This window comes from Bradyrhizobium sp. GW821-FHT12B03 (assembly GCF_058807535.1).
On the sequence record NZ_JBXAQU010000024.1, the window covers coordinates 1 to 110,904 of the forward strand.

General features: G+C 65.1%; 111 protein-coding genes and 1 pseudogene (1 of these 112 only partly in view). 49 read left to right on the forward strand and 63 right to left on the reverse strand.

Annotated elements, in window-relative coordinates; all coding sequences use genetic code 11:
* From AC1RUR_RS33070 to AC1RUR_RS33125, 12 genes and pseudogenes are all read right to left on the reverse strand, one after another.
* Nucleotides 1-242 (reverse strand): annotated as a pseudogene (locus AC1RUR_RS33070) (OmpA family protein); the annotation flags it as partial.
* A gap of 203 nt (nt 243-445) precedes the next feature.
* Nucleotides 446-688 (reverse strand): hypothetical protein, encoded by a 243-nt coding sequence (locus tag AC1RUR_RS33075; protein WP_492851901.1) that lies wholly within the window; start codon nt 686-688, stop codon nt 446-448.
* Complete coding sequence (locus tag AC1RUR_RS33080) at nt 688-1,173, reverse strand: pyridoxamine 5'-phosphate oxidase family protein (protein WP_492851903.1); 486 nt, start codon at nt 1,171-1,173, stop codon at nt 688-690. The genes AC1RUR_RS33075 and AC1RUR_RS33080 overlap by 1 nt, the downstream gene beginning before the upstream one ends.
* A 72-nt stretch (nt 1,174-1,245) precedes the next feature.
* Nucleotides 1,246-1,632 (reverse strand): VOC family protein, encoded by a 387-nt coding sequence (locus tag AC1RUR_RS33085; protein ID WP_492851905.1) that lies wholly within the window; start codon nt 1,630-1,632, stop codon nt 1,246-1,248.
* Between the two features lie 22 nt (nt 1,633-1,654).
* Nucleotides 1,655-2,479, reverse strand: a complete 825-nt coding sequence (locus AC1RUR_RS33090) for an FkbM family methyltransferase (protein ID WP_492851907.1) — start codon at nt 2,477-2,479, stop codon at nt 1,655-1,657.
* 164 nt (nt 2,480-2,643) lie between these two features.
* Nucleotides 2,644-4,590, reverse strand: coding sequence for an ABC transporter ATP-binding protein/permease (locus AC1RUR_RS33095; protein ID WP_492851909.1), 1,947 nt, complete (start codon nt 4,588-4,590; stop codon nt 2,644-2,646).
* A 52-nt stretch (nt 4,591-4,642) separates the two neighbouring features.
* Nucleotides 4,643-6,796 carry a hybrid sensor histidine kinase/response regulator gene (locus AC1RUR_RS33100; RefSeq protein WP_492851911.1) on the reverse strand — a complete coding sequence of 718 codons (2,154 nt, stop codon included), beginning with the start codon at nt 6,794-6,796 and terminating at the stop codon, nt 4,643-4,645.
* Between the two features lie 191 nt (nt 6,797-6,987).
* On the reverse strand, nt 6,988-7,770 hold the full coding sequence (locus tag AC1RUR_RS33105; protein WP_426612609.1) for a succinate dehydrogenase iron-sulfur subunit: 783 nt from the start codon (nt 7,768-7,770) through the stop codon (nt 6,988-6,990).
* A 24-nt stretch (nt 7,771-7,794) separates the two neighbouring features.
* On the reverse strand, nt 7,795-9,630 hold the full coding sequence (gene sdhA / locus AC1RUR_RS33110; RefSeq protein WP_492851913.1) for a succinate dehydrogenase flavoprotein subunit: 1,836 nt from the start codon (nt 9,628-9,630) through the stop codon (nt 7,795-7,797).
* Between the two features lie 3 nt (nt 9,631-9,633).
* Nucleotides 9,634-10,038: a succinate dehydrogenase, hydrophobic membrane anchor protein gene (gene sdhD, locus AC1RUR_RS33115; protein ID WP_492851915.1), complete on the reverse strand. Its 405-nt coding sequence runs from the start codon at nt 10,036-10,038 to the stop codon at nt 9,634-9,636.
* On the reverse strand, nt 10,035-10,433 hold the full coding sequence (gene sdhC, locus AC1RUR_RS33120; RefSeq protein WP_492851917.1) for a succinate dehydrogenase, cytochrome b556 subunit: 399 nt from the start codon (nt 10,431-10,433) through the stop codon (nt 10,035-10,037). The genes sdhD and sdhC overlap by 4 nt, the downstream gene beginning before the upstream one ends.
* Before the next feature lie 418 nt (nt 10,434-10,851).
* Entirely contained in the window at nt 10,852-11,757 is a 906-nt protein-coding gene (locus AC1RUR_RS33125) for a LysR family transcriptional regulator (protein WP_492851919.1), read from the reverse strand.
* Between the two features lie 105 nt (nt 11,758-11,862).
* Here AC1RUR_RS33125 and AC1RUR_RS33130 point away from each other — a divergent pair, with 105 nt between their 5' ends.
* Nucleotides 11,863-12,123 (forward strand): hypothetical protein, encoded by a 261-nt coding sequence (locus AC1RUR_RS33130; RefSeq protein ID WP_492851921.1) that lies wholly within the window; start codon nt 11,863-11,865, stop codon nt 12,121-12,123.
* The gene (locus AC1RUR_RS33135) at nt 12,120-12,977 is read left to right on the forward strand and encodes a sulfite exporter TauE/SafE family protein (protein WP_492851923.1); all 858 of its coding nucleotides are present in this window, start codon (nt 12,120-12,122) and stop codon (nt 12,975-12,977) included. The genes AC1RUR_RS33130 and AC1RUR_RS33135 overlap by 4 nt, the downstream gene beginning before the upstream one ends.
* 119 nt (nt 12,978-13,096) lie before the next feature.
* Here AC1RUR_RS33135 and AC1RUR_RS33140 read toward each other — a convergent pair whose 3' ends face one another.
* Nucleotides 13,097-14,626 carry a malonate--CoA ligase gene (locus tag AC1RUR_RS33140; protein ID WP_492851925.1) on the reverse strand — a complete coding sequence of 510 codons (1,530 nt, stop codon included), beginning with the start codon at nt 14,624-14,626 and terminating at the stop codon, nt 13,097-13,099.
* 114 nt (nt 14,627-14,740) lie between these two features.
* Between AC1RUR_RS33140 and AC1RUR_RS33145 the strand changes: the two genes are divergently transcribed.
* The 5 genes from AC1RUR_RS33145 to AC1RUR_RS33165 all read left to right on the forward strand — a co-directional run bounded on the left by AC1RUR_RS33145 (nt 14,741) and on the right by AC1RUR_RS33165 (nt 18,587).
* Nucleotides 14,741-15,502: an SDR family oxidoreductase gene (locus AC1RUR_RS33145; protein ID WP_492851927.1), complete on the forward strand. Its 762-nt coding sequence runs from the start codon at nt 14,741-14,743 to the stop codon at nt 15,500-15,502.
* Nucleotides 15,503-15,833: 331 nt separating this feature from the next.
* Nucleotides 15,834-16,388 (forward strand): fasciclin domain-containing protein, encoded by a 555-nt coding sequence (locus AC1RUR_RS33150; protein WP_492851929.1) that lies wholly within the window; start codon nt 15,834-15,836, stop codon nt 16,386-16,388.
* 192 nt (nt 16,389-16,580) lie between these two features.
* Nucleotides 16,581-17,210, forward strand: a complete 630-nt coding sequence (locus AC1RUR_RS33155; protein ID WP_492851931.1) for a cytochrome b/b6 domain-containing protein — start codon at nt 16,581-16,583, stop codon at nt 17,208-17,210.
* Nucleotides 17,211-17,224: 14 nt separating this feature from the next.
* The gene (locus tag AC1RUR_RS33160) at nt 17,225-18,007 is read left to right on the forward strand and encodes a molybdopterin-binding protein (protein WP_492851933.1); all 783 of its coding nucleotides are present in this window, start codon (nt 17,225-17,227) and stop codon (nt 18,005-18,007) included.
* Nucleotides 18,008-18,218: 211 nt separating this feature from the next.
* On the forward strand, nt 18,219-18,587 hold the full coding sequence (locus AC1RUR_RS33165; protein WP_492851935.1) for a hypothetical protein: 369 nt from the start codon (nt 18,219-18,221) through the stop codon (nt 18,585-18,587).
* A 39-nt stretch (nt 18,588-18,626) separates the two neighbouring features.
* On the opposite strand, the gene AC1RUR_RS33170 is transcribed toward AC1RUR_RS33165, so the two are convergent.
* On the reverse strand, nt 18,627-19,829 hold the full coding sequence (locus tag AC1RUR_RS33170; protein ID WP_492851937.1) for a YbfB/YjiJ family MFS transporter: 1,203 nt from the start codon (nt 19,827-19,829) through the stop codon (nt 18,627-18,629).
* A gap of 134 nt (nt 19,830-19,963) precedes the next feature.
* On the opposite strand from AC1RUR_RS33170, the gene leuB reads away from it, so the two are divergent.
* Nucleotides 19,964-21,076: a 3-isopropylmalate dehydrogenase gene (gene leuB, locus AC1RUR_RS33175; RefSeq protein ID WP_492851939.1), complete on the forward strand. Its 1,113-nt coding sequence runs from the start codon at nt 19,964-19,966 to the stop codon at nt 21,074-21,076.
* Between the two features lie 117 nt (nt 21,077-21,193).
* Nucleotides 21,194-21,832, forward strand: coding sequence for a DapH/DapD/GlmU-related protein (locus AC1RUR_RS33180; RefSeq protein WP_492851941.1), 639 nt, complete (start codon nt 21,194-21,196; stop codon nt 21,830-21,832).
* A 141-nt stretch (nt 21,833-21,973) separates the two neighbouring features.
* Here AC1RUR_RS33180 and AC1RUR_RS33185 read toward each other — a convergent pair whose 3' ends face one another.
* Entirely contained in the window at nt 21,974-22,372 is a 399-nt protein-coding gene (locus AC1RUR_RS33185; protein WP_492851943.1) for a hypothetical protein, read from the reverse strand.
* Nucleotides 22,373-22,541: 169 nt separating this feature from the next.
* On the reverse strand, nt 22,542-23,321 hold the full coding sequence (locus AC1RUR_RS33190; protein WP_492851945.1) for a hypothetical protein: 780 nt from the start codon (nt 23,319-23,321) through the stop codon (nt 22,542-22,544).
* A gap of 116 nt (nt 23,322-23,437) precedes the next feature.
* Here AC1RUR_RS33190 and AC1RUR_RS33195 point away from each other — a divergent pair, with 116 nt between their 5' ends.
* Nucleotides 23,438-24,472: an aspartate-semialdehyde dehydrogenase gene (locus AC1RUR_RS33195; RefSeq protein WP_492851947.1), complete on the forward strand. Its 1,035-nt coding sequence runs from the start codon at nt 23,438-23,440 to the stop codon at nt 24,470-24,472.
* A gap of 61 nt (nt 24,473-24,533) precedes the next feature.
* Here AC1RUR_RS33195 and AC1RUR_RS33200 read toward each other — a convergent pair whose 3' ends face one another.
* On the reverse strand, nt 24,534-25,172 hold the full coding sequence (locus AC1RUR_RS33200) for a carbonic anhydrase (protein WP_492851949.1): 639 nt from the start codon (nt 25,170-25,172) through the stop codon (nt 24,534-24,536).
* Nucleotides 25,173-25,283: 111 nt separating this feature from the next.
* On the opposite strand from AC1RUR_RS33200, the gene AC1RUR_RS33205 reads away from it, so the two are divergent.
* Nucleotides 25,284-26,165 (forward strand): HpcH/HpaI aldolase/citrate lyase family protein, encoded by an 882-nt coding sequence (locus tag AC1RUR_RS33205; RefSeq protein WP_492851951.1) that lies wholly within the window; start codon nt 25,284-25,286, stop codon nt 26,163-26,165.
* 31 nt (nt 26,166-26,196) lie between these two features.
* The gene (locus AC1RUR_RS33210; RefSeq protein WP_492851953.1) at nt 26,197-26,547 is read left to right on the forward strand and encodes a VOC family protein; all 351 of its coding nucleotides are present in this window, start codon (nt 26,197-26,199) and stop codon (nt 26,545-26,547) included.
* A 141-nt stretch (nt 26,548-26,688) separates the two neighbouring features.
* On the opposite strand, the gene AC1RUR_RS33215 is transcribed toward AC1RUR_RS33210, so the two are convergent.
* The 5 genes from AC1RUR_RS33215 to AC1RUR_RS33235 all read right to left on the reverse strand — a co-directional run bounded on the left by AC1RUR_RS33215 (nt 26,689) and on the right by AC1RUR_RS33235 (nt 32,850).
* Nucleotides 26,689-29,655 (reverse strand): WD40 domain-containing protein, encoded by a 2,967-nt coding sequence (locus AC1RUR_RS33215; RefSeq protein ID WP_492851955.1) that lies wholly within the window; start codon nt 29,653-29,655, stop codon nt 26,689-26,691.
* A 238-nt stretch (nt 29,656-29,893) separates the two neighbouring features.
* On the reverse strand, nt 29,894-30,343 hold the full coding sequence (locus AC1RUR_RS33220; RefSeq protein WP_492851957.1) for a hypothetical protein: 450 nt from the start codon (nt 30,341-30,343) through the stop codon (nt 29,894-29,896).
* Between the two features lie 303 nt (nt 30,344-30,646).
* Nucleotides 30,647-31,432 (reverse strand): glycosyltransferase family 32 protein, encoded by a 786-nt coding sequence (locus tag AC1RUR_RS33225; RefSeq protein WP_492851959.1) that lies wholly within the window; start codon nt 31,430-31,432, stop codon nt 30,647-30,649.
* Between the two features lie 139 nt (nt 31,433-31,571).
* Nucleotides 31,572-32,177 (reverse strand): 3-isopropylmalate dehydratase small subunit, encoded by a 606-nt coding sequence (gene leuD / locus AC1RUR_RS33230; protein ID WP_007604257.1) that lies wholly within the window; start codon nt 32,175-32,177, stop codon nt 31,572-31,574.
* Between the two features lie 103 nt (nt 32,178-32,280).
* Nucleotides 32,281-32,850, reverse strand: coding sequence for a pyridoxamine 5'-phosphate oxidase family protein (locus tag AC1RUR_RS33235; RefSeq protein WP_492851961.1), 570 nt, complete (start codon nt 32,848-32,850; stop codon nt 32,281-32,283).
* A 101-nt stretch (nt 32,851-32,951) separates the two neighbouring features.
* On the opposite strand from AC1RUR_RS33235, the gene AC1RUR_RS33240 reads away from it, so the two are divergent.
* Nucleotides 32,952-33,749 (forward strand): helix-turn-helix transcriptional regulator, encoded by a 798-nt coding sequence (locus AC1RUR_RS33240; RefSeq protein ID WP_492851963.1) that lies wholly within the window; start codon nt 32,952-32,954, stop codon nt 33,747-33,749.
* Between the two features lie 12 nt (nt 33,750-33,761).
* On the opposite strand, the gene AC1RUR_RS33245 is transcribed toward AC1RUR_RS33240, so the two are convergent.
* Nucleotides 33,762-34,160, reverse strand: a complete 399-nt coding sequence (locus AC1RUR_RS33245; protein WP_492851965.1) for a metallopeptidase family protein — start codon at nt 34,158-34,160, stop codon at nt 33,762-33,764.
* A gap of 162 nt (nt 34,161-34,322) precedes the next feature.
* Here AC1RUR_RS33245 and AC1RUR_RS33250 point away from each other — a divergent pair, with 162 nt between their 5' ends.
* A complete protein-coding gene (locus AC1RUR_RS33250) occupies nt 34,323-34,607 on the forward strand; it encodes a hypothetical protein (RefSeq protein ID WP_492851967.1) in 285 nt (94 codons plus the stop codon).
* Between the two features lie 7 nt (nt 34,608-34,614).
* Here the strand turns inward: AC1RUR_RS33250 and AC1RUR_RS33255 are convergent, their stop codons facing one another.
* Nucleotides 34,615-34,824 (reverse strand): hypothetical protein, encoded by a 210-nt coding sequence (locus AC1RUR_RS33255; RefSeq protein WP_492851969.1) that lies wholly within the window; start codon nt 34,822-34,824, stop codon nt 34,615-34,617.
* Nucleotides 34,825-35,095: 271 nt separating this feature from the next.
* Between AC1RUR_RS33255 and AC1RUR_RS33260 the strand changes: the two genes are divergently transcribed.
* Nucleotides 35,096-35,356, forward strand: a complete 261-nt coding sequence (locus AC1RUR_RS33260) for a hypothetical protein (protein ID WP_492851971.1) — start codon at nt 35,096-35,098, stop codon at nt 35,354-35,356.
* Between the two features lie 150 nt (nt 35,357-35,506).
* Complete coding sequence (locus AC1RUR_RS33265) at nt 35,507-36,034, forward strand: hypothetical protein (protein ID WP_492851973.1); 528 nt, start codon at nt 35,507-35,509, stop codon at nt 36,032-36,034.
* A gap of 120 nt (nt 36,035-36,154) precedes the next feature.
* Here AC1RUR_RS33265 and AC1RUR_RS33270 read toward each other — a convergent pair whose 3' ends face one another.
* From AC1RUR_RS33270 to ffh, 7 genes are all read right to left on the reverse strand, one after another.
* Complete coding sequence (locus tag AC1RUR_RS33270) at nt 36,155-36,364, reverse strand: hypothetical protein (RefSeq protein WP_492851975.1); 210 nt, start codon at nt 36,362-36,364, stop codon at nt 36,155-36,157.
* A 94-nt stretch (nt 36,365-36,458) separates the two neighbouring features.
* The gene (leuC, locus tag AC1RUR_RS33275; RefSeq protein WP_492851977.1) at nt 36,459-37,865 is read right to left on the reverse strand and encodes a 3-isopropylmalate dehydratase large subunit; all 1,407 of its coding nucleotides are present in this window, start codon (nt 37,863-37,865) and stop codon (nt 36,459-36,461) included.
* Nucleotides 37,866-38,190: 325 nt separating this feature from the next.
* On the reverse strand, nt 38,191-38,571 hold the full coding sequence (gene rplS / locus AC1RUR_RS33280; RefSeq protein ID WP_027573014.1) for a 50S ribosomal protein L19: 381 nt from the start codon (nt 38,569-38,571) through the stop codon (nt 38,191-38,193).
* 109 nt (nt 38,572-38,680) lie between these two features.
* A complete protein-coding gene (gene trmD / locus AC1RUR_RS33285; protein WP_492851979.1) occupies nt 38,681-39,436 on the reverse strand; it encodes a tRNA (guanosine(37)-N1)-methyltransferase TrmD in 756 nt (251 codons plus the stop codon).
* Nucleotides 39,437-39,543: 107 nt separating this feature from the next.
* Nucleotides 39,544-40,101, reverse strand: coding sequence for a ribosome maturation factor RimM (gene rimM / locus AC1RUR_RS33290; RefSeq protein ID WP_492851981.1), 558 nt, complete (start codon nt 40,099-40,101; stop codon nt 39,544-39,546).
* Nucleotides 40,102-40,110: 9 nt separating this feature from the next.
* A complete protein-coding gene (rpsP, locus tag AC1RUR_RS33295) occupies nt 40,111-40,443 on the reverse strand; it encodes a 30S ribosomal protein S16 (RefSeq protein WP_014438992.1) in 333 nt (110 codons plus the stop codon).
* A gap of 86 nt (nt 40,444-40,529) precedes the next feature.
* The gene (gene ffh, locus AC1RUR_RS33300) at nt 40,530-42,077 is read right to left on the reverse strand and encodes a signal recognition particle protein (RefSeq protein WP_492851983.1); all 1,548 of its coding nucleotides are present in this window, start codon (nt 42,075-42,077) and stop codon (nt 40,530-40,532) included.
* Between the two features lie 466 nt (nt 42,078-42,543).
* Here ffh and AC1RUR_RS33305 point away from each other — a divergent pair, with 466 nt between their 5' ends.
* The gene (locus tag AC1RUR_RS33305) at nt 42,544-43,608 is read left to right on the forward strand and encodes an MBL fold metallo-hydrolase (protein WP_492851985.1); all 1,065 of its coding nucleotides are present in this window, start codon (nt 42,544-42,546) and stop codon (nt 43,606-43,608) included.
* Nucleotides 43,609-43,800: 192 nt separating this feature from the next.
* Here the strand turns inward: AC1RUR_RS33305 and AC1RUR_RS33310 are convergent, their stop codons facing one another.
* On the reverse strand, nt 43,801-44,517 hold the full coding sequence (locus AC1RUR_RS33310) for an SIMPL domain-containing protein (RefSeq protein ID WP_492852145.1): 717 nt from the start codon (nt 44,515-44,517) through the stop codon (nt 43,801-43,803).
* A gap of 5 nt (nt 44,518-44,522) precedes the next feature.
* On the reverse strand, nt 44,523-45,299 hold the full coding sequence (locus AC1RUR_RS33315; protein ID WP_492851987.1) for a GyrI-like domain-containing protein: 777 nt from the start codon (nt 45,297-45,299) through the stop codon (nt 44,523-44,525).
* Between the two features lie 190 nt (nt 45,300-45,489).
* Here AC1RUR_RS33315 and dapF point away from each other — a divergent pair, with 190 nt between their 5' ends.
* Together dapF and mtaB are read left to right on the forward strand one after the other, a co-directional pair.
* Nucleotides 45,490-46,365 (forward strand): diaminopimelate epimerase, encoded by an 876-nt coding sequence (dapF, locus tag AC1RUR_RS33320; protein ID WP_492851989.1) that lies wholly within the window; start codon nt 45,490-45,492, stop codon nt 46,363-46,365.
* A complete protein-coding gene (mtaB, locus tag AC1RUR_RS33325) occupies nt 46,365-47,618 on the forward strand; it encodes a tRNA (N(6)-L-threonylcarbamoyladenosine(37)-C(2))-methylthiotransferase MtaB (RefSeq protein ID WP_492851991.1) in 1,254 nt (417 codons plus the stop codon). The genes dapF and mtaB overlap by 1 nt, the downstream gene beginning before the upstream one ends.
* 212 nt (nt 47,619-47,830) lie before the next feature.
* On the opposite strand, the gene AC1RUR_RS33330 is transcribed toward mtaB, so the two are convergent.
* Complete coding sequence (locus tag AC1RUR_RS33330; protein WP_492851993.1) at nt 47,831-48,940, reverse strand: DUF2336 domain-containing protein; 1,110 nt, start codon at nt 48,938-48,940, stop codon at nt 47,831-47,833.
* 275 nt (nt 48,941-49,215) lie between these two features.
* Nucleotides 49,216-49,917 carry an RluA family pseudouridine synthase gene (locus AC1RUR_RS33335; protein WP_492852147.1) on the reverse strand — a complete coding sequence of 234 codons (702 nt, stop codon included), beginning with the start codon at nt 49,915-49,917 and terminating at the stop codon, nt 49,216-49,218.
* Nucleotides 49,918-49,977: 60 nt separating this feature from the next.
* Between AC1RUR_RS33335 and ftsY the strand changes: the two genes are divergently transcribed.
* The 3 genes from ftsY to AC1RUR_RS33350 all read left to right on the forward strand — a co-directional run bounded on the left by ftsY (nt 49,978) and on the right by AC1RUR_RS33350 (nt 52,954).
* Nucleotides 49,978-50,925 carry a signal recognition particle-docking protein FtsY gene (gene ftsY, locus AC1RUR_RS33340; RefSeq protein ID WP_492851995.1) on the forward strand — a complete coding sequence of 316 codons (948 nt, stop codon included), beginning with the start codon at nt 49,978-49,980 and terminating at the stop codon, nt 50,923-50,925.
* A gap of 3 nt (nt 50,926-50,928) precedes the next feature.
* On the forward strand, nt 50,929-51,531 hold the full coding sequence (locus AC1RUR_RS33345; RefSeq protein WP_492851997.1) for a septation protein A: 603 nt from the start codon (nt 50,929-50,931) through the stop codon (nt 51,529-51,531).
* Nucleotides 51,532-51,757: 226 nt separating this feature from the next.
* The gene (locus AC1RUR_RS33350; protein ID WP_492851999.1) at nt 51,758-52,954 is read left to right on the forward strand and encodes a hypothetical protein; all 1,197 of its coding nucleotides are present in this window, start codon (nt 51,758-51,760) and stop codon (nt 52,952-52,954) included.
* A gap of 34 nt (nt 52,955-52,988) precedes the next feature.
* On the opposite strand, the gene AC1RUR_RS33355 is transcribed toward AC1RUR_RS33350, so the two are convergent.
* From AC1RUR_RS33355 to ccmA, 5 genes are all read right to left on the reverse strand, one after another.
* Nucleotides 52,989-53,582 carry a DsbE family thiol:disulfide interchange protein gene (locus tag AC1RUR_RS33355; RefSeq protein WP_492852001.1) on the reverse strand — a complete coding sequence of 198 codons (594 nt, stop codon included), beginning with the start codon at nt 53,580-53,582 and terminating at the stop codon, nt 52,989-52,991.
* On the reverse strand, nt 53,579-53,764 hold the full coding sequence (ccmD, locus tag AC1RUR_RS33360; RefSeq protein ID WP_492852003.1) for a heme exporter protein CcmD: 186 nt from the start codon (nt 53,762-53,764) through the stop codon (nt 53,579-53,581). Before ccmD ends, AC1RUR_RS33355 begins: the two co-directional genes overlap by 4 nt.
* Nucleotides 53,761-54,552, reverse strand: coding sequence for a heme ABC transporter permease (locus AC1RUR_RS33365; protein ID WP_492852004.1), 792 nt, complete (start codon nt 54,550-54,552; stop codon nt 53,761-53,763). Before AC1RUR_RS33365 ends, ccmD begins: the two co-directional genes overlap by 4 nt.
* Nucleotides 54,553-54,643: 91 nt before the next feature.
* Nucleotides 54,644-55,312 carry a heme exporter protein CcmB gene (gene ccmB / locus AC1RUR_RS33370; protein ID WP_211415085.1) on the reverse strand — a complete coding sequence of 223 codons (669 nt, stop codon included), beginning with the start codon at nt 55,310-55,312 and terminating at the stop codon, nt 54,644-54,646.
* A 232-nt stretch (nt 55,313-55,544) separates the two neighbouring features.
* The gene (gene ccmA / locus AC1RUR_RS33375) at nt 55,545-56,147 is read right to left on the reverse strand and encodes a heme ABC exporter ATP-binding protein CcmA (RefSeq protein WP_492852005.1); all 603 of its coding nucleotides are present in this window, start codon (nt 56,145-56,147) and stop codon (nt 55,545-55,547) included.
* Between the two features lie 244 nt (nt 56,148-56,391).
* Here ccmA and acnA point away from each other — a divergent pair, with 244 nt between their 5' ends.
* From acnA to AC1RUR_RS33390, 3 genes are all read left to right on the forward strand, one after another.
* Entirely contained in the window at nt 56,392-59,112 is a 2,721-nt protein-coding gene (gene acnA, locus AC1RUR_RS33380; protein ID WP_492852006.1) for an aconitate hydratase AcnA, read from the forward strand.
* 221 nt (nt 59,113-59,333) lie between these two features.
* A complete protein-coding gene (locus tag AC1RUR_RS33385) occupies nt 59,334-60,110 on the forward strand; it encodes a DUF1223 domain-containing protein (RefSeq protein ID WP_492852007.1) in 777 nt (258 codons plus the stop codon).
* A 627-nt stretch (nt 60,111-60,737) separates the two neighbouring features.
* Complete coding sequence (locus AC1RUR_RS33390; protein ID WP_492852009.1) at nt 60,738-61,109, forward strand: DUF2794 domain-containing protein; 372 nt, start codon at nt 60,738-60,740, stop codon at nt 61,107-61,109.
* Nucleotides 61,110-61,294: 185 nt separating this feature from the next.
* Here the strand turns inward: AC1RUR_RS33390 and AC1RUR_RS33395 are convergent, their stop codons facing one another.
* The 4 genes from AC1RUR_RS33395 to AC1RUR_RS33410 form a co-directional block, all read right to left on the reverse strand.
* Nucleotides 61,295-61,825 (reverse strand): GNAT family N-acetyltransferase, encoded by a 531-nt coding sequence (locus AC1RUR_RS33395; RefSeq protein ID WP_492852011.1) that lies wholly within the window; start codon nt 61,823-61,825, stop codon nt 61,295-61,297.
* Between the two features lie 223 nt (nt 61,826-62,048).
* A complete protein-coding gene (locus AC1RUR_RS33400) occupies nt 62,049-62,840 on the reverse strand; it encodes a Bax inhibitor-1/YccA family protein (protein WP_492852013.1) in 792 nt (263 codons plus the stop codon).
* Nucleotides 62,841-63,120: 280 nt separating this feature from the next.
* Nucleotides 63,121-65,691 carry an ABC transporter permease gene (locus AC1RUR_RS33405; protein WP_492852015.1) on the reverse strand — a complete coding sequence of 857 codons (2,571 nt, stop codon included), beginning with the start codon at nt 65,689-65,691 and terminating at the stop codon, nt 63,121-63,123.
* Nucleotides 65,688-66,410, reverse strand: coding sequence for an ABC transporter ATP-binding protein (locus tag AC1RUR_RS33410; protein ID WP_492852017.1), 723 nt, complete (start codon nt 66,408-66,410; stop codon nt 65,688-65,690). The genes AC1RUR_RS33405 and AC1RUR_RS33410 overlap by 4 nt, the downstream gene beginning before the upstream one ends.
* Nucleotides 66,411-66,465: 55 nt before the next feature.
* Between AC1RUR_RS33410 and AC1RUR_RS33415 the strand changes: the two genes are divergently transcribed.
* Nucleotides 66,466-67,110, forward strand: coding sequence for an arylesterase (locus tag AC1RUR_RS33415; protein ID WP_492852019.1), 645 nt, complete (start codon nt 66,466-66,468; stop codon nt 67,108-67,110).
* 174 nt (nt 67,111-67,284) lie between these two features.
* Nucleotides 67,285-67,821: an RNA 2',3'-cyclic phosphodiesterase gene (thpR, locus tag AC1RUR_RS33420; protein ID WP_492852021.1), complete on the forward strand. Its 537-nt coding sequence runs from the start codon at nt 67,285-67,287 to the stop codon at nt 67,819-67,821.
* Nucleotides 67,822-67,870: 49 nt separating this feature from the next.
* On the opposite strand, the gene AC1RUR_RS33425 is transcribed toward thpR, so the two are convergent.
* Complete coding sequence (locus tag AC1RUR_RS33425) at nt 67,871-68,125, reverse strand: type II toxin-antitoxin system VapB family antitoxin (RefSeq protein ID WP_492852023.1); 255 nt, start codon at nt 68,123-68,125, stop codon at nt 67,871-67,873.
* 139 nt (nt 68,126-68,264) lie between these two features.
* On the opposite strand from AC1RUR_RS33425, the gene zapE reads away from it, so the two are divergent.
* The 11 genes from zapE (at nt 68,265) to AC1RUR_RS33480 (ending at nt 81,050) form a co-directional block, all read left to right on the forward strand.
* Nucleotides 68,265-69,449: a cell division protein ZapE gene (gene zapE / locus AC1RUR_RS33430; RefSeq protein ID WP_492852025.1), complete on the forward strand. Its 1,185-nt coding sequence runs from the start codon at nt 68,265-68,267 to the stop codon at nt 69,447-69,449.
* A gap of 246 nt (nt 69,450-69,695) precedes the next feature.
* Nucleotides 69,696-70,664, forward strand: a complete 969-nt coding sequence (gene mdh, locus AC1RUR_RS33435) for a malate dehydrogenase (RefSeq protein ID WP_008145224.1) — start codon at nt 69,696-69,698, stop codon at nt 70,662-70,664.
* Between the two features lie 207 nt (nt 70,665-70,871).
* Nucleotides 70,872-72,071 (forward strand): ADP-forming succinate--CoA ligase subunit beta, encoded by a 1,200-nt coding sequence (sucC, locus tag AC1RUR_RS33440; RefSeq protein ID WP_063198452.1) that lies wholly within the window; start codon nt 70,872-70,874, stop codon nt 72,069-72,071.
* A 4-nt stretch (nt 72,072-72,075) separates the two neighbouring features.
* Complete coding sequence (locus tag AC1RUR_RS33445) at nt 72,076-72,555, forward strand: DUF1579 family protein (RefSeq protein ID WP_492852027.1); 480 nt, start codon at nt 72,076-72,078, stop codon at nt 72,553-72,555.
* A 34-nt stretch (nt 72,556-72,589) separates the two neighbouring features.
* Nucleotides 72,590-73,474, forward strand: a complete 885-nt coding sequence (gene sucD / locus AC1RUR_RS33450) for a succinate--CoA ligase subunit alpha (RefSeq protein ID WP_148755124.1) — start codon at nt 72,590-72,592, stop codon at nt 73,472-73,474.
* Between the two features lie 137 nt (nt 73,475-73,611).
* Nucleotides 73,612-76,581 carry a 2-oxoglutarate dehydrogenase E1 component gene (locus tag AC1RUR_RS33455; RefSeq protein WP_492852029.1) on the forward strand — a complete coding sequence of 990 codons (2,970 nt, stop codon included), beginning with the start codon at nt 73,612-73,614 and terminating at the stop codon, nt 76,579-76,581.
* Between the two features lie 181 nt (nt 76,582-76,762).
* The gene (odhB, locus tag AC1RUR_RS33460; RefSeq protein ID WP_492852031.1) at nt 76,763-78,007 is read left to right on the forward strand and encodes a 2-oxoglutarate dehydrogenase complex dihydrolipoyllysine-residue succinyltransferase; all 1,245 of its coding nucleotides are present in this window, start codon (nt 76,763-76,765) and stop codon (nt 78,005-78,007) included.
* 11 nt (nt 78,008-78,018) lie between these two features.
* Nucleotides 78,019-78,252 carry a hypothetical protein gene (locus AC1RUR_RS33465; RefSeq protein WP_492852033.1) on the forward strand — a complete coding sequence of 78 codons (234 nt, stop codon included), beginning with the start codon at nt 78,019-78,021 and terminating at the stop codon, nt 78,250-78,252.
* A gap of 25 nt (nt 78,253-78,277) precedes the next feature.
* Nucleotides 78,278-79,027 (forward strand): SDR family oxidoreductase, encoded by a 750-nt coding sequence (locus AC1RUR_RS33470; protein WP_492852035.1) that lies wholly within the window; start codon nt 78,278-78,280, stop codon nt 79,025-79,027.
* A 57-nt stretch (nt 79,028-79,084) separates the two neighbouring features.
* Entirely contained in the window at nt 79,085-80,485 is a 1,401-nt protein-coding gene (gene lpdA / locus AC1RUR_RS33475) for a dihydrolipoyl dehydrogenase (RefSeq protein ID WP_492852037.1), read from the forward strand.
* Nucleotides 80,486-80,519: 34 nt separating this feature from the next.
* Nucleotides 80,520-81,050, forward strand: a complete 531-nt coding sequence (locus tag AC1RUR_RS33480; RefSeq protein ID WP_492852039.1) for a hypothetical protein — start codon at nt 80,520-80,522, stop codon at nt 81,048-81,050.
* A gap of 208 nt (nt 81,051-81,258) precedes the next feature.
* Here AC1RUR_RS33480 and AC1RUR_RS33485 read toward each other — a convergent pair whose 3' ends face one another.
* Nucleotides 81,259-81,849, reverse strand: coding sequence for a DUF4337 domain-containing protein (locus AC1RUR_RS33485; protein ID WP_492852041.1), 591 nt, complete (start codon nt 81,847-81,849; stop codon nt 81,259-81,261).
* An 83-nt stretch (nt 81,850-81,932) separates the two neighbouring features.
* Nucleotides 81,933-82,898, reverse strand: a complete 966-nt coding sequence (locus AC1RUR_RS33490; RefSeq protein WP_492852043.1) for a tyrosine recombinase XerC — start codon at nt 82,896-82,898, stop codon at nt 81,933-81,935.
* A gap of 112 nt (nt 82,899-83,010) precedes the next feature.
* Here AC1RUR_RS33490 and AC1RUR_RS33495 point away from each other — a divergent pair, with 112 nt between their 5' ends.
* Entirely contained in the window at nt 83,011-85,221 is a 2,211-nt protein-coding gene (locus AC1RUR_RS33495; protein WP_492852045.1) for a primosomal protein N', read from the forward strand.
* 358 nt (nt 85,222-85,579) lie between these two features.
* Here AC1RUR_RS33495 and AC1RUR_RS33500 read toward each other — a convergent pair whose 3' ends face one another.
* Nucleotides 85,580-86,080: a septal ring lytic transglycosylase RlpA family protein gene (locus tag AC1RUR_RS33500; RefSeq protein ID WP_492852047.1), complete on the reverse strand. Its 501-nt coding sequence runs from the start codon at nt 86,078-86,080 to the stop codon at nt 85,580-85,582.
* A gap of 668 nt (nt 86,081-86,748) precedes the next feature.
* Between AC1RUR_RS33500 and AC1RUR_RS33505 the strand changes: the two genes are divergently transcribed.
* The 6 genes from AC1RUR_RS33505 (at nt 86,749) to AC1RUR_RS33530 (ending at nt 93,670) form a co-directional block, all read left to right on the forward strand.
* Entirely contained in the window at nt 86,749-87,309 is a 561-nt protein-coding gene (locus AC1RUR_RS33505; RefSeq protein ID WP_492852049.1) for a F0F1 ATP synthase subunit delta, read from the forward strand.
* Nucleotides 87,309-88,838: a F0F1 ATP synthase subunit alpha gene (gene atpA, locus AC1RUR_RS33510; protein ID WP_194405448.1), complete on the forward strand. Its 1,530-nt coding sequence runs from the start codon at nt 87,309-87,311 to the stop codon at nt 88,836-88,838. The genes AC1RUR_RS33505 and atpA overlap by 1 nt, the downstream gene beginning before the upstream one ends.
* Before the next feature lie 144 nt (nt 88,839-88,982).
* Nucleotides 88,983-89,855, forward strand: coding sequence for a F0F1 ATP synthase subunit gamma (locus AC1RUR_RS33515; RefSeq protein WP_492852051.1), 873 nt, complete (start codon nt 88,983-88,985; stop codon nt 89,853-89,855).
* 83 nt (nt 89,856-89,938) lie between these two features.
* On the forward strand, nt 89,939-91,372 hold the full coding sequence (gene atpD, locus AC1RUR_RS33520; protein WP_492852053.1) for a F0F1 ATP synthase subunit beta: 1,434 nt from the start codon (nt 89,939-89,941) through the stop codon (nt 91,370-91,372).
* A gap of 88 nt (nt 91,373-91,460) precedes the next feature.
* Nucleotides 91,461-91,868 (forward strand): F0F1 ATP synthase subunit epsilon, encoded by a 408-nt coding sequence (locus AC1RUR_RS33525; RefSeq protein ID WP_492852055.1) that lies wholly within the window; start codon nt 91,461-91,463, stop codon nt 91,866-91,868.
* Between the two features lie 164 nt (nt 91,869-92,032).
* Nucleotides 92,033-93,670 carry an adenylate/guanylate cyclase domain-containing protein gene (locus AC1RUR_RS33530; RefSeq protein WP_492852057.1) on the forward strand — a complete coding sequence of 546 codons (1,638 nt, stop codon included), beginning with the start codon at nt 92,033-92,035 and terminating at the stop codon, nt 93,668-93,670.
* 163 nt (nt 93,671-93,833) lie between these two features.
* On the opposite strand, the gene AC1RUR_RS33535 is transcribed toward AC1RUR_RS33530, so the two are convergent.
* The 9 genes from AC1RUR_RS33535 to AC1RUR_RS33575 form a co-directional block, all read right to left on the reverse strand.
* A complete protein-coding gene (locus AC1RUR_RS33535; RefSeq protein ID WP_492852149.1) occupies nt 93,834-94,334 on the reverse strand; it encodes an RNA pyrophosphohydrolase in 501 nt (166 codons plus the stop codon).
* A 62-nt stretch (nt 94,335-94,396) separates the two neighbouring features.
* On the reverse strand, nt 94,397-94,900 hold the full coding sequence (locus AC1RUR_RS33540) for an RNA pyrophosphohydrolase (RefSeq protein ID WP_492852059.1): 504 nt from the start codon (nt 94,898-94,900) through the stop codon (nt 94,397-94,399).
* Between the two features lie 76 nt (nt 94,901-94,976).
* Nucleotides 94,977-96,197: a divergent polysaccharide deacetylase family protein gene (locus AC1RUR_RS33545; RefSeq protein ID WP_492852061.1), complete on the reverse strand. Its 1,221-nt coding sequence runs from the start codon at nt 96,195-96,197 to the stop codon at nt 94,977-94,979.
* A gap of 158 nt (nt 96,198-96,355) precedes the next feature.
* Entirely contained in the window at nt 96,356-97,714 is a 1,359-nt protein-coding gene (locus AC1RUR_RS33550) for a S41 family peptidase (RefSeq protein ID WP_492852063.1), read from the reverse strand.
* Nucleotides 97,711-99,045 carry a murein hydrolase activator EnvC family protein gene (locus tag AC1RUR_RS33555; RefSeq protein WP_492852065.1) on the reverse strand — a complete coding sequence of 445 codons (1,335 nt, stop codon included), beginning with the start codon at nt 99,043-99,045 and terminating at the stop codon, nt 97,711-97,713. Before AC1RUR_RS33555 ends, AC1RUR_RS33550 begins: the two co-directional genes overlap by 4 nt.
* A gap of 33 nt (nt 99,046-99,078) precedes the next feature.
* The gene (gene rlmH, locus AC1RUR_RS33560; RefSeq protein ID WP_166346724.1) at nt 99,079-99,561 is read right to left on the reverse strand and encodes a 23S rRNA (pseudouridine(1915)-N(3))-methyltransferase RlmH; all 483 of its coding nucleotides are present in this window, start codon (nt 99,559-99,561) and stop codon (nt 99,079-99,081) included.
* A 96-nt stretch (nt 99,562-99,657) separates the two neighbouring features.
* Nucleotides 99,658-100,014, reverse strand: a complete 357-nt coding sequence (rsfS, locus tag AC1RUR_RS33565; RefSeq protein WP_028133251.1) for a ribosome silencing factor — start codon at nt 100,012-100,014, stop codon at nt 99,658-99,660.
* Between the two features lie 236 nt (nt 100,015-100,250).
* The gene (locus tag AC1RUR_RS33570; protein ID WP_492852068.1) at nt 100,251-100,895 is read right to left on the reverse strand and encodes a nicotinate-nucleotide adenylyltransferase; all 645 of its coding nucleotides are present in this window, start codon (nt 100,893-100,895) and stop codon (nt 100,251-100,253) included.
* 23 nt (nt 100,896-100,918) lie between these two features.
* Complete coding sequence (locus AC1RUR_RS33575; protein WP_492852070.1) at nt 100,919-102,214, reverse strand: glutamate-5-semialdehyde dehydrogenase; 1,296 nt, start codon at nt 102,212-102,214, stop codon at nt 100,919-100,921.
* A 194-nt stretch (nt 102,215-102,408) separates the two neighbouring features.
* Here AC1RUR_RS33575 and AC1RUR_RS33580 point away from each other — a divergent pair, with 194 nt between their 5' ends.
* Both AC1RUR_RS33580 and AC1RUR_RS33585 read left to right on the forward strand, forming a co-directional pair.
* On the forward strand, nt 102,409-102,687 hold the full coding sequence (locus tag AC1RUR_RS33580; RefSeq protein WP_492852072.1) for a type II toxin-antitoxin system ParD family antitoxin: 279 nt from the start codon (nt 102,409-102,411) through the stop codon (nt 102,685-102,687).
* A gap of 12 nt (nt 102,688-102,699) precedes the next feature.
* The gene (locus tag AC1RUR_RS33585) at nt 102,700-102,888 is read left to right on the forward strand and encodes a type II toxin-antitoxin system RelE/ParE family toxin (protein ID WP_492852151.1); all 189 of its coding nucleotides are present in this window, start codon (nt 102,700-102,702) and stop codon (nt 102,886-102,888) included.
* 6 nt (nt 102,889-102,894) lie between these two features.
* On the opposite strand, the gene proB is transcribed toward AC1RUR_RS33585, so the two are convergent.
* The gene (gene proB, locus AC1RUR_RS33590) at nt 102,895-104,016 is read right to left on the reverse strand and encodes a glutamate 5-kinase (protein ID WP_492852074.1); all 1,122 of its coding nucleotides are present in this window, start codon (nt 104,014-104,016) and stop codon (nt 102,895-102,897) included.
* 187 nt (nt 104,017-104,203) lie between these two features.
* Here proB and AC1RUR_RS33595 point away from each other — a divergent pair, with 187 nt between their 5' ends.
* Complete coding sequence (locus AC1RUR_RS33595) at nt 104,204-105,169, forward strand: Bug family tripartite tricarboxylate transporter substrate binding protein (RefSeq protein ID WP_492852076.1); 966 nt, start codon at nt 104,204-104,206, stop codon at nt 105,167-105,169.
* A gap of 137 nt (nt 105,170-105,306) precedes the next feature.
* On the opposite strand, the gene AC1RUR_RS33600 is transcribed toward AC1RUR_RS33595, so the two are convergent.
* The 3 genes from AC1RUR_RS33600 to AC1RUR_RS33610 all read right to left on the reverse strand — a co-directional run bounded on the left by AC1RUR_RS33600 (nt 105,307) and on the right by AC1RUR_RS33610 (nt 108,779).
* Nucleotides 105,307-106,938, reverse strand: coding sequence for an alkaline phosphatase family protein (locus AC1RUR_RS33600; protein WP_492852078.1), 1,632 nt, complete (start codon nt 106,936-106,938; stop codon nt 105,307-105,309).
* A 232-nt stretch (nt 106,939-107,170) separates the two neighbouring features.
* Nucleotides 107,171-108,211, reverse strand: coding sequence for a GTPase ObgE (gene obgE, locus AC1RUR_RS33605; protein WP_492852080.1), 1,041 nt, complete (start codon nt 108,209-108,211; stop codon nt 107,171-107,173).
* A gap of 85 nt (nt 108,212-108,296) precedes the next feature.
* Nucleotides 108,297-108,779 carry a MaoC family dehydratase gene (locus AC1RUR_RS33610; RefSeq protein ID WP_492852082.1) on the reverse strand — a complete coding sequence of 161 codons (483 nt, stop codon included), beginning with the start codon at nt 108,777-108,779 and terminating at the stop codon, nt 108,297-108,299.
* A gap of 121 nt (nt 108,780-108,900) precedes the next feature.
* Between AC1RUR_RS33610 and AC1RUR_RS33615 the strand changes: the two genes are divergently transcribed.
* A complete protein-coding gene (locus AC1RUR_RS33615; RefSeq protein ID WP_492852083.1) occupies nt 108,901-109,815 on the forward strand; it encodes a DMT family transporter in 915 nt (304 codons plus the stop codon).
* 152 nt (nt 109,816-109,967) lie between these two features.
* Here AC1RUR_RS33615 and AC1RUR_RS33620 read toward each other — a convergent pair whose 3' ends face one another.
* On the reverse strand, nt 109,968-110,561 hold the full coding sequence (locus AC1RUR_RS33620) for a GNAT family N-acetyltransferase (RefSeq protein WP_492852085.1): 594 nt from the start codon (nt 110,559-110,561) through the stop codon (nt 109,968-109,970).
* A gap of 153 nt (nt 110,562-110,714) precedes the next feature.
* Nucleotides 110,715-110,904 carry the 3' portion of a 50S ribosomal protein L27 gene (rpmA, locus tag AC1RUR_RS33625; protein WP_008137923.1) on the reverse strand. Its footprint extends 80 nt past the window's final position, so 190 of the gene's 270 nt are visible here — the last part of the coding sequence; its start codon lies off the right edge, out of view; its stop codon occupies nt 110,715-110,717.

Sequence of the window (110,904 nt, forward strand, 5' to 3'; positions counted from 1 at the left end):
GCGGGCGGGTGGGGCGGGGCAGCGGCGGGCGGCGGTGCGGCCGGGCGCGCGGGTGCCGCAGGCGGCGCAGCCGCGGGCGGTCCCTTCGGCGGCTGCTTCGGTTTTCCGTCAGGGCCAGTGTCGTGAGGCTGGGCCTGCGCGACGACGAGCGGCGGCGCGCTTTGCGCATGCGATGCGGCGTTTGCCAATTGCATCGCGGTGAGAGCCGTGCTCGCAAGCAGCACGAAACGAACGTTGGTCATGGTGGTCAACTTCCCCGGAAGGTTCTTTGACGAAGTGTTGGGATGAACGGCTACGCGTTAGGCCGGATTGTGGCGGGCGAAGCGGACGCGGCCCGATTTATTTCTGCATGCAAATCACGTCAGTATGGCGACGTTCATTGCGCATTCAGACGCTGGTTGCAATCGCCTTACATGTGATGGTTGATGATGGTTGATGGTTCGGCTCATCCATGATCTCGCGGCGGCATTGCATCCGTCGCCGGATTCGGTGTGAGCGGCCCGTTCGGTCCGCGCGATGGAATCTCCTCAGGCATGCGGCCCGGCAATTCGTCGGGCCGCGGTGATTCGCCGGGTTCGCGTACCGGCGGCGCGATTTCAGGCTGCGGACTGCCCGGCGGAATTCCTGGCGGCGGCTCGGTCGGTGTGCCGGGCGTCGATGGTGGAATCTCGGGCGGCTCGATCGGCATTACAGCGACACCTTGCGGTTTTCGCCGATATCAGGACGCGTATTCGTCATCGCAGCGGCCGCCATCTTCACATAGGAAATCACCGTTCCCGGCGAATCCCAGAATTCGGCGTCGTCAGGCGTAATCTTAAGCACGCGGATGTTCGGATCTTCCGCGCTGTTCCACCATGCCTTCGCCGGCGTCGAGAACAACTCCTTGATCTTGGCGCGGTCGTTGGAGACCACCGCGGTGCCCGTCAGCGACACATACTTCTGGCTGCTGGCATCTGCGAAAGACAGATTGATCGACGGATTGCGTTCGATCTCCTCATCCTTGTGACGCCGCGCGTCGGTGAGGAAATAGATCGTGTTCGCGCCACGATCCAGAGAAGCGCTCATCGGCCGCGCGCGCAGCTTGTCGCCATCGCGCGTGATCAGCATCGCGAATCCGATCTTCTTCATCAGATCCCAGACGCGATCGGTGTCGCGCGTATTGTCGTTGGCCATACCGTGCTCCTTCTTGCAAGGAACGATAACGGCGTCCGCGGAACGATGTTCCTGTCGGAAGATGGAACCAGTCTATTCCGGCGCGTGGCAGACGGCCTCGATGTTGTGGCCATCGGGGTCCAGCACGAACGCGCCGTAGTAATTCGCATGGTAATGCGGGCGGATTCCGGGCGGGCCGTTGTCACGGCCGCCGGCGGCCATCGCCGCCTTGTAGAAGGCGTCGACCGTGGCGCGGTCCTTGGCGAGAATCGCGATGTGCACCGGCTTGTTCATCGCGCCTTCGGCGCCGAACCAGAGGTCCGGCTTGCCGTTGGCACCGAAGCCTGCGGCCGGAGCGTGACCGGTCTGCTCCGCCGTCACTTCCATGACCAGGCTGTAGTCGAGCGGCGCCAGCGCCTTGGCATAGAACGCCTTCGCGCGCTCATAGTCGGAGACGGAGAAACCCAAATGATCGATCATTGCAAATCTCCCTTGCTCACGGTCAGCGGGACAGGAATGTATTGCTTCGTGTCTTGCGTGCAATCGCAAAGCCGCGCGCGATCATGTCGGCAATGCAATCCTGCTGCCATTCGTTTTGTGACAAATGCTCGATCACCACCGCGCGCGGCCACAACGCTTGCGGCGCGTCACGGAAGAAGCCGATCAGCACGCGGTCCTCGAAGCCTTCGACGTCGATCTTGAGTGCATCGACTTGGCGGACGCCGGCCTCGGCGAGAATGCGCGTCAGCCGCAGCGACGGGACCTTGATGGCTGCAGCGCTGGCGGTGCCGGTGACGACGTGGGTGGCGCCGAGATTGCCGCCGCCGCTCTCGATCATCAGTTCGCCGTCGCTGTCGCCCGCCGCGGCCTGCACCAGGCGGACCTGTGTCGCCTTCGATGCGGCATGGTTGAACGAGAGCCGTCCGAAGGTCAGCGGATGTGGCTCGATCGCGACCACCTTGCCCTGGGTGCCGACCTGCCGTGCCATCACCAGGGCAAAGGTCCCGACATTGGCGCCGACATCGACGAACACGCCGCCCACGGGCGTGTGCTGGCGCAGGAAGTCGAGTTCGTCGAGATTGTAGTCGGGGTTGAACAACGCGCCGCGCTCGGTCGCGCTGCCCTGGTGGTAGAATCGGAACGAGGCGCCCTGATACTGCACGTCGACCGGACCGCCGCGGAGCAGATTGACCAGCCGCGACAGCCAGGGCCGGAAGGCGCCGCGCTTCAGCCCTGACTGTGTCGCGAGGCGAATGATCGCGGCCTGCGCCGCATTCGGCGTAAACGCGCCGAACGGCGCTGACGAAGGAACGTTGTCGGGCGTCAAGCAGGTGGTCCTCGTTGCAGGCGGCGCATGCATAGCCGGTTTTGCCGGGGACTCCAACGTTATGGGAAAAGAATGTAGCCCGGATGGAGCGCAGCGAAATCCGGGGTTCTATCCGAGTGGCGAGACCGCCCCGGATTACGCTGTGCTCCATCCGGGCTACGAGGTCACGCCGCCTTCTTGCGCTGGCGCAGGAATCGCCCGAGCAGCCTTCGCCTGCCCTTGCGCGGGATCAGGTCGATGTCGCTGACGAGTTTTGCGCCGCCCTTGCGGCGCTCCAGCACGATCTTGCGGCTGTGGAAGGCTTCCAGCTCGACGCGGTGCGCGACGCTGACGATGGTCGCCTTCGGCAGCGCGTCGGTGACCATCTTCATCATCTTGTCCTGGCTTTTCTCGTCGAGCGCGGAGGTCGCCTCGTCGAGCACGACGATATCAGGGCTGTGCAGCAGCAACCGCGCGAAGGCGAGGCGCTGCTTCTCGCCGCCGGACAGCGTCTGGTCCCACGGTCCTTCCTCTTCGATCTTCTCCTTGAGATGGTCGAGGCCGACCTTGTGCAGGGCTTCCCCGATCTCCTCGACCGTCCAATCCTCTTCGGCGCCGGGATAGGCGACCGCGCGGCGCAGGGATCCGGAGGGCACATAGGGCCGCTGCGGCAGCATGAACAGCCGCCGGTCGGGATGGAAGTTGACGCTGCCGCCGCCCCACGGCCATAGCCCCGCAATGGCGCGCACCAGCGTGCTCTTGCCGGTGCCGGATTCGCCGGCCACGAGCAGGCGCTCGCCGGGCTCGATCACCACCTCGGTCTCGCCGACCACGGCGGTGCCGTCGTCGAGCGTGACGGAGAGATCCTGCAGCTCCAGCATGGCATCGTTGCGCGTCTCGCCGCGCTTGATGCGGCCGAGGCCGTCGCCCTGCTCGGCGCGCTCGAGGCCGTCGAGCGACATCATCAGCGAGGCGATGCGGCGCGCGCAGGCGTTCCAGTCGGCAAGCCGCGGATAATTGTCGACCAGCCAGCCGAACGCGCTCTGCACGATGGTGAAGGCGGAGGCCGCCTGCATCACCTGTCCGAGCGTCATGCTGCCGTCGAGGAATTTCGGCGCGCAGAGCAAGAGCGGCACGACCGGCGCAACGAGGTTCGACCCTTGCGACACCAGCGTGGTGCGCATGTGCTGGCCGGCCAGTCGCGCCCATTGCCGCAACACCTTGGTGAAGTTGCGGTCGATGCCGTCGCGCTCCTCCTCCTCGCCGCCGAGCAGCGCGATGCTCTCGCCGTTCTCGCGCACGCGCGTCAGCGTATAGCGGAAGTCGGCTTCGGCCTGGTTCTTGTCTTCGGAGACCTGCACGAAGCGGCGGCCGATCACCAGGATCGAGCTCGATGCAATCGCGGCGTAGAGCATCGCGGCGATCACGAGGAAGCCGGGAATGGTGATGGTCGCCCCGCCGAGCACGATCGTGAGCGCGCCGCCGATGGTCCAGAGCACGACGATGAAGGTTGCGGCCGACAACAGGGCCGAGGTGACGCCGGCGAGGAAATCGACCGGCGAGTCGGTCGCGACGCGCAGATCCTCCGCGATCCGGTATTCCGGATTCTGGTGGTCGCCGCCGACGAGGTTGAGCTGGTAGTAGCGGCCGTTCTTCAGCCAGCGCGTCAGCACGCTCGCCGTCAGCCAGGCGCGCCAGCGCCGCTGGATGCCCATGCGCGCAAACACCTGCGCCACGCCGAGCACGATGCTGCCGATCGCGAGCGGAAAGAACGCCGCGGTGAGGTGAAACACGCTCGCGGCATCGCGCTTCTCGATGGCGTCGAAGATCGCGCGATTCCAGACATTGATGCCGTACTGGAAGCCGATGGTGAGGACGATCAGCATGCCGAGGCCGATCGAGAACGGCCAGGCAAGGCGGTCGCCCTTGCGGCCCCAGAAGCCGCGCGCGCTGATCCAGAAGCGGGTCAGCAGATAATCCTTGCGCGCCTGCTCGGCCTCCTCAGCTGACAGCTCGGGATCGGGTTCGAGCATCTCGGGCGGCGGCGGAGCCACTTCCTCGCCCGTCTCGCCCTCGATTTCGATGATGGGCGGCTTCTTGTTCTGTTCGCGCTTCCCGGCCGGTTTCTGCATGGCCGGACAACGCAAGGGAAATCAGTCGGTTCCCTGCGGTTCCGTGACCGGGCTATTCGGCCGCGCCATCGCGCACCCGCCGCAGCCGCGCGGCTCTGTGGAGGATCTGCGAGAGCTCCTCGATCGAATAGGGCTTCTGCACGAGATCGAAACCGTGGCTGCCTTCCTGCGCCAGCGCCTCGCTGTAGCCGGTGGTCAGCACGACCGGCACGCCGATGCCGCGATCGCGGATCGCCCGCGCCAGTTCGAGCCCGGTCATGCCGGGCATGACCACGTCCGAGAACACGACGTCGAAGCGATCCGTATCCACGACCAGTTCGGCGAGCGCGTCGGCGGCATTGTCGACCAGGGTGATGCTGTAGCCGAGCTCGGTGAGGCCATCGGCGGCGAAATTGGCGAGCTCGATATTGTCCTCGACCACCAGCACCGACATGCCGCTGCCGAGCACCGCCGGCGCGGTGTTCGGCGCCTGCTGCCGCGGCAGCAGGTTCGCCGGCACGCGCGGCAGATAGAGCGAGAAGGTGCTGCCCTGGCCGACTTCGCTCGTGACCGTCACCTCGCCGCCGGATTGCCGGGCGAAGCCGAACACCTGGGAAAGGCCAAGACCCGTGCCGTGGCCGACCTGCTTGGTGGTGAAGAACGGCTCGAAGATACGCCCGAGCCGCGCGGCGGGAATGCCGATTCCGGTATCGCTGACGACGACGCTGATGAAGCCATTGCTAACAGGCATGTGGCTGCCCGAGACGTGCGCCAGCGTGTCCGGAACGGTGGTCGCCGCCTCGACCTTGAAGCTGATCCGGCCCTTGCCCTGCATGGCGTCGCGCGCATTGGTGGCCATGTTGATCAGCGCCGTCTCGAACTGGCTGGCATCGGCATTGACCAGGCACGGCTCCGCCGGCAGCCGCATCGCGATCTCGATCGCGGGTCCCAGCAGCGTGGCGAGCATGTCGTGCAGCGACTGCATCCGCTCGCCGACGTCGAACACCTCCGGCTTCAGGGTCTGGCGCCGCGCGAAGGCGAGCAGCTGCGACGTCAGCCTGGCGGCGCGCGCGACCGCATCGGCGATCGCGGTCATGTAGCGCTGTCGCCGCTCTTCCGTCAGTTGCGGCCGGTTCAACAGGTCGACGGAGGCGCGGATCACGGTCAGCAGATTGTTGAAGTCGTGCGCGACGCCGCCGGTGAGCTGGCCCAGCGCTTCCAGGCGCTGGCTGTGCTTGAGCGCCTCCTCGGCCTCGCGCCGCTTGGCGGCCTCGGCCTGAAGATGCTGGGTGCGCCGGAAGGCGAATGCGAGCAGCAGAAACAGCAGCGCGGTCGCGGGAATGCCGAACACGAGATGCTGACCCATGGTGGCGAGCCAGCGCGCGCGGATCGCCGAGGTCTCGAGGCCCGCGCTGACATAGATCGGATATTCGGCGACGCGCCGGTAGCCGATGCGGCGTTCGATCCCGTCCGACGGCCAGGCGATGGTCATGAGCCCGTGCGCGGGGTGAGCGGCGATCTCGCGGCCGACCGGTCCGCCCGGATCGAGCCGGAGGTCGCGGTCGAGCCGCGGAAAATGCGCCAGCACCACGCCGTCGGTGCGACCCATGGCGAAGAAGCTGCCGGGATCGGAGCCGATCCTGGCGTAGAAACTCTCGAAATACTCCGGCAGGACCGAGGCCTGGATCACGCCGATGAAGCTGCCGTCGTCGGAGTCGCGGCGGCGGCTCACGCCGAAGAAGCGGGCGCCCTGGTAGGGCGGCCGCGGCGTCAGGGGCATGCCGATGAAGGTGCTGATGGTCTGGTCGACATGGGCGTAGAAGTAGTCGCGGTCTGCGAAGCTCAGCTCCGGCGGCGGCGAGGCGAGGCTGTTGACCAGCGCCTTGCCGTCCGCATCGAAGATCCAGGCCGATTTGAGCTGCGGCAGCGAATCGGCCAGCCGCTTCAGGCGCCGATGCAGCGTCGGCTCGCGTGGGCGGATGGCCTCGTCCGGGAGGCCGCGCACGACCTCGTTGAGCTCGGAGAGACTGCGGTCGATCGTCTCGAACACCTTGAGCGCGTGCTCATGTGCGACGTCGAGCGTGCGCTCGATCTCCCTGTCGGCGGTATCCCGCGTCGACGTGTAGGAGATCGCGGCGGCGATCGCGAACAGCGCAATCGGCAGCGCCAGGGATGCGGCCATCATCCACTGCAAGAGTCTCAGCGAATTGCGTTGCGCGCCCTGCACAGTCGCTCCGGTCCCTGACCGGAAGCTTAACTGAATTTCTCGCCGGGAAGGAAGCCGCTTATGGCGGGAACCGGTGGTTGTATTCCCCGAGATTCTCGCGCGGCGAGGGGTGGCGAAAGATTCGACTTAAATTGGCGGCGGCGCCAGCATGCCCCGGCCGCCCGGGCCGGGGATCGAAGCATGAATGAGGGTTAGATCTGCCGCTCGACCATCTTGAGCTTCAGCTCGGCGATGGCTTCGGCCGGGTTGAGGCCCTTCGGGCAGGCCTTGGCGCAGTTCATGATGGTGTGGCAGCGGTAGAGCCGGAACGGGTCCTCGAGATTGTCGAGGCGCTCGCCGGTGGCTTCATCGCGCGAATCGGACACCCAGCGGTTGGCCTGGAGCAGGGCTGCGGGGCCGAGATAGCGGTCGCTGTTCCACCAATAGCTCGGGCACGAGGTCGAGCAGCAGGCGCACAGGATGCACTCGTAGAGACCGTCGAGCTTCTCGCGGTCCTCGTGGCTCTGGCGCCATTCCTTCTGCGGCGTCGGCGAGGTCGTCTTCAGCCACGGCTCGACGGAGGCATATTGCGCGTAGAAATTGGTCAGATCGGGGACGAGGTCCTTCACGACGGGCTGGTGCGGCAGCGGGTTGATCTTCACCGCGCCGTCCTTCACGTCGTGCATCGAGCGGGTGCAGGCCAGCGTGTTCTGGCCGTCGATGTTCATGGCGCAGGAGCCGCAGACGCCCTCGCGGCAGGAGCGGCGGAACGTCAGCGACGGGTCGATGTGGTTCTTGATCCAGATCAGGCCGTCCAGCACCATCGGACCGCAATCATGGGTGTCGACGTAATAGGTGTCGACGCTCGGATTCTTGCCGTCGTCCGGATTCCAGCGATAGACGCGAAACTCGCGAACCTCGGTCGCGCCCGCAGGCTTCGGCCAGGTCTTGCCGCCGGTGATCTTGGAGTTCTTCGGAAGTGCGAATTCAACCATTTCGATAAGGCTTTCGCTGTTCGCTCAGTACACGCGCGCTTTCGGCGGGATGTACTGCACGTCGTTGGTCATGGTGTAGTCGTGAACCGGGCGATACTCGATCTTGACCTTGCCGGCATCGTCCAGCCAGGCCAGCGTGTGCTTCATCCAGTTCTTGTCGTCGCGCTCGGAAAAATCCTCGCGGGCGTGGGCGCCGCGGCTCTCGGTGCGGTTGGCGGCCGAGTTCATCGTCACCACCGCCTGCGAGATCAGATTGTCGAACTCCAGCGTCTCGACGAGGTCCGAATTCCACACCAGAGAGCGGTCGGACACGGCGATGTCGGTGATGCCGCTGTGGACCTTCTCGATCAGGCTCTGGCCTTCGCTCAGGATGTCGCCGGTGCGGAACACCGCGCAGTTGTTCTGCATCACGTGCTGCATGCCTTCGCGCAGCTTCGCGGTCGGCGTGCCGCCGGAAGCGTAGCGGTAATGGTCGAGACGGCCGAGCGCGAGCTCCGCGGAGTTCGCCGGCAGCTCGGGCTGCTTGGCATTGGGCGTGAGCTTCTCGGCCAGCCGCAGCGCGGCGGCGCGGCCGAACACCACGAGGTCGATCAGCGAGTTGGAGCCGAGGCGGTTGGCGCCGTGCACGGAGACGCAGGCGGCTTCGCCGATCGCCATCAGGCCGGGGATGATGGCGTTGTCGTCGCCGTCCCGCTTGGTCAGCACCTCGCCGTGATAGTTCGTGGGGATGCCGCCCATGTTGTAGTGCACGGTCGGCACGATCGGGATCGGCTCGCGCGTCACGTCGACATTGGCGAAGATCTTTGCGGATTCGGAAATGCCCGGCAGGCGCTCGGCGAGCACCGCGGGATCGAGATGGTCGAGATGAAGGAAGATGTGGTCCTTCTTCTTGCCGACGCCGCGGCCTTCGCGGATCTCGATGGTCATCGCACGCGAGACGACGTCGCGCGAGGCGAGGTCCTTGGCGGACGGCGCATAACGCTCCATGAAGCGCTCGCCCTCGGAGTTGACGAGATAGCCGCCTTCGCCGCGCGCGCCTTCGGTGACCAGACAGCCCGAGCCGTAGATGCCGGTCGGGTGGAACTGCACGAATTCCATGTCCTGCATCGGCAGGCCGGCGCGCAGCACCATGCCGCCGCCGTCGCCGGTGCAGGTGTGCGCCGAGGTGCAGGAGGCATAGGCGCGGCCGTAGCCGCCGGTCGCCAGAATCACGGTCTGGGCCCGGAAGCGATGCAGCGTGCCGTCGTCGAGCTTCAGCGCGATGACGCCGCGGCAGGTGCCCTGGTCGTCCATGATCAGGTCGATGGCGAAGAACTCGATGAAGAACTCGGCCGCGTGGCGCAGCGACTGGCCGTACATCGTGTGCAGCATGGCGTGACCGGTGCGGTCGGCGGCGGCGCAGGTGCGCTGCGCCTGGCCTTTGCCGTAGTCCATGGTCATGCCGCCGAACGGGCGCTGGTAGATCTTGCCGTCCTCGGTGCGCGAGAACGGCACGCCCCAATGCTCGAGCTCGTAGACCGCGTCGGGCGCGTTGCGCACCATGTATTCGATCGCGTCCTGGTCGCCGAGCCAGTCCGACCCCTTCACGGTGTCGTACATGTGCCAGCGCCAGTCGTCCTTGTGCATGTTGCCGAGCGAGGCGGAGATGCCGCCCTGGGCCGCAACCGTGTGCGAGCGGGTCGGAAACACCTTGGTGATGCAGGCGGTGCGCAGGCCCGCCTCGCTGCAGCCGACCACGGCGCGCAGGCCCGCGCCGCCGGCGCCGACCACGACGACGTCATAGGTGTGGTCTTCGATGGGGTAGGCTTTTCCGTTGGTGGCGGGAGCGCCGTTGCCCTTGCCATTCGTCTCAGCGGCCATGGGTTACACTCCGGAGGAAAGCTTCACGATCGCGTAGGTCGAGGCGAGCGCGACGGCGACCGAGAAGAAATTGTTGAGCATGATCGAGATGAGCTTCAGCTTCTCGTTGTGGATGTAGTCCTCGATCACGACCTGCATGCCGATCTTCATGTGCCAGGTGCTGGCGATGATGAAGAGCAGCATGATGATGGCGATCGGCAGCGAGCCGATGGTCTGCGCCGCGAAGGCCTGGTTGCGGCCGAACAGGATCATGATGACCACGATCACCGGGATCATCAGCAATGTCATCGCGACCGCCGTGAGGCGCTGGCGCCAGAAGTCGGATGTGCCGGAATGGGCGGCGCCGAGATTGCGGACGCGGCCGAGCGGGGTGCGCATGCTGCGCTTCGGCGTATCGGCTGCGCTCATTTCCCACCTCCGATCGCGTAGGCGATGATCCAGATCAGCACCGTCAACGCGATGCCGCCGATCGCTGCGCCCCAGGTCAGGGCCTCGCGCTCGTTGGCCTTGAAGCCGTAGCCGAGGTCCCAGACGAAGTGCCGGATGCCGCTCAGCATATGGTGCATCAGCGCCCAGGTGTAGCCGAACACGATCAGGCGCCCGATGATGCTGCCGGTGAAGGCCTGGACATGGGCATAGGCGGCCGGACCGGACGCCGCTGCCACCAGCCACCAGACCAGCAGCAGGGTTCCGACGTAGAGTGCGATACCGGTGGCGCGATGGACGATGGACAGCGCCATCGTCAGCGTCCAGCGGTAGACTTGCATGTGTGGTGAAAGCGGTCGTTCGATCCGTGCGGTCATGGGCTTTTGATGTTGTATGGCGGCCCAGCAGGGGGCACGCGGGGATCGCGAAAGGTCGGCTCTATTTACGGAGTCGATTTGGCCTGCGCAATCACCAAATCGCCATGAATCGAACCGGTGTTCAGCTCTAGAGCGTTGATGTAACAAGGCCAATCCGGAGCTTGGTATACCAGAGCAATGGTGTGCCGACCAAAAGCAGAATCAAAATTCATCCTTTGCGGCGACGGCGCAGGCGCATTGAAATTACTATTGGAACGGCTCTAAGCCGCCACTGGTCAGTCAGAGTTCGAACCAGTCAGTTCATGAGGCCCAAGCCGGCACGAATGGCCGCCGAGCCAATTCCCAATTTCCGCGATGCGCACCGATTTTTCGCGTGACGGGCGGATATGCGCAGCCTGCATCCCACCCCGACGCAGGATCACCGCCCGAGGGGATCGCTCCCACGCCACCGCTCGACCAGGAAATCGATGAACGCGCGAATCTTCGCCGACCCCTGGCGTGACGGCTGATAGAGCGCATGGAGCGGGGCCGGAGCAGGTTCATGCTCACGCAACAGACGACGCAAGCGCCCCTCGGCAAGCTGCCTTTCCACCTGCCATGACGGCACCCGGACGATGCCGGCGCCGTTCTCTGCGGCGGCGGCGAGCGCGTCGAGGCTGTTGACCCAGAGCCGTCCCGCTATCCGGATTCGCGATCCGTCCTTCGCGTCGCGGCCGAAGCGCCAGGTCGCCGCCCCGGGCGAATCGGAAAAGACCAGGCAATCATGCTGTGCGAGATCGGACGGGCTCTGCGGCTCGCCGCGCCGTACGAGGTAGCCAGGCGAGGCGCAATGAATCATCTGCACCTCCGCGAGTTTCCGCGTCATGAGCTGCGAATCGGGCATGCGCCCGACGCGAAGCGCCAGATGAATGTCCTCCTCGATCAGGTTGACGTTGCGATCGACCAGCAGCAGATCGACAGACAGCGCGGGACAGGCGCGCAGAAAGTCGCCCAGCAATGGTGCGATCAGAAGGCGCCCCATCAATGTCGGCGCACTCACGCGCAGGCGTCCCGACGGCTCGCGCCGGCCTCCCGTCAGCGTCTCCTCGATCTCCTTGACCTCGCCGAGGATCGACTTGGCGCGCTCGTAGAACATGCGGCCGTCGTCCGTGAGCGCCAGCTGCCGCGTCGTCCGCACCAGCAGGCGTGTGCCGAAATGCTGCTCGAGCGCCGAAATCTGCCGGCTCACCGCCGTCAGCGAGCTCGGCAATGATCGCGCCGCCGCGGACAGGCTGCCGGTCTCGACAGCCCGGACAAAGGTCGCCATCGCCGCGAGCTGGTCCATGGCCATCCTTCCGTTTTCAGCAAGACAGTCTGCCTTTCGAGAGAGATAGCGCCAATAATCGCAAGGGTCTACGTTAGCGAAGAGCCAAGCAGTCCGGGATTTCCCATGCCGACACATGTCAGCCTGACGTCGATCAGCCAGCGTCGGGCCGCGCGCAATCTGGAGTGCGTCGCCTCGGATAATCTGCTTCCGTTGCTCGCCTTCTCCCTGATCGGCGTCGTGATCGACGGTCTCGCCGCGCTTGGTGCGTATGGCCGGCACGGTCCGGGATTTGCCGGCCTGCTTCTGATCTTCGCCGCACCCGTCCTCGCCGCTGCTGCGGCCCTCTGCATCGCGCATGCGCTGCCGACGGATCGCCGCGAATGAGTGGTCTCGAGGTTTCTGACGTCGTCGAGCTCGCGCTATTGCTGATCGCAACCGGCGCGCTCTCGGGATTTCTGGCTGGCGTGTTCGGGATCGGCGGCGGCGCAATCCTCGTGCCGGTGTTCTACGAATGCTTCCGCATCGCCGGCGTGCCGCTTGACGTGCGCATGCCGCTTTGCATCGGCACCTCGCTCGCGGTGATCATCCCGACCTCGATCCGTTCGTTCCAGGCGCATTACAAGCGCGGCGCCGTCGACATGGCGATCCTGCGCGTCTGGTGGCTGCCGATCGTGATCGGCGTCGTCTCGGGGAGCGTCGTCGCGCGCTATGCGCCGGAGCGGCTGTTCAAGATCGTGTTCGTCTGCGTCGCCTGGTCAGCGGCGGTGCGGCTGATCTTCGCGCGTGAAGGCTGGAAGCTCGGCGACGACCTGCCGAAAGGGCCCGTGATGCGGATCTACGGCTTCTGCGTCGGCATTTTGTCGACGCTGATGGGCATCGGCGGCGGCCTGTTCTCGAACCTACTGATGACGTTCTACGGCCGTCCCATCCATCAGGCGGTCGCGACCTCGTCAGCGCTGGCGGTGCTGATCTCGATCCCGGGCGCGCTCGGCTACATCTATGCCGGCTGGCCCGCGGCGGCGACCTATCCGGCGGTGGCAGCGCTGCAAGTCCCGTTCGCGCTCGGCTACGTCTCGCTGATCGGTGCCGTGCTGGTGATGCCGATGAGCCTCGTAACGGCGCCGCTCGGCGTGAGAGCTGCGCACGCGATGTCGAAACGCACGCTGGAGGTCGCGTTCGGCTGCTATCTGTTTATTGTTGGCAGCCGATTTGTGATGAGTTTGGTGAGCGGGCAGTAAGCGCCGCAAACTCCGTCATTGCGAGCGCAGCGAAGCAATCCAGAATCGTTCTGCGGCGGCAGTCTGGCTTGCTTCGTCGCAAGGGCTCCTCGCAATGACGAGGAGAGAGCACGACGCGCCTATTTCTTCGCGTAAATATCCTTGTACGTATCCCGCAGCACGTTCTTCTGGACCTTCCCCATCGTATTGCGCGGCAGCTCGTCGACGACGAAGACCCGCTTGGGCATTTTGAATTTGGCCAGTCGTCCGTCGAGCGCCTTCAGCACCGCGGCTTCATTCACCTCAGCGCCCTTGTTGCAGACGAGCACAGCCGTGACGCCTTCGCCGAAATCGGCATGCGGTACGCCGATCACGGCGGACTCGACCACGCCGGGCATGGCGTCGATCTCGCTCTCGATTTCCTTGGGGTAGACGTTGAAGCCGCCGGAGATGACGAGGTCCTTGCCGCGGCCGAGGATGTGGACGTAGCCCTTGTCGTCGATCTTGCCGAGGTCGCCGGTGATGAAGAAGCCGTCGGGGCGGAATTCCGCCTTGGTCTTCTCCGGCATCCGCCAGTAGCCTTTGAATACGTTCGGGCCCTTCACCTCGATCATGCCGATTTCCTCGCGCGGCAGCTCCTTGCCGGTCTCTGGCTCGGTGACGCGCACGGAGACGCCGGGGAGGGGAAACCCGACCGCGCCGGGCACGCGCTCGCCGTCATACGGGTTCGACGTGTTCATGTTCGTCTCGGTCATGCCGTAGCGCTCGAGCACCGCGTGGCCCGTGCGCGCCGACCATTCACGATGGGTCTCGGCCAGCAGCGGCGCGGAGCCGGAGATGAACAGCCGCATGTGCTTTGTGGTCTCGCGCGACAGCGCGGAGTTCTGGAGCAGGCGCGTGTAGAACGTCGGCACGCCCATCAGCACGGTGGCGCGTGCCATCAGCTTGATGATGAGATCAGGATCGAGCTTCGGCAGGAAGATCATCGCCGCCCGCGAAAACAGCGTCACGTTGGTCGCCACGAACAGGCCGTGCGTATGATAGATCGGCAGCGCGTGGATCAGCACGTCCTTGTCGGTGAAGCGCCAGTAGCCGACCAGCGAGAGCGAGTTCGACGCGAGATTGTCGTGCGTGAGCATCGCGCCCTTGGAGCGGCCGGTGGTGCCCGACGTGTAGAGGATCGCGGCGAGATCGTCGTTTGCGCGAGAGACGGTCGCGAATTCGTGGCTCGCCTTCTCGGCCGCGTCCGTCAGCGAACCCTTGCCGTCGGGTCCGAGCGTCTCGACCCTGGCCTTCACCTTGGCGGCGATGGCGCTGAGCCCTTCCGCCTTGGAGGGATCGCAGACCACCAGCGACGGCTCGGCATCGCCGATGAAGTAGTCGAGCTCGTTCAGCGTATAGGCGGTGTTGAGGGGCAGATAGACCGCGCCGGCCCGCACCGTGGCGAGGTAGAGCACGATATTGGCAACGGATTTCTCCACCTGCACCGCGACACGGTCGCCCGGCTTCACGCCGCGCGCGACCAGCAAATTCGCCATTTGCCCGGCCCGTGCGATCAGGTCCCCATAGCTGATATGGGCGCCGTCCTGCGTCTCGATTGCGAGGCGTTTGGGATCGTCCAGGCCGTCGAACAGGCGGGAAAACAAATTGGCGTTGGCAGCTTGGTTCATGCAAGATTTCCTCGACCGCAAGGCTCGTCAGACAAGGCTCGTCAGACAAGGCCGGTCAAAACCGGGGGCTGGATTAGCAAAAACCGCCCCAATGAAGCAACGGAGACAGTTTGCATGTCAAAAAACGGGAAACGCGTGGCCTGGGTCACGGGCGGCGGCAGCGGGATCGGGGAGGCCGGCGCCGAGGCGTTGGCTGCCGACGGCTGGACAGTGGTGGTCTCGGGCCGGCGCCAGTCAGCCCTGGATACCGTGGTCGCGAAGATCACCGGGGCGGGCGGCGCTGCCGAGGCCATCGCGCTGGATGTGTCCAACGCCGCGGAGGCCCAGAAGGCGGCCGATCAGATCGTCGCCAGGCATGGCCGGATCGACCTGCTCGTGAACAATGCCGGCATCAATGTCCCCAAGCGCAGCTGGAAGGACATGGAACTGGATGGCTGGGACAAGCTGGTCCAGGTCAATCTCAACGGCGTGCTCTATTGCATGCGCGCGGTGCTGCCGACGATGCGCAAGCAGCAGGACGGCGCGATCATCAACGTCTCGTCCTGGGCCGGCCGCCACGTTTCGAAGATGCCTGGCCCGGCCTACACCACCACCAAGCATGCGGTGCTGGCGCTGACTCATTCCTTCAACATGGACGAATGCGTCAACGGCCTGCGCGCCTGCTGCCTGATGCCGGGCGAGGTGGCGACGCCGATCCTGAAGCTGCGCCCGGTGGTGCCGAGCGAAGAGGAGCAGGCGAAGATGCTGCAATCCGAAGATCTGGGCCGCACCATCGCGTTCATCGCGTCGATGCCGGCGCGGGTCTGCATCAACGAGCTCTTGATCAGCCCGACGCATAATCGCGGATTCATTCAGACGCCGCATAACAGGGATTAGCCCGGGCGCAACTGCTGCAACGAGCACACTGCCGTAGGGTGGGCAAAGGCGCGAAGCGCCGTGCCCACCATCTCTCTCCATTTGCGTTTGGTGGGCACGCTGCGCTTTGCCCACCCTACGGCACCGTTTGCCTGGCGCGCGCTCATGCACGGCCACGCCGCCCTATAGTTTCACGCATCACAAAGAATTTTTCCCCGAAACCGCATCGCAGACCGTCCCGTAGTTCGGTCCAACGACGCGCTGCTGCTTCACGTCAAACCGCCGCAGCTGCCGTTGTTGCCGCAACTCAAGCGCCGGCCTTGCCGGTCACAATCCAATCGGGAGACTCTCCATGTCGAAGCGTATTGCCTATCTCGCTGCCGCCGCCTTCAGCGCCCTCGCCATCACCGCGACCGTCGTCGCGCCCGTTCGCGCCGAGGAGAAGACCGTCATGGTCGGCGGCGCCGCGATGTTCCCCTCGAAAAACATCGTCCAGAACGCCGTCAACTCCAAGGACCACACCACGCTCGTGGCGGCGGTGAAGGCGGCCGGCCTCGTGCCGACGCTGGAAAGCAAGGGCCCGTTCACGGTGTTCGCGCCGACCAACGCCGCCTTCGGCAAGCTGCCGGCCGGCACCGTCGATACCCTGGTCAAGCCCGAGAACAAGGCGACCCTGACCAAGATCCTCACCTACCATGTCGTGCCCGGCAAGCTCGAGGCGTCCGACCTCACCGACGGCAAGAAGCTGAAGACCGCCGAGGGCGAGGAGCTGACGGTGAAGAAGATGGACGGCAAGACCTGGATCGTCGACGCCAAGGGCGGCACCTCGATGGTGACCATCACCAACGTCAACCAGTCGAACGGCGTCATCCATGTGGTCGACACCGTGCTGATGCCGGCGACCTGACACCGCGGCGTCCTGTTTCATCCCCGACAGGGTGCGACGAAACGGCGAGCCGGGGAGACCCGGCTCGCTTTATTGTGACCACGATAGCCCGCCCGCATCGATTCGATCGTCGGCGGGGCGTAACGAAAACGGAATGCCCGGCGTATAATTCCCGACAGACGATCCAAGGGACGATCCAAGGACGGAACCATCATGGCGAGCCTCACAGTTACCGACGAGCAGGTCAGGGCTACCCCGGCCAAAGTGATCCAGCCGGCCTGGGTCCGTGTCATGCATTGGATCAACGCCCTTGCCATGATCCTGATGATCCTGTCGGGCTGGCAGATCTACAACGCCTCGCCGCTGTTCGGCTTCAGTTTTCCGCGCGACTACACGCTTGGCGGCTGGCTCGGCGGTGGCCTGCTCTGGCACTTCGCGGCGATGTGGCTGTTGATGATCAACGGCCTTGCCTATCTCGTCACCGGCTTCGCCACCGGCCGTTTCCGCAAAAAACTGCTGCCGATCACGCCGGCGGGCGTGCTGCACGACGTCAGGGCGGCCCTGACCTTCAAGCTCGCCCATGACGATCTCACCGTCTACAATTACGTGCAGCGCGTGCTCTATGCCGGCATCATCGTGGTGGGCGTGCTGATCGTGCTGTCGGGCCTCGGGATGTGGAAGCCGGTGCAGCTGCATTGGCTGGTCATGCTGTTCGGCGACTATCCGACCGCGCGCTATGTCCATTTCTTCTGCATGGCTGCAATCTGCGCCTTCCTCGTCATTCACGTCCTGCTCGCGCTGCTGGTGCCCAAGAGCCTGCGCGCGATGATCATTGGCCGCTGATTAGGAGAATTGTCATGGCCAAGCGCTCATTCCTGATCCCCGGCGTCGACAAGCGGCTGCTGATCAAGGACTCCATCAAGACGATGCCTGACGTCACCCGCCGCCGCTTCATCGCGGGCGGCGCCAGCCTCGGCGCGCTGACGCTGCTCACCGGCTGCGACGTGATCGATTCGTCCTCCGCCGAGGAGATGCTGAAGACGGTCTCGAAGTTCAACGACGCGGTGCAAGCCTTCATCTTCAATCCCGACGCGCTGGCGCCGACCTTCTCCGAGAGCGCGATCACCAAGCCGTTTCCGTTCAATGCCTATTACGATCTCGACGACGCGCCCGAGGTGTCGGCCGCAGACTGGAAGCTCGAGGTGCGCGGCCTCGTCGACAACAGGAAGTCTTGGACGCTGGACGAGCTCTATCATTTGCCGCAGGTCACGCAGATCACCCGCCACATCTGCGTCGAGGGCTGGAGCGCGATCGGCAGCTGGACTGGCACGCCGCTCCGCGATTTCCTCAAGCTGATCGGTGCCGACACGCGCGCCAAATATGTCTGGTTCCAGTGCGCCGACAAGGACGGCTACAACTCGCCGCTGGACATGCGCACCGCGCTGCATCCGCAGACGCAGATGACGTTCAAATATGCCGGTGAGATCCTGCCGCGCGCCTATGGTTTTCCGATGAAGATCCGCGTGCCGACAAAACTCGGCTTCAAGAACCCGAAATACGTGGTCTCGATGGAAGTCACCAACGACTACAAGGGCGGCTATTGGGAAGACCAGGGGTATAATTCGTTCAGCGGGAGCTGAAGCGAACTCCGCTCCTGTAGGGTGGGCAAAGCGACTTGTCCGCCGTAGCTCGAAGAGCGAAGGCGGAAGCGTGCCCACGTATTTTTCGCGATCGAGAGAGTTGGTGGGCACGGCGCTACGCGCCTTTGCCCACCCTAGGGTAGCACGTTGCTGGACATGATCGCTGCAGCGGCCCTATTCTGCCAGCCGCATGAGCAATCCAGCGATCAGAATGAACACCAAGAAATGGCTGGTAGCTTCGCTGATCTGCGTTTCGGCGATGTCCGCGTTGGTCGACGGCCTTTTCTTCTGGCGCGGTGTCTACGCGAGGCCCGTCACCGCTACTTTTGCAGATGCCCTGTGGGCGCTCTTGCTCATCATGTGGATCGCGGTGGACCAACGAGATCACCCACAGGTCGAACGACCGTTCGACTATGGCTTTCTCCTTGGGATATTCTGGCCGCCATACCTTCCTTACTATCTGTGGCGCACGAGACGCGGCGCCGGACTATGGATGTTCGCCGGCTTCCTCGGCCTGTTCTCCCTGGGTTTCTTCGTCCAGCTGGCGATATGGGCAGTTCTCGTCATGTTTCAGCGGTGATGGTCATGGTGGGCACGGCGCTACGCGCCTTTGCTCACCCTACGGCACCGATTGCTTGGCCGGCCCCACCTTCCGCTGGCATAGCGCCGCGACTGCCCCCAGCGCCAACAGCGCCGCCGATACATTCAGTGCGTAACTCAAGCTCCCCAGCGCATCCGTGATGGCGCCGACCACGATCGGTCCCAGCGTCTGGCCGACGCCGAACGAGATCGTCATCGCCGCGATCGCGGTCGGCCAGACCTCCGGCGGATAGTTGAAGCGGACGAAGGCGGTGGTGGAGTTGACCACGGCGAAGAAGGCGACGCCGAACACCACCGCCGAGGTCGCAAGCCACGCCGTCGAGTGTCCGAGCATCGGCAGGCCGGCGCCGATTGCGTTGGTGCCGAGGATGATGGCGGTGGCGAGACCGCCGCGGTCGAGCGCGAGCACGCGCCGCCAGACCCAGGGTGTGACGAAGGCGCTGAGGCCGATCAGGCCCCAGAACGCAGCCTGGGCCGTTGCATCTCCGCCGCCGTCACGCACATAGGCGATCATGAAGGTCATGTAGGCGATGTAGCCCGCACCGAACAGGAAGTAGGCCGCCAGATAGATCAGCACGGGCGGAATCGCGAAGGGGGCGTGGCTGGCTTCGCTGAAGCGTGCCCTGCTCTCGATGCGGACCAGGAAGAGCGGCACCGCCATCGCGACGGAGAGCAGCGTCAGCGCCCACCACACGATCCACCATGAGCCTGGGCCGAACCATTGCAGCGTGAACGGCGCGATCAGTCCCGAGGCGAGGATGCCGACACCGGGGCCGGCATAGAACAGGCTCAGCAGGAAATTGGCCCGCTCGGGATATGACTGCGCGATGGTCGCGGCCAGGGCGCCGCCGGCAACGAAGGCGACCGCGGCGCCGATGCCCAGCACCAGCCGTGCCGCGCTGAGCGCGAAAAAATTGCCAGTCAGCGCGCAAGTGGCGAGCGCGGCCAGACAAACCAGGGTTCCGCCGCGGATCGCCGCTGACCAGCCGACGCGCTGGATCAGCCGGGAGGCCACAAGCGCCCCCACGAGGTAGCCGACGGCGTTGATGGTGTTCATGAAACCGGCCGCCGAGTAGGACCAGCCGAGGTCCTCCCGCATGTCGGGCAGCACCAGCGCATAGGCGAAGCGACCGATGCCGAGCCCGACCGTCGCGGCCAGCGACAGGATCAGGATCAGCCGCGCGGGGTGCGCGTCGGGCGGGGGGCTGTCAGGGGCGTGCAACAGGGGTACTCCGGCATCCGCAGTGTGGCAGGCCCCGCCCGCCTTGCACAGCCGCGGCGCGGCAATGGTGTCTTGCCAAGCGCGCAACGCCGCTCTAGCACTCCGGCCGAAATTCGATCTCAGAGGAAACGACCATGGCGACCCACAAATTGCTGCTGCTCCCCGGCGACGGTATCGGCCCCGAGGTGATGGGCGAGGTGAAGCGGCTGATCGACTGGCTCAATTCGGCCGGGATCGCCAAATTCGAGACCGACAGCGGCCTCGTCGGCGGCTCCGCCTATGACGCGCACAAGGTGTCGATCTCCGAGGGCGACATGGCCAAGGCGCTGGCCGCCGACGCCATCATCTTCGGCGCGGTCGGTGGTCCCAAGTGGGATGCCGTTCCTTACGAGGTGCGCCCCGAAGCCGGCCTGCTGCGCCTGCGCAAGGATCTCGCTTTGTTCGCGAACCTGCGTCCGGCGGTGTGCTATCCGGCGCTGGCGGATGCCTCGAGCCTGAAGCGCGAGGCGGTCGAGGGTCTCGACATCATGATCGTGCGCGAGCTCACCGGCGGCGTCTATTTCGGCGAGCCCAAGACCATCACCGATCTCGGCAACGGCCAGAAGCGCGCCATCGATACCCAGGTCTACGACACCTATGAGATCGAGCGCATCGGCCGCGTCGCCTTCGAGCTTGCCCGGAAGCGCAAGAACAAGGTGACGTCGATGGAGAAGCGCAACGTCATGAAGTCGGGCGTGCTCTGGAACGAGGTCATGACCCAGGTCCACAAGCGCGAATACCCCGACGTCACGCTCGAGCATCAGCTCGCCGATTCCGGCGGCATGATGCTGGTGAAATGGCCGAAGCAGTTCGACGTCATCGTCACCGACAATCTGTTCGGCGACATGCTCTCCGACATCGCGGCGATGCTGACCGGCTCGCTCGGCATGCTGCCCTCGGCTTCGCTCGGCGAGGTCGACGTCAAGAGCAAGAAGCGCAAGGCGCTGTACGAGCCGGTGCACGGCTCGGCGCCCGACATCGCCGGCAAGGGCCTCGCCAATCCGATCGCGATGATCTCGTCGTTCGGCATGGCACTGCGCTACTCCTTCGACATGGGCGATCTCGCCGACAAGGTCGATGCGGCGATCGCCGCCGTGCTCGCCAGCGGCCTGCGCACCGCCGACATCAAGTCGGAAGGCACGACAGCCGCCTCGACCACGCAGATGGGCGAAGCGATTTTGAAGGAATTGCAGAAGCTGCACGCGTAAGCGCGGGAGTCGTAGCCCGGATGGAGCGAAGCGAAATCCGGGATTCTCGCCCTGCGGATAGACCTTCCCGGATTGCACTTCGCTCCATCCGGGCTACGGCCCCAAGGAAGCCACCTCATGGACACTGCGCCCCGCCCCAAGATCGCGGAAACTATCGTCCATGAAACGGTGCGCCTGCGCGAGGCGCAGATCGGGCGGCGCTGCGAAATCCTCAGCCATACGCGCATCGAATATGCCTCGCTCGGCGATTATTCCTATCTCGGTGAGAACTGCGATGTCGCCGACGCGGTGATCGGAAAATTTGCCGCCATCGCCAACTCGGTCCGCATCGGCGCGCCCAATCATCCGATGGGCCGGCCGTCGCAGCATCGCTTCACCTATGTCCCCGAATATTACGAAGCGACGGCAACGCGCGACCGCGACTTCTTCGCGGATCGCCGCGGCGACCGCGTCATCGTCGGCAATGATGTCTGGATCGGCCACGCCGCCATCCTGCTGCCGGGCGTTACGGTCGGCGATGGTGCGGTGATCGCCGCAGGCGCGGTCGTCAGCCGCGATGTCGAGCCCTACACGATCGTCGGCGGCGTTCCCGCGCGTCCCATCCGCAAGCGCTTTGACGATTCGGTCGCAGACAGCCTGCGCCGCATCGCCTGGTGGAATTGGCCCGACGAGGTCATCTTCGCGCGCCTCGGCGATTTCCGCTCCGAGGCGATCGAAGAGTTTTGCAGGCGCTACGACCCGGCAGCCAATCCGTGAGGTGGGTGCCCACGCACCTTTTGCGACCATGAAGAGATGGTGGGCACGGCGCTTCGCGCCTTTGCCCACCCTACCGCACCTCGCAAAAACAAAAATGGCCGAGCGTGAGCCCGGCCATTTTGATTCGGGGCGTTGCGCCGCTCAGTACAGCGGGAAATTCTGCGGATAGCCACCGACATCGGCCGGCGTGGCGAGCGGCTGGCGATCGATCGGGCGGTTGAGGTTTTCGCGGGCGAAGGTCGGATAGCCGACGGCCGGCGGGAAGGCATAGTCGGTGAACTTGCGGTCGCCCGGATTGACCTCGGTGCCGCCGTCGAGCCAGGAGCGCTTGCTCACATAGATGCGGGTGCGTCCCTGCTGATAGACCGCGTTGGGACCGCCCGGGCCGTAAACCGGCCGGCCGCGATCGTCATAGCGCTGCTTGGTCTTGGTGTCGGCCGAGGCCGGCGTCGCCAAACCAATGGCAGAGGCCATCGCAACCACGGCGCCCGCCGCAAGCAACGTCGCCAATTTGTTCGCGGCAGAAAATTTCGAGCTCATCACGTCCCCTTCAGGCGGCAAGCCGCCAGTCGATTTCGGCCCATACTAGCCCGGCCGGGGTGGCCGCAACTAGGTCAATTGGGTCACACCAGCTCGGAATAATCGTGCGCGCCGGCAAAAGTTGCATCAATACCAGCCACTTGAGCTTGATGCAGGCGCTTGATGTAAGTCAAAGCGCCCCGCGCAATTGCGCGTTCGCGGCGCCCAGCAGCCAGTCCGGCGAGCCCTGAGCGGCGCAACCCCTGCGCTTGAGCTCGGCGCGGGCGAACAATTCCGCCAGCTTCGGCTCGTTGCCCGAGGTGAGCAGCGTCAGCCGGTTCAGCGTGCAGGCGATCGCAGCGCGCCGGGCGGGCAGCGTATCGCCCTGGCAGGAGAAGCCGGAGATCTGCAGCGCCGGCTCCTCGCTGCGCTTGAGATAGCCGAGGCACGCCTGCGCCGAGCCGGTCGGCCGGAACAGGGCGACCGGGCCGAATTTGGTGTCGATCAGGCCGGCCTGCTCGAGCGGGGTGGCCGCTCCCAGGCCCATCTGGACGGCCAGATCGGCCATGGCAGGGCGCGTCACGTCGAATTCGCCGCCTTCCCGGTAGATTTCGAGCTCGGCCACGGGCCTGTCCGCCTCGCCCGTCCAGCGCATCACGTCCCGGCGGCCACCTTCGGGATGCCGAAGGACGGTATAAGAGGCTGTTTTCTCTGATGAATCGAGCCGGCTGATGGCGAAGGCCGGATGCGAGCGGTCGGCCACGCTCCAACCCGGCTTCTCCGTGGGCTCGTCGTCGCGCATGTCAGGCAGCTGGTCCAGGCCCGCAAGGCCAAGCATGGCAAACAGCACCAGCGCCCCCACATAGGCGAACAGGCGTGCCAGCGTGCCGACCACCTCGTCGGCGAAAGCTGCGAGCGCCAGATGGATCTGGGTGGGGCTAACGGCCGTGCTGGCCTCAGGCGACTGCATCCACGGCCTTCAGGCATGGTCCAACGTTGTCTTGAGGCCGGTTCTCGCATAGAAGCGCTGCTCTTCCTGTTTAAGCGTCAGCTTCGGGAACGGGCTTTTTCATCGGAGAGTGAACGATGGGTTACAAAGTCGCAGTGGTCGGCGCGACCGGCAATGTCGGACGGGAAATGCTCAACATCCTCGACGAGCGCAAATTCCCCGCGGACGAGGTCGTGGCCCTGGCCTCGCGCCGCAGCGTCGGCGTCGAGGTCTCCTATGGCGACCGCACCCTGAAGTGCAAGGCGCTCGAGCATTACGACTTCTCCGACGTCGACATCTGCCTGATGTCGGCGGGCGGCGAGGTGTCGAAGGAATGGTCGCCGAAGATCGGCGCCGCCGGCACGGTCGTGATCGACAATTCCTCGGCCTGGCGCATGGATCCGGACGTGCCGCTGATCGTGCCGGAGGTGAACGCGGATGCGACCGCGGGCTTCAAGACGAAGAACATCATCGCCAACCCGAACTGCTCGACCGCGCAGCTCGTGGTCGCGCTGAAGCCGCTGCACGACAAGGCGACCATCAAGCGCGTCGTGGTCTCGACCTATCAATCGGTGTCGGGCGCCGGCAAGGACGCGATGGATGAATTGTTCTCGCAGACCAAGGCCGTCTACACCAACAGCGAGATCGTCAATAAGAAGTTTCCCGCGCGCATCGCCTTCAACATCATTCCCCAGATCGACGTCTTCATGGAGGACGGCTACACCAAGGAAGAGTGGAAGATGATGATGGAGACCAAGAAGATTCTTGATCCCAAGATCAAGCTCTCCGCGACCTGCGTGCGCGTGCCTGTTTTCGTCGGCCACTCCGAGGCCGTCAACATCGAGTTCGAGAATCCGATCAGCGCCGACGAAGCGCGCAACATCCTGCGCACGGCGCCGGGTTGCCTGGTCATCGACAAGCACGAGCCCGGCGGCTACGCCACGCCGTATGAGGCGGCCGGCGAGGACGCGACCTATATCAGCCGCATCCGCGAGGACGCCACGGTGGAGAACGGTCTCGTGCTGTGGTGCGTGTCCGACAATCTGCGCAAGGGCGCGGCGCTGAACGCGATCCAGATCGCGGAAGTGCTGATCAACCGCAAGCTGATCAGCGCGAAGAAGAAGGCGGCGTAAGACGGGCGAATGGGGAGTAGCGAATGGCGAATGGGGATTTCCATTCGCTACTCGCCATTCGCTACTCGCGCGCGTTCCGGAATTCCTTCGCGACCTTGTCCAGCACGAACAGCGACCCCTCGGCGACGCCGAAATAGGCGCCGTGGGTCTGCATCTGGCCGGCATCGACGGCCTTCTGCACGAACGGGAAGGTCATCAGGTTTTCCAGGCTGCGGAACACCGCGGCCTTCTCGATGCGCTCGACGAACTGCGCCATGGTCTCGCGGTCGCGCTGCTCGACGACCTCGCCCGGCTTGATGAACATCTGCATCCATTTGCCGATGAAGTCGCCGGGCGTGAGCGGCTCGATCTTGTCGACGAAGGCGCGGATGCCGCCGCATTGCGCGTGGCCGAGCACCACGATGTGCTTCACCTTCAGCACCTTCACCGCATATTCCAGCGCCGCCGAGACGCCGTGCGCGTTGCCGTCGGGCTGATACACCGGCACCAGATTGGCGATGTTGCGGACGACGAACAATTCGCCCGGGCCGACGTCGAAGATCACCTCGGGCGAGACGCGGCTGTCGCAGCAGCCGATCACCATCACTTCCGGCGACTGCCCCTTCACCGACAGCTCGCGATAGCGGGTCTGCTCGGTCGGCAGCCGCTGGGTGGCGAAGGCCCTGTAGCCTTCCAGCAAATGCTCTGGGAATGTGATCATGGCCTATGCCTAATCATAGACCGCAGGGGCGAACAAGCCTTTCGAATAGGCAGGCCAGATGCTATCGGCTTCGATCAGAAGAGTGACGAGGAAACCGGAAGGACCATTCGCATGACCCGCCCGCGCCGCAGCCATCTGTTCATGCCCGGCTCCAACCCCCGCGCGCTGGAAAAGGCGCGGAACCTGGCCGCCGACGGCCTGATCCTCGATCTGGAAGACTCGGTTGCTCCTGACGCCAAGGCGGCGGCACGCGACGGCATCGCCGCCGCGATCGCGGCCAAGGGGTTCGGCAAGCGCGAGATCCTGATCCGGACCAACGGTCTCGACACGCCTTGGTGGGCGGATGACGTCGCGATGGCGGCCAAGGCCTCGCCTGACGGCATTCTGGTTCCAAAAGTTTCAAGCGTCGAAGATCTCGACACGATCGGCCGCCGCCTTGCCGAGCTCGGCGCCGCGCCGACCGTGAAGGTCTGGGCCATGATCGAGACCGCGCGCGCCGTGCTGCATGCCGAGGAGCTGGCCGCGGCCGGGCGCGATCCCAAGACGCGCCTCTCCGGTTTCGTGTTCGGCCCGAACGACATTTCGCGCGAGACGCGAATCAAAATGCTGCCGGGCCGCGCCGCGATGATCCCGATGATCACCCATTGCATCCTGGCGACGCGCGCCCATGGCCTCGAAATCCTCGACGGCCCCTACAGCGACATCAACAATTCCGACGGCTTCGCCACCGAATGCGCGCAGGGCCGCGACCTCGGCTTCGACGGCAAGACGCTGATCCATCCCTCGCAGATCGAGGCCTGCAACGCGATCTTCACGCCGCCCGAAGAGGACATCGCGCGGGCGCGAAAGATCATCGCGGCGTTCGAATTGCCGGAGAACGCCTCGCGCGGCGCGATCCGTCTGGATGGCGCGATGGTCGAGCGCCTGCACGCCGACATGGCGCGCCGAACGATCGAGATCGCGGACGCGATCGCCGTGATGAGCAAGGGCTAGTTGCGTCGCCGGAAAAGCGGATAGCTGCTCCATGAAAGTGAAGCGCATCGTCACGAACATCGCCGCAGCTGACGTATCGCTGGCCCGCCGATTCTACCAGGACATCCTCGGGCTGGAGGTCGTCATGGACCAGGGATGGATCGCGACATTCGCGGCCTCATCGAAAATGACACCACAACTGAGCATCGCAAGCGAAGGCGGCTCAGGTACGGCGGTGCCGGATCTTTCGATCGAGGTCGATGACCTGGATGAAGCATTGCGCAGAATGGCGCGAGCCGGCGTCCCATTGGAGTATGGACCTGCGACGGAGCCGTGGGGTGTGCGCAGATTTTACGTGCGCGATCCTTTCGGACGACTGGTCAATATTCTGGCTCACGTGTGACGTTGTCCGCCGTGGTTGACGGTCACTTGGCAGCGAAAACTCCTTCGCCATACCATCAGCGCGGCGCAAGCAGCGCTCATGTGAAGCTCCATTCGGACGGCGCAATTGGAGCCTGATTAGGCACAATGGTGCAGGTCCGCGTCAGCTTCGCGAATTGAGCCCGATCAGATTCTTGAGCCGTTCGACGGCGGCATGGCCGAGATCGGTCCAGTATACTGATGACAGGGGGCCATGTCGGCGGCAAGGATTCACGCCGGCGAGGCCGACGAGGATCGGATCGATTGAATCGTGAGCCGTGAAGCTCTGCGCGCCGATGAGCTTTTGCGTGCAGACGGTGCGGACGAGGGCGTCGCCGCGCACCGTGGTCCCGAGGCTCACGTCCCACAGGCGGGCGGTCCCGTCTCTGGATGCGGTGAGCACGCGCCCGCCGTCGGGACTAAAGACGGCCGTGTTCAGGTTACGGTCATGGCCGTCGATCCCACGAAGAGTCTGGCCGCTCCCGGCATCCCAGATCTGCGCGGTGCGGTCATTCGCGGCCGTGACGATGCGCAATCCGTCAGGGCTGAACGCGGCGCTCGACACCAGGGCGGAGTGGCCGTTGAGCTCGTGCAGCATCCCGCCGGTTTCAACGTTCCATACCCGGGCAAGGCCGGTGGACTCCGCGGTGACGAGACGTTTGCCGTCCGGACTCAACGCCGTGCTCATCACCGACGGCCCGCCAGGGCTTGTGATGTCCCGCACCAGCGCGCCGGTTGTGGCATCCCAGACCCGGGCGTGGTCTTTGGTCCGGTCGGCGATACGCCGACCATCGGCGCTGACGGCGGGAGAGCCAAAGCTGCCGTCGTTGTTTTTCAGCTCGCGCACCAGCGTGCCGCTGAGCGCGTCCCAGATCGCCGCGTGCTTGCTGAAGATCAGGACGACATGCGTATTGGTGCCGTCGGCGATGAACCTCGCACCAAAGATGCCGCTGTCGTTGCGCAGCTCGCCGCGAGGCGCACCTGTGGCGGCATCCCAGATGCGGACGATGTTCTCGGACATCGTCAGGATGAGCGCGTCGTCGGGGCTGAAGACTGCCTGGTCGACCTGGCTGTTGTGGGGCAGCTCACGGATCATCGTCCCACTGGCGGCATCCCAGATGCGGGCCGTCTTGTCGGCCGATGCCGTGATCACGCGTGAGCCGGTCGAGTCGAAGGCGGCGGCCATGACAGGGCCGTCATGATGGAGCGGCCGCGATCCCTCCGACACATCCCAGACGCGTAATGTGCGGTCTGCCGATCCCGAGACGATGCGGCCATCGGCGTCGAATGCGACGCTCGTGACGTCGTCGGCATGTCCCCTGAGTTCGCGCAGCAACTCGCCGCTGGCAATATCCCACAATCGTACGGTCTTGTCCGCTGATGCCGTGGCGAGGGTCGATCCGTCCGCGCTGAACGCAACAGCCTTGACCTCCGCATCATGGCGCAGGAATTCTCCGACGAGCTTGCCGGTGTCTGTCTCCCACACGCGTGCGACCCGGTCGCCCGCGCCGGTGGCGACTCGCGTTCCGTCCGGACTGAACGCAACGGCATGAATGAAGTCCGTGTGTCCGGTCAGCTCGCGCAGCATGGTGCCGCTGTCGGTGTCCCAGATCTGGGCCGTTTCCATTCCAGCGATGATGGCTCGCGTGCCGTCGCGGCCGATCGCCGCGTTCACGACATAGCGAGCCTTGTCCTTGAACTCTCTGATCACCTTGCCGCTGGTGAGGTCCCACAGCTGAGCTTGTCCGAATCCCTTGACCACCAGGGCCCGCGTCCCGTCGGCGACAAACGCTACGCCGGCGAGCGGGCGCGCGATGAAGTTGATGTTGGAGGCAATCTTGATCTCGCCCAATGGCGCGCCGCTGGCGGTATCCCACGAACGCACGACACCAGCCTTGCTGTTCGATGATACCGTGAGGACGCGCCTGCCGTCAGGGCGGAATGCGACGTGACTGACCGCACCGTCATGCTTGAGCTCGTGCAGCAGCTCCCCGCTTCGCGCGTCCCATACCCGGGCAGTCCGGTCCGACGAGCCGCTGACGATGCGCGTGCCGTCGGCACTGATGGCAACGCTGTTGACTGCATCACTGTGTCCTGACTGCACGCGTTGCAGCCGGCTGAGCTGTGCCGCGCCGGCGAGCTTCGCCTCGAGTCCCGCGACCTCGCTGGTCGACCAGCCCAGCGCCACCGGCGAACGCCCCGGGGGTGGCAGGCCCCGCACCGCGATCCGCATGGCCGTGTCGTATTTCTTCTCGGCGATGGCGCGATCTGCCGCGCTCGTCATCACCAGGGTCTCGCGACGATCCGTTTCGCGCTGCTGCCACAGCACGTAGCCAGCGCCGGCAACGACGAGCCCTGCGATGCCGGCGAGCGCCCAGGCGCTTCGTCGCTGGAAACGCCGCGTGCGCGCGATCGCGGCGCGTTCCTTCTCGATCTCGCTGGTCTCGAACAGGCGGCTGGCATGGACATAGGCGCGCTGCAGCTCGGTCGGGTCCGGCGCGCCCTTGGGCGAGGTGAGCAGCCAGGCTTCGGCGTCGGTCAATTCCTCGCCGCGCAGCAACCGGCCTCCGGATGCCGGGCGGCCGGCGCCGTCCCACCTTTGCGCCAGCTCGCCGATGCGCGTGTGCTGGCGGATCCAGGCGATGTCGGTATCGAGGGCAACCGCGAGCGTCGACAGTCCGGCCTCGAAATCATCCTCGTCGCGCAGGAAGATGTAGTTGAGGCGCGCCAGGCGCGGCGGCAGGTCGGCGTCGGCGACGGGCCGATACAGCAGCGGCAGCAGCTTTTTCTGCAAACTCTCGGTTCGTTCGGCTTCCCACGCGCAGACGCGAGATGCGATCAGGTCGGGGCTGACGACGATGCCGATCGCGTCGGCAGACAGGATCAGCCCCTCCAGCCGCTCCTGCCAGGGCTCGCCCGGCAGGATGTCCTTCTTGTCCAGATAGGCTTCGAAGCCGCGCGCGTTGAGGGCGTCGACGAGCCGGTTGGAAAAGACGGAATCCTTGCGGGAATAGGAAATGAAGACGCGGGTCTTCCGGTCGCGGTTGCTCGTCGCGGCGACAGCAGCTTGCGCGGCAATGGCGGCGTCCATGGCATGTCCCTTGCGGAACCAAGCACGCAATGATCGCAAAGGAGGATCATGATAGGCGCGAGGCGAACAAGGTCCAGGTTAGACCGATGCGCCCGGCGCGCATATGAGGTGCTTCACACCTGTCCGCACCTGCGAGTGCCGCCATGGCTGAGCGGGCTAAGCCATTGAAGAAGGTTTGGAAAAACGGCCGGAACAGGCCCGCATCCGGGCCTGTGCAAGAAGCTTGTGACGGGCCGGTCTACAGGACCGGGAGCGCCGGCTTCTGGTTGTCCTGCTGCGCCGAGGTGCTGCGATCGAGCGACTCCAGTGTCGAGGCATTGGCGCAGAAGCCGTGGTAGTTCTCCGCGGCGGTGCCGTCGGCCAGCTCGCGATCGCATTGGCTCTTGTGGCTGCACAGCGAGCAGACCCGTTCCATGTCGCGCAGCAGCAGCGGTTGCGCGCGTCCGAGCCCTTCGGCGCTGATGCCGAGCTCCTCGAGCATCTTCGGCAGTTCGTCGGCGGCATGCTTGCCATGACGGACCAGCTCTTCGAGGTCGTCGGGCGCAATCCTGAGGTCGCTCGCGATCCGGTCGAAATCGGCACGATCGAGCTGCCGAATCTCGTTCAGCTCGCGGCGATGCTTCAGCCAGCTCGCGAAGGAGTCGATGAGATCCTGAACTCTGGGATAAGGCCTGCTTGCGGTGCTCATGCGAGGCTCCGTTTGGGTCGTGGAATTGAGCCGAATAGAGCACAATGATGCAGAGGCGCGTTGCGCTGGATCAAACGGGAAGTGATGTAAGATCGGTCTCGTGTCCCGGACGCGGTGCGGCGTGTCCGCGACGGGTGCAATGTGATCGCGTGTAGGGCGCAAATCCTTCCGCATCGTCATGGCCGGGCTTGACCCGGCCATCCACGCCTTGCTGGACAGCGCGAAGAACGTGGATGCCCGGGACAAGCCCGGGCATGACGACCTCTTTCGACGCTTCTATGCGGTTACCGAAGCAGAGGAGAATTACGCAAACCGCTCCGCCGCCCACGCATACAGGCTGCCCGGGATCGGCTTCTCGCCGCCGCGGCCCTTGGGCGAGATGTGCAGGCCGATGACGTCGGGGTCGGTGACGAAGCCGAGATAGCTCGAGGGATCGAAGAACAATTTTGGCTCGGCGTGCACGGCGTAGAACGATTGCTTCGGCAGCGCGCAGGCGAGTTCGCCGGTGCGGCGCGCGAGCGCGGTCAGCGCGGCCGGCCCGAAGATCGCGACGCGAATGTCGGAGAGGCGGCTGGAGCCGCCGCGCAGGCGGCGCATCATGAAGGTGATGCGATGGCGCACCGACAGCCAGTTCGGCGTCAGCTCTTCCTGCTCCATCAATTCCTCGAAGGCGGCAACGATACCGTGCTCCGCCGGCAGATAGATCACGGAATTGCCGAGCTGGCGCGGCCGCTCCCAGGCGAAATAGGGTTTTGCCGGATCGATCTCGACCGGCTTCAAGAGCAGCACGTCGGCGTCGAGCCAGAGGCCGAGGCCCTTCGCCATCAGCTTCATGCGGAAGAAGTCGCTGAACTGCAGCGTGGTCCAGTCGCGCCAGCTGCCATCCGGCTGCGGCGGCCGCAACCGCTCGGAGAACGCATGCGGCAGGATCGCTTCGGCGTCCGCATTGCCGACGCCCGCGGGCAGGCCGGGAATGGTGTCGAAGCTGTAGACCGTGACCTTGTGGCCGGCCGCAATCTGCGAGCGCAGACAGGTCTGGCGCAGAGCGTCCATCGGGCCGTGCCAGAAGGTGACGATGTCGGGCAGCATGCAGGAACGCTATACGGGAAAACCAAGGCAAAGAAAAAGCCCCGGCATTTCCGGCGCCGGGGCTGAAACGAAAATTAGAGCATGATCCGGAAACGTGTGCAGCGGTTTTCCGGAAAGATCATGCTCGAGAAATATGAGATCAAGCCCAGGCGCGTTCGCGCTTGAGCTTTTCCTCGTAGGTGTCGATCGAGGCCTTCTTCTCCATGGTGAGACCGATGTCGTCGAGGCCGTTGATCAGGCAGTGCTTGCGGAACGGGTCGATCTCGAACTTGACCTTGCCGCCGTCGGGACCGCGAATCTCCTGGTTCGGCAGGTCGATCGTCAGCGTCGCATTGGCGCCGCGCTCGGCGTCGTCGAACAGCTTGTCGAGGTCTTCCTGGGCAACGCGGATCGGCAGAATGCCGTTCTTGAAGCAGTTGTTGTAGAAGATGTCGCCGAACGAGGTCGAGATCACGCAGCGGATGCCGAAATCGAGCAGCGCCCAGGGCGCGTGCTCGCGGCTCGAGCCGCAGCCGAAATTGTCGCCGGCCACCAGCACCTTCGCATTGCGATAGGCGGGCTGGTTGAGGACGAAATCAGGGTTCTCGCTGCCGTCGTCCTTGTAGCGCTGCTCGGAGAAGAGCCCCTTGCCAAGGCCGGTGCGCTTGATGGTCTTGAGGTACTGCTTCGGAATGATCATGTCGGTGTCGACATTGATGATCTTCAGCGGCGCCGCGACGCCTTCCAGCGTGGTGAACTTGTCCATTTCAGGCTTCCCGGTTTTGAAGTCAGGGGAGGGCTGTTTAGCCCGGTTGATACGCGAATCCTAGGCCGGATTCTGCAGGCCCAGGGTTGCAACAGGTTCGTAGTCAGCCTGGCGGAGCCATGCGGTCAGGGGCAAAGTCGGTCGGCAGGCCATCGATGCTCTTCATGTTCTTCAGACCCCAGTATTTTCGCAACTTGTCGACGCCTTGCGCCGTCCAGTAGCGCACGAGGCTGCCGCGTTCTTGTCTGTAGTCGAACAGCGGCACGCCCATACCACACGACGTCTGCACGAGGTCAACCGAGAGGCGTACGATCTGGCGCGCCCCGGCCATGTCGTCGAACCTCGGAATGAGATCGGCGTAATCAGGCGTGCCGCGCATGAGCGAGCGACCCTGGCCATAGAGCCGCAGGATCACCGGATCGCCTTCGAAGGCGCAAAACATGATGGTCAACCGCTTGTCGTCGGATGCGATGAGGTGCGCGCGGGTCTCGCTGCCGCTGCCAGTGCAATCGAGATAGGCGACGTCAGTCTCTCCGAGCACCCGGAACGACGACAGGCCTTTGGGAGACACGTTGATGCGCCCCTTCGGTGGGGCGCTCGCGACGAAGAAGATCCTCTGCCGCTCGATGAAAGCCCTGTGCTCCGGTTCGATCCTGGCGAATTGCCTGCCCATGCCCGTCCGTCCCCTGTTCGCAGCGACGACGCCTCGATCAAGAGCTAGCACGGTATAGATACCCGTTTAAGAACACTCTTTATGCTGGTATAAATACCACCATGAAAAGACCAGACCCGATCGCTCCGGCTCTCTCGCTGAGCGCGTTCCTGCGGGCGCTCCGAGAGCGCCAGTCCCCGGCAGAATTTGGCCTCGCCGCTGGACCGCGACGGCGCACCCCCGGCCTCCGTCGCGAGGAGGTCGCTCAGCTCTGCGGATTGAGCGTCACCTGGTACACCTGGATCGAGCAGGGGCGCGATGTGTCCGTCTCTGCTTCGACACTTGCACGCCTCGCACGCGGATTGCGCCTGTCACGCGCCGAGCGCAGCTATCTGTTCGAAGTTGCGGGCAAACGCGATTCCGAGCGACCGGGCAACAGGGACGATCCGCCGGAGCGGGTGCTGGCCTGTGTCGATGCGATCAATGGCCCTGCCTACATCCTCGATCGCACATGGAGCGCGCGCCGTTGGAATGCGAAAGCGTCCCGGCTGTTTGCAGGATGGCTCGATGCTGACGGCGAAAAAAATCTGCTGCGCTACATCTTCGTCAGGCCTGAGGCTCGAACCCTCATCCTCGACTGGGCGTCCCGCGCACATCGCGTCGTCGCGGAGTTCCGTGCCGCGGTGACGGCCTACTCCGACGATCCGGACATTCGCCGGCTCGTGGAGGAACTGAGAATTGGAAGCCCCGACTTCGAGCGCTGCTGGGAGACACAGGGGGTCTTGGCACGCGAAGGCGGCGAACGTGCGTTCAATCATCCGACCATGGGACTGCTGCACTATCAGCAGGTGTCGCTGTCTCTCGCGGGCTGGCCCGACTATCGCCTGACGATGCTTCTGCCCGCACCGTCAGCGTCTTGACGGGTTCGCGTCCTACTCCGCCTGAGCCTCAATCGCGGCCATATCGTCGTCCGAGAGGCCGAAATGATGGCCGATCTCGTGGATCAGAACGTGGCGGACGATATGGCCGAGGCTCTCGTCGTGCTCGGCCCAGTAGTCCAGGATCGGCCGGCGGTAGAGCCAGACCATGTTGGGCAGCCGCGCCACGTCGCCAAAGCTCTGCTGCGGCAGGCCGACGCCCTGGAACAGGCCGAGCAGGTCGAACTCGCTCTCGCACTCCATCTCGTCCAGGACCTCCTCGGTCGGGAAGTCGTCGACGCGGATGATCACGCCCTCGCACAGCCCGCGAAACTCCGCGGGCAGGCGCTCGAACAAGTCATGGGCCGTCGCTTCCATCTCGGCCAGCGAAGGCGCCTTCAATTCCGTCCACATGCGCCTCTCTTAGCGCGGGTTCCCCGCTGATGCATCTGGCTTTATAGGGATCGGGCGTTGACGTTGCGCGTGAAAACGAGGAGCGTACGACGCATCAAGGGGATGGCTCAGGTCAGTGGTGGTGTGATGCGGGCGGGAACAGCAGGACCGGTTCTACTGTGCATGGGGTTGTTTTCGACGTTTTTTGTCGGCGCCCTAATCCCGGCCCAAGCCCAGACGGCTGGTCCTGACATCCGGCTGGCCCAGGCCGTCCCGCCCGACGCGCCGCCGCCGCGCAAGCGGCCCAGGCTGCGCGTCACGCCCTATTACAGTCCGGACGGCGTCTATCCGCGCTACAATCCGGGGCCCGATGCGGTCCGCGAGTGCAACGCCACCTATGTGCAGGAATACCGGCCCAGCGGCACGGTGATCGTGCCGCATATGAGCTGCTACTGGCGCCGGGGCTGAGGCGCCCTCAATTCCCGCGCAGTGCGCCGATCAGGCCGGCGCCGACGACAGCTGCGGACGCGCCATAGACCAGGATCGTCATCACGAGCTGAGTCAGCGGGCTTGCCGCGCCGGCCTCGACGCCCGGTCCCTGCGCGGCAATCGCCGAGCTCGCACCGAGCGCAAGGCTCGCTGTGATCGCGAGGCGAGATATCCGCATTCCCTTGGAATTCGGCATGACCATCTCCTGCATTCGCTTGACCAGAAGATACGTTCGTCGCTGACGGCCGGTTTGGTGGCGCCTGAAATGTTGCGCCTGATCTCAGGAACTTGTCGCGGGCGCTCGGCATTCATGTCCGGGGCGCATTCATCCATAGCCGATTCAGGCGTGAGGCTCCAGGGTTGAGTCTTTAAGGCTTGGCTCTAGAAGTCTTGGCTCTGGTCCTTGCGTCGTCATGTCCGCTCGGCACGTGCCCTGCAAGAGCGATATGACTGGCGCGGAGGTCGTCATGGTGAAATGGTCTGCATTGGCTGTTCTCGTCGGGCTCGCCGCTGGTTTGCCGCATGCGTCCGCGACGCAGAGAATCACGAAGCCGGATGCTTCGGCAGGACGCGCCGTTTTCGATGTGCGACGACACGCGCGACATGACGATATTGCGCGGCGCTTTGCGCGCGATGATCCGCATTATTACGCACGGCCCGTCTCCTATCGTCCTTATCCCTACGCTGTGCCCGCGCCCTTCGTGATCGGCTATGGCCCGTTTTGGTGACGGCACGTGCGGGCGTCGTTCATTCATGAGGCGTTCACGTCGCTGTCCCTAATTTAATCTTGGGAGCGACCGCAAATGAACAGCCAAATGAACAGCAGCGGCGTGAGACGCTGCGCCGCAATGCCGCTGTCCAGGTTCAGGGAGAATTCCATGCTGAGGATCTTGGGTGTTGGGACGGGCTCGATGCGCTTGCTCGGGCTCGCGGCCGTTGCCGCGTTGATGCTGTCAGGCGGGACTGCGCGCCGTGCCGAGGCGATGACTCCGATCAATCCGACGGCGTTGCCGGCGGCGAAGGCTGCAAGCGACGACCTCGTCACGCAGGTCCGCCACGGCGGCGGGGGGCATGGCGGACATGGTGGTGGTGGACATTTTCACGGCGGCGGCTTCCGCGGTGGCGGCGGACATTTCGGCGGCATCCATGGCGGCGGCTTCCGCGCCGCGCCGGCCTTTCATGGCGGTGGCATTCGCTACGGCGGAATTCACCACCATGGCGGCTATCATCGCTACGGGATCTATCGCCCCCATTACGGCTATCGCCACATCCACCGGCGGCATTATTACGGCGGCTACTATCCCTCCTATCACTATCCGCGCCGCTGCCGGGTCATCTGGACCTATTACGGTCCGCGCCGCATCTGCCGCTGGCATCGCTGGCACCATCCGTACCGCTACTATTGATGATGTGAGTTAACGCGGAGCGTCATGGCCGGGCTTGTCCCGGCCATCCACGTTCTTGGGGTGCGCATAAAGGAAGTTCGTGGATGCCCGGGACGAGCCCGGGCATGACGGAGAAGGTGGCTACAGCCAATCCTTCAGCTTCCATGATGCGGACTTCCACCGCATCAGGTTCTCGAGCTTCCACTGCTTGAACATCGCCGGTGGCCAGCGGCTGAGCTTAGAGGTCTCCTCGACCTCGGGCTTGGCGACGATGCGCAGCGGCGTCGCGCGCCGCCGGTGCTGGCGGGTGGCGTCGCTGATCAGATCGACATATTCAGGCTTGTTGGCCATGAGGTGCGTCCTCGCGAAGCCGTCGCGAGGACGCAATGTGGGCGAAGCCGCTTAACGGCGGTTTGCCGCTTTAGCTCAAATTGCAGGAAGCAGCTTAGCGCCACTCCCTGACGTCGACGAAGTGACCCGCGATCGCGGCCGCCGCCGCCATTGCCGGCGAGACGAGATGCGTGCGGCCCTTGAAGCCCTGGCGGCCCTCGAAGTTGCGGTTCGAGGTCGAGGCGCAACGCTCTTCCGGCTTCAGCTTGTCCGGGTTCATGGCAAGGCACATCGAGCAACCGGGCTCGCGCCATTCGAAGCCGGCCTTGATGAAGATCTTGTCCAGACCCTCGGCTTCGGCCTGCTCCTTCACGAGGCCGGACCCCGGCACGACCATGGCGCTGACATGCGCCGAAACGGACTTGCCTTCCGCGATCTTCGCTGCGGCGCGTAAGTCCTCGATGCGGCCGTTGGTGCAGGAGCCGATGAAGATGCGGTCGAGCTTGATGTCGGTGATCTTCGTGCCTGCGGTCAGGCCCATATATTTCAGCGCGCGGTGCTTGGAGAGACGCTTGGCCTCGTCCGCGATCTTATCAGGATCGGGCACGATGCCGGTCACCGAGATGACGTCCTCGGGGCTGGTGCCCCAGGTCACGATCGGCGGCAGCTTGGCCGCGTCGAGGCGCAGCTCGTTGTCGAAATGCGCGCCGTCGTCGGAGCGCAGGCGCTCCCAGTAGCGCATCGCCGCATCCCAGTCCGCGCCCTTTGGCGCCTTCGGACGGCCGCGCAGGAAGTCGAACGCCTTCTGGTCGGGCGCGACGAGACCGGCGCGGGCGCCGCCTTCGATCGACATGTTGCAGACCGTCATGCGGCCTTCCATGCTGAGCGCGCTGATCGCATCGCCGGCGTATTCCAGCACGTAGCCGGTGCCGCCCGCGGTGCCGATCTCGCCGATGATGGCCAAAATAATATCCTTGCCCGTCACGCCGTCAGGCAATTTGCCGTCGACGGTGACGCGCATGTTCTTCGCCTTCTTCTGGATCAGCGTCTGCGTCGCCAGCACGTGCTCGACTTCCGACGTGCCGATGCCGTGCGCGAGCGCGCCGAACGCGCCATGCGTCGAGGTGTGGCTGTCACCGCAGACGATGGTGGTGCCGGGCAGCGTAAAGCCCTGCTCGGGGCCGATGACGTGGACGACGCCCTGTCGCCGGTCGAACTCGTTGTAATATTCGATGCCGAATTCCTTGGCGTTGTCGGCCAGCGCCTTGATCTGCTCGATGCTCTCAGGATCGGGGTTCGGCTTGGTGCGGTCGGTGGTCGGCACGTTGTGGTCGACGACGGCGAGCGTCTTTTCCGGCGAATGCACCTTGCGCCCGGTGGCGCGCAGGCCTTCGAACGCCTGCGGCGAGGTCACCTCGTGCACCAGATGGCGGTCGATATAGAGCAGGCAGGTGCCGTCGTCGGCTTCGTGCACCAGATGGTCGTTCCAGATCTTGTCGTACAAGGTGGTCGGCTTGGACATGAGCTTGAGCTCCGAAGAATGTGTGTCAGCGAAGAGCGCGGGTGGCGCGCGGGGCAACAAAATCGTCAGCGCAGCTTTTAGGCTGCGCGCGTAAGCTCTGACGTTGCCGAGGTCGCGAAGCGTCCGAAGAACCGGCCAGGCAGCCGCGAGCGATCGTCGATGACGATGCGCTTGATGAGTGCGACGCTGGTCAGATCTGGAACCATTCCAGGAATATATAGCAGGGAGATTTGGAAGCGCGAGGGCTTTGACGCGCACGGCTGACGCAACAAAAAAGCGCGGGGTTGGGCCCCGCGCTCTCTAGAAACTCGCCTGGTGGCGGCGATTACTCGCCGACGGCAGCCGCGCGGTCCTGCTTCTCGACGATGCGGGCCGACTTGCCGCGAAGGTTGCGGAGGTAATAGAGCTTTGCGCGACGCACCTTGCCGCGGCGCACCACCTTGATCGAGTCGATCATCGGCGACATCACCGGGAACACGCGCTCCACGCCCTCGCCGTACGAAATCTTGCGGACGGTGAAGCTCTCGTTGAGGCCACCGCCGGAACGGCCGATGCAGACGCCTTCATAGGCCTGCACGCGGGTGCGGTCGCCTTCGACGACCTTCACGTTGACGATCACGGTGTCGCCGGGTCCGAACTCCGGAATGTCCTTGCCGGCCGACAGCTTGTCGAATTGCTCTTGCTCGAGCTGCTTGATCAGGTTCATGGGTAAATCTCCATCGGCGCGCCCAGCCTTGGAAACGGGGGCTGCGCGAAATTCGTCTATCCAGCCATTGCGGATTTGGCCGCTGCTATAAGGCAAGCCGGAGCGTTTGTCACCCGTCTGTCTTGTTTTTTGGCGTTTTTTGCCGTCCGGCCCGATTCGAGGCCTTCGCGGGGACTTGCGCCCACAAATCCGGCCGCCGGGCCGCCGTCAGGGCCTCGGATTCGGCCCGCCGCCAGGCCGCCACCTTGGCGTGGTCGCCGGAGGTCAGGATCTCAGGGATCGGCACCCCCTCGAACAGCTGCGGGCGGGTGTATTGGGGGTATTCGAGCAGGCCGTCGGAGAAGCTTTCCTCGGTTCCCGAGGCTTCCTTCCCCATCACCCCCGGCAGCAGCCGGACGCAGGCGTCGATCAGGGCCAGGGCTGCGATTTCGCCGCCGGACAGCACGTAATCGCCGATCGAGACCTCCTCGAGGCCCCGGGCGTCGATCACCCGCTGGTCGATCCCCTCGAAGCGCCCGCAGACGATCAGGGGGCCCGGCCCCTTGGCGAGCTCCAGGACCCGGGCCTGGGTCAATGGCCGACCCCTTGGGCTCATCAGCAGGCGTGGCCGCTCGGGGGTGATCTCCGCGGCATCAATCGCAGCCGCCAGAACATCCGCCCGCAGCACCATGCCCGGCCCACCGCCGGCCGGGGTGTCGTCCACGCTGCGGTGGCGGTCGGTGGCGGAGGCCCGGATGTCCCGCGCCTCGATCTGCCAGAGCCCGGAGGCCAACGCCCGGCCGGCGAGGCTCACGCCGAGCGGTCCCGGAAACATCTCCGGAAACAGCGTCAGCACCGTCGCGCGCCAGGGTGAGGGGATGGTCATAGCGCCCTAAGAAATCCGTCGTCCCGGCGAAGGCCGGGACCCATAGCCACCGCAGTTCCTTTTGCGATGATCGGAGCTACTAGCTTAGCCAAAACCACGTGTCGTGGTTATGGGTCCCGGCCTTCGCCGGGACGACTCGTGGGGGGACCTTCGTCTCTATCATCGCCTTCAATTTCCTGCGGCAGCGCGATCACGACGCGGCCGCCGGCGATGTCGACCTCCGGCACCACCGCGTTGGTGAACGGCAGCAGCAGCGACGTGCCCTTCGGCGGCGCGATCTCGATGATGTCGCCGGCGCCGAAATTATGGATCGCGAGCACGCGGCCGAGCGCATCGCCATCCGTGGTGACGGCGGCGAGCCCGATCAGATCGGTGTGGTAATATTCGTCCTCGTCGGTCGCGGGCAGCTTGTCGCGCGCGACGTAGAGCTCGATGCCGTTGAGGCGCTCGGCCTCATCGCGGGTCGTGACGCCCTTGAACGTCGCGACCAGATGATCCTTAGCCTCGCGCGCCGTTGCGACCTCGAACTGGCGCTTGCCGTCCTTGGACAGCAGCGGACCGTAATGCCTGACGGCAAAGGGATCTTCGGTGAAGGTCCATAATTTGACCGCACCGCGCACACCATGCGCGGCGCCGATCCGCGCGACGCAGACCAGCGCCGACATGGTCTAACCTTAACCCTTCGCGGCGGCTTCGGCCTGCGCCTTGCGCTCCTTGCGCGGCACGGCCTTCTCGGGGTTGTTGCGCGCTTCGCGCTTCTTGACGCCGGCGGCGTCGAGGAAACGCGACACGCGGTCCGACGGCTGCGCGCCCTTGGCGAGCCAGGCCTTGACCTTGTCCATGTCGAGCTTCAGGCGGGTCTCGTTGTCCTTCGGCAGCAGCGGGTTGAAATAGCCGAGACGCTCGATGAAGCGGCCATCGCGCGGAAAGCGCGAGTCGGCGACGACGACGTGATAGACGGGACGCTTCTTGGTGCCTGCGCGGGCGAGGCGGATAACGACGGACATTCAGTTCTCCTTCAAAGTACGTTTTGTTCGGTTGATTGGTACTTTCGCGTTGCGCGGGACCGATGCGATCCCGTGCGACGAATTCCTCATTTCTTCTTGCCGGGAAAACCGCCGAGCCCCGGCAGGGTCGGCTTGCCGCTGAGGCCCGTGAGCCCCGGCAAATTCGGCAGGCCCGAGCGAAGACCGGGCGGCAGATCCTTCGGCAGGCTGGGCAGACCCTGTCCGCCACCCGCCTGCATCTTCTCCTGCATCGCCTTCATCTCTTCGGGCGAGGGCATCTTCATGCCGCCGCCAAAACCCATGGCCTGTGCGATGCCGGCGAGCGGGCCGCGCTTGCCCGAACCCATGGCCTTCATCACGTCGGCCATGTTCCGGTGCATCTTCAGGAGCTTGTTGACCTGCTCGACGCTCTGGCCACTGCCGGCGGCGATGCGCTTCTTGCGGCTGGCCTTGAGCAGGTCCGGATGACGGCGCTCGTCGCGCGTCATGGAATCGATGATCGCGACCTGGCGCTTCAAGATCTTGTCGTCGATCCCGGCGGCTGCGATCTGGTTCTTCATCTTGGAGATGCCGGGCATCATGCCCATCAGGCCACTGATGCCGCCCATGTTCGCCATCTGCGACAGCTGCTCGCGCATGTCGTTGAGGTCGAACTGACCCTTGCGCATGCGCTCGGCGGTGCGCGCGGCCTTCTCCGCATCGATATTGGCGGCGGCCCGTTCGACCAGCGACACCACGTCGCCCATGCCGAGGATGCGGCCGGCGATACGATCGGGATGGAAATCCTCCAGGGCATCGGTCTTTTCGCCGGTGCCGATCAGCTTGATCGGCTTGCCGGTGACCGCGCGCATCGACAGCGCCGCGCCGCCGCGGCCGTCGCCGTCCACGCGTGTCAGCACGATGCCGGTGAGGCCGACGCGCTCGTCGAAGGCGCGGGCGAGGTTGACCGCGTCCTGACCGGTGAGGCTGTCGGCGACCAGCAGCACTTCATGCGGATTCGCGGCGGCTTTGATCGCAGCCGCTTCCGCCATCATGTCTTCGTCGAGCGTGGTGCGGCCGGCAGTGTCGAGCAGCACGACGTCGTAGCCGCCGAGCTTGCCGGCTTCCAGCGCGCGCTTTGCGATCTGCGCCGGCTGCTGTCCCGCCACGATCGGCAGGGTCGGAATGTCGAGATCGCGGCCGAGCACGGCCAGCTGCTCCATCGCCGCCGGGCGATAGACGTCGAGCGAGGCCATCAGCACCTTGCGCTTGTCGCGCTGGACCATGCGGCGGGCGAGCTTGGCGGTGGTGGTGGTCTTGCCCGAGCCTTGCAGACCGACCATCATGATCGGCACCGGCGGCACGGAATTGACGTCGATGGTCTGGCCTTCGGCGCCGAGCGTGTTGATCAGCTCGTCATGGACGATCTTGACCACCATCTGGCCTGGCGTGACCGACTTGACGACGGTGGCGCCGATCGCCTGCTCGCGGACGCGTTCGGTGAAGCTGCGGACCACTTCGAGCGCGACGTCGGCCTCCAGCAGCGCGCGGCGCACTTCGCGCATCGCGGCGTCGACGTCCTTTTCGGTCAGCGCACCGCGCCCCGTCAGACGATCGAGAATGCCACCAAGCCGTTCCGACAGATTGTCGAACAATGCACTTGTCCCTTGTCCTGCTCACGCAGGGTTGCCGCGTTCACCACTGTCATGCCCCGGCTTGACCGGGGCATCCAGTACGCCGCGGCGGTTCGGTTCTAGCCGAGCCGTCTCGGAGTACTGGATCCCCCGCCCCAGTGCGCAATTGCGCACAAGGCGGGGCATGACCACTTCCTTGGCAAGCGATCTTCCAAACACCTTTACGCCCGAGGGCGCACAGCGCTGTCGGGCGTTAACCTCCGGCCTCCAGGGCCAGTCGGCGGGTCGAAAAGAAAGCCTTTCCGAGAAAGTGGCGGGGTTAAACGCCGCTCCCGCCCAAAAGTCAAGGAAAGTTAGGGTGCCGGACCGCCTTTGGGAGGGCAAGGTACTGAAAATGTGATCGTTTTGGTGATGGGTTCCTTTTCGGGCGGCCCCGCCCATATAGGCGGTGATGCCTTACCACCCGCACCATCCCTAAAAGCCGCCCGTGCCAGTCACCCGCCGCCGCGTTTTCGGACTGCTTGCCGGGGCCGGCGCCCTGATCGGCGTGCCCTCCCTCTGGATGTCCCGCATGAAAACCTATGACGGCCCGGTCTCCGATCATTTCGACGGTCTGACCTTCTTCGATCCGGATGGCGTGCCGCCAAAATCGTTGCGTGAGGTCCTGCGCTGGCAGTTCAGCGGCAAGCGGCAGCGGGCGACCTGGCCGGACTGGGCCCCGAGCCCCCATGCTGACGCGCCGCCGGAGCGCGTCGAGGGCGACAAGGTGCGGCTCTCCTTCGTCGGCCACGCCAGCTGGCTGATCCAGACCGGCGGCCTCAACATCCTCGTCGATCCCGTCTGGTCCGCGCGGGTCTCGCCCGTCAGCTTCGCCGGGCCGAAGCGACACAACGATCCCGGCATCGCCTTCGAGAAGCTGCCGAAGATCGATGTCGTGCTGGTCTCGCACGGGCACTACGATCACCTTGATATCGCGGCGCTGTCGCGGCTCGCCAAGAATTTCGCCCCGCGCGTGGTGACGCCGCTCGGCAACGACGTCACGATGCGCAGCACCGACGCCTCGATCAAGGCTGAGGCGTTCGACTGGCACGACCGTGTCGAGCTCGGTGGCGGCGTCGCCGTGCATCTGGTCCCCACCCGGCATTGGTCGGCGCGCGGCATGTTCGATCGCAACAAGGCGCTGTGGGCGAGTTTCGTGCTGGAGACGCCGGCCGGGAAAATCTACGTGGTCTGCGATTCCGGCTATGGCGACGGCCGGCATTTCCGCCGCGTCGCCGAGAAGCACGGGAAGCTGCGCCTCGCGATCCTCCCGATCGGCGCCTACGAGCCGCGCTGGTTCATGCGCGACCAGCACATGAATCCGGAAGATGCGGTGAAGGCGCTGGCCGATTGCGGCGCGCAACAAGCGCTCGGGCATCATCACGGCACGTTCCAGCTGACCGATGAAGCGATCGACGCGCCGGCGAAAGCGCTGGTGGAAGCGCTCGATGCCGCAAAGATTCCGCAGGAGCGGTTTGTGGCGATGAAGCCGGGGCAGGTGGTGGAGATTTAGCGGCATTCTCCGCTGTCGTCCCGGCGAAGGCCGGGACCCATACTGCGTGATCTATCGGTGATAACTCGATGGCAGTACCGCGCTGTGATGGACAACGAGCAGTCTTCGCCAAACTACTCGCTGTGGTTATGGGTCCCGGCCTTCGCCGGGACGACACCATTGTTGCCGCGGCAGTGTACCTCTTACGGCCTCTTACTGCCCCGCCTTGATCGCCCAGCTCACATTCACCGTCACCGACAGCGTCTCCTCGCCCGGCGCGACGGCGGCGGAGGCTCTGGCCATCGGTTCGGCGGCCATGCGGCCCTTGAACAGCGGCACCGGAGCGCCGCCTTCGGAGACGCTGAGTGGCGCGCCGAGCGTGACACCCGTGGCCTTGGCGTAGACCTCGGCCTTGCGGCGCGCATCCGCCACCGCCTGCACGCGCGCATCGTCGAGCAGTTTTGACGCCTGCGTCACCTCGAACGAGATGTTGCCGATGTCGTTGGCGCCGGCGCCGACCAGCGTGTCGATGATGCCGGCGACCTTGGTCACGTCGCGAATCTTGACGGTGACGCGGTTGGAGGCGCGGAAGCCGACCACGGGCGTGGCGCCGGTGGATTTGTTCTGGCCGTATTGCGGCTGAAGCGACAAGCGTGAGGTCTGGTAATCCTTCTCGGCGATCCCTGCGCCCTTCAGCGCCGCCAGCACTTTGTTCATCGCGGCGTTGTTGGCGTCGGAGGCTTCCTTCGCCGTCTTGGCGTCATTGGCGACGCCGGCATCGATCTGCGCAAGATCAGGCGCCACGGAAACCGTGGCTTCGCCGCTCACCGAGATCGCGGACGGAAAATCGTCAGCGCGCGCGGGCGCGGCCAGCAGCGTGATGGCAAGGACGGCGGCAAGGGACGTAACAAGGGCAACAGGTTTCTTCATCATTCTCACTTCAGCGGCACGAAAACATTGATCACGAGCTTGTCCTCCGCCGTCTTCAGGGGATCGGTGAGGTACTCCTCGATGAAGGTGTCCTTGGCTTCCAGCCGCTTGTCGTCGAGGTGATTGGTGATCGCCTCATAGGTGTTGTCCATGTTGTCGTAGGAGCCGCGATGGACGAATTTCAGCGCCTTGCCTTCAGGCGATTTGCCGATGCTCATGTCCTTGGGCAGTTTCTGCGGGTCCTGATCGACGGGGATCTCGGCGAGGAAGGTGAAGCCGGTGTCGTCGGTCGAGGTGTAGACGATCATCGAATTGCCGGCGTGCTTGATGCCCTGCTTGTCCAGCAGCGTGTTCAGCGCCTTGAAGGCGTCGACCAGCGTGTCGAAGGCCGAGTCCCAATTGGCGGTGCCCTTGACCATCACGACCTTCCTGGACTCGAGCGTGGTCTCGAGGCCGAAGGGATCGGCGGTCTGCACCGGGGCGGGGGTGGCGGCCGCGGCCGGCGGCGGGGCCGCCGGGCTGGGCGAGGCGCTGGCAGCGGGCGATGGCGATGCTGCGGGAGCCGGTGAGGCGCTGGCCGCAGGCGACGCCGTGGGGGCGGGCGAGGCGCTTGCGGCCGGGGCGGGTGAGGCCGACGGGGCCGGTGAGGGGCTTGTCGAAGAAGGGCTTGCCGAAGCAGCGGGTGCCGGGCTCGGGCTCTGCGCCAGAGCGCCTGACAGCCCAAGCGACAAGGCCGCTGCCGGGATCAGCGCGGCCAGAACAAGACGACGGAAAGTATACATTTTATTCTCCCCAGACCTTGCCCACCAAGGCCTTAACCCGGCCGCGCGTCCCGGTTCGCGCGAACCGCGCCGTTCTAACACGCGAGCGCCGAATTCGTCCCATGACAGATGCGTCATGGCCGCAGACGGCAAATCACTGGCCAAGCGGACAAGGATCGCCATATAAGGCGGGCGAAATTCGGGAATTTTCATGAGCGCGCTGGCCAACCACGCATTTGCCAAGATGAACGGCATCGGCAACGAGATCGTCGTTGTCGACATGCGCGATTCCTCAGGCCCGGTCACGCCGGACGACGCCCGCGCGGTGGCGTCCGCACAGGGCGGCGTGCCCTACGACCAGCTCATGGTGCTGCAGAAGCCGCGGCTTGACGGCACCGAGGCCTTCATCCGCATCTACAACAATGACGGCTCGGAAGCCGGCGCCTGCGGCAACGGCATGCGCTGCGTGGTCCGCCGCATCTTCGAGAAGACCGGCCAGACCACGGCGACCTTCGAGACCGCCGCGGGCCTGCTCAATGCCTGGCAGGGCCCGGCGGCCGATCTCTACACCGTCGACATGGGCGCGCCAAAATTCGGCTGGCAGGACATTCCGCTGGCGGAAGAGTTTCGCGACACCCGCTACATCGAATTGCAGATCGGGCCGATCGACAATCCGATCCTGCATTCGCCGTCAGCGGTGAGTATGGGCAATCCGCATGCGGTGTTCTGGGTCGACGACGTCAACGCCTATGATCTTGGCCGCTTTGGCCCGCTGCTGGAAAACCATCCAATCTTCCCCGAGCGCGCCAACATCACGCTCGCCCATATCGTCGATCGCGATCACATCACGATCCGCACCTGGGAGCGTGGCGCCGGGCTGACCCGGGCCTGTGGCTCGGCGGCCTGCGCCACCGCGGTTGCCGCCGCGCGTCTGAAGCGTGCCGAGCGCAAGGTCGAGATCACGCTGCCCGGCGGCAAGCTCGGCATCGAATGGCGCGAGCGCGACGACCACGTGCTGATGACGGGCACGGCGACCTTCGAATATGAGGGCTCGTTCGATCCGGCGCTGTTCGCGCCGGTCGGGTAATGTCGGTCGACATCGTCACCTTCGGCTGCCGCCTCAACGCCTTCGAGGCCGAGGTGATCCGCAGCAAAGCGGAAGGCGCCGGGCTCTCCGACACCATCGTCATCAACAGCTGCGCCGTCACCAACGAGGCGGTGGCGCAGGCGCGGCAGTCGATCCGCAAATTGAAGCGCGAGCGCCCCGATGCGCGCATCGTCGTCACCGGCTGCGCGGCGCAGACGCAAAGCCAGATGTTCGCCGACATGGCCGAGGTCGATCGCGTCGTCGGCAATGACGACAAGATGCGCAGCGAAGCGTGGCGCGAGACGCGCAACGCTTTCGACCTCGGCGCCGGTGAAAAGATCGCCGTCAGCGACATCATGGCGGTCAGGGAGATGGCGCCGCATCTGATCGACGGCTTTGCCAGCGGCCTGCCGCGCGTGTTCGTGCAGGTGCAGAACGGCTGCGATCATCGCTGCACCTTCTGCATCATTCCCTATGGCCGCGGCAATTCGCGCTCGGTGCCGATGGGCGCGGTGGTCGACCAGGTGCGGACGCTGGCCGAGCGCGGGCATGCCGAGATCGTGCTGACCGGTGTCGATCTCACCAGCTATGGCGCCGATCTGCCGGGCGCGCCGAAGCTGGGCATGCTGACCAGGCAGATCCTGCGGCATGTGCCCGAGCTGAGGCGCCTGCGCATCTCCTCGATCGATTCGATCGAGGCTGATGACGATCTGCTGGATGCCATCGCCGACGATTCACGCCTGATGCCGCATCTGCATCTGTCGCTCCAGTCAGGCGACGACATGATCCTGAAGCGCATGAAGCGGCGGCATGCGCGGAGCGATGCGATCGCGTTCTGCGAACAGGTGCGTCGCCTGCGTCCGGATATCGCCTTCGGCGCCGACATCATCGCGGGCTTCCCGACCGAGACCGAGGCGATGTTTTCGCGATCGCTGGATCTCGTCGAGGATTGCGGCCTCACCTTCCTGCACGTCTTCCCCTATTCACCCCGCCCCGGCACGCCCGCTGCAAAGATGCCGCAGGTTGCTGGGCCGGAGATCAAGGAGCGTGCAAAGCGGCTGCGCGCGGCGGGTGAAGCGGCGTTGCGGCAGCGGATGCAAGCCGAAGTGGGTGCAACGCGCGCGGTGCTGATCGAGAGCGAAGGGCAGGGGCGGACGGAGCATTATCTGCCGGTGGCGATTGCGGGCGAGCGGGTGGGCAGTGTGGTGCCGGTCAGGATCGTCGGCAGCGATGGACAGCGGCTGACTGCTTAGTCTCGTTGCGGTGAGTGACGACGCGCTGTTCCTCCAGCGTCGTCCCGGCGAAGGCCGGGACCCATACCGCGTGATCTATCGGTGATGCGCGGTGCTTGTCCCAACCAAGCAGAGTAACGGACCGTCGTCGTCAAACTGCTCCCTGTGGTTATGGGTCCCGGCCTTCGCCGGGACGACACCGAGGGCGGAGAAGCAGCGCGCCCCAAACAGCCCTACGACGCCCGCACCTGCCAGAACCGCAGCGTGCGCCGGGCATTCTCCGGCGTCATTCTTGCGTAATGGCCCTGCGCTCTGGCGATATCCGCCGGCTTCATCGTGCCCGTTGCAAAACGGCTTTCGAGCACGGCGGCGGTGGTTTCCCAGCTGAGCTGCGCCGCCTTGCACGGTACCAGCAGGCCGTCTTCGCGCAGGCTCTGCATCAGCGGGCGAATCACCTCGACGGTAGATTGCGACAACGCCGCCAGCGCCGCGACGGCTTCCTCATAGCGCCGCTGCCTGGCGAAGCCGAGCAGCGTCGCCTCGTTGAGCTGGCCGGATGCCTTGAGCGCTGCGATGGCGCGCTTGGCGCCTTCGAAGTCGCGGACGCCGGACATCTCGCGCGCGACGCCGACGGTGACGGCGGCGATCGCGCTCTGGATTTCCTCGAACAGATGCGGCGGGGCGCGCGACAACAGGCGCGTGCGCACCGCATCGGTCGCCGAGCGCAGCAATTGGCGGCGCAGCTCCGATGGCAGATCGACGCGAACGCCGACGCTGACGGCGAGCTCCGGATCGCTCTCGGCCTGACCGACGATGATGGCAAAGCCGTTTCCGGAGACGCGCGCGCCCGGATTGGCGGCGAGCCGCCGGCTGACGCTCGGATAGTGGCGCGCCAGCAGCGCGTCGGTGACGATCTCCTTCAGCCACCAGCGGCCGGCGACTGCGAGCAGATGCGGCTCGCCCTTGGATGAGGCAATCTTCACCAGCTCGCCATCGTCGAGGCGGGCGGATTCCTGGAGCACAGGACCGGCGATGCGGATCTCGTCATTGTTGGCGAGCCGGCGGATGACGGAGGGCGGCGCCTGTGCGATCGGCGCGAGCTGCGCGCTGATCTCGGCCAGCGCCACGCGCGCGCCCATGTCGGCCATGGCGCGCAGCTCGATGGTGCCGATCAGGCGCTCGAGCACGTCGTCGAACAGCGCGATCTGCTCGTCGTCGAAGCTTCCGGCGGAGGACAGGAACAGGTCGGTGACGCGCCGGGCCGTTTCCAGGCCCTTTTCCGCCGAACCGAGCCGAATCGCGGATTCGACTTCGGCGATGATCGATAGTTCGGCCGTGGACATGACGCGCAGCTCGTCCTGAGCGGATTGACGGAAGCTTGTTCTAAGCAACCGCTATCATTAGAGACGAGCCCTGAACGTTCCGTAAACCATGGAGCCAGGTGCTCAGATCAGGTTCGACCGCTGCCGCAAAGGCAGTGGGCTCCCTCTCCCGCGTGCGGGAGAGGGCTGGGGAGAGGGTTCTCTCCTCAACGGGACAATCTTCAGGAGGCCAAAGCCCTCACCCGCGCCTTCGGTGCACCTCTCCCGCAAGCGGGAGAGGTGAACGACAGCGGTACCTATTCCCCGTTCCACCCGCAGGCGCGGAGCTTGTCGTGCATGTGGGGCGGAGCCGGCGCCACCACGCGGATCGGCTCCTTGTTCCGGGAGATCGGCACCACGATCTCGCGGGAGTGCAAATGCAGCTTCGGCTCACCGAAGCGCGGGCCGTTGCCATAGATGTTATCGCCGAAGATTGGCCAGCCGGTCGCGGCCGAATGCACCCGCAATTGATGGGTCCGGCCCGTCACCGGTTCCATGGCAAGCCAGGTGAAACCGTCGCCCCGGCCCATCACCTTCCAGTTGGTGACGGCCTTCTGGCCCTCGGGATCGGGCTTCTGCCACCAGCCGCGTTCGGCATTGAGCCGGCCGAGCGGCATATCGATGGTGCCTTCGTCCTCGGCAGGGCCGCCTTCGACCACGGTCCAGTAGGTCTTGCCGATCTTGCCGTGCTTGAACAGCAGGCCGAGCGAAGCGGTCGCCTTGCGGTGGCGGCCGAGGATGAGGCAACCGGAGGTGTCCTTGTCCAGCCGATGGGCCAGCACTGGCGGCCGCGGCAGGCCGAAACACAGTGCGCCGAAGGAGTCTTCCAGATTGGCGCCGCCCTTGGGGCCGCGATGCACCGGCAGGCCGGCCGGCTTGTCGATGACCAGCATGAGCCCGTCGCGATGGAGCACGCGCGCCAAAATCTCGTCGGCGGTCAATTCGGGAACATCGAGCAATTGCAAGACTTTCGGTCAAGACTTTCGTTTAGGGGCGGGAACGGCTAACACACCCCCGCCATGAACGATACCACGTCAGATCCCCCCAAGCTGAGCTGGTGGCGCCGCCTGTCCGACGGGCTGAAGCGCACCTCGTCCTCGCTCGGGACCGCGGTCGCCGACCTCGTCACCAAGCGCAAGCTCGACCGCGCCATGCTCGACGACATCGAGGACGTGCTGCTGCGCGCCGACCTCGGCACCTCCGTCGCGGTGCGGATCGCGGACGCCGTCGGCACCGGGCGCTACGACAAGGCGATCTCGGCGGACGAGGTCAAGGACGTCGTCGCGACCGAGGTCGAGAAGGTGCTGGCGCCGGTGGCCAAGCCGCTCGCGATCGATACGGCCAAGAAGCCGTTCGTCATCCTCGTGGTCGGCGTCAACGGCTCCGGCAAGACCACCACCATCGGAAAGCTCTCGCAGAAATTCGCCTCCGAAGGCCGCAAGGTGATGCTGGCCGCCGGTGACACGTTTCGCGCCGCGGCGATCGAGCAGTTGAAGGTCTGGGGCGAGCGCACGAAGACGCCGGTCATATCAGGCGCGCAGGGCTCGGATTCGGCGAGCCTTGCCTTCAACGCGCTGACGGCTGCGAAGGAGCAGGCCATCGACGTGCTCCTGATCGACACCGCCGGGCGCTTGCAGAACAAGGCCGAGCTGATGAACGAGCTCGAAAAGGTCGTGCGCGTCATTCGCAAGGTGGACGCGACTGCGCCGCATGCGGTGCTGCTCGTGCTCGATGCCACCGTCGGCCAGAACGCGCTGTCGCAGGTCGAAGCCTTCCATCGCACCGCCGGGGTCACCGGCCTGGTGATGACCAAGCTCGACGGCACCGCGCGCGGCGGCATCCTGGTGGCGCTCGCGGAGAAATTCAAACTGCCGGTGCATTTCATCGGCGTCGGCGAAGGCGTCGACGATCTCGCGCCCTTCACCGCGCGCGATTTCGCCCGTGCCATCGCTGGAATCGAAAGCTAGAGAATGGACAAGACCCAGCCGCATCCGCTGTTCAAGCTCGCGACCGAACTCGGTCCGCTGCTCGTGTTCTTCTTCGTGAACGCGAAGTTCAATCTGTTCGCCGCGACCGGTGCCTTCATGGTCGCGATCGTGGCGGCGATGATCGCCTCCTATGTGGTGACGCGCCATATCCCGCTCATGGCGATCGTGACCGGCGTGATCGTGCTGGTGTTCGGCACCCTCACCCTGTTGCTGCACGACGAGACCTTCATCAAGGTCAAGCCGACCATCATCTACAGCCTGTTCGCCGTCATCCTCGGCGGCGGCCTGCTGTTTGGCCGCTCCTTCATCGCCGTCATGTTCGACCAGATGTTCAACCTGACCCCGCAGGGCTGGCGTATCTTGACGCTGCGCTGGGCGCTGTTCTTCGCCGGCATGGCGGTGCTGAACGAGATCATCTGGCGGACCCAAAGCACGGACTTCTGGGTGAACTTCAAGGTGTTTGGCGTGCTGCCGCTGACCGCCATCTTCGGCATGATCCAGATGCCGCTGATCAAGCGTTATCATCTCGAGCCGGTGTCGCTGGAAGCGAGCGAGGCCGAGGCGGGGGATGTGCGCAAGGGGTGACGCCGGCTCCGGCCTGGACCTGCTGGCGGCGGCCACGCCTATTCACGCTGACGTGCACTTGGCGCGTTCTGCCAACTGCTGCCGATCGGATCGCGCGACGAATCCGATAGGCTTCTTCATTGCTCCGTAACCGCAAGCTGGGATTGTTGAGCTCTTAACCTTGCCTGAAGGTCGAGGGCGATAGCCTTTCTCGTGAAGAGATGGTGGCACGCCGGAGGAGCCGGTGGTGAGCGCAAAGCAGGACCATACCGCTGAACACCTGATTCAGTACCTCCGGCAACTCGCTCCGCAGGTCCGGCGCCGTCTGCTTGCCGAACTGGAACGGCTGCATCTCCTCGGCGAGGACATTCCGCATTCCGAGCCATTGATCGCTGCGCTGCGTGCCGAGTTTCGCAACACCGGTCAGAATCACTATCGCGTCGGCAATCCCTCACGCTACTTCTTCGAGCCGCTCGAGCCGGTCCTGGTGGACAGCGCACCGGAGCGGGTCAATTGCGGACAGATCGCCCGTGGATCGCTCGCACCGATCTGGAGCCTCGTGACGGAGCAATTGCTGCGCAGCATGGCCGCCGACTACATCGCCAATGCGACGAAGGCCATCGCTGCCGACAAGCAGCCGGAGGCCCGGCAGATGGCCCAGGCGTTCCAGAAGAAGGTCCTGACCTCTCTCAACGGCCAGCTTGGTTCTGCCGAGGGCGCAGCGAGCATTCGCGATGGGCTGATGGCCTATACCAGCTCGCATGCGACGTTCGACGACCTGAAGAAGATGCTGCGCTACCTCGACATGCAGCGGGAGCTCGAGGATTTTGGCCGTGCGCTTGCGCCGAAGATTGCGCGGCTGGAGAGCGCCAGCCTCGACAAGGCGCTCGGCCTTTTGAGCGCGCTCAACGCCAAGCGCGTCGATGCCGTGCCGTTCGCGCTCACGATCCTCGCAAAGCGCCTGGAAACCCCTTGGGAGCTGCTGTCCGTCGCGACCGCTTCGGCCGGCGACCGGGCTGCTGCGCGCATCGCGGCCACGCCCTTCGCGATTGCGGTTTCGATGGTGCTCGATCAGATCGAGGAGAAGCGCCTCCTCCTGCTTTTCGCGCTCAGGAACAACCGCCCGGTGCGAGCCAAGGAGATCGTCGGCGAGATCTACCGGATCGAGGAGGCGCTGAGATCTCAGATCGAGCTCAAGGGATCCGCTTGGGCCCAGCGCCTGGATGACCTGATGACGGACGTCCAGGCCGCCATCGACGCGGAGATCAACAGCATTCCGGGCGATCACCGGCACTTGACGCACATTCTGGAATCGCCGCGGTTGCGCCCCGACCATTCCTTCAGCCACAAGGTCGGCCATATGTTCGAGAAGGGCTGGGATGTCGTGGCCGGTTTGCTCGCAGGCAACACGGACACAACCAATCGTCGCAATCATTCTTCGTGACCTCAGCCTGCGGAGGAGCTTGTCCGCGCCGTGGTCAGCTTCCCGCCTTCAGCGCCTTCTCCAACTCCGGCATCAGCACCGACTTGAGATTTTGCGGCGTGATCGGGCCGACCAGCTTGTAGACGATGGTGCCTTCGCGCCCGACGACGAAGGTCTCCGGCACGCCATAGACGCCCCATTCAATCGAAGCGCGGCCGTTGGCGTCGACGCCGACACGGCTGAATGGGTTGCCGTAGCGGCCGAGGAAGCGCCGCGCATTGTCGGACGCGTCCTTGTAGTTGATGCCGACCAGCTGGAAGCGCTTGTCCTTGGCGAACTCGGTCAGCAGCGGCGCCTCGTCGTGGCAGGGGACGCACCAGGAGGCCCAGACGTTGACGAGGCTGACCTTGCCCTTGAACGCGGCGGGGTCGAGACCCGGCACCGGCGCGTTGTCGGCCTGCAATCCCTCGAGCGCCGGCAGCGTCGTTTGCGGTGCCGGCCGTCCGATCAGCGCGGAGGGAATCCGCGAGGGGTCGCCGCTGCCGAGCCGGAACCAGAACAGCAGCGCCAACCCGAGGAAGGCAATCAGCGGCAGCACCATCAGGAAGGTGCGGCGCGGCGGGCTCGCCGAGGTCGTGTGCTCGCTCATGGCCGATCCATCGCGCTGCGGCCCGAGCGGCGGGTGATGCCGCTGCGGTCGAGGTCGCGCAGGCGCCGGGTCTGGCTGCGATAGTCGAGCACGATCCAGCCGATCAGGATCGCGACCACGAAGGCGGCCGCGGCATAGGACGTCACGATGAAGGAGGCGTAGGGACCAAGCGACATCGTCATGCGGCCCCGATTTCTTTGGACGCGTTGTCGTGACGCGAACCGGCGCCCATGTCGCTCGAAAACGCGATGCGGCTTGCCTGCATCATCTGCAGCGAGCGGACGCGGCGGCGCAGGATCTCGTTGCGCATCGCAGCCAAATGCAGCGTGACGAACAGCAGCGTGAACGCGATTGCCATCACCAGGAGCGGAATCAGGAACGATTTGTCGAGCGACGAGCCGCCCATGCGCATCACCGAAGCCGGCTGGTGCAGCGTGTTCCACCAGTCGACCGAGAACTTGATGATCGGCAGGTTGATCGCGCCGACCAGCGTCAGCACGGCGGCAGCGCGTGCCGCGCGCGAGGGGTCGTCGACCGCGCGCCACAGCGCCATCAGGCCGAGATACATCAGGAACAGGATCAGCACCGAAGTCAGCCGTGCGTCCCATTCCCAATAGGTGCCCCACATCGGCCGGCCCCACAGCGAGCCCGTCAGCAGCGCGAGGAAGGTGAAGGAGGCGCCGATCGGCGCGGCCGCCTTGGCGGCGACGTCGGCGAGCGGATGCCGCCACACCAGCGTGCCGAGCGAGGCGATGCTCATCACGCCCCACACGAACATCGACAGCCAGGCATTGGGCACGTGGATGAACATGATCTTCACGGTCGCGCCCTGCTGGTAGTCGTCGGGCGCAAGAGCGGCTTGATAGAGGCCGATCGCGAGCAGGATGACGGTCGCACCCGCAAGCCACGGCAGCACCCGCGCCGTCAGCGCGAGGAACCGTGTGGGGTTGGCGAGGTCGATCAGCGTCATGGTATCCTGATAATCACAGGTCGGCACTCACGCAATCAGCATAAAACCGGGCAGCGAAAGTTGATCGGGGTCAAGGTCAGTCGCGCCCAATTCAATCGAGACCGTGCCGCAGGCTCGCTGCCGCCGCGAAGGGACCGATCACGAGGCTGACCAGCGACAGCGCGCACAGGATCGAGAACGGCGCGCCGAACGTCATGGGACCGACGATCACGGCCTGCGAGGCTGCAACTCCGAAGATCAGGACCGGAATCGACAGCGGCAGCACCAGAACCGCCATCAAAAGTCCGCCGCGATGCAGCGTCACCGCCAGCGCGGCGCCGATCATGCCGGTAAAGGTCAGGGCCGGCGTGCCCGCCAGCAGCGTCAGGGCCACCGCGCCGGTCGCGACCATGTCGAGATTGAGCAGCAGGCCGAGCACGGGGGTTGCGACAATCAGCGGCAGGCCGGCGGCCAGCCAATGCGCCAGCGCCTTGGCCGCGCAGGCGAGTTCCAGCGGCGTCCGGCTCATGGTGATCAGGTCGAGTGAGCCGTCCTCATGGTCGGCCATGAACAGCCGGTCCAGCGTCAGCAGGCTCGCCAGCAGCGCGCCGAGCCAGAGAATGGCCGGCCCCAGCCGCGACAGCAGCGCCAGGTCCGGCCCCACCGCGAACGGCATCAGCACCACCACGGTGAGGAAGAACAGCACCCCGATCAGCGCTCCACCGCCGACGCGGAGCGCGATCCGGATGTCCCGGCGGATGATGGCGGACAGGGCGGTCATCGGGGGCTCCCGTCGTGTCCCAAGTGCGGTGCGCTCCCTCCCCCGCTTGCGGGGGAGGGTCGGGGAGAGGGTGTCTCGACAGCGAAGATTCTCCCAGAGGAGAGAACCCTCACCCGCGCCTTCGGCGCGGCCTCTCCCGCAAGCGGAAGAGGCGAGGGAGCCCGCGGCGGCTGCGGCGTCCCGGCTGCGAGAACGGTATCTGGCCGCTTGGAAAGCTGAGGGTCGGGCCGCATCATGCCGTCCCCCCGATCCGCAGCTCTCGCGAATCGATCCCGAGCGGAGCATGGGTCGCGGCGATGATCAGGCCGCCGCGGGCGAGGTGATCACGCATCAGGCCGCCGAACATGTCCTGGCCGGCCACGTCCAGCGCCGTGGTCGGCTCGTCCAGCAGCCAGACCGGGCGGCGCACCGTCAGCAGCCGGGCCAGCGAGAGCCGGCGGCGCTGGCCGGCGGACAGGAAGGCTGCCGGCAGATCGGTGGCGTGGTCGAGCCCGACCGTGGCGAGGCTATCCTGGGCATCAGAACGCTCGCCGCCCAGAAAATCAGCCCAGAATGACAAATTTTCCGCCACGCTCAGCGCCGGCTTGAGGGCATCGCGATGGCCGAGATAGTGGCACTGCTCCGGCAGCGTCAGCTCGGCATCGCCGCCCTCGAGCGCGATTGTCCCGCCGGCCGGAATGAGCAGGCCCGCGATCAGCCGCAGCAGCGACGTCTTGCCGGATCCATTGCGACCGACGACCGCCACGGCTTCGCCGGAGACGGCCTCGAAATCGAGCCCGGCGAACACCTCGCGGCCGCCCCGCACGCATGTGACCCCATGTCCGGAAAGCTGCATCTTGCCTCGTACCAGCCCGCTCAAAGCCAGGCCTCAGGAAATCTTGGGGTAGCGCATGGGAATTTTTGGCTCGCGAATTGCTGCGGCACGATTGTGGCTGTGGCGGCGCGGTTAGAAAGCTTCTATAAGCCCGGAACTACTTGATGCAGCAACTCAACCTGCCCCTGCAAGCGACTCAACCGGATTCGCTGACGGTGTTAAAATACCCTTTGCCGGGTATAACTAACAATTGGGATTTCCTAGCATGACCTCGCTCGACAGCTTCAAATGCAAAAAGACCCTCAAGGTCGGCGCCAAGACCTATGTCTATTACAGCCTGCCCACGGCCGAGAAGAATGGTCTGAAGGGAATTTCGAAACTCCCTTATTCGATGAAGGTCCTGCTCGAGAACCTCCTGCGCAACGAGGACGGCCGCTCGGTCAAGAAGGAGGACATCGTCGCGGTGTCGAAGTGGCTGCGCAAGAAGTCGCTGGAGCATGAGATCGCCTTCCGCCCGGCGCGCGTGCTGATGCAGGATTTCACCGGCGTGCCCGCGGTGGTCGATCTCGCCGCGATGCGCAACGCGATGCAGAAGCTCGGCGGCGATGCCGAGAAGATCAACCCGCTGGTGCCGGTCGATCTCGTCATCGACCACTCCGTGATCGTGAACTTCTTCGGCGACAACAAGGCCTTCGCCAAGAACGTCACCGAGGAATACAAGCAGAACCAGGAGCGCTACGAGTTCCTGAAGTGGGGCCAGGCGGCGTTCTCGAACTTCTCCGTCGTGCCGCCCGGCACCGGCATCTGCCACCAGGTCAATCTCGAATATCTCTCCCAGACGGTCTGGACCAAGAAGGAGAAGATGACGGTCGGCAAGAAGACCGGCACCTTCGAGGTCGCTTACCCGGACTCGCTGGTCGGCACCGACTCCCACACCACCATGGTCAACGGTCTGGCCGTGCTCGGCTGGGGCGTCGGCGGCATCGAGGCGGAAGCCTGCATGCTCGGCCAGCCGCTGTCGATGCTGCTGCCCAACGTCGTCGGCTTCAAGCTGAAGGGCGCGATGAAGGAAGGCGTCACCGCGACCGACCTCGTGCTGACCGTGACGCAGATGTTGCGCAAGCTCGGCGTGGTCGGCAAGTTCGTCGAGTTCTTCGGCCCTGGCCTCGATCATCTCTCCGTCGCCGACAAGGCGACCATCGCCAACATGGCGCCCGAATATGGCGCGACCTGCGGCTTCTTCCCGGTCGACGCCGCTGCAATCGATTACCTCAAGACGTCGGGCCGCGCCGCGCCGCGCGTTGCGCTGGTGCAGGCCTATGCCAAGGCACAAGGGCTGTTCCGCACCGCCAAGTCGGCTGATCCGGTGTTCACCGAGACCCTGACGCTCGACCTCGCCGACGTCGTGCCGTCGATGGCCGGTCCGAAGCGCCCCGAAGGCCGCATCGCGCTGCCCGCGGTCGCCGAAGGCTTCTCGCTCGCGCTCAGCAATGAGTACAAGAAGACCGAAGAGCCGGCCAAGCGCTTTGCCGTCGAAGGCAAGAAGTACGAGATCGGCCATGGCGACGTCGTGATCGCGGCGATCACCTCCTGCACCAACACCTCGAATCCGAGCGTGCTGATCGGCGCCGGGCTGCTGGCCCGCAACGCCGCGGCGAAGGGCCTCAAGGCCAAGCCGTGGGTGAAGACCTCGCTCGCCCCGGGCAGCCAGGTGGTCGCGGCCTATCTCGCCGATTCCGGCCTCCAGGCCGATCTCGACAAGGTCGGCTTCAATCTCGTCGGCTTCGGTTGCACCACCTGCATCGGCAATTCCGGTCCGCTGCCGGAAGAGATCTCGAAGTCGATCAACGACAACGGCATCGTCGCGGCCGCCGTGCTCTCCGGTAACCGCAACTTCGAAGGCCGTGTCTCGCCGGACGTGCAGGCGAACTATCTCGCTTCGCCGCCGCTGGTCGTCGCTCACGCGCTCGCGGGCAGCGTCACCAAGAACCTCGCCGTCGAGCCGATCGGCGAGGGCAAGGACGGCAAGCCGGTGTACCTCAAGGACATCTGGCCGACGACCAAGGAGATCAACGCCTTCATGAAGAAGTTCGTGACCGCGTCGATCTTCAAGAAGAAGTATGCCGACGTGTTCAAGGGCGACACCAACTGGCGCAAGATCAAGACGGTCGAGAGCGAGACCTATCGCTGGAACATGTCTTCGACCTATGTGCAGAACCCGCCCTATTTCGACGGCATGAAGAAGGAGCCGGAGCCGGTCACCGACATCGTCGAGGCGCGCATCCTCGCCATGTTCGGCGACAAGATCACCACCGATCACATCTCGCCGGCCGGTTCGATCAAGCTCACCTCGCCTGCCGGCAAGTATCTCAGCGAGCACCAGGTGCGTCCGGCCGACTTCAACCAGTACGGCACGCGCCGCGGCAACCATGAAGTGATGATGCGCGGCACCTTCGCCAACATCCGCATCAAGAACTTCATGCTGAAGGGCGCGGATGGAAATATTCCGGAAGGCGGTCTCACCAAGCACTGGCCCGACGGCGAGCAGATGTCGATCTACGACGCCGCGATGAAGTACCAGCAGGAGCAGGTGCCGCTGGTGGTGTTCGCCGGTGCCGAATACGGCAACGGCTCCTCGCGCGACTGGGCTGCGAAGGGCACGCGTCTGCTCGGCGTGCGCGCCGTGATCTGCCAGAGCTTCGAGCGCATCCATCGCTCCAACCTGGTCGGTATGGGCGTGCTGCCACTGACCTTCGAGGACGGCACCTCCTGGTCGTCGCTCGGTCTGAAGGGCGACGAGAAGGTCACGCTGCGTGGCCTCGTCGGCGATCTGAAGCCGCGTCAGAAGCTGACCGCGGAGATCGTCTCCGGCGATGGTTCGTTGCAGCGCGTTTCGCTGCTCTGCCGCATCGATACGCTGGACGAGCTCGATTACTACCGCAACGGCGGCATCCTGCACTACGTGCTGCGCAAGCTCGCGGCGTAAGCGCGGATTTGTGAACGGTGGCTCACTGCGAAGTGAGTAGAAGGTTAAACGAAGGCGGCCTATCACAAGGCCGCCTTCACGCGTTTGCGGCATGCTTCGGATGGGCCCGCCCGGCGGAAATTCCAGCCAGGACGGTTGAGTGTGCCGTGCCCCGTAAGACTACGGTGACCATCAGGCGATAAGATTTCCCTTCCCACGAGCTTTGGTGTGCGGCGTTCGACATGACAACAATGACGGCTTCTCATCTGATTTCACGCTGGTCCGGTGCCCTCTGGTCGGGAGCGCTCGGTCTCTGTGCGATCGTCGCCGTCATCCGTCCCGCCGAGGCCGATCCCCGCGCCGTGGTTGAGCTCTTCACCTCGCAGGGCTGCTCGTCCTGCCCGCCCGCCGACCAGATCATCGGCGATCTCTCCAAAGACCCGTCGATCATCGCGCTGAGCATGCCGATCGATTATTGGGATTATCTCGGCTGGAAGGACACGCTGGCGGATTCGCGCTTCTCGGCGCGGCAGCGCGCTTATTCGCGCATGCGCGGCGACCGCGAGGTCTACACGCCGCAGGTCGTGGTCAACGGCTCAACGCATGTCATCGGCAGCGATCGTGCCGGCATCGAGAGCGCGATCGGCAGGACCGACAAAGGCACGGGCGTGATGAGCGTGCCGGTGACGATGTCGCTCTCGGGCAGGCAGATCAACGTATCGGTGGCCGCGAGCAAGGAGCCCGCGATCGCGCACGGCGAAGTCTGGATCTGCTCGATCGCGAGGTCGGTGCCGATCGCGATCAGCCGCGGCGAGAATCGCGGACAGCAGGTCACCTATCACAACGTCGTGCGCAATCTGCTCAAGGTCGGCGACTGGACCGGACGTCCGGAAAGCTGGACGGTGCCGATCGAGAACCTCACGCGCGACGGCGTCGACGGCGCCGTGGTCTATGTCCAGGACGGCAGCCGCGAGAAGCCCGGCCCGATGCTGGGCGCGGCGTACACGTCGCTGCACTGAAGCGCACGCTTCGCATTCTTCCTGATGCGCGGGTCTGGCTCTGTCTCCTCATGGTGAGGAGCGCGCCCCTTGCGCGCGTCTCGAACCATGAGAGGCCCCGCTGATGCCGCTCGGGCCTCGATCCTTCGAGACGCCGCGCAAAGAGCGCGGCCCCTCAGGATGAGGGGAGAGAGTGTGCGCAGTGGTGGAGAGAAGTTCGTCGAGCCGGAAACATCCCGACACAAACAAAAAAGGACCAACTTGCGTTGGCCCTCCTTGTCGCGCGTACAGACCCGATCCTGTTCGACCCCGGGGGGCTGGGGGCTGAGGAATCCGGAACCGAAAGGACCGGGTCAACGCACACAAGTCTTTTCGCAGTGCAGGGCGGCAGGCGCTGGGCGGAAAAGCGGCGAGACTATGATTCCTGCTAACGATCCCGTGACGGTTCGCCGCGACAGAGTTCCACCGTTGCGTGTGCTCCGATTCGCGCGCGATTCGATGGGTTGCACCGAGAGTTCTTAAAGAGCGCCCTCGAGGAGCCCCTTGCGGCGGGGAACGGTTGGCGCAATCATGCAACTGTCATGATCCGCGGTTCCGGGGACGGTCTTCGCGGACGCGATCATGCTGTGCGATGAGGAGGCGCTTCCCATGAGTCTGACGTCGGAGGATGCCGATCCGAGCGAGCAGCGCGCGGCGGCGCGTCCCGCCGCTGCGAATGCGCAGCCGAACCAGGTGACCTTCAACCGGCTCGAGCTGCGCCGAATTCTCAATCTCTACGGCCGCATGGTCGCCGACGGCGAATGGCGCGACTATGCCATCGACTTCCTGAAGGACCGTGCGGTGTTCTCGGTCTATCGCCGCGCCTCGGAAGTGCCGATCTATCGCATCGAGAAGGATCCGCGGCTCGCGCGCAAGCAGGGCATGTACAGCGTGATCTCGGCGACCGGCCTGATCCTGCGCCGCGGCCATGAGCTGGAGCGCGTGCTGCTGGCGATCGATCGCAAGCTGGCGGTGGTGTAGCGGCACGGACGACGCCGTGAAACTGGCAATTGGCGGTGGTTAATCCGCACGAGCGGTGCCGTGGGGTGGGCAAAGGCGCATAGCGCCGTGCCCACGTCTTTTCCCGATCGCGACAAGTCGTGGGCACGCTTCCGCCTTCGCTCTACGAGCTACGGCGGACGAGTCGCTTTGCCACCTGACGAGACCTACTTCTCCGGCACCGTCTTCGCGCCCTCGCCGAGGTCACGCTGCATCATCACCGTGTCCAGCCAGCGGCCGAATTTCAGCCCGACATTGGGATGCGTGCCGATCATCCTGAAGCCACCCTTGGCGTGCACGCCGATCGAGCCGGCATTGGCGGAATCGCCGATCACCGCGATCATCTGGCGGAAGCCGCGCGCCTCGCATTCCGTGATCAGCCGTTCCAGCAGCTTTGAGCCGACGCCGCGGCGGTGGAAAGAGGGATCGAGATAGATCGAGTTCTCGACCGTGAAACGATAGGCCGGCCGCGGCCGGTAGGCGCCGGCATAGGCATAGCCGGCGACGCGACCGTCGATGATGGCGACGAAATAGGGATAACCGCCGTCGACCAGCGTGCGGTAGCGCCGCGTCATCTCGGCGAGGTCAGGCGGTTCCAGCTCGAACGTCGCCGTGCCTTCGCGGACGGCCTGCTGGTAGATCGCGGTGATGGCGGGGAGGTCGGCCTCGGTCGTGGGCCTGATTTCGGGTGTGGACATGGCGCGAAGATTAAAGCCTTCCCGCGGCGGCTGGAAGAGGCCGGCAGCCTCTCCACGTCGTCCATTGCGAGCGCAGCGATGCAATCCAGAAATGCATCCGCGGAGGGGCTCCGGATTGCTTGGTCGCAAGGGCGCCTCGCTATGGAATCCGCGGCGGCCGCCCGCCCAAACAAAAACCCCGGCCTTGCGGCCGGGGTTCGTATCCGTTCTCTCGTCGTGGCGCTTAATCGCGCTGGCCGAGAAGCTGCAACAGCAGCGTGAACAGGTTGATGAAGTTCAGGTACAGCGACAGCGCGCCGGTGATGGCCGCACGCTCTGCGATGTCACCGCCGGCCGACGCGTAGCCGTAGATGTAGTCGTTCTTCAGCCGCTGCGTATCCCAGGCGGTGAGGCCCGCGAACACCAGCACGCCGACCACGGAGATGATGAAACCCATCACTCCGTTGGCCAGGAACATGTTGACGACACTCGCGATGACGATGCCGAACAGGCCCATCATCAGGAACGAGCCCATGCCGGTCATGTCACGCTTGGTGGTGTAGCCGTAGAGGCTCAGCGCGCCGAAGGTGGCCGCGGTGATGAAGAACACCCGCACGATCGAGGTGTGGGTGAACACCAGGAAGATCGAGGACAGCGAGATGCCCATCAGCGCCGCGAATACCCAGAACAGGATCTGGGCGGTCGAGGGGGCCAGACGGTTGATGCCTGCCGAGATCACGAACACCATGGCGAGCGGCGCGAGCATGAACAGCCACTTCAGGGGGCTGACGAACATCGCGTAGCCGAACGGCGTCAGGAACAGCTTGCCGACGCGGACGGCGTCCGCCGTCGGAACGTCGGTCACGGCAGCCATGTAGACGCCGAGCGCGGCCAGGCCGGTGATGGCGAGGCCGATGCTCATGTAATTGTAGACGCGCAGCATATAGGCGCGCAGGCCGGCATCGACCGTCGCGGCGTCAACACGCCCGGCGGCCCTGCCGAAAGGAGAAGCGTAGTTACGGTCTAGGTCCGACATGGTCGAATTCCCGTTGGTTGGTCCGGTCCGGCACGAGGGTCGCCATGCCGCCGGTTCGTCAAACTCTATCTCGGATACCGCTGCCAACCGACTAAATTTTGGCTAACAATCGGGGCTCCGAACCCATTCGATATGTGGGAAACTAACACATTCGCTGCAACCTTCCACGCGCGGCTGAATGTCGCCCTTGGCGGCAATCCTGACGCGAACCTGACGAGCGACGTGGTTAACCGCAGGAATCGCGCGATTTCGCACCCGCGCGGCGGCCCGCTACCTTTTGTCACAAATTCCGCAACACCGTGGCGGGCTTTTTGTTCAACGCCAGGAGCGTGCCGGCGAGCCCGAGCCCGACCGTGACGACCAGGGCGGCCACCACCACGCCGGCCGCGCTGCCGGCCTGCCAGACGAAGCTGAGCGTCATCAGCCGCGTCACGATCATCCAGGCGGCGATGCTGCCGGCGATCACGCCGAACACGGCGGTGGCAAGCCCGATCAGGAGGTATTCGAGCGCATAGGCGCCGAGCAGCCGCAGCCGTGTCGCGCCCAGCGTCTTCAGGATCACCGCATCGTAGACCCGGTGGCGATGGCCGGCGGCGAGCGCCCCGCCGAGCACCAGGATCGCCGAGATCAGCGTCACGGCGCTGGCGCCGCGGATTGCGAGCGCCAGATTGGTTACGACCGAGCCGACCGTCTCCATCACCTCGCGCACGCGCACGCTCGTCACCATCGGGTAGGCGTCGGCGACCTCCTTGATGATCTTGCCGTCGCCCGCAGCAGTGCCGCCGGCCTCGGTCAGCGTTGCGATGTGGGTATGCGGCGCGCCCTTGAAGGCGTTCGGCGAGAACACCAGCACGAAATTGATGCCGAGGCCCTGCCAGTCGATGGTGCGCAGGTTGCTGATCCTCGCCGGGATGTCGCGGCCGAGCACGTTGACCACGACCTCGTCGCCGAGCTTGAGGCCGAGCCCGTCGGCGATCTTCTTCTCCATCGAGACCAGCGGCGGCCCCGAATAGTCGGCGCTCCACCATTCGCCCTCGACCACCTTGGAGCCCTTCGGCAGATCGCCGGTATAGGTGAGGCCGCGGTCGCTCTGCAGCACCCACTCCGAATCGGTGGTGGGCTTGAGCTCCTCGGCGCGCAACCCGCGCGCGGCGACGATGCGGCCGCGCAGCATCGGCACGTCCTCGACCTTGGCGCCGGGTGCGATCTGGCGCAGATAGCCGTCGAACTGCGCCGCCTGCGTGCTCGGAATGTCGATGAAGAAGAACGACGGCGCCTGATCCGGCAGCGCCGCGAGGAACTGCCGGCGCAGATTGCCGTCGATCTGGGTGATGGTGACGAGCACGGCGAGCCCGAGGCCGAGCGACAGCACGACCGAGGGCGTCAGCGCGCCCGGCCGATGGATGTTGGCGATCGCCAGCCGCAGCATCGGCAGCCGCGAGCGCGGCAGCCGCCGCGCGATCGTCATCAGCAGGGCCGCGATGCCGCGCAGCAGCGCGAACACGACGACGGACGATGCCACGAACACCGCGGCAATGCGCTTGTCGAAAGACAATCCGATCACGACCGCGATCAGCAGCGCGACCACGACGCCCATGAACACGAGATAGCCCAGGCGCGGCCGGTGCCATTCGGAGCTGATGGTGTCGCGGAACAGTGCGGCAACCGGCACGTCGTGCACGCGGCCGAGCGGCCACAGGCCGAAGGCGAGCGCGGTCAGGAGGCCATAGACGAAGGACAGCGCGAGCTCGTCGGCGTGCACGGCCGGCACCACCGGCAGCGGCAGCAGCTTGCCGAACAGGCCGACGATGGCGAAGGGCATGGCGGCACCGAGTGCGAGCCCGATCACGGACCCGATCGCCGCCAGCAGGATGACCTGGGCGAGATAGATGCCGAACACGTCGCGGCCGGTGGCGCCGACGGCCTTGAAGGCCGCGATCACCTCGAGCTTGCGGTCGATATGGCTCTTCACCGCGTTGGCGACGCCGACGCCGCCGACCAGCAGCGCGGCGAGGCCGACCAGTGTCAGGAACTGCGTGAAGCGGCTGATGTTGCGCTCGAGCTGCGGCGAGGCGTTGGAGCGGCTGCGGATCTCCCAGCCGGCCTGCGGCGCGGCGTTGCGCGCATCGGCGATGAAGGTTTCGGTGGCGCGCTCGCTGTTGGCGGCGTCGGGCAGCTTCACCCGGTAGACCCAGCGCACCAGGCTGCCGGGCTGGATCAGCCCGGTGGCGCGCAGGCCCGCTTGGCTGATCAGGAAGCGCGGGCCGAAGCCGATGCCGCCGGCGAGCTTGTCGGGTTCGGCCTCGACGGTCGAGCGGATCTGGAAGGTCGCCGAGCCGATGGTGACGCGGTCGCCGGTCTTGAGCGAGAGTCGCGCCAGCAGCGTCGGATCGGCCGCCGCGCCGAACGCGCCGTCACGTTCGGCAAGGATGTCGGACATCGGCAGCTGCGGCGCCAGGGTCAACTGTCCCAGCATCGGATAGGTGTCGTCGACCGCCTTCATCTCGACCAGCGCCAGCTGGCCGCCGGCCGTGCGCGCCATGCCGCGCAGGGTCGCGGCGGTCGAGACGGTGCCGCGCGAGCGCAGGAAGGCGACTTCCTCGGGCTTGGCCTCGCGCTGGAACAGCACGAAGGAGACGTCGCCGCCGAGCAGCGTGCGGCCTTCGCGCGCGAGGCCGTCCGAGAGGCTCGCCGACACCGAGCCGACGCCGGCGATCGCCATCACGCCGAGCGCGATGCAGGCGATGAAGACGTAGAAGCCGCGCAGGCCGCCGCGCAATTCGCGCAGCGCGTAGCGCAGCGACAACGCGGCGGCGTTGGGCCGCGCGAACGGTTCGGCCGCGGCGCTCATGCCGGTGCAGACTGCGTGTCGATGCGCCCGGAGCGCAGGCGGATCACGCGGTCGCAGCGATGCGCGAGCGAGGAATCGTGCGTCACCAGCACCAGCGTCATGCCGCGCTCGGCATGCTTGGTGAACAGCAGGTCGACGATCTGCTTTCCCGTGGTCTCGTCGAGATTGCCGGTCGGCTCGTCGGCAACGAGGATGGCGGGATCGGGCGCCAGTGCGCGGGCCAGCGCAACGCGCTGCTGCTCGCCGCCGGAGAGCTGCGTCGGATAATGATGCAGGCGGTCGCCGAGCCCGACCGATTGCAGCTCCTGCGCCGCGCGCTTCGCGGCGTCGGGATTGCCGGCAAGCTCGAGCGGCACGGCGACATTCTCCAGCGCCGTCATGGTCGGGATCAGATGGAAGGACTGGAAGACGATGCCGACCTGGCGGCCGCGGAAGCGGGCCAGCGCGTCCTCGTCGAGGGCATTGAAAGGCGTGCCTGACACCACCACCTCTCCGCTATCAGGACGCTCCAGCCCCGCCATCACCATCAGCAGCGTGGATTTGCCCGAGCCTGACGGGCCGATCAGGCCAATGGTCTCGCCCGAGCCCACCCGCAGGCTGATATCCTTGAGGATGTGAACGCGTGCCGCCCCCGTACCCAATGAGAGATTGACGTTGGAGATGGCGATGGTGTCCGGCGTGGTGCCGGCGAGCGAAGAGGATTCGATGCGAGTGTCCATGGTCCGGTCATATGGCAACTCCGCTAGCGCGGTCGAGAGGCGTTACGGATTGTTCATGCACATAGCCGTGTTGATGTTCGCCGTGATGACAATCGCGACAACGCCGTCGGCCCAGGCACAGCCGGCTGCCAAACCGGTCAAGCTGGTGGTCCTCGGCGATTCCTTGAGCGCCGGCCTTGGCCTTCCGGCCCAGGAGGCGTTCCCCGCGAAACTTCAAAAAGCCTTGCAGGCCAAAGGCATAGCGATTGACATGACCAATGCCGGGGTGTCCGGCGACACCGCCTCCGGCGGCCGCGACCGGCTCGACTGGTCGGTGCCCGAGGGAACCGAGGGCGTCATCGTCGAACTCGGCGCCAACGACGCGCTGCGCGGCATCGATCCCGACTTGACGCGCACAGCGCTCACCGACATCGTCCAGCGGCTCAAGGCGCGCAAGATCGCGGTGATGCTGTGCGGCATGCTGGCCCCGCCGAATTACGGCGCCGATTACGCCGCGCGCTTCAATTCGATTTATCCGGATCTTGCGAAACGATTCGACGTGCCGCTCTATCCGTTCTTCCTCGACGGCGTCGCGGCCGACGCCAAGCTCAACCAGGCCGACGGCATTCATCCGACCGCGGCCGGCGTCGACATCATCGTCGGCAACATGCTGCCCACGGCGGAGGCATTCCTGCGCAACATAAGCGAGCAACGCCGTTGAAAAGCAGGCAACGCTAACCTTAATTCCCAGGGTTTTCACGGGGTGGCCCGCGCGATGCTTCGCAGAGTCACACAAACGCGATAGGAATCAGGCTACCGGTGATTCGTCGCCGGCTCTAAAATTTGGATATGATCCTTCCCAGGGATCATGCCCAAGCATCGGGAGTGCGAAACGATGCCGCGTTTGTTCACTGGTCTGGAAATCCCGGCCGAGGTCGGCCAGACGCTTTCCAATTTGCGGGGCGGCCTTCCCGGCGCCCGATGGATCGATCCCGAAAATTATCACGTCACCTTGCGCTTCATCGGCGATATCGACGGCATGTCCGCCAACGAGATCGCCTCGATGCTGTTTCGCGTCGATCGCAAGCCGTTCGAGGTGAAGGTGCAAGGCTTGCAGAGTTTTGGTGGTCGCAAGCCGCGCGCGGTGGTCGCGACCATCGCGCCGAGCAAGCCGCTGATGGAATTGCAGGCCGAGCTCGAGCGCTTGATGCAGCGGATCGGCCTCGATCCGGAGGGACGCAAGTTCATCCCGCATGTCACGCTGGCCCGGCTGCACGACGCGACCGACCGCGACGTCGCCGACTATCTCTCGCTGCGCGGCTACTTCCCGAGCAAGGCCTTCATGGCCGAACGCTTCGTGTTGTTCTCGTCCCGCGCATCGACGGGTGGCGGACCGTATGTGGTCGAGGACGCTTACGAGCTGTGTGAGTGAGCTCGCAAGAAGATGGGGCCATATGGCGCGTAGACGCGTAGCGTCTCGGTCAGAATGGCAATCCGTGTTTGTCATAGGCAACAATTTCGTCTGCCGTCTGGTCGACTATCACAGGCAGCTCGCTCCAGCGTCGGCGGATCGCGGCCATATCGTCCAAGAGAGCAGTCTTGCGGTGCTGATTGTCGATCCGGCCAAGCCGCTCCTCGATTGCTCGCTTCGTCGCGATCGCAACGGTCTCGCCGGTGAGTTGCGCCAGCCTCCACGCGAGATGCTCGGTCTCGGAATCCTCGATGCTCAGAGCCATGTCAGGAACCTCAAAGTAGCCGCTTAACCCTCTGATTTTTCAATCATCCGCCCGCACCCACGTGGATGAGGGTAAGCGCATACGCCCCTTGCGCCAATATACCGTTGCAATTTCCGCTCATCTCTGGCGGTAAGGAGCCATGCTCTCGCCCCCCAGTTCCTCATTCCGCGACGCCTACCAGGCCCAGATCGCCGACGGCGCGATCGAGCCCGATGCGGCGCAGGCCGAAGTCGCCGAGGCCTATGCGGCGCTCGACCAGCGGCTCGCAAGCTATAAGCCCGCGCGCAAGCAGGGCCTGCTCAGCCGCCTGTTCAGCAGCGACAAGGACGAGGCGCCGCGCGGGCTCTACATCCATGGCGAGGTCGGCCGCGGCAAGACCATGCTGATGGACCTGTTCTTCCAGCACTCGACCGTCGAGCACAAGCGACGCGCGCATTTCCACGAGTTCATGGCCGATGTGCATGAGCGCATCTACGACTATCGCCAGAGCATCGCGCGCGGCGAGATCGCCGATGGCGACGTCATCGCGCTGACGGCCAATGCGATCTTCGAGGAGAGCTGGCTGCTCTGCTTCGACGAATTCCACGTCACCGACATCGCGGACGCGATGATTCTGGGGCGCCTGTTCGCCAAATTGTTCGAGCTTGGCACCGTGGTGGTCGCAACCTCCAACGTCGCGCCCGACGATCTCTACAAAGGCGGCCTCAACCGTTCGCTGTTCCTGCCCTTCATCAAGCAGATCACCGATCACATGGACGTCGCGCGGCTAGATGCGCGCACCGACTTCCGGCTGGAGAAGCTTCAGGGCGTGCCGATGTGGCTGACGCCGGCCGACGGCGATGCGGACGCAGCGCTCGACCGCGCCTGGTCGCGGATGTCAGGCGGCGCCAAATGCAGGTCGCGCGATATTTCGATCAAGGGCCGCATCCTGCACGTGCCATGCTCGGCCCATGGCGTGGCGCGGTTCTCCTTCGCCGATCTCTGCGAGAAGCCGCTCGGCGCATCCGATTACCTCAGGCTCGCGCACGACTATCACACCATCCTGGTCGACCATATTCCAGTGATGGACTTCTCCCAGCGCAACGCCGCCAAACGCTTCATCACGCTGATCGATACGCTCTATGACAATGCCGTGAAGCTGATGGCGTCGGCGGATGCCAATCCGATCTCGCTGTACCTCGCCCATGAGGGCACCGAGGCCATGGAGTTCAAGCGGACGGCGTCGCGCCTGATCGAAATGAGCTCGGAATCCTATCTGGCGCTGCCTCACGGCCGCAAGGATTCCACCGCCAGCGGCTCCACCAAGGGCCTGGTGGAGACTTAAGTCCTATCACGCTAGCGCTGTCATTCCGGGGCGCGCGTCCGCGCGACCCCGGAATCCCGCGCGACGATCTCGCGATTCCGGTTCGCCCGCGCGATGGCGCGGGCGAACCGGAATGACGGCTTGGCTATGCTGGCCGGATTCTCGGCAAGCCCGACAAATGGGCATCCACCGACTTGAACGGGCGAAGCGAAAGGGATAACCACCCTGTCAGTTTTCCCTCCTTACGTGTCTAAAGGACAGGTTCACATGGCGCGCGACAAGATTGCTTTGATTGGCTCCGGTCAGATCGGCGGAACGCTGGCTCACCTCATCGGCCTGAAAGAACTGGGCGACGTCGTGATGTTCGACATCGCCGAGGGTGTTCCGCAGGGCAAGGCGCTCGACATTGCGCAGTCCTCGCCGGTCGACGGCTTTGACGCCCACTATACCGGCGCGAACTCCTACGAAGCCCTCGACAACGCCAAGGTCTGCATCGTCACCGCCGGCGTGCCGCGCAAGCCCGGCATGAGCCGCGACGACCTCCTCTCCATCAATCTCAAGGTCATGGAGCAGGTCGGCGCCGGCATCAAGAAGTACGCCCCCGACGCCTTCGTCATCTGCATCACCAACCCGCTCGACGCGATGGTGTGGGCGCTGCAGAAGGCCTCCGGCCTGCCGCACAAGAAGGTCGTCGGCATGGCCGGCGTGCTGGATTCGGCGCGCTTCCGCTACTTCCTGGCCGACGAGTTCAACGTCTCGGTCGAGGACGTCACCGCCTTCGTGCTCGGCGGCCATGGCGACACCATGGTGCCGCTGGTGAAGTACTCCACCGTCGCCGGCATTCCGCTGCCCGACCTCGTCAAGATGGGCTGGACCTCGCAGGCGCGCCTCGACGAGATCGTCGACCGCACCCGCAACGGCGGCGCCGAGATCGTCAATCTGCTCAAGACCGGCTCGGCCTTCTACGCGCCGGCCGCGTCCGCGATCGCGATGGCCGAGAGCTATCTGCGCGACAAGAAGCGCGTGCTGCCCAGCGCCGCCTACCTGAACGGCGAATATGGCGTGAAGGACATGTATGTCGGCGTGCCCGTCGTGATCGGCTCCAAGGGCGTCGAGCGCGTCGTCGAGATCGAGCTTGCCGGCAAGGACCGCGAGGCCTTCGACAAGTCGGTCGGCGCCGTACAGGGCCTGGTCGACGCCTGCAAGAAGATCGCACCCGATCTTCTCGGCCGCTAAGGCAAAGCAATTCCCGCCGAAGATCGAAACCCGGTCTTCGGCGGTTTCACTTCCGGACCCCGGCTAACCGGGCGGGGCTCCGGGCTCGCCAGTCCAGAGATCGATGTCAAAGAATCCGGGTTGCAGTTCCTGTGGTATATGGTATGCCAGCCACAAGACTGAGGTGGGCCCTAGAGGTCACCGCCCGCGGGTTCAGGGAGCGACCATATGAATATCCATGAATATCAGGCCAAAGCGCTGCTGCATGAATTCGGCGTTCCGATTTCGCGCGGCGTAGCGGTTCTCAAGGCCTCGGACTCCGATGCCGCCGCAAGACAGCTTCCCGGCCCGGTCTGGGTGGTCAAGAGCCAGATCCATGCCGGCGGCCGCGGCAAGGGCAAGTTCAAGGAGGCGTCCGCGGGGGACAAGGGCGGCGTCCGCATCGCCAAGTCGGTCGAAGAGGTCAACGAATTCGCCAAGCAGATGCTGGGCGCCACGCTGGTGACCGTGCAGACCGGTCCCGCCGGCAAGCAGGTCAACCGTCTTTACATCGAGGACGGATCGAACATCGACAAGGAATTCTACCTCTCGATCCTGGTCGACCGCGAGACCTCGCGCGTCTCCTTCGTGGTGTCGACCGAAGGCGGCGTCAACATCGAGGACGTCGCACACAACACGCCCGAGAAGATCGTCACCTTCTCGGTCGATCCCGCCACCGGCATCATGGGCCATCACGGCCGCACCGTTGCGAAGGCGCTGAACCTGTCGGGCGACCTCGCCAAGCAGGCCGAGAAGCTCACCGCGCAGCTCTACGCCGCCTTCGTCGCCAAGGACATGTCGATGCTGGAGATCAATCCGCTCGTCGTCACCAAGGAGGGCGAGCTCCGCGTGCTCGACGCCAAGGTGTCGTTCGATGACAACGCCCTGTTCCGCCATCCCGAGATCGCGGTGTCGTTGCGCGATCTGACTGAAGAAGACGCCAAGGAAATCGAGGCGTCGAAATACGACCTCAACTACGTCACCCTCGACGGCAACATCGGCTGCATGGTCAACGGCGCCGGACTTGCGATGGCGACGATGGACATCATCAAGCTCTACGGCATGGCGCCGGCGAACTTCCTCGACGTCGGCGGCAGCGCCAGCAAGGAGAAGGTCGCGGCCGCCTTCAAGATCATCACCGCCGATCCCAACGTGAAGGGCATCCTGGTCAACATCTTCGGCGGCATCATGAAGTGCGACGTGATCGCCGAGGGCGTCACGGCGGCGGTTCGTGAAGTCGGCCTCAGCGTGCCCTTGGTGGTCCGCCTTGAAGGCACCAATGTCGAGCTCGGCAAGAAGATCATCAGGGAATCCGGACTGAACGTGGTGCCGGCCGACAATCTCGACGACGCCGCGCAGAAGATCGTGAAGGCCGTCAAGGGAGGCTGAGGCCATGACCCAGGACCATCTCGCCGCATCATCTCCGCTTGCAGAGCACGCGCGTCTTTCCGCGTTCGCCGGCGAATGGGATGGCGAAGAGGTGGTCTTCCCGTCGCGCTGGACGGCGGGCGGGCCGGCGACATCGCGCACCGTCGCGCGCATGGACCTCAACGGATTCTATCTGATCCAGGACAGTGTCCAGATGCGCGACGGCAAGCAGGTCTTCGCCACCCACGGCATCTTCACGTTCGACCGCGACGATCGGACCTACAAATTGTTCTGGTACGACTCGCTCGGCTACACGCCGCCCTCGCCCGCCTCAGGCGGGTGGGTCGGCAAGACCCTGACGCTGGTGCGCGGCTCGCTCCGCGGCAATGCGCGCCACGTCTACGAAATCATCGACGATAATTCCTACTCGTTGAAGATCCAGTTCTCGCCGGACGCGGAAGGCTGGGCCGACGTGCTCACCGGCGTCTACCGCCGCATCCACTGACCTCTCACTCGTTAGTTTCGCGAAAGCAGACCTCATGTCCATCCTGATCGACAAGAACACCAAGGTCATCTGCCAGGGCTTTACCGGCAAGAACGGCACCTTCCATTCGGAGGCCGCGATTGCCTACGGCACCAAGATGGTCGGCGGCACCTCGCCGGGCAAAGGCGGCGCGACGCATCTGGGCCTGCCGGTGTTCGACACCGTGCGCGAGGCGCGTGAGAAGACCGGCGCGGATGCGTCGGTGATCTACGTGCCGCCGCCGGGCGCGGCCGATGCGATTTGCGAAGCCATCGATGCCGAGATCCCGCTGATCGTCTGCATCACCGAGGGCATTCCGGTCATCGACATGGTCCGCGTGAAGCGTTCGCTGGCCGGCTCCAAGTCGCGCCTGATCGGGCCGAACTGCCCGGGCGTCATGACCGCCGGCGAGTGCAAGATCGGCATCATGCCGGCCAACATCTTCAAGACCGGCAGCGTCGGCATCGTCTCCCGCTCGGGCACGCTGACCTATGAAGCCGTGTTCCAGACCTCCCAGGAGGGCCTCGGCCAGACCACCGCGGTCGGCATCGGCGGCGACCCGGTCAAGGGAACCGAGTTCATCGACGTGCTGGAAATGCTGCTCGCCGACCCCAAGACCGAATCGATCATCATGATCGGCGAGATCGGCGGTTCCGCCGAGGAAGACGCCGCCCAGTTCCTCAAGGACGAGGCCAAGCGCGGGCGCAAGAAGCCGATGGTCGGCTTCATCGCCGGCGTCACCGCCCCTCCCGGCCGCCGCATGGGCCATGCCGGCGCGATCATTTCGGGCGGCAAGGGCGATGCCGGTTCCAAGACCGACGCGATGAAATCGGCAGGGATTACAGTGTCGCCGTCTCCCGCCCGCCTCGGCCACACGCTTGCCGAAAAGTTGAAAGGCTAATTCACTTCTTCGTACTTTTCCGGGCGAAGTTTCGCAGCAAATAGGGTAAATGGTGCCAATCGCGCTGGGCCTCTGCCGGGGAGCTCAGCGCCAGCGCCGTTTGTTATGCGCGAACCGAAATCGCCAGGAACTCAAGTATGTCTCGCCAGGACGCGAACGCAGCCTTTGCCCTCTCCTCCTTTTTGCAGGGCACCAACGCCACCTACATCGACGAAATCTACGCCCGCTACGAGAAGGACCCGTCCTCGGTCGACGCCGAGTGGCAGGAGTTCTTCAAGAGCCTGAACGACCAGCCCGCCGACGTCCGGAAGAACGCCGAGGGCCCGTCCTGGGAGCGCGCCAATTGGCCGCTGACCCCGAAGGACGACCTCACCTCCGCCCTCGACGGCAACTGGGCCGAGGTCGAGAAGGCGGTCGGTGCCAAGATCGCTGCCAGGGCGCAGGCCAAGGGAGGCGACAAGGGCGCCGACATTTCTTCCGCCGACCTGCTCCAGGCGACGCGCGACTCCGTCCGCGCGCTGATGCTGATCCGCTCCTACCGCATGCGCGGCCACTTCCACGCCAAGCTCGATCCGCTCGGCATCGAGGCGCCGCGCAACCGCGAAGAGCTCGACCCGCGCACCTACGGCTTCAGCGAAGCCGATTTCGACCGCAAGATCTTCCTCGATCACGTGCTCGGCCTCGAATACGGCAGCCTGCGCGAGATCACCGCGATCTGCGAGCGCACCTACTGCCAGACGCTCGGCGTCGAGTTCATGCACATCAGCAATGCTGCGCAGAAGGCCTGGATCCAGGAGCGCATCGAGGGCCCGGACAAGGAGATCTCGTTCACCCGCGAAGGTCGCAGAGCCATCCTGACGAAGCTGGTCGAGGCCGAGGGCTTCGAGAAGTTCTGCGACACCAAGTTCACCGGCACCAAGCGCTTCGGCCTCGATGGTGCTGAATCGCTGATCCCCGCGCTCGAGCAGATCATCAAGCGCGGCGGCAATCTCGGCGTGAAGGAGATCGTGCTGGGCATGCCGCATCGCGGCCGCCTCAACGTTCTGACCCAGGTGATGGGCAAGGCGCACCGCGCCCTGTTCCACGAATTCAAGGGCGGCTCGGCCAATCCCGACGCGGTCGAAGGCTCCGGCGACGTCAAGTATCACCTCGGCGCCTCCTCGGACCGCGAGTTCGACGGCAACCGCATCCATCTGTCGCTGACCGCCAACCCCTCGCATCTCGAGATCGTCGATCCCGTCGTGCTCGGCAAGGTGCGCGCGAAGCAGGACCAGCACGGCGATCCACCTGACATGCGCATCTCGGTGATGCCGCTCCTGATGCACGGCGACGCCGCGTTCGCCGGCCAGGGCGTGGTCGCGGAATGCTTCGGTCTGTCGGACCTGAAGGGCTACCGCACCGGCGGCTCCGTGCACTTCATCGTCAACAACCAGATCGGCTTCACCACCTATCCGCGTTACTCGCGCTCCTCGCCCTATCCGTCTGACGTGGCGAAGATGATCGACGCGCCGATCTTCCACGTGAACGGCGACGATCCGGAAGCCGTGGTGTTCGCGGCCAAGGTCGCGACCGAGTTCCGGCAGAAATTCCACAAGCCCGTCGTCATCGACATGTTCTGCTACCGCAGGCATGGCCATAACGAAGGCGACGAGCCGGCTTTCACCCAGCCGGTGATGTACAAGAAGATCGCGGCGCATCCGTCCACGCTCGAGCTCTACGCCCGCCGCCTCATCAGCGAAGGCGTGATGACCGAGGGCGAGGTCGACAAGGTCAAGGCCGACTGGCGCGCCCGGCTGGATGCCGAGTTCGAGGCCGGCACCTCCTACAAGCCGAACAAGGCCGACTGGCTCGACGGCAAGTGGGCCGGCTTCAAGATCGCCGACCAGGAAGAGGACGCCCGCCGCGGCGTCACCGGCGTCGACCTGCCTGTTCTCAAGGACATCGGCCGCAAGATCACCAAGGTGCCGGACGGTTTCCGCGTCCACCGCACCATCCAGCGCTTCCTGGAAAACCGCTCCAAGGCGATCGACAGCGGCAACGGCATCGACTGGGCGACCGGCGAGGCGCTGGCGTTCTGCACGCTGCTCCAGGAAAACCACCACGTCCGCCTGTCCGGACAGGATTCGGAGCGCGGCACCTTCTCGCAGCGCCACTCGGTGCTGATCGACCAGGAAGACGAGAGCCGTTACACGCCGTTCAACCATCTCGGCAACGAGCAGGGCCATTACGAGGTCATCAACTCGCTGCTGTCGGAAGAAGCCGTGCTCGGCTTCGAATATGGCTACTCGCTCGCCGAGCCGAACACGCTGACGCTGTGGGAAGCCCAGTTCGGCGACTTCGCCAACGGCGCGCAGGTCGTGTTCGACCAGTTCATCTCCTCGGGCGAACGCAAATGGCTGCGCATGTCCGGCCTCGTCTGCCTCCTGCCGCACGGCTATGAGGGGCAGGGACCGGAGCACTCCTCGGCGCGCCTCGAGCGTTACCTGCAGATGTGCGCGGAAGACAACATGCAGGTGGTCTACCCGACCACGCCGGCGAACTACTTCCACGTGCTGCGCCGCCAGCTGCATCGCGAGATCCGCAAGCCGCTGATCCTGATGACGCCGAAGTCGCTGCTGCGCCACAAGCGGGCGGTGTCGCGTCTGGAAGAGCTTGCGAAGGGAACGACCTTCCATCGCATCCTGTACGATGACGCCCAGATGCTGCCGAACGAGGCGATCAAGCTCGTTCCGGACGAGAAGGTCCGCCGCATCGTGCTCTGCTCCGGCAAGGTCTATTACGACCTCTACGAGGAGCGCGAGAAGCGCGGCATCGACGACATCTACCTGATGCGCGTCGAGCAGCTCTATCCGGTGCCGCTGAAGGCGCTGGTGGCCGAGCTGTCGCGCTTCAAGAAGGCCGAAGTGGTGTGGTGCCAGGAAGAGCCCCGCAACATGGGTGCCTGGCACTTCATCGAGCCCTATCTGGAATGGGTGCTGAACCAGGTGAACGGTGTGAGCCGGCGTCCGCGTTATGTCGGCCGCGCCGCTTCCGCCGCGACCGCCACGGGTCTGATGTCCAAGCATCAGGCTCAGTTGAAGGCGTTCCTGGACGAAGCACTGAGCTGAACTCTTTTGAACTGCGTCATGCCCCGCCTTGTGCGCAATCGCGCACTGGAGCGGGGCATCCAGTACGCCGCGACGTCCGTTGTGAATGCGAACGTCCCGGTTTGCTGGATGGCCTGCTTTTCGCCGGCCGATGACATCTGACAATCACGACCGCATTGGCGATCTCCTTAAGGAAAAGACCATGACTGAAATTCGTGTGCCGACGCTCGGCGAATCCGTCACCGAGGCCACCATCGGCCGCTGGTTCAAGAAGGCCGGCGATCCCGTCGCCGTCGACGAGCCCCTGGTGGAGCTCGAGACCGACAAGGTCACCATCGAAGTCCCGGCGCCCTCAGCCGGCACGCTGAGCGAGATCATCGCCGCCGATGGCGCGACCGTTGCGGTCGGTGCGCTGCTCGGCCAGATCACGGAAGGTGCTGCTGGCGCCGCCAAGCCGGCCGCTGCTCCCGCCAAGCCCGCTGCTGCTCCGGCTGCCGCGGCCGCTGCTGCCGCGCCGGCTCCGGCCGCGAAGGCGCCGCCGGCCGATGCGCCGCTCGCCCCGTCCGTGCGCAAGCTCTCGGCCGAGACCGGCATCGACGCTTCGACCGTTCCCGGCTCCGGCAAGGACGGCCGCGTCACCAAGGGCGACATGCTGGCCGCGATCGAGCGTGCCGCGTCCGCGCCGACCCCGGTCAACCAACCCGCCGCCGCCGTTCAGGTGCGCAGCGCCTCGCCGGCCGATGACGCCGCCCGCGAAGAGCGCGTCAAGATGACCCGGCTGCGCCAGACCATCGCGCGCCGCCTCAAGGACGTGCAGAACACCGCGGCCATGCTCACGACCTTCAACGAGGTCGACATGACCAACGTCATGGCGCTGCGTGCCCACTACAAGGATGCGTTCGAGAAGAAGCACGGCAGCAAGCTCGGCTTCATGGGCTTCTTCACCAAGGCCGTGGTGCAGGCGCTGAAGGACATCCCGGCGGTCAACGCCGAGATCGACGGCACCGACCTGATCTACAAGAACTACTATCACATCGGCGTCGCCGTCGGCACCGACAAGGGCCTTGTCGTGCCCGTGGTGCGCGACTGCGACAACAAGTCGATCGCCGACATCGAGAAGGGCATCGCCGATTTCGGACGCCGCGCCCGTGACGGCCAGCTCAAGATCGACGAGATGCAGGGCGGTACCTTCACCATCACCAATGGCGGCATCTACGGCTCGCTGATGTCGACCCCGATCCTGAACGCGCCGCAGTCCGGCATTCTCGGCATGCACAAGATCCAGGAGCGGCCGATGGTCGTCGGCGGCAAGATCGAGGTTCGCCCGATGATGTATCTGGCGCTGTCCTACGATCACCGCGTCATCGACGGCAAGGAAGCCGTCACCTTCCTGGTTCGCGTCAAGGAGAGCCTGGAAGATCCGGCGCGCCTGGTGCTCGATCTCTAAGGGAGGCGACGATGGGGGAGCCGTCGCTTGCGCATGCGCTCATCTCCTTGGTGCCGCTCCTGCTGACCACCCTTATCTTTTTCTTCTTCGCGATTCCTATCAGTCGCAGGAAGGGTAAGGGGGTCGGCTTCGCGGCCTTGTGCCTGATCCCGTTTCTCACGCCCTTCATCCTGTTCTATTTGATCAGCTTGACGGATAAGTCCGTGCTGGATCGCTTGGCAGCTCTTGAGGGCAAGACGTCGTAGTGCGCTCGAACTCGTGGGGATTGATGTGACCGATAAAGTCGTTGTCATCACCGGCGGTAGCCGCGGCATCGGGCGGGCGACCGCGATCGCGGCGGCCGCGCGCGGCTTCCGTGTCGTGGTCGGCTATGCCGGCAACAAGAAGGCCGCCGACGAGGTGGTCGCCGCCATCGAGGCCAGCAACGGCAAGGCCATCGCGGTGAAATGCGATGTCGCCGAAGAGGGCGACATCCTCGCGCTGTTCAAGGAAGCGGACAAGTTCGGCACGCTGGGCGCGCTGGTCAACAATGGCGGCATCGTCGGCCAGAGCGGCGTGCGTGTCGACGAGATGTCGGCCGAGCGCATCCAGCGCGTGATGGCGGTCAACGTCACCGGCTCGATCCTGTGTGCGCGCGAGGCCGTCAAGCGGATGTCGACCAAGCACGGCGGCAAGGGCGGCGTCATCGTCAATCTGTCATCGGTCGCTGCCAAGCTCGGCGCGCCCAACACCTATGTTGACTACGCGGCGTCCAAGGGCGCGATTGATTCCTTTACCACCGGCCTCGGCTATGAGGTCGCGGGCGAAGGCATTCGCGTCGCGGGCATTCGCCCCGGCCTGATCGACACCGAAATCCACGCGTCCGGCGGTGAGCCCGATCGGCATCATCGCCTGGCCCATATGGTACCGATGAAACGCGTCGGCACCGCCGATGAAATCGCCAACGCCATCGTCTGGCTGATGTCGGATGAGGCCTCTTACGTGACTGCAGCCACTCTCGATGTGTCCGGCGGACGCTGACGCGCCGCGCGGACGCTGACACATCCTCATCACGCTAAACCTACGGGACTTTCTCTCATGGCTACCTACGATCTCGTCGTCATCGGCACCGGACCTGGCGGTTATGTCTGCGCGGTGCGCGCTAGCCAGCTCGGCATGAAAGTCGCGGTGGTCGAAAAGAACGCAACGCTCGGCGGCACCTGCCTCAACGTCGGCTGCATGCCGTCCAAGGCGCTGCTGCACGCCTCCGAGATGTTCGAGGAAGCCGGGCATTCCTTCGCCAAGATGGGCGTGAGCGTTTCGTCGCCGAAGCTCGATCTTCCCGCGATGATGAACTTCAAGCAGCAGGGCATCGACGGCAACGTCAAGGGCGTCGAGTTCCTGATGAAGAAGAACAAGGTCGACGTGCTCAAGGGCACCGGCAAGATCCTCGGTACCGGCAAGGTCGAAGTTTCCGCCGACGGCAAGTCGCAAGTAGTCGAGACCAAGAACATCGTGATCGCCACCGGCTCCGACATCGCGCGCCTCAAGGGCATCGAGATCGACGAGAAGCGCATCGTCTCGTCCACCGGCGCGCTGTCGCTGGACAAGGTCCCCGGCAAGCTCTTGATCGTCGGCGCCGGCGTGATCGGCCTCGAGCTCGGCTCGGTCTGGCACCGTCTCGGCGCCGAAGTCGTCGTCGTCGAATTCCTCGATCGCATCCTGCCCGGCATGGACGGCGAGATCGCCAAGCAATTCCAGCGCATCCTCGAGAAGCAGGGATTTGCGTTCAAGCTCGGCGCCAAGGTCACCGCGGTCGACACCTCAGGCAAGACGCTGAAGGCGACGATCGAGCCCGCCGCCGGCGGCGCTGCGGAGACGCTGGACGCCGACGTCGTGCTCGTCGCCATCGGCCGCGTGCCCTACACCGACGGTCTCGGCCTGAAGGAAGCCGGCGTTGCGCTGGACAATCGCGGCCGCGTGCAGATCGATCCGCATTTCGCCACCAGCCTCAAGGGCGTCTACGCCATCGGCGACGTCGTCGCTGGTCCGATGCTCGCGCACAAGGCCGAGGATGAAGGCGTTGCGGTTGCGGAGATCATCGCAGGGCAGGCCGGCCACGTGAATTACGACGTTATCCCAGGCGTCGTGTATACCACGCCGGAAGTGTCCTCCGTCGGCAAGACCGAGGAGGAACTGAAACAGGCGGGCGTGGCTTATACCGTCGGGAAGTTTCCCTTTACCGCCAATGGCCGCTCCAAGGTCAACCAGACCACTGACGGCTTTGTGAAGATTCTCGCAGATGCGAAGACCGATCGCGTGCTCGGCGTGCACATTATCGGCCGCGAAGCCGGCGAAATGATCCATGAAGCCTGTGTCCTCATGGAGTTTGGCGGCAGTGCGGAGGATCTCGCGCGCACCTGCCACGCGCATCCGACCCGCTCGGAAGCCGTCAAGGAGGCCGCGCTTGCAGTCGGCAAGCGGGCCATCCATATGTAGGCACGCGCCCAGCGCCGAATCGGGCGGGAAACACATGCTGCGCCGCCTTCTTCAACCGGTCTGGGTCCTGCTGGCGATCATCTTCCTGATCGAAGCCTGGCTGTGGGACCATCTCGAACCGATCGTCGCGCGGGTCGTCGCAGCCGTCCCGCTTGCGCGTTTCAAGCAATGGCTGACGGATCGCGTCGACGCGCTGTCGCCGGCGATGACGCTGATCGTGTTCGCGGTCCCCATCATCCCGCTGTTTCCGCTCAAGCTGGTCGGCCTGTGGCTGCTCACGCACGAATACTGGACCAGCGCGGTCTTCACGATCCTGTTCGCAAAGCTGCTCGGCGTCGGCGTCACCGCGTTCGTGTTCGACGTCACGCGCGACAAGCTGATGGAGATGCACTGGTTCGAGCGGCTCTACGCGCTGGTGCTGAAGCTGCGCGCCAGGGCGGCCGAGCTGGTCGATCCCGTCAAGCATCGCATCAAGGAGATCATCGCCGGCAACGGCGAAGGCTGGTCCTCCCGCACGCTCCGCCTCATCCAGCGCTTCCGCAAGAGCGTGCACCAGGCGCGGTGAGCGCTGCTGTCCGAACCTGCGCTTCGCCAAATCCTCCAATGTCGTCCCGGCCTAGTGCGCGATTGCGCACGGGGGCCGGGACCCATAACCACAGGGAGAGGTTTGGCGAAGACTCGTCGTTCGGTACTCCTATCGTCAGCCATCGATGGATCACGCGGTGGGTCCCGGCCTTCGCCGGGACGACGGCTGAGCAAGGTGCCTCACCGCATCAATGCAAATGCAGCAGATGCGGCCACCACAGGCCGAGCGCGGTCATGAGGATGCCGCCCAGCGTCAGGATGCCGGCGACATAGGCCAGCGCGAACATGCCGGTGATGATGGTGGCCGAGGCCAGCACGATGCCGATCTGGAAGGCGGCGGACGCCAGCTCGAAGTGATGATATTTCGCGGTCGCCTCGTCGCGCTCGTGCTCGGCGTGCTTGGCTTTCTCGGCGAGCTGCTCGGTGCCTTCGCCGGTCTCGGGCTCGGAGCGGTAGCGCTGCGCGGTCTTGGTCCAGTCGTCGAGCTGCTTCTGCACCACGGCCTTCATGGCGTCGTCGGTGGTGGCGGCCAGAGCGAGCTTGCCCTGCTCGGCCGCTGTCACCACCACGGTGCGGCGGATGCTCTTGGCCTGGAAGAACGCCCAGAGATTGGCGCCCTCGACGTTCTTGCTGATCGATTCGGTCTGGGCGCCCTTGCCGAGCGTCTCCGAGATCGCCAGGAACAGGGCCAGCACGGCGATCAGAAGTGCGATCTTCTTGTTCGAGCCGGACGCGTGCTCGGCGTGCTCGGCATGCTCCATGCTTTCATGTGCGCTCATAAATCCCTCCTGCCTCGGTTCCGTAACGATTGACCGAACCGCGGGCACCGCGCAAGAGGCATGGAGGTTGTGACGTCAGTGTGTCAGCGCCGCGGATGTGCGCTCGCATAGACTTCCAGCAGCCGCTCGGAATCGATGCCGGTGTAGATCTGCGTGGTCGAGAGCGAGGAATGGCCGAGCAATTCCTGGATCGCGCGCAGATCGCCGCCGCGTGACAACAGATGCGTGGCGAAGGAATGGCGCAGCGCATGCGGCGTCGCGCTGTCGGGCAAGCCGAGCGCGCCGCGCAGCCGCTCCATCGCGAGCTGGATGATCCGCGGGCTCAAGGGGCCGCCGCGCGCGCCCAGGAAGATCGGCCCTTCCGCCGGCAGCGGGTACGGGCACATCGAGACGTATTCCTGCACGAGTTCGAGCACGTTCTGGAGCACCGGCACCATGCGGGTCTTGTTGCCTTTGCCTGTCACGATCAGCACGTCGCCTTCGCCGGGACGCGGCACCTCGCGGCGTTTCAGGCCGAGCGCTTCGGAGATGCGCAGGCCCGAGCCATACAGCAGCGCCATGACGGCGGCGTCGCGCGCCAGAACCCAGGTCTCGCGCTCCTCGCCGGCGCGTTCGTCGGCGTCGGCAAGACGTTTGGCCGAGGCCATCGGCAGCGGCTTCGGCAGGCTCTTGGCGACCTTCGGCGCACGAATGGCCGAGAGCGCGCCGACCTTGCCCTTGCCCTCGCGCTCGAGGAAGCGACCGAACGAGCGCAGGCCCGCCAGCGCGCGCATCAGCGAGCGGCCGGCAATGTCGTCGGCGCGGCGCATCGCCATGAAGGCGCGGATGTCGGTGGCTTCCAGCGCCGCGAAGCGCTTGAGCGTGACGCGTTCGCCCCAATGGGAGCAGAGGAAATCCAGGCACTGCCGCAAGTCGCGGCCGTAAGCTTCCAGCGTCTTCGGCGACAGCCGCCGCTCGGCACCGAGATGCGACAGCCAGCGCGTCATCTCCTGCGCGATCGAGGGATCGGCGCTGGCGAGCTCGATGTGGGGGGCGGCCGCTTTGCTCATGCGCTCTGGACGTGGTGATTCCGCACAGTATATCGCATCACACCCGTTTACTGTTCGCTAAGGCCGCCTCCTGCGGCTAGCCTCAAGCCCCCAGGTTCCGATTCTCTCCCCCATGGATCATTCGTCGCGCAGCACGACCACCCCCGCCAACGCGACCCGCATGGTCGACGTGCTGGTGCCGGTCGCGCTCGACCAGACCTATTCCTACAAGGTGCCGCGCGGAATGGAGCTGAAGGCGGGCGATCTCGTCGGCGTGCCGCTCGGGCCCCGCGAGGTGCTCGCCGTGGTCTGGGCCGAAAACGCCAATCCGGATCCGCGCCTGCACAACCGCCTCAAGGAGGTCGGCGAGAAGCTCGATATCCCGCCGCTCAAGCCGGAGTTGCGCTCGGTCGTGGACTGGGTCGCCAATTACACGCTGAGCCCGCGCGGCATGGTGCTGCGCATGTGCCTGCGGATGGGCGAAAATCTCGGGCCCGAGCGGGTGCGTCCCGGCGTGCGCCTGGTCGGCGATCCCCCCAGGCGGCTGACGCCGGCGCGGCAGCGGCTGATCGAGGTGCTGTCGGACCGGCTGCTGCACGGCAAGTCGGAAGCCGCCAAGGAAGCCGGTGTCTCGGCCGGCGTGATCGACGGGCTCGTCGACGAAGGCACGCTCACGGTCGAGCCGATGCCGCCGCCGCCACCGCCGCCGGCGCCTGATCCGGATTTCGCCCGGCCGGATTTTTCGCCGCTGCAGCGCGCCGGCGTGGATGCGATGCGCGCGCTCGCGGCCAACGGCACCTTCCATGTCGCGCTGCTCGACGGCGTCACCGGCTCGGGCAAGACCGAGGTCTATTTCGAGGCCGTCGCCGAAGCGATCCGCCGCGGCAAGCAGTCGCTGATCCTGATGCCGGAGATCGCGCTCACCGGCCAGTTCCTCGATCGCTTTGCGCAGCGTTTTGGCGTGCGCCCGATCGAGTGGCACTCGGAGCTGACGCCGCGCACCCGCGCGCGCAACTGGGCGGCGATCTCGGAAGGCTCAGCGCCGGTCGTGGTCGGCGCGCGTTCGGCGCTGTTCCTGCCTTACGGCAATCTCGGCCTCATCGTCGTCGATGAGGAGCACGACCAGGCCTACAAGCAGGACGAAGGCGTGCATTACCATGCCCGCGACATGGCGGTGGTGCGCGCGCATATCGCCAAGATTCCGATCGTGCTGGCCTCCGCGACGCCGTCGGTCGAATCCGAGGTCAACGCGCGCAAGAACCGCTATCAGCGCATCGCGCTGCCCTCGCGCTTCGGCGGCCAGCACATGCCGCATATCGAGGCCATCGACATGCGCCGCGAGCCGCCCGCGCGCGGCCGCTTCATCTCGCCGCGCCTGGCCGGCGAGATCAGGACCGCGATCGAGAAGCGCGAGCAGGCGCTGTTGTTCCTCAATCGCCGCGGCTACGCGCCCCTGACGCTGTGCCGCCGCTGCGGCCACCGCTTCGCCTGCACCATCTGCGATGCCTGGCTGGTCGATCACCGCTTCCGCCAGCGCCTCGTCTGTCATCACTGCGGCTTCTCGATGCCGCGCCCGCAGACCTGCCCGCATTGCGCGGCGGAGGAATCGCTGGTCGCCGTCGGGCCCGGCGTCGAGCGCTTGCAGGAAGAAGCCGCGGCACTGTTCCCGGAGGCGCGCACCATGGTGCTGTCGAGCGATCTCATCACCTCGATCGAGACGATGCGCAGCGAGCTCAACGAGATCGCGGAGGGTCGCGTCGACATCATCATCGGCACGCAGCTCGTCGCCAAGGGCCACAACTTCCCGCGGCTCAATCTGGTCGGCGTGGTCGATGCGGATCTGGGCCTGTCCAACGGCGATCCGCGCGCGGCGGAGCGGACCTGGCAATTGCTCAACCAGGTGATCGGCCGTGCCGGACGCGAGCAGGGCCGCGGCGTCGGCTATCTCCAGACCCACCAGCCCGATCATCCCGTGATGAAGGCGCTGATCGCCTGCGACCGCGAGGCCTTCTACGACAGCGAGATCGATCTGCGCGAGAAGACGCTCTATCCGCCGTTCGGGCGCCTTGCGAGCCTGATCATCTCCGCCGGCGACCGCCCGAGCGCGGAAGGTCTTGGGCGAAGACTCGTTGCGCTCGCGCCGCGTGACGAGCGCGTGGTGGTGCTGGGCCCGGCGGAAGCGCCGCTCGCGGTGATCAAGGGCCGCTACCGCTTCCGCATCCTGGTGAAATCGGCGCGCGGTTTCGACCTGTCGGACTATTTGCGCAATTGGCTCGCGGTGTGCCCGAAGCCGAAGGGCAACCAGAAGCTCGAAGTGGATGTCGATCCGCAGAGCTTTTTGTAAGGTCCCACCGCTCTCTCCCCGTCATTGCGAGCGGAGCGAAGCAATCCAGAATCCCTCCGCGCAGGCAGTCTGGATTGCTTCGTCGCTGCGCTCCTCGCAATGACGGGGAGAGAGCCTGCGCTCCACTCTCCTCTCGTGCCCCGGACGCAGCGCAGCGTCTCTTTGACGGTGCGCTGCAGAGCCGGGGCCCATGCCGCAGCGATCCCTGTCGCCTTCTGGGTCCCGGCTCTGCGCAGCAACGCTGGCGCGTTGCAGCTCGTCCGGGACACGAGAGGGACGCTGCCGCAACTGACAGGCCAAACAAAAAAAGCCCGCCGTCCCCCAAAGACGGCGGGCTTATTTCGACGCGTGATGCGCCTTAGGAGACGACTTCCGCCGTGACGCGGCCGACGCCGGCGCCGGTGAGGCCGATGGCGCGGGCAGCGCCCGTGGAGAGGTCGAGCACGCGGCCGCGAATGAACGGGCCACGGTCATTGATGGTGACGATGACGCTCTGGCCGCCATGGGTGACGCGGAGCTTGGTGCCGAACGGCAGCGAACGATGCGCCGCGGTCAGGGCGTTCTGGTTGAAGCGCTGGCCCGAGGCGGTGCGGCTGCCGGACTCGTTGCCGTAATAGGAGGCCATGCCGGAGAAGCTGTGTCCGGAGCCCGACGAGGGCGTCATCGACGCATTGGCGTTGCGCCAGTCCGAGCCGGTGTTGGAGTCGGTCTGGGCGTGGTGGCGATGATGGTGATGCCGATGATGCCTGGATTTGGCGGACGCTTCGGTGGCAGTTCCACCGATAAGAAGAGTTGCGGCAACAAAAGCGATCGCCGTACGCGGCCGGGTCACATTGCCCAGCGTCTTCAAAGACAGCATTTAGTGGTCCCTAAGCTAGTATTGCCACATATGTGGCTAGTGGAGCCCCCATCAGTTTGTGAGCGATTTGGCGTTTCCCTTCGCAATGCGGCATGAATTGGGCAGTAAATCTGTTCTGTGTCGTCATGAAATATCTTGTGACCTGCCGGTATATTCATCCGACATTCCGTAATCTTGCACTTTAACGATTCGTTAATCGAATTATTACTTATGAATACTGTAAAACGAAGTCATCGCTCCCTGCGTTTAGAATTGGGTAAGTATTCGGCGAGCAGGTCTGGCGAGGCGGGATTCACGCCTCAGTGATCCGTGTTCATGGCCGCTATGCGCTGAGGGCAGGAACGAATGGGTGCCGGGCCGACGTCAGGCTCACGGCAATTCCGTGGCGTGGCAGGTCGTCGTGCAAGTCCACGCTCAGGTCGATGTCATCCGTCGTCGTGTGTCGCAACTGCGACGAACTGGCGACAGAACCTGATGCCTTTAATTTGGCGTCATGTTGCACGTGCGCGCCTGCTATGTTAGCAAAGCCGCGATTTTAACGGACCCGGCACCTCCCGTGTCGGCCGAAAATCGAAGTTCCGCTTGAATTCCAAGGGCTTGGATCGCTAGGCGCCGCTTTGTGGCGACGGTTTTTCCCTTGCGAGTTTGACAGCAAAAAGAGCGCGTCTGTGGCTGCAGAAGATACGTCCGTTTCAGGTGTGTCCGGTCGTTATGCAACGGCCTTGTTTGAACTGGCCCGCGACCAGAAAGTGGTCGACGAGGTCAAGGCCGACCTCGACAGGTTCGAGGCCTTGCTGAGCGAGAGCGCCGATCTGAAGCGCCTCGTCCGCAGCCCGGTGTTCGCGGCCGATGCCCAGTCCCGGGCCCTCTCGGCCGTGCTGGACAAGGCCGGTATCGCCGGCATCACCGCCAATTTCCTGAAAGTGCTGACTGCCAACCGCCGCCTGTTCGTGGTGGCCGACGTCATCCGCGCCTACCGCGCCCTCGTCGCCAGGTTCAAGGGCGAGGCGACCGCGGATGTCACGGTGGCGGAAGCGCTTTCTGACAAGAATCTCGACGCCCTCAAGGTTGCCCTGAAGTCGGTGACCGGCAAGGACGTCGCGCTGAACGTGAAAGTCGATCCCTCGATCATCGGTGGCCTCGTCGTCAAGCTGGGCAGCCGCATGGTGGATGGTTCGCTTCGCACCAAACTCAATTCGATCAAGCACGCGATGAAAGAGGCAGGCTGATGGACATCCGCGCCGCGGAAATTTCCGCGATCCTCAAGGACCAGATCAAGAATTTCGGCCAGGAAGCTGAAGTCTCCGAAGTCGGACAGGTGCTGTCCGTCGGCGATGGTATCGCCCGCGTCTACGGTCTGGACAACGTCCAGGCCGGTGAAATGGTCGAGTTCGAGAACGGCACCCGCGGCATGGCGCTGAACCTCGAAACCGACAACGTCGGTGTCGTTATTTTCGGCGCCGACCGCGAGATCAAGGAAGGCCAGACCGTCAAGCGCACCCGCGCCATCGTGGACGCGCCGGTCGGCAAGGGCCTGCTCGGCCGCGTGGTCGACGGTCTCGGCAACCCGATCGACGGCAAGGGCCCGATCCAGGCCGACAAGCGTATGCGCGTCGACGTCAAGGCGCCCGGCATCATTCCGCGCAAGTCGGTGAACGAGCCGATGGCGACCGGCCTCAAGGCGATCGACGCCCTGATCCCGATCGGCCGTGGCCAGCGCGAGCTGATCATCGGCGACCGTCAGACCGGCAAGACCGCGATCGCGCTCGACACCATCCTGAACCAGAAGCCGCTCAACGCGCAGCCCGACGAGAACATCAAGCTGTACTGCGTCTACGTCGCGGTCGGCCAGAAGCGTTCGACCGTCGCCCAGTTCGTGAAGGTGCTGGAAGAGCAGGGCGCGCTCGAATATTCGATCGTCGTCGCCGCCACCGCGTCGGATCCGGCGCCGATGCAGTACATCGCGCCGTTCACCGGCTGCACCATGGGCGAGTATTTCCGCGACAACGGCATGCACGCCGTCATCATCTATGACGATCTGTCCAAGCAGGCCGTCGCCTACCGCCAGATGTCGCTGCTGCTGCGCCGCCCGCCGGGCCGCGAAGCCTATCCCGGCGACGTGTTCTATCTGCACTCCCGCCTGCTCGAGCGCGCGGCGAAGCTGAACAAGGACCAGGGCTCGGGCTCGCTGACGGCGCTGCCGGTCATCGAAACCCAGGCCAATGACGTGTCGGCCTACATCCCGACCAACGTCATCTCGATCACCGACGGTCAGATCTTCCTGGAAACCGACCTGTTCTTCCAGGGCATCCGCCCCGCGGTGAACGTCGGTCTGTCGGTGTCGCGCGTCGGTTCGTCGGCGCAGACCAAGGCCACCAAGAAGGTCGCCGGCAAGATCAAGGGCGAGCTCGCGCAGTACCGCGAAATGGCGGCGTTCGCGCAGTTCGGCTCCGACCTCGACGCCTCGACCCAGCGCCTGCTCAACCGCGGTTCGCGCCTCACCGAGCTGCTGAAGCAGCCGCAGTTCTCGCCGCTGAAGATGGAAGAGCAGGTCTGCGTGATCTGGGCCGGCACCAACGGCTATCTCGATCCGCTGCCGGTCAACAAGGTGCGTGCGTTCGAGGACGGTCTGCTGTCGCTGCTGCGCGGCAAGAACGCCGACATCCTCAATTCGATCCGCGACACTCGCGACCTCACCGACGACACCGCCGCCAAGCTGAAGTCGGTGGTCGAAGGTTTCGCGAAGAGCTTTGCGTAAATACAGAGCCGTCATGGCCGGGCTTGTCCCGGCCATCCACGCCTGACCGCGTGGAGACGAGTACGTGGATGCCCGGGACAAGCCCGGGCATGACGATAAGACAGGGTCGCGGTCGAGCCGCAAGCTGATCGCTGGGGACGAAGAATGGCGTCACTTAAAGACATGCGCGTCCGCATCGCCTCCACCAAGGCGACGCAAAAGATCACCAAGGCCATGCAGATGGTCGCGGCCTCCAAGCTGCGCCGTGCGCAGACCGCGGCGGAAGCTGCGCGTCCCTATGCCGACAAGATGAGCGCGGTGATCTCCAACATCGCCAGCGCCGCGGCGGGCTCGCCCGGCGCGCCGGCGCTGCTGGCCGGCACCGGCAAGGACCAGGTTCACCTGCTGCTGGTCTGCACCGGCGAGCGCGGCCTGTCCGGCGCCTTCAACTCCTCGATCGTGCGTCTCGCCCGCGAGCGCGCCCAGGCGCTGATGGCGCAGGGCAAGGAAGTCAAATTCTTCTGCGTCGGCCGCAAGGGTTACGAGCAGCTCCGTCGCCTGTTCGACAAGCAGATCGTCGAGCATCTCGACCTGCGCAGCGTTCGCCAGCTCGGTTTCGTCAACGCCGAGGACATCGCCAAGAAGGTTCTGGCGCGCTTCGACAACGGCGAGTTCGATGTCTGCACGCTGTTCTATTCCCGCTTCCGCTCGGTGATCGCGCAGATCCCGACTGCCCAGCAGGTCATTCCGCTGGTCGTCGAGGCGGGCGCTGCCGCCAGCACCACGTCCTACGAATACGAGCCGGAAGAGGACGAGATCCTCACGCGTCTTCTGCCGCGCAACCTCGCGGTCCAGATCTTCCGCGCGCTGCTCGAGAACAACGCCTCGTTCTACGGCGCGCAGATGAGCGCGATGGACAACGCGACGCGCAACGCCGGCGAGATGATCCGCAAGCAGACGCTGGTCTACAACCGCACGCGTCAGGCGCAGATCACCAAGGAACTGATCGAAATCATCTCGGGTGCCGAGGCCGTCTGACCAAGGCGCTTCAATACCCGTCAAACGCAACATCCCGGTCAAGCTGACCGCGGTTCAGAAGTTCGGATCGAAGGAGACATTCAATGGCAGCCCAGTCCGGTCGCGTCACCCAGGTCATCGGCGCCGTCGTCGACGTGCAGTTCGAAGGCCACCTGCCGGCCATTCTCAACTCGCTCGAGACCAAGAACGGCGGTAACCGCCTGGTGCTCGAAGTCGCCCAGCATCTCGGTGAATCCACCGTCCGCACCATCGCGATGGACACCACCGAGGGCCTGGTCCGCGGCCAGGAAGTCACCGACACCGGTTCGCCGATCCGCGTTCCCGTCGGCGAAGGTACGCTCGGCCGCATCATCAACGTCATCGGCGAGCCGATCGACGAAGCAGGTCCCGTCAAGTCGGACGGCCTGCGGGCCATCCACCAGGAAGCGCCGTCCTACACCGACCAGTCCACCGAGGCTGAAATTCTCGTCACCGGCATCAAGGTCGTCGACCTTCTGGCTCCCTATGCGAAGGGCGGCAAGATCGGCCTGTTCGGCGGCGCCGGCGTCGGCAAGACCGTGCTGATCCAGGAGCTGATCAACAACGTCGCGAAGGCGCACGGCGGTTACTCCGTGTTCGCCGGCGTCGGCGAGCGGACCCGCGAGGGCAACGATCTCTATCACGAGTTCATCGAGTCCAAGGTCAACGCCGATCCGCACAAACCGGACGAGGGCGTGAAGTCGAAGTGCGCGCTGGTGTTCGGCCAGATGAACGAGCCGCCCGGCGCCCGCGCCCGCGTCGCGCTCACCGGCCTCACCATCGCGGAAGACTTCCGCGACAAGGGCCAGGACGTGCTGTTCTTCGTCGACAACATCTTCCGTTTCACCCAGGCCGGCTCGGAAGTGTCGGCGCTGCTCGGTCGTATTCCTTCGGCGGTGGGTTATCAGCCGACGCTGGCCACCGACATGGGCGCGCTGCAGGAGCGCATCACCACCACGCAGAAGGGTTCGATCACCTCGGTGCAGGCCATCTACGTTCCGGCCGACGACTTGACCGACCCGGCGCCCGCGACCTCGTTCGCGCATCTTGACGCGACCACCACGCTGTCGCGCTCGATCGCCGAAAAGGGCATCTACCCGGCGGTGGACCCGCTCGACTCGACCTCGCGCATGCTCTCCCCGCTGGTCGTCGGCGAGGAGCATTACGCGGTCGCCCGTCAGGTCCAGCAGGTGCTGCAGCGCTACAAGGCGCTCCAGGACATCATCGCCATTCTCGGCATGGACGAGCTTTCGGAAGAGGACAAGCTGACCGTGGCCCGCGCCCGCAAGGTCGAGCGCTTCATGTCGCAGCCGTTCTTCGTCGCCGAAATCTTCACGGGTTCGCCGGGCAAGTTCGTCGACCTCGCCGACACCATCAAGGGCTTCAAGGGCCTGGTGGAAGGCAAGTACGACCACCTGCCGGAAGCCGCCTTCTACATGGTCGGCACCATCGAAGAGGCGGTCGAGAAGGGCAAGAAGCTGGCGGCGGAAGCCGCCTAAGAGGCGAATAGGGAGTAGCGAGTAGAATCTATTCGCCATTCGCTACTCGCCACTCGCCCGTACGCTACTCACCATTCGCAGGTTTCCCATGGCCACCTTCCACTTCGATCTCGTCTCGCCGGAAAAGCTCGCATTCTCGGGTGAGGTCGATCAGGTCGACATCCCCGGCGTCGAGGGTGACTTCGGCGTGCTGGCCGGTCATGCGCCGGTCGTGGCTGCGATCCGGCCCGGCATCCTCACCGTCACCACCGGCGGCAAGCACGAGAAGATCATCGTGCTCGGCGGCCTCGCCGAAGTCTCCGAGAAGGGCCTGACCGTGCTCGCCGACGTCGCCACCTCGATGGCCGAGCTGGACAAGGCCCAGTTCGCCGAGACGGTCGCGGAGATGGAAGAGGGGCTGAAGGAGCACGAAGGCAGCGAGCTCGATCAGGCCATCGAGCGGCTCGACCACTTCAAGAGCATCCAGCAGCAGCTCAGCTCGACGGCTATGCATTAAGCCCCGGGGCATTGCTTCGGGGCTCAAGCCGGACATTGCTGCAGGAAATTCCTGAATAAGTTCAGCGCTCGTCACGGAAGTGGCGGGCGCTGAAACTTTGTTGCACCGCGCCGGAGATAGCGGCATTCTTCGCCCGCGGATTTTGTTCCGGGGGCCGGTCGCAGATGAAACGCAAGATCGCGGCGATTTTCGCAGCCGATATTGCCGGGTATTCGAGGCTGGTCGCGGAAGACGAAGAGGAGACGCTGCGGCGTCTCGTCTCCTATCGCGAAGTCATCGACGATTTCATCGCAAAGGCGAACGGCCGCATCTTCAACACAGCGGGCGATGCCGTGCTCGCGGAATTCCCGAGCGCGGTGGATGCGGTACGCTGCGCGATCGATATCCAGGAATCCCTGCGAACCCGCAACATGGCCTATCCGCCGAGCCGGCAGATGTCGTTCCGCATCGGCATCACCATCGGCGACGTGGTCGAGCGCAACGGCGATCTGCTCGGCGACGGCGTCAACATCGCAGCACGGCTCGAAGGCCTCGCCGAGGTCGGCGGCATCTGCGTCTCGCGTGCCGTGCACGAGCAGGTCGCCAACAAGCTGTCGGTGCAGTTCGCCGACATCGGCGCGCAGGAGGTGAAGAACATCCCGACGCCGGTGCACGCCTACATGGTGGCGATGCGGCGCGAGGACGGCACCTATTCGAAGCCGCAACTGAAGAAGGCCGCTTCCAAGGTGGCCGCGGCACCCGTGTGGATGTGGCCGCTGGTGGTTGCCGTCGTCTCAATCGTCGCCATCGGCGTCACCGGCTTCCTCTACAACACCAAGCTCAAGCAGACGGCGACCGCCGCGGCGACGCCGGCCGCGACACCAGGTGCCGCGCCGAGTCCGACGCCGACCCAGCTCGCAAAGGCGCCGATGATGCCGCCGAACGCCGGCGCGGCGATGGCGCCGATGCCGGCACCGTCGCCATCCGCCTCGCCGATGACGGGCAGGTTTGCTGCGGACAGCGTCCCCTTCGTCAACGAGCGCGTCCGCAGCTACCTCGCCGGCGACTATTCCGCCGCCGGCGACTACAAGGCCTTCGCGCTCAATATCGGCGGCTTCACCGGCTCGGCGTTGAACCAGCCGAACGAGGAGGCCGCGCGCAACGCCGCGCTCGACCAGTGCCAGAAGCGCGCCGATGCCGCGCAATCGCCGCGGCACTGCGAACTCTATGCGGTCGGCAACAATGTGGTCTACACCCGCGGCAAGCCGCCGATGCCGCCGCCTCCGTTCTTCCGGCATGATGCGATGACCGAACGGACCTTCGCGTCGAAGGACTTTCCGATGGTGCGCGATCCGCAGAAGGTCCGGCTCGAGAACATGTTCGTGCCGGCGGCGAAATCCCGGTCGGTCGCGCTCGGCCCGGGCGGGCAATATTTCATGGTGCTGGGCGCATCGTCTGCCGAGGACGCGGCGCGGCGTTCGCTGGAGTCGTGCGGCGCGATCGCCGGCGTCGCCTGCCTTGTCGTCGCGGTCGACGACAATTTCGTCGTGCCGATCCCGACGCTGCTCCGGATCACCGGCTTCTTCAATGCCGCTTCCAACGCGTCGATTGTGGCGGACGCGCGCGGCGAGGTCGTGCGCAAGCTCGCGGACGGCATGGGCTGGAATGCCGTCGCGGTCGGCACCGCAGGCCGCCCCGGTCTCGGCCTGAAGGCCGCGGATGAGCAGACCGCAATCAACTCCGCGCTGGCCGACTGCGCCAGGCGCGACAGCGATTGCCGCGTCATCGCGATCGGCCCGTTCACGGTGGGGCCGACGAATTAGAAGCGGGCTCTGAGCACCTCAGGATGACGGAGCGCATGTGCGATAGCCTTGCGTGCAAGGGCGAGGGACGGTGAGAGCCGCGGCCGCATCACGTCCAAATTCCCGCCGAATTGTCCAATGATTTCAACCCCGCTCTACTGTGCATGGGGTTGTTTTCGCAGTCTCAGTTTGCGAAGGGCGCGAACTGCTTCGCCACGGCCTGATAGACATCGCGGCGGAACGGCACCACGAGATCGGCGACGCGATCGAGGCGCTCCCAGCGCCAGGCGTCGAATTCGGCGGGCTGCCCGTTCTGCGGCGTCAGCGGGTCGATCTCGTCATCCTTGCCAGTGAAGCGCAGTGCGAACCATTTCTGGCGCTGGCCGCGAAACTTCGCCAGCCGGTGCGTCTGCGGTCCGTCATAGGGTGGGAATTCGTAGGTGAGCCAGTCGGTCTCGCCGAGGAATTCGGCGCTGACGACGTTGGTCTCCTCCCAGAGCTCGCGCATCGCCGCATCGCGCAGATCCTCGCCCTCGTCGACGCCGCCCTGCGGCATCTGCCAGTCGAGGCCCGGCAGGATGATCTCGGGGCCGTCGCCCTTGAAGCGGTGGCCGATCAGCACGCGGCCATCGGCATTGAACAGCGCAATCCCGACATTGGGACGATAGGGTTTTTCATGGGTCACGCGTAAATCTTTCATCGTCATTTCCCGGTGCATTAGCACCGAAGCCGGGACGACAATTCGATTTATTGATCCGCGAGCGCGGAAAATTCCTTCACCACGCGCTCGTAGACCGGGCGCTTGAAGGGGATGATCAACCCGGTCAGATTCTTCATCGGTTCCCAGCGCCAGCTGACGAATTCGGCCTTGTGGCCGCCGCCGGGGTTTTCGACATTGATCTCGCTGTCCTTGCCGGTGAAGCGGACCGCGAACCATTTCTGGCGCTGGCCGCGATAGCGGCCCTTCCAGGCGCGCCCTGCGACCGTGCGCGGAATGTCGTAGATCAGCCAGTCCTGGACCTCGCCGAGCCGCTCGACCGAGCGCACGCTGGTCTCCTCGTAGAGCTCGCGCTTGGCGGCCTCCCAGGTGTCCTCGCCGGGATCGACGCCGCCCTGCGGCATCTGCCAGACATGGGTGTCGTCGACATGCTCGATGCCGCCGGCGCGGCGGCCGATGAACACCAGTCCCTTCGTGTTGATCAGCATCACTCCGACGCAGGTCCGGTAGGGCAGATCCTCGTAACGCGCCATTCTGCCAGACCTCTTGCGTGCTCTCGGTAGGGCTTGCGCAGGCCCCGCCGGACCCGTGCCGTACCAATTCGTTGATTTAGCTGGATTTTGATTTCAGCATCGCGGTTGTCAATGGCACCAAGAGAATACCCCGGTCGCTCAATGTCTTGGTCCATGCGCCGATGCGCTCGATCGAGACGGGGAGGGCGGAGGCGGTGCCGATCGCCGCGCCGCGCTCGCGCGCCGCCGATTCGAGCTTGTTCAGGGCGCGGTCGATCTCGGTCGGGGTAGGCACCGCGTCGATGGCGATGTCGCCCTTGCCGAACGGCATCGCCGCGCTCGCGGCCGCCTGGGGCGCGATGCTGCGGGGCGAAGAGCCGTCGTCGAAGAAGCCGAGGCCGCGCTTGGCCGCCTCCCGGATGATCGGCTGCATCGCCGCGTCCGTTGCCACGAAACGGGCGCCCATGAAATTGGCGAGGCCGGCATAGCCCTGCATCCGGCTCAAATGCCAGTACAGGCGGTCCATGTTCTGGTCGGCGCTGAGCGAGGTCAGCAGCGTCTGCGGGCCCGGATCGTTGTCCGGGAAGTCGTAGGGCTCCATCGGGATCTGGAGGAAGATCTCATGGCGCTGGGCGCGGGCCCTTTCGGCGAGCTTTCCTGGATCGGAGCCATAAGGCGTGAAGGCCAGCGTCACCGCGGGCGGCAGCTTCATGATTGCGTCGGTGGTCTTGGCGGCGCCGACGCCGAGCCCGCCGATCACGATCGCGACCACCGGCATCTTGGCGGCCTTGGCGCGGTCGGCGTCCGCCGCGTAGACGTTGAACGGCTTCAAGCCCTCGGCAACCACCGGGATCATGCCGTAGCGCGACTTCTCCAGCAGCTTCGGGTCGATCCCGGCCATGACGGGCGGCGGCGCGGAGGCGGCCGCGTCGCCCTTGTCGGCGGCCTCGCCGCTGCCGATCACCACGTCGCGTCGCGTGCCGGTGGAGCCGTCGATCATGGTGACGGTCTTCTGCTCGCCGGCCTGCTTCGGCGCCTCCTTGGTCTCGTGCTGGCCCTCTTGCTTGCTGTCCTGGCCGTGACCGGAGGCGGCTGGTTTTTCGTCCGTGGCTTTCGGCTCGCGGATCGCGATTCGGGTCATCGGCTCGCCGCCGAGCGGATCCTTGTTGAAGATGGCAAAGCCGGCAAAGGTAACGAGGAACAGGCCGAGCAGCACGGCCAGCGCCTGCATGGCCGTGAACGGCAGCCGCAGCCGGCGTTTCCGGCGCGGCTTGTCCTGTCCGAGCGGGGCGCTCAGATCATCGGCCGTTTCAGTCATGCGCGATCCCGAATCACTGCTGTCGACGATACCACGCCGAGGTCAAGCGGCGGCAGGCCGGGATAGGCCGGGGATGCCGGGAGTTCCACGCAAAAAGGGCGGCTCCGGGAGCCGCCCTTTTCGAGAGATCGTGCGATATGCCGACCTGGTTCGCCGACTCAGTTTGCCGCTTTGGGCTTGTCGGTTGTGGCCTTGGTGTCGCCGCCCGGCGCGGGCGCCGCGGAGGCGCTGTTCTTGATGCCGTGGAGCAGGTCGCCGGCGAGCTTGAGCGCCTTGTCGTCCTTGGCGTCCGGCGGGACATAGGACTGCGAGCCGGTCTTCTCGTCGCCGTCGTTCTTCAGATGGCCGCGCAGCGAAGCCTCGCCCTTGGTGTCGGTGCGCGACTTCAACTCGTCCGGCACGTCCTGGAGCACTTCGATGTCGGGCACGATGCCCTTGGCCTGGATCGATTTGCCCGACGGCGTGTAGTAGCGCGCCGTCGTCAGCCGCAGCGCGCCGTTGCCGGAGCCGAGCGGGATGATGGTTTGCACCGAGCCCTTGCCGAACGAGCGCGTGCCGACGATGGTCGCGCGCTTGTGGTCCTGGAGCGCGCCGGCGACGATTTCGGACGCCGAGGCCGAGCCGCCATTGACCAGCACGATGACCGGCTTGCCCTTGGTGAGGTCGCCGGCATGCGCCGTGCGGCGCTGGGTCTCCTCGGCATTGCGGCCGCGGGTCGACACGATCTCGCCCTTCTCCAGGAAGGAGTCGGAGACCGTCACCGCTTCCTCGAGCAGGCCGCCCGGATTGTTGCGCAGGTCGATGATGTAGCCCTTCAGCTTGTCGCCGATCTGATTGGAGAGGTTGGCGACCTCGCGCTTCAGGCCTTCGGTGGTCTGCTCGTTGAAGGTGGTGATGCGGATATAGCCGATGTCATCGGCCTCGATGCGGGCGCGCACCGAGCGGACGCGGATGTTGTCGCGCACCAGGGTGACGTCGAGCGGATTGTCCTGGCCCTTGCGGATGATCTTGAGCTTGATCTTGGTGTTGACCGGGCCGCGCATCTTCTCGACCGCCTGGTTCAGGGTCAGGCCCTGCACCGCTTCGTCGTCGAGATTGGTGATGATGTCGTTGGCCATGATGCCGGCGCGCGAGGCCGGTGTGTCGTCGATCGGCGAGACAACCTTGATCAGGCCGTCTTCCATCGTGACCTCGATGCCGAGGCCGCCGAACTCACCGCGGGTCTGCACCTGCATGTCGCGGAAGCTCTTGGCGTCCATGTAGCTCGAATGCGGATCGAGGCCGGTGAGCATGCCGCTGATGGCGGATTCGATCAGCTTGGTGTCGTCGGGCTTCTCGACATAGTCGGAGCGCACGCGCTCGAAGACGTCGCCGAACAGATTGAGCTGGCGATAAGTGTCCGCGGTGGCGGCCCGTGCGCTGGAGCCCATGAAGACCGCGCGCGGCTGGGTCACGAACAGCGTCAGCGCCGCACCGGTGGCCGCGCTGAGGAGGATAACTGAAGTCTTGCGCATCATCCGCGAACCTTCTCGCCTTCATTTGCGGCCCACCATGGGCCTGGATCGATTGGAGTGCCGTCTTTGCGGAACTCGACATAGAGCACAGGTTGACTCGCGTTCGTGGCGAGAATGGAGGCGACTTGAGATGTCGACCCCATGGTCGCGACCGGCTCCCCCGTGAGCACAAACTGTCCGATGTTTACCGAAATGCGCTCCATCCCGGCGATCAGGACATGATACCCGCCCCCGGCGTTGAGGATCAAGAGTTGTCCATAGCTGCGGAACGGGCCGGCATAGACCACCCAGCCATCACACGGCGTCGTGACCTGGGAGCCGGGCCGGGTTGCCAGCGAAATACCCTTCTGGACCCCGCCGACCCCGTCGGAACCGCCAAAGTCCCTGATCTTGTTACCGTTAACCGGAAGCGGCAGGAGGCCCTTGGCCGACGCGAAGGCGATCGCCGGACTGGTCCGGGAGCGGTCCTTGAAAGCGGCCGGGCCGGACTTGGCGCTGGCGGCCGCTTTTGCCTCGGCCTGCTTTGCGGCCTCGGCGGCCTTCTCGGCCGCCTTGGCGGCGCTTTGCAGGTCCTGCTCCATCTTGGTGATCAGTCCCTGGAGATCGCCGACCTGCCTTGAAAGCATGATGGCGCGCGAGTTCTCGGCATCGAGATCCTTTTCGCGCGCGGCCTGCTGGCGCTGTCGCTCGTCGACCAGGGCGGCGAGCCGGCTCTGGTCGTTGCGAACCCTGTCGCGGTCGGCGGCGAGCTGGTCGCGTTCGGTGGCGATGTTCTTGCGCAGGGCCACGAGCTCGCCGAGCTCGCCTGCGATCTTTTCGGCGCGGCCGCGCAATTCCGGCACCACGGCGCCGAGCAGCATCGCCGTGCGCAGCGATTGCAGCGCATCTTCGGGACGCACCAAAAGCGCAGGCGGCGTGCGCCGGCCGGCGCGCTGCAATGCCGCCAGCACCTCGACGATGTCGGCGCGGCGCGAATCGAGCGAGGCGCGCATCGCCTGCTCGCGGCCGTTCAGCGTCTTCAGCCGCGCTTCGGCTTCGTCGATCTTGGTCTCGACGGCGCGCACATTGGCGGCGGTGTCGATCAGCTGCTGGTTGAGCTGGGTGCGGTCCTGGCCGAGCGCGGTGATCTCGGCCTTGAGCTTGGCCTGCGCTTCCTCGGCGCTCTTCTTGCTCGCGCGCGCAGCCTCGAGCTCCTGCTCGCGCTGCTTGATCGCATCGGGCGAGACGGCTGCGGTCTGCGGCGGCGCAACTGTCTGACCTTGCGTCTGAGCTTGCGCGAGGCTTGCGCCGGCAACGCTTGCGATCAGCAGCAGGTTGAGGACAGGCGCTCGCATCGCTTTAGGCAAAGGTGCTCGTTGTGGCGCGGATCACGCGCGGTGATAGGGATGGCCGGCCAGGATGGTGGCGGCCCGATAAAGCTGTTCCAGAAGCATGACGCGGACCATTTGGTGCGGCCAGGTCGCAGAGCCGAACGCGATCGCGAGCTTGGCCTTACGGCGTAATTCGGGCGAAAGTCCGTCCGCCCCTCCGATCACGAAGATAGTATGACCGGCGCCCTCGTCGCGCCAGCGGCCGAGATGCCGTGCGAATACGGTGGAATCGAGATTCTGGCCGCGTTCGTCCAGCGCCACCAGGATCGACTTTTCCGGGATATGCGCGCCGATCGCCGCGGCCTCTTCGGCCATCCGCGTCGCGGTGTCGCGCGCGCGGCTCTCCGGAATTTCGTGGATCGACAGTTCGCGGAATCCAAGCTTGCGGCCGGCCTCGTCGAACCGCTCGAAATAGCGGTCGGCAAGCTCCCGTTCGGGGCCCTGCTTCAGCCGGCCCACCGCAATGACAGCAACACGCATGATGTGTTCAGAGTCGTGTTTTCGAGACCGCGCGCATCTCGCGCGCGCACGACGCTAGCATGCGCGTCAGCCGATTCGAAATCGGCTTAGATCGGCCTAGATCGCCTTCGCTGCCCCTGGGCCCTGCGTGTACAATCTCTCGAGATTGTAGAATTCGCGGACTTCGGGTCTGAACACGTGCACGATCACATCGCCGGAATCGATCAGCACCCAGTCGCAATTGGGCAAGCCCTCGACATGGATGTTCTTGATGCCGTTTTCCTTGAGGCTTTTCGTGACGTTTTCCGCGATCGCGCCGACGTGCCGGTTGGCCCGGCCCGTGGTGACGATCATGTAGTCGGAGTACGCCGATTTGCCGCGAAGGTCGATGGTGACCGTCTCTTCCGCCTTCATGTCCTCGAGGCGGGAGAGGATCAGGCTCAGCGTCTTGTCGGCGTCGGGTTGCGCCTCCAAGGCCGCAGCTTTGGTCGATGTTTTACGCGTCGGCTTGGCAACCTTGGGTAAAACAGACTTCGTTGAAGCCGTCTTGGACAATACAGATGTGGCCAGGGACCATTCCTTTCACTGTATCGCGAGAGCCGAATCCGGCCCCCGCTGGTTACACTACATCATGTGGGGTTAAGGGTTTCAATATGCCAGAGAGCCCCAAATCCACACCCCCAAATCCACGCTCCCCCGCACAGTCCGTCTCACTTCGTACCTTTCCAGCTTCCGTCCGGGTTCCGCAGGCCCGTCGAGGACAGGTTCAGCTTCAATCCGGTGAGGAAGACCCAGGCCGGCGCCGGCCGGTCCGCAAGCAACGCTGCCTCATTCTCGGGCAGGCGGTAGCGCGATAACGCCTTGGCGGCCGGAGAGGCGAGGGCACGAAAACTCTGCGGCGGGCGATCGATGACCGCAATCGGCACCTGGCCGGCGATGCGCTGCCAGTCCTGCCAACGGTGGAATTGAGCGAGATTGTCGGCGCCCATGATCCAGACAAAGCGCAGACCGCGGAAGCGGCGGCGCAAGGTGTTGATCGTGTCGATAGTGTAGCGCGTGCGAATGACGGATTCGAGACAGCTCACCTCGATCCTGGGATCGTTGGCGACGTCGCGCGCGGCCTGCATGCGCTCGCCGAGCTCGTGCAGCGCGCCGTTCTCCTTCAGCGGATTGCCTGGCGTCACCAGCCACCACACGCGATCGAGTTGCAATCGCTTCAGCGCGAACTGACTGATCGCGCGATGCGCCTGGTGCGGCGGATTGAACGAGCCGCCGAGCAGGCCGACGCGCATGCCCGGTGTCGAGGGCGGGATCGCTTGCGCCAGGAAACGCGGCACGACGAAATGGTTGCTCAATTGCCCGCGCCTCGCGACGTTGCTTACGGCCGCGTTTGCCCGGTGCCGTGAACGCGATACTTGAAGCTCGTCAGTTGCTCGGCGCCGACAGGGCCGCGGGCGTGAAAGCGGCCGGTGGCGATGCCGATCTCGGCACCGAAGCCGAACTCGCCGCCATCGGCAAACTGCGTCGAGGCGTTGTGCAGCACGATGGCGGAATCGACCTCGCTCAGAAACTTCTTCGCGGCAGCCTCGCTCTCGCTCACGATCGCATCGGTGTGGTGCGAGCCGTGGTTCTGGATATGCGCGATCGCGCCGTCGACGCCGTCCACCACCTTCGCCGCGATGATCGCGTCGAGATATTCGGTGTCCCAATCCTCGTCGTTTGCAGGCTTGACGCGCGTGTCCGTCTTCTGCACGGCGTCGTCGCCGCGCACTTCGCAGCCGGCCTCGATCAGCATCTCGACCAGCGGCTTCAGGTTTTTCGCAGCCGCGGCGCGATCGACCAGCAGCGTCTCGGCTGCACCACAGACGCCGGTGCGGCGCATCTTGGCGTTGAGCACGATCGACTTCGCCATGGCGAGGTCGGCGCTGGCATCGACATAGACGTGGTTGACGCCTTCGAGATGCGCGAACACGGGGACGCGCGCCTCCTGTTCGACGCGCGCGACGAGGCTCTTGCCGCCGCGGGGCACGATGACGTCGATCGCGCCGTTCAAGCCTGACAGCATCATGCCGACCGCCGCGCGGTCGCGCGTCGGCACCAGCGTGATCGCGGCTTCGGGCAGGCCGGCTTCGCGAAGGCCCTGCACCAGGCATTCATGGATGGCGCGGCAGGACCGGAAACTGTCCGAGCCGCCGCGCAGGATCACGGCATTGCCCGCCTTCAGGCACAGCACACCGGCGTCCGCCGCAACGTTTGGCCGGCTCTCAAAAATCACGCCGACGACGCCGAGCGGCACGCGCACGCGTTCGATGGTCATGCCGTTCGGCCGCTGCCAGCTTTCGGTGACGACACCGACCGGATCGGCGATGCCGCGCACGATGCCGATACCCTCGGCCATGGATTCGACGCGCGCCGGCGTCAGCGTCAGGCGGTCGATGAAGGATGCGGTCATGTTGCTCGACGCGCGGGCTTCGGCGACGTCTTCGGCATTGGCGGCAAGAATTACGGCAACGTTGGCGCGGATCGCCCGCTCCATGGCCTCGAGCGCCCGGTTCTTCTGCTCCGGCGGCGCCAGCGCCAGCACGCGCGCGGCAGCGCGGGCACGACTGGCGAGATCGGACATCAGCGCCTGAAGATCGGCATTGCCGTCGACGGCTTTGAGGGGGGCGGCCATGGGGAGTTCAACCTTCTGCTAAGGCAGTGTCCTAGCACGAAAATCCCGCTTTTGCGAAGGGCGGGGAGGGTATGGCAGGGGCCCGGTTCGCGCTGCTGGGTCGGCCAATGGCCTGGCTGTGCCGGAGGCCGGACAGATCCTTGCGAGGCTCTCAAATATCAATAAATATCATTATTTGATAAGGGAGTCGTCCCATGGCGAGCAGCTACAGCATTGGCAAGCATTTCGAGGACCTGATCGACAATCTGGTCGAGAGCGGCCGCTATGCCACCGCAAGCGAGGTCATGCGCGAGGGCCTTCGCCTCGTCGAGGAGCGCGAAGAGCGGCGCAAGGTCAAGCTGGAGGCGCTGCGGGAGGAAATCCAGAAGGGGTTTGACAGCGGGCCGATGGAAGAGGTCGACGACATGTTCGAGCGGATCAAGTCAGAAGGTCGGAAACGCCTGGCGGCCAAGAATGGCAAAAAGACCGCTTAGCTGCTCGATCGCATCGACGCAACATTCGACATGCTTGCTGAGACACCGTTTGCAGGTCGTGAACGAAGCGAATTGCGTACAGGGTTGCGCTGCTTTCCGGTCGGCAACTACCTGATCTTCTACGTCCCAACACCAGACGGCGTCGACGTCATCCGCGTCATGCACGGCCATCAGGATATCGGCGCCGACGACATGCAATAGCCGGCGCTACCCGCCCACCACCAGATCGTCGCGGTGGATCATCTCGGCGCGGCCGCTGATGCCGAGGATGGTCATCACATCAGGGGAGGAGCGGCCCTTGATGCGCTCGGCGTCGTCGGCGTCATAAGCGATCAGGCCGCGGCCGATTTCGCTGGTGTCGGGGCCGCGCACGATCACGGCGTCGCCGCGGGCGAACTGGCCCTCGACCTTGATCACGCCGGCCGGCAGCAGGCTGGCGCCGGCCCGCAGTGCCGTCACCGCGCCGGCGTCGATGGTCAGCGTGCCCTTCGGCTCCAGCGTGCCCGCGATCCAGCGTTTTCGCGAGGTGATGGGATTGGCCGGCGTCAGGAACCAGGTGCAGCGGCCGCCATTGGCGATGGCCTGGAGGGGATGCTCGATCTTGCCCGACGCAATCAGCATGTGCGTGCCGCCTGTCGTTGCGATCTTGGCCGCCTCGACCTTGGTGCGCATGCCGCCGCGCGACAGTTCGGACTCGGCATCGCCGGCCACGGCCTCGATCTCCGAGGAGATGCTGTCGACGACGGGGATGAGCTTTGCGTTCGGGTTGTTCTTCGGCGGGGCGTCGTAGAGCCCGTCGATGTCGGACAGCAGCACCAGCAAATCGGCGCTCGCCATGGTGGCGACGCGCGCGGCGAGGCGGTCATTGTCGCCGTAGCGGATTTCGGTGGTAGCGACCGTGTCGTTCTCGTTGATCACGGGGATCGCGCGCCACTCCAGCAGCTTGCCGATGGTGGAGCGCGCATTGAGATAGCGGCGGCGCTCCTCGGTGTCCTGGAGCGTGACCAGGATCTGGCCGGCGTCGATGCCGTGGGCCCCTAGCACCTCCGACCAGATCCGCGCCAGCGCGATCTGCCCGACGGCGGCAGCGGCCTGGCTCTCTTCCAGCTTCAGCGGACCGCGCGGCAGCTTGAGCCGGCTGCGGCCGAGCGCGATCGAGCCCGAGGACACGACGAGCACGTCGCGGCCCTCGCGGTGCAGCTTGGCCATGTCGTCGGCGAGCGCGGCGAGCCAGGACGCCCGCACCTCGCCCTTGTCGGAATCGACCAGCAGCGCGGAGCCGACCTTGACGACGATGCGGCGGAATTGACTGAGTTCGGGGCTGGCCATGGTGCTAATGGGACGGAATTGCTCGGGAAACGGCGGAGCGACTGGCGGCGCCGATGAGGCTGCTTTTGCAGCAGGACGATGGCCGGCGCAAGGCGGCTGGCCGGGCAATCGGCTAAGGTCGGCCTTGTCTTGCCGGCCAGCCCCGTTCTAATGCCGCCAACCAATAATTGACTGGACGAGGAAACGAATGGATCGCCGCAAATTCATGGCCGGGTGTCTCAGTCTGCCACTGCTGGCACAGGCAGGCGAGGCACAAGCGCAGGCCGGGCTGACAAGAATGATCTTCCCGTTCGCAGCGGGCGCCGGCGGCGACACGCTGTGCCGGCTGATTGCGCAGGAGATGGCCCCGGCGCTGCAACGGACCATCGTGGTCGAGAACCGCACCGGCGGCGACGGCCTGATCGGCATCAAGGCGGTGAAGGGCGCGAGCCCCGACGGCAGCATGGTGCTGGTGACGACGGGCCCCACCATGTATCTGCTGCCGATGGTGGAGACGACGCCAAGCTTCGATACGGCGAAGGATTTCATGCCGGTGTCGCTGCTGGCGCGGTTCGAATTCGCCGTCGTGGTCGGCCCGGCGATCGATGCCACGGATTTCAAGTCATTCGTGGCGTGGCTGAAGGCACATCCGGACAAGACGTCGTTCGGGGTGCCGAGCAACGGCACCATTCCGCATTTCATGGGCTCCAAGCTGGAGAAGGATCTCGGCATTCCCCTGACCCGCGTGCCCTATCGCGGCAGCGCGCCGATCCTCAATGATCTCATTGGCGGCCATCTGTCGTTCGGCATCGTGACGTTGGCGGATGCGCTGCCGCAGCACCGCGCCAAGGGCGTGAAGATCATCGCGGCCTCGAGCGCGGAACGTTCGCCCTTCGCACCCGAGGTCCCGACGTTGAAGGAGAGCGGCATCGATCTCGTTGCGGACGCCTGGTACGGCATGTGGCTTCCCGCCGGCAGCCCGCCGGAATTCGCCAGCAAGCTCGGCGCAGCCGCGAGCGCGGCGCTCGCCAGGCCCGAGGTGAAGGAGAAGCTCACCGCAATCGGCCTGATCCCGGTTGGCAGTAGCGCGGATGGGTTGACGAAAGAGCTCGCGGCGAACACGGCGTTCTGGCAGCCGATCGTGAAGGCGACGGGATACAAGATCGAGAATTAGGTTTTGCTCGCGCCATATACTCCGTCGTCATGGCCGGGCTTGTCCCGGCCATCCACGTGCATCCGCATTTGACGCAAGACGTGGATGCCCGGGTCAAGCCCGGGCATGACGGGGTGAGAGAGCAGCGCTCCGCTTACTCACAGCTTCGCGCGCTGCGCGATGCCGTCCCTGATCGACGCCAGCTCTTTCTCATCCCAGATGCCGATCAAAACGCCGCCCTTCACCTGGAGCTGATTGTCGGCATAGGCCGCGATCTTTTCGCGCGGCGTGGTGATGTGGTCGTTCGGATGCAGCGCCCAGTCGAACAGCTCGGCCTGGAGCCGTGCGATGATGCCGGCACACTCCGGATCGTCGCCGCGATCCAGAAACTCATCGGGATCGGTGTCGAGATCGTACAGCATCGGGCGGAAGCCGGAGGCGTGGATGTATTTCCAGCGGCCGTCGAACACCATGAACAGGCGGCAGCGCTCGATCGGCTGGTTCAGCTTCAGCCGCACGTCCTGCATGGCGTAGTCGTATTCGGAGAACGCCACCTTGCGCCATTCCGGCTTTTCGCCGCGCAGCAGCGGCAGCAATGAACGTCCCTCGAGGATATGGCCCGGCACCTTGCCGCCGAAATAATCGACGAAGGTCGGGGCAAGATCGATACCTTCCACCAGCGCATCGCTGCGCGTGCCGCGCGTCGCGTCGGCCTCCTGCGACGGGTCGATGATAACAAGCGGAATCTTCGCCGACTGCTCGTGGAACAGGTCCTTCTCGCCCATCCAGTGATCGCCGAGATAATCGCCGTGATCGGAGGTGAACACGATCATCGTCGTGTCCAGCAGGCCGCGCTCACCTAAGAATTTCATCAACACGCCCATCTGGTCGTCGATCTGGGTGATCAGGCCCATATAGGTCGGGATCACCTTCTCGCGGGCATCGTCGCGCGCCATGTTGCGGGAGTAGCGCATGTCCATATAGGCGCCGAACACCGGATGCGGATTCTGCCGCTCGCGCTCGGAGCGGATCACCGGGATCATGTCCTCGGTCGAATACATGCTGGCGTAGGGTTCGGGCGCAATGTACGGCCAGTGCGGCTTGATGTAGGACAGATGCAGGCACCACGGCTTCCCGTCGGTCTCGGCCTCGGCGATGAAATCCATCGCGCGCCGCGTCATGTAGGGCGTCTCGGAATGCTCCTCCGGCACCCGCGCGGCCTTGTCGGCGTGCACCAGCAGCCAGCCGTTCTGCAACGAGCCGTCATCGGCGGCGCCTGAATTGGCCCAATGCTCCCACGGGTTCGTGGCTTCAAAGCCGTGCTGGCGCAGATACTCGTCGTATTTCGGGCGCGGCCGTCCGGTCGGGTGCAGGCCGTCGTCGCGTTCATAGGGCTCGAAGCCGCATTCGGCGACATGCACGCCGATCATCGATTCCGGCGGGATGCCGAGCGCCTTCATGCCTTCGATGTCAGGCGCCATGTGGGTCTTGCCGACCAGCACGTTGCGTACGCCGATCTTCTTCAGGTGATCGCCGAGCGTGGGTTCGCCGACGCGGAGCGGCCAGCCGTTCCAGTGCGAGCCGTGCGAGCGCATGTAGCGCCCGGTGTAGAACGACATCCGCGAAGGCCCGCAGATCGGCGACTGCACATAGGCCTTGGTGAACAGTACGCCGCGCCTGGCCATGGCGTCGATGTTGGGCGTCTTCAGCGTGGGATGGCCGGTGCAGCCGAGATAATCATAGCGAAGCTGGTCGCACATGATCCAGAGAACATTCTTCGCGCGCGCCATGCGTCATCCCTGCCGTTTCTTGATTGTTCGATGCTGCGATATTGGAGCGGAGATGACAACCTGCTGGTAATGCGCGAGCCCGTTGCTGCACATTTCAGTGTCGTCCCGGCGAAGGCCGGGACCCATACTCCTCAGCAGAAGTTATGGCGCGAGCCGGCAATGACCAATCTTCGCTCAACCACGTTCGGTGGCTATGGGTCCCGGCCTTCGCCGGGACGACGTTGGGGAGCGTTCAAGCCGACCACGGCTCCGCCTCGGCTGTGCTCTTGGCCTTGCTGGACACCGGGGCCTCGCCGATCACGTCGACAAGGGCGCGCAGCGCTTCCTTCACGCCATCGCCGGTGATGCCTGAGAGCAGCAGCGGCGTCTTCTTGGCGGCGCGCTTGAGCCGGTCCTTCTGCTTCTTGAGCTCATCCGGCTCGACCGCGTCGATCTTGTTCAGCGCCACGATCTCGATCTTGTCGGTGAGCAGGCCGCCATAGGCATTGAGCTCGTTACGCACCGTCTTGTACGCCTTGCCGGCATGCTCGCAGGTCGCATCGACGAGATGCAGCAGCACGCGGCAGCGTTCGACATGGCCGAGGAAGCGGTCGCCGAGGCCCGCGCCTTCATGCGCGCCCTCGATGAGACCTGGAATGTCGGCCAGCACGAATTCGCGGCCGTCGGAATTCACGACGCCGAGCTGCGGATGCAGCGTGGTGAAGGGATAGTCGGCAATCTTCGGCTTGGCCGCGCTGACCTTGGACAGGAAGGTCGACTTGCCGGCATTGGGCAGGCCGACGAGGCCGGCGTCCGCGATCAGCTTCAGCCGCAGCCAGATCCAGCGCTCCTCGCCCACCTGGCCGGGATTGGCGTTGCGCGGCGCGCGGTTGGTCGACGACTTGAAATGGGCATTGCCGAAGCCGCCATTGCCGCCTTCGGCGAGCACGAACTTTTCGCCGACATCAGTGAAGTCGTGGATCAGCGTCTCGCGGTCCTCGTCGAAGATCTGCGTGCCAACAGGCACCTTCAGCACGATGTTCTTGCCGTTGGCGCCGTGACGGTCCGAGCCTGCGCCGTTCTCGCCCTTCTGGGCCTTGAAGTGCTGCTGGTAGCGGTAGTCGATCAGCGTGTTGAGCCCGTCGGCGACCTCGATGACGACATTGCCGCCACGGCCGCCATTGCCGCCGGAGGGGCCGCCGAATTCGATGAACTTCTCGCGGCGGAACGCCACGCAGCCGTTCCCGCCGTCACCGGAGCGGATATAGACCTTTGCTTCGTCAAGGAATTTCATGGGCCATAGGTAGGCCAGCCGGTCCCCTGCGGCAACCCGGATAGACCCGCAAATCGGCCGAATTTCTCTCGATTTCGCCCCTTGCTTAACCCGCGGGCCTTTTCCGGATCAGGAATTTCTGCAGGCCTTCCAGCACCAGCTCCTTGCGCTGGTTGAACACGGTGCTTTCGAGCGTGACCGTGCCGGTCGTCCGCCCCGGCACGAGCTCGGTGACCTCGAGCGCGGGATAGATGGTGTCGTCGGCGAACACGGGCTTGAGGAACCGGCTCGATTGCTCGAGGAAGCCGACCAGGGACTCCTCGACCATGAACGGAAACAGGCCGGCGCCGGGCGCGGTGTGGATCAGGGTCTGGAAGCCGTGGGCGAGCAGATGCGGCATGCCGCGGCTGCGGCAATATTCCACGTCGTAATGCACCGGATGGGTGTCGCCGCTCGCGGTCTGGAACGCCGCGAACACCGCCGAGGTCTGGGTGCGGCTCGGCAGCACGAAGCGCTCGCCGACGACGAAATCCTCAAACCAGCGTTGCGTGGGGATCATGCGGTGCCGGGCTGGATCGAAGTCGGTCATGTCAAAGCTCGCATTGTCGATGAGGCATCTATCGCTACCGCGGCGCGAAGAGTGCGACAATGCGTTCAATTCGTCGTTGGCGGGCTTGTCCGGCGCGCCGACACGATTAAAACGGCGCTCGATGCCCCTCTTCAAGAATCTCTCCGCCTATGACGACCGATCGGCGCGCCTGGCCGGCATCGGGCTCATGGTGCTGTCGATCTTCATGTTCTCGTTCGGCGACGCCATGGGCAAGTTCCTGGTCGGGACCTATTCGGTGGGGCAGCTGCTGTTCCTGCGCGCCTGCGCGGCGCTGTTGCTGCTGCTGCCGATCATGTGGCGGCATCGCCAGGATTTCGTTCGGCTCGAGCGGCCGTGGTTGCAGCTCGTCCGCGTCACGCTGTCGACGCTGGAGGTCGCCGCCTTCTTCATCGCGACGGTCTATCTGCCGCTCGCCGACGTCATCACCTATTATCTCGCCGGTCCCATCTTCGTCACCGCGATGTCGGCGGTCTTCCTGCGCGAGAAGGTCGGCTGGCGGCGCTGGACCGCGATCCTGATCGGCTTCTGCGGCGTCGTGATCGCGCTGCGGCCGTCGGCGCAGACCGTCAGCCTGCCGGCGCTGATCGCGCTCGGCGGCAGTCTTTCTTTCGCGGTCCTGATGCTGATCACGCGCAGCCTGCGCAAGACGCCCGACATCGTGATGGCGTCCTCGCAATTCGTCGGCACGTTCCTGCTGGGCGCGGTGCTGTCGGCGTTTCACTGGGTGTCGCCGACCCCGGGCAGCCTCGTGATCTTCGCACTGGCGGGATGCATCTCGGTGACCGCGCTGTTCTGCGTCAACCGTTCGCTCAAGCTCGCGCCGGCCAGCGTCGTCGTGCCCTACCAATATTCGATGATCGTCTGGGCCGTGATCTTCGGCTTCGTCGTGTTCGGCGACGTGCCGTCGATGGCAACGATCGTCGGCGCGGCCATCATCATCGGCGCCGGGTTCTATATTTATCTGCGTGAGCGGGATCTGGGGCGTGGAGCTGTGGACGTCAATCCGCCGGCGTAGCCACAGTGTCGTCCCGGCGAAGGCCGGGACCCATACCCCCAGGGAGCAGTTTGACGAAGACTCGGAGTGGGAGCCTTCGCAAAATTCGGTTTTGTGGTTATGGGTCCCGGCCTTCGCCGGGACGACAGTAGAGGATGACGCGCGGCCTTTGCCTACCTCACGCGCCTCGCGCTGCTCCAGCTCTTCAGCGACGCCCACACCCCGCGCGAGAGGCGGAAGCAGTCGACCGGCGTCGAGGAGCCGAGCGCCAGGAAGCGGTGCAGCTGGACGCCGCTCCACTGGAAGCCGCACTTTTCCAGCACCTTGCGCGAGGCCGGGTTGGTGACGCGCGCGCCGGCGTAGAGATGCTCGTCCTCGAACGCCTCGAAGAAGAAGTCGATCGCGCCGCGCGCGGCTTCGGTCGCAAAGCCCCGGCCCCAATGCTCGACGCCGAGCCAGTAGCCGAGCTCGGCATTTCCAGGCGTGGAGCAGTCGACGCCGACCATGCCGACCGGCCCGTTGTCGTGCTCGATCAGGAACACGGTCTCGCTGCCGATCGCCGCCGTGGCGCGGATGAATTCGACGGCGTCGTCCTGCGAATAGGGATGCGGCAGGCGCCGCGTGTTCTCGGCGACGCGGCGGTCGTTGGCGAGGAGGGCGATGGTCCTGACGTCGGCGAGGGTCGGCCGCCGCAAGGTCAGCCGTTCGGTGGCGACAACATCAGGTCTCGCCTCAGCCAAGGTCACGCTCGAGAAATCCTGCAACATGTCCGGCTCCGTGAAAGTCACTAAGTGAAAGTGAGCAAGTCAAAGAAAAGGGGAGGCCGGTTTCCCGCCTCCCCCTGGAGCCTTCGATCTCTGTGATCTCTGGACTCCGCCGGTTCGGTCAAGGACCCGGCGGACTCCAAATTGATCCACCGTCTATTCGGCCGCCTCTGCGAGCGGGAGCACCGATACGAAGGTGCGGCCATTGGCTTTGGCCTGGAACGTGACGCGACCCTCGATCTTGGCGAACAGAGTGTGGTCCGTGCCCATGCCGACATTAAGGCCGGGATGCCACGTGGTGCCGCGCTGACGTGCAATGATGTTGCCAGGAATGACAACTTCACCG

Bases quoted from the DNA above. Each gene is read 5' to 3' on its own strand.
- AC1RUR_RS33075 (WP_492851901.1), bottom strand. From the start codon at position 688: ATGCCGATCGAGCCGCCCGAGATTCCACCATCGACGCCCGGCACACCG.
- AC1RUR_RS33080 (WP_492851903.1), bottom strand. From the start codon at position 1,173: ATGGCCAACGACAATACGCGCGACACCGATCGCGTCTGGGATCTGATG.
- AC1RUR_RS33085 (WP_492851905.1), bottom strand. From the start codon at position 1,632: ATGATCGATCATTTGGGTTTCTCCGTCTCCGACTATGAGCGCGCGAAG.
- AC1RUR_RS33095 (WP_492851909.1), bottom strand. From the start codon at position 4,590: ATGCAGAAACCGGCCGGGAAGCGCGAACAGAACAAGAAGCCGCCCATC.
- AC1RUR_RS33105 (WP_426612609.1), bottom strand. From the start codon at position 7,770: ATGGTTGAATTCGCACTTCCGAAGAACTCCAAGATCACCGGCGGCAAG.
- sdhA (WP_492851913.1), bottom strand. From the start codon at position 9,630: ATGGCCGCTGAGACGAATGGCAAGGGCAACGGCGCTCCCGCCACCAAC.
- sdhD (WP_492851915.1), bottom strand. From the start codon at position 10,038: ATGAGCGCAGCCGATACGCCGAAGCGCAGCATGCGCACCCCGCTCGGC.
- sdhC (WP_492851917.1), bottom strand. From the start codon at position 10,433: ATGACCGCACGGATCGAACGACCGCTTTCACCACACATGCAAGTCTAC.
- AC1RUR_RS33125 (WP_492851919.1), bottom strand. From the start codon at position 11,757: ATGGACCAGCTCGCGGCGATGGCGACCTTTGTCCGGGCTGTCGAGACC.
- AC1RUR_RS33130 (WP_492851921.1), top strand. From the start codon at position 11,863: ATGCCGACACATGTCAGCCTGACGTCGATCAGCCAGCGTCGGGCCGCG.
- AC1RUR_RS33135 (WP_492851923.1), top strand. From the start codon at position 12,120: ATGAGTGGTCTCGAGGTTTCTGACGTCGTCGAGCTCGCGCTATTGCTG.
- AC1RUR_RS33140 (WP_492851925.1), bottom strand. From the start codon at position 14,626: ATGAACCAAGCTGCCAACGCCAATTTGTTTTCCCGCCTGTTCGACGGC.
- AC1RUR_RS33145 (WP_492851927.1), top strand. From the start codon at position 14,741: ATGTCAAAAAACGGGAAACGCGTGGCCTGGGTCACGGGCGGCGGCAGC.
- AC1RUR_RS33150 (WP_492851929.1), top strand. From the start codon at position 15,834: ATGTCGAAGCGTATTGCCTATCTCGCTGCCGCCGCCTTCAGCGCCCTC.
- AC1RUR_RS33155 (WP_492851931.1), top strand. From the start codon at position 16,581: ATGGCGAGCCTCACAGTTACCGACGAGCAGGTCAGGGCTACCCCGGCC.
- AC1RUR_RS33160 (WP_492851933.1), top strand. From the start codon at position 17,225: ATGGCCAAGCGCTCATTCCTGATCCCCGGCGTCGACAAGCGGCTGCTG.
- AC1RUR_RS33165 (WP_492851935.1), top strand. From the start codon at position 18,219: ATGAACACCAAGAAATGGCTGGTAGCTTCGCTGATCTGCGTTTCGGCG.
- leuB (WP_492851939.1), top strand. From the start codon at position 19,964: ATGGCGACCCACAAATTGCTGCTGCTCCCCGGCGACGGTATCGGCCCC.
- AC1RUR_RS33180 (WP_492851941.1), top strand. From the start codon at position 21,194: ATGGACACTGCGCCCCGCCCCAAGATCGCGGAAACTATCGTCCATGAA.
- AC1RUR_RS33185 (WP_492851943.1), bottom strand. From the start codon at position 22,372: ATGAGCTCGAAATTTTCTGCCGCGAACAAATTGGCGACGTTGCTTGCG.
- AC1RUR_RS33190 (WP_492851945.1), bottom strand. From the start codon at position 23,321: ATGCAGTCGCCTGAGGCCAGCACGGCCGTTAGCCCCACCCAGATCCAT.
- AC1RUR_RS33195 (WP_492851947.1), top strand. From the start codon at position 23,438: ATGGGTTACAAAGTCGCAGTGGTCGGCGCGACCGGCAATGTCGGACGG.
- AC1RUR_RS33200 (WP_492851949.1), bottom strand. From the start codon at position 25,172: ATGATCACATTCCCAGAGCATTTGCTGGAAGGCTACAGGGCCTTCGCC.
- AC1RUR_RS33205 (WP_492851951.1), top strand. From the start codon at position 25,284: ATGACCCGCCCGCGCCGCAGCCATCTGTTCATGCCCGGCTCCAACCCC.
- AC1RUR_RS33210 (WP_492851953.1), top strand. From the start codon at position 26,197: ATGAAAGTGAAGCGCATCGTCACGAACATCGCCGCAGCTGACGTATCG.
- AC1RUR_RS33215 (WP_492851955.1), bottom strand. From the start codon at position 29,655: ATGGACGCCGCCATTGCCGCGCAAGCTGCTGTCGCCGCGACGAGCAAC.
- AC1RUR_RS33220 (WP_492851957.1), bottom strand. From the start codon at position 30,343: ATGAGCACCGCAAGCAGGCCTTATCCCAGAGTTCAGGATCTCATCGAC.
- AC1RUR_RS33225 (WP_492851959.1), bottom strand. From the start codon at position 31,432: ATGCTGCCCGACATCGTCACCTTCTGGCACGGCCCGATGGACGCTCTG.
- leuD (WP_007604257.1), bottom strand. From the start codon at position 32,177: ATGGACAAGTTCACCACGCTGGAAGGCGTCGCGGCGCCGCTGAAGATC.
- AC1RUR_RS33235 (WP_492851961.1), bottom strand. From the start codon at position 32,850: ATGGGCAGGCAATTCGCCAGGATCGAACCGGAGCACAGGGCTTTCATC.
- AC1RUR_RS33240 (WP_492851963.1), top strand. From the start codon at position 32,952: ATGAAAAGACCAGACCCGATCGCTCCGGCTCTCTCGCTGAGCGCGTTC.
- AC1RUR_RS33245 (WP_492851965.1), bottom strand. From the start codon at position 34,160: ATGTGGACGGAATTGAAGGCGCCTTCGCTGGCCGAGATGGAAGCGACG.
- AC1RUR_RS33250 (WP_492851967.1), top strand. From the start codon at position 34,323: ATGGGGTTGTTTTCGACGTTTTTTGTCGGCGCCCTAATCCCGGCCCAA.
- AC1RUR_RS33255 (WP_492851969.1), bottom strand. From the start codon at position 34,824: ATGCCGAATTCCAAGGGAATGCGGATATCTCGCCTCGCGATCACAGCG.
- AC1RUR_RS33260 (WP_492851971.1), top strand. From the start codon at position 35,096: ATGGTGAAATGGTCTGCATTGGCTGTTCTCGTCGGGCTCGCCGCTGGT.
- AC1RUR_RS33265 (WP_492851973.1), top strand. From the start codon at position 35,507: ATGCTGAGGATCTTGGGTGTTGGGACGGGCTCGATGCGCTTGCTCGGG.
- AC1RUR_RS33270 (WP_492851975.1), bottom strand. From the start codon at position 36,364: ATGGCCAACAAGCCTGAATATGTCGATCTGATCAGCGACGCCACCCGC.
- leuC (WP_492851977.1), bottom strand. From the start codon at position 37,865: ATGTCCAAGCCGACCACCTTGTACGACAAGATCTGGAACGACCATCTG.
- rplS (WP_027573014.1), bottom strand. From the start codon at position 38,571: ATGAACCTGATCAAGCAGCTCGAGCAAGAGCAATTCGACAAGCTGTCG.
- trmD (WP_492851979.1), bottom strand. From the start codon at position 39,436: ATGACCATCCCCTCACCCTGGCGCGCGACGGTGCTGACGCTGTTTCCG.
- rimM (WP_492851981.1), bottom strand. From the start codon at position 40,101: ATGTCGGCGCTGGTCTGCGTCGCGCGGATCGGCGCCGCGCATGGTGTG.
- rpsP (WP_014438992.1), bottom strand. From the start codon at position 40,443: ATGTCCGTCGTTATCCGCCTCGCCCGCGCAGGCACCAAGAAGCGTCCC.
- AC1RUR_RS33310 (WP_492852145.1), bottom strand. From the start codon at position 44,517: ATGAAGAAACCTGTTGCCCTTGTTACGTCCCTTGCCGCCGTCCTTGCC.
- AC1RUR_RS33315 (WP_492851987.1), bottom strand. From the start codon at position 45,299: ATGTATACTTTCCGTCGTCTTGTTCTGGCCGCGCTGATCCCGGCAGCG.
- dapF (WP_492851989.1), top strand. From the start codon at position 45,490: ATGAGCGCGCTGGCCAACCACGCATTTGCCAAGATGAACGGCATCGGC.
- mtaB (WP_492851991.1), top strand. From the start codon at position 46,365: ATGTCGGTCGACATCGTCACCTTCGGCTGCCGCCTCAACGCCTTCGAG.
- AC1RUR_RS33330 (WP_492851993.1), bottom strand. From the start codon at position 48,940: ATGTCCACGGCCGAACTATCGATCATCGCCGAAGTCGAATCCGCGATT.
- ftsY (WP_492851995.1), top strand. From the start codon at position 49,978: ATGAACGATACCACGTCAGATCCCCCCAAGCTGAGCTGGTGGCGCCGC.
- AC1RUR_RS33345 (WP_492851997.1), top strand. From the start codon at position 50,929: ATGGACAAGACCCAGCCGCATCCGCTGTTCAAGCTCGCGACCGAACTC.
- AC1RUR_RS33355 (WP_492852001.1), bottom strand. From the start codon at position 53,582: ATGAGCGAGCACACGACCTCGGCGAGCCCGCCGCGCCGCACCTTCCTG.
- ccmD (WP_492852003.1), bottom strand. From the start codon at position 53,764: ATGACGATGTCGCTTGGTCCCTACGCCTCCTTCATCGTGACGTCCTAT.
- AC1RUR_RS33365 (WP_492852004.1), bottom strand. From the start codon at position 54,552: ATGACGCTGATCGACCTCGCCAACCCCACACGGTTCCTCGCGCTGACG.
- ccmB (WP_211415085.1), bottom strand. From the start codon at position 55,312: ATGACCGCCCTGTCCGCCATCATCCGCCGGGACATCCGGATCGCGCTC.
- ccmA (WP_492852005.1), bottom strand. From the start codon at position 56,147: ATGCAGCTTTCCGGACATGGGGTCACATGCGTGCGGGGCGGCCGCGAG.
- acnA (WP_492852006.1), top strand. From the start codon at position 56,392: ATGACCTCGCTCGACAGCTTCAAATGCAAAAAGACCCTCAAGGTCGGC.
- AC1RUR_RS33385 (WP_492852007.1), top strand. From the start codon at position 59,334: ATGACAACAATGACGGCTTCTCATCTGATTTCACGCTGGTCCGGTGCC.
- AC1RUR_RS33390 (WP_492852009.1), top strand. From the start codon at position 60,738: ATGAGTCTGACGTCGGAGGATGCCGATCCGAGCGAGCAGCGCGCGGCG.
- AC1RUR_RS33395 (WP_492852011.1), bottom strand. From the start codon at position 61,825: ATGTCCACACCCGAAATCAGGCCCACGACCGAGGCCGACCTCCCCGCC.
- AC1RUR_RS33400 (WP_492852013.1), bottom strand. From the start codon at position 62,840: ATGTCGGACCTAGACCGTAACTACGCTTCTCCTTTCGGCAGGGCCGCC.
- AC1RUR_RS33405 (WP_492852015.1), bottom strand. From the start codon at position 65,691: ATGAGCGCCGCGGCCGAACCGTTCGCGCGGCCCAACGCCGCCGCGTTG.
- AC1RUR_RS33410 (WP_492852017.1), bottom strand. From the start codon at position 66,410: ATGGACACTCGCATCGAATCCTCTTCGCTCGCCGGCACCACGCCGGAC.
- AC1RUR_RS33415 (WP_492852019.1), top strand. From the start codon at position 66,466: ATGCACATAGCCGTGTTGATGTTCGCCGTGATGACAATCGCGACAACG.
- thpR (WP_492852021.1), top strand. From the start codon at position 67,285: ATGCCGCGTTTGTTCACTGGTCTGGAAATCCCGGCCGAGGTCGGCCAG.
- AC1RUR_RS33425 (WP_492852023.1), bottom strand. From the start codon at position 68,125: ATGGCTCTGAGCATCGAGGATTCCGAGACCGAGCATCTCGCGTGGAGG.
- zapE (WP_492852025.1), top strand. From the start codon at position 68,265: ATGCTCTCGCCCCCCAGTTCCTCATTCCGCGACGCCTACCAGGCCCAG.
- mdh (WP_008145224.1), top strand. From the start codon at position 69,696: ATGGCGCGCGACAAGATTGCTTTGATTGGCTCCGGTCAGATCGGCGGA.
- sucC (WP_063198452.1), top strand. From the start codon at position 70,872: ATGAATATCCATGAATATCAGGCCAAAGCGCTGCTGCATGAATTCGGC.
- AC1RUR_RS33445 (WP_492852027.1), top strand. From the start codon at position 72,076: ATGACCCAGGACCATCTCGCCGCATCATCTCCGCTTGCAGAGCACGCG.
- sucD (WP_148755124.1), top strand. From the start codon at position 72,590: ATGTCCATCCTGATCGACAAGAACACCAAGGTCATCTGCCAGGGCTTT.
- AC1RUR_RS33455 (WP_492852029.1), top strand. From the start codon at position 73,612: ATGTCTCGCCAGGACGCGAACGCAGCCTTTGCCCTCTCCTCCTTTTTG.
- odhB (WP_492852031.1), top strand. From the start codon at position 76,763: ATGACTGAAATTCGTGTGCCGACGCTCGGCGAATCCGTCACCGAGGCC.
- AC1RUR_RS33465 (WP_492852033.1), top strand. From the start codon at position 78,019: ATGGGGGAGCCGTCGCTTGCGCATGCGCTCATCTCCTTGGTGCCGCTC.
- lpdA (WP_492852037.1), top strand. From the start codon at position 79,085: ATGGCTACCTACGATCTCGTCGTCATCGGCACCGGACCTGGCGGTTAT.
- AC1RUR_RS33480 (WP_492852039.1), top strand. From the start codon at position 80,520: ATGCTGCGCCGCCTTCTTCAACCGGTCTGGGTCCTGCTGGCGATCATC.
- AC1RUR_RS33485 (WP_492852041.1), bottom strand. From the start codon at position 81,849: ATGAGCGCACATGAAAGCATGGAGCATGCCGAGCACGCCGAGCACGCG.
- AC1RUR_RS33490 (WP_492852043.1), bottom strand. From the start codon at position 82,898: ATGAGCAAAGCGGCCGCCCCCCACATCGAGCTCGCCAGCGCCGATCCC.
- AC1RUR_RS33495 (WP_492852045.1), top strand. From the start codon at position 83,011: ATGGATCATTCGTCGCGCAGCACGACCACCCCCGCCAACGCGACCCGC.
- AC1RUR_RS33500 (WP_492852047.1), bottom strand. From the start codon at position 86,080: ATGCTGTCTTTGAAGACGCTGGGCAATGTGACCCGGCCGCGTACGGCG.
- atpA (WP_194405448.1), top strand. From the start codon at position 87,309: ATGGACATCCGCGCCGCGGAAATTTCCGCGATCCTCAAGGACCAGATC.
- AC1RUR_RS33515 (WP_492852051.1), top strand. From the start codon at position 88,983: ATGGCGTCACTTAAAGACATGCGCGTCCGCATCGCCTCCACCAAGGCG.
- atpD (WP_492852053.1), top strand. From the start codon at position 89,939: ATGGCAGCCCAGTCCGGTCGCGTCACCCAGGTCATCGGCGCCGTCGTC.
- AC1RUR_RS33525 (WP_492852055.1), top strand. From the start codon at position 91,461: ATGGCCACCTTCCACTTCGATCTCGTCTCGCCGGAAAAGCTCGCATTC.
- AC1RUR_RS33530 (WP_492852057.1), top strand. From the start codon at position 92,033: ATGAAACGCAAGATCGCGGCGATTTTCGCAGCCGATATTGCCGGGTAT.
- AC1RUR_RS33540 (WP_492852059.1), bottom strand. From the start codon at position 94,900: ATGGCGCGTTACGAGGATCTGCCCTACCGGACCTGCGTCGGAGTGATG.
- AC1RUR_RS33545 (WP_492852061.1), bottom strand. From the start codon at position 96,197: ATGACTGAAACGGCCGATGATCTGAGCGCCCCGCTCGGACAGGACAAG.
- AC1RUR_RS33550 (WP_492852063.1), bottom strand. From the start codon at position 97,714: ATGATGCGCAAGACTTCAGTTATCCTCCTCAGCGCGGCCACCGGTGCG.
- AC1RUR_RS33555 (WP_492852065.1), bottom strand. From the start codon at position 99,045: ATGCGAGCGCCTGTCCTCAACCTGCTGCTGATCGCAAGCGTTGCCGGC.
- rlmH (WP_166346724.1), bottom strand. From the start codon at position 99,561: ATGCGTGTTGCTGTCATTGCGGTGGGCCGGCTGAAGCAGGGCCCCGAA.
- AC1RUR_RS33575 (WP_492852070.1), bottom strand. From the start codon at position 102,214: ATGGCCGCCCCCCTCAAAGCCGTCGACGGCAATGCCGATCTTCAGGCG.
- AC1RUR_RS33580 (WP_492852072.1), top strand. From the start codon at position 102,409: ATGGCGAGCAGCTACAGCATTGGCAAGCATTTCGAGGACCTGATCGAC.
- proB (WP_492852074.1), bottom strand. From the start codon at position 104,016: ATGGCCAGCCCCGAACTCAGTCAATTCCGCCGCATCGTCGTCAAGGTC.
- AC1RUR_RS33595 (WP_492852076.1), top strand. From the start codon at position 104,204: ATGGATCGCCGCAAATTCATGGCCGGGTGTCTCAGTCTGCCACTGCTG.
- AC1RUR_RS33600 (WP_492852078.1), bottom strand. From the start codon at position 106,938: ATGGCGCGCGCGAAGAATGTTCTCTGGATCATGTGCGACCAGCTTCGC.
- obgE (WP_492852080.1), bottom strand. From the start codon at position 108,211: ATGAAATTCCTTGACGAAGCAAAGGTCTATATCCGCTCCGGTGACGGC.
- AC1RUR_RS33610 (WP_492852082.1), bottom strand. From the start codon at position 108,779: ATGACCGACTTCGATCCAGCCCGGCACCGCATGATCCCCACGCAACGC.
- AC1RUR_RS33615 (WP_492852083.1), top strand. From the start codon at position 108,901: ATGCCCCTCTTCAAGAATCTCTCCGCCTATGACGACCGATCGGCGCGC.
- AC1RUR_RS33620 (WP_492852085.1), bottom strand. From the start codon at position 110,561: ATGTTGCAGGATTTCTCGAGCGTGACCTTGGCTGAGGCGAGACCTGAT.